Annotated in this window: 113 protein-coding genes and 2 pseudogenes (1 of these 115 running past the window's edge); 70 read left to right on the top strand and 45 right to left on the bottom strand. The window is 74.1% G+C overall.

Annotated features, from left to right (window positions below; translation table 11 throughout):
* Both OSB71_RS09960 and hutH read left to right on the top strand, forming a co-directional pair.
* Positions 1–1100, top strand: partial view of a GGDEF domain-containing protein gene (locus OSB71_RS09960; protein ID WP_265946585.1) — the 3' portion only. Its footprint begins 19 nt before the window's first position; the window shows 1100 of its 1119 coding nt (coding positions 20–1119); its start codon lies off the left edge, out of view; it ends in the stop codon at positions 1098–1100.
* A gap of 83 nt (positions 1101–1183) precedes the next feature.
* Entirely contained in the window at positions 1184–2737 is a 1554-nt protein-coding gene (gene hutH, locus OSB71_RS09955) for a histidine ammonia-lyase (RefSeq protein WP_265946583.1), read from the top strand.
* A gap of 65 nt (positions 2738–2802) precedes the next feature.
* On the opposite strand, the gene OSB71_RS09950 is transcribed toward hutH, so the two are convergent.
* Entirely contained in the window at positions 2803–3141 is a 339-nt protein-coding gene (locus OSB71_RS09950) for a hypothetical protein (RefSeq protein WP_265946581.1), read from the bottom strand.
* Between the two features lie 136 nt (positions 3142–3277).
* On the opposite strand from OSB71_RS09950, the gene OSB71_RS09945 reads away from it, so the two are divergent.
* Both OSB71_RS09945 and OSB71_RS09940 read left to right on the top strand, forming a co-directional pair.
* Positions 3278–3709 carry a hypothetical protein gene (locus OSB71_RS09945; protein WP_265946579.1) on the top strand — a complete coding sequence of 144 codons (432 nt, stop codon included), beginning with the start codon at positions 3278–3280 and terminating at the stop codon, positions 3707–3709.
* Between the two features lie 228 nt (positions 3710–3937).
* Positions 3938–5209 carry a L,D-transpeptidase gene (locus OSB71_RS09940; protein WP_265946577.1) on the top strand — a complete coding sequence of 424 codons (1272 nt, stop codon included), beginning with the start codon at positions 3938–3940 and terminating at the stop codon, positions 5207–5209.
* 170 nt (positions 5210–5379) lie between these two features.
* Here the strand turns inward: OSB71_RS09940 and OSB71_RS09935 are convergent, their stop codons facing one another.
* The 7 genes and pseudogenes from OSB71_RS09935 to hypA all read right to left on the bottom strand — a co-directional run bounded on the left by OSB71_RS09935 (position 5380) and on the right by hypA (position 12694).
* Positions 5380–5922: a type 1 glutamine amidotransferase domain-containing protein gene (locus OSB71_RS09935; protein WP_265946741.1), complete on the bottom strand. Its 543-nt coding sequence runs from the start codon at positions 5920–5922 to the stop codon at positions 5380–5382.
* Positions 5923–6059: 137 nt separating this feature from the next.
* On the bottom strand, positions 6060–7136 hold the full coding sequence (gene hypE / locus OSB71_RS09930; RefSeq protein ID WP_323055264.1) for a hydrogenase expression/formation protein HypE: 1077 nt from the start codon (positions 7134–7136) through the stop codon (positions 6060–6062).
* Positions 7129–8361 carry a hydrogenase formation protein HypD gene (hypD, locus tag OSB71_RS09925; protein ID WP_265946575.1) on the bottom strand — a complete coding sequence of 411 codons (1233 nt, stop codon included), beginning with the start codon at positions 8359–8361 and terminating at the stop codon, positions 7129–7131. Before hypD ends, hypE begins: the two co-directional genes overlap by 8 nt.
* Positions 8358–8756 (bottom strand): HypC/HybG/HupF family hydrogenase formation chaperone, encoded by a 399-nt coding sequence (locus OSB71_RS09920; RefSeq protein WP_265946573.1) that lies wholly within the window; start codon positions 8754–8756, stop codon positions 8358–8360. The genes hypD and OSB71_RS09920 overlap by 4 nt, the downstream gene beginning before the upstream one ends.
* A gap of 40 nt (positions 8757–8796) precedes the next feature.
* Positions 8797–11202 carry a carbamoyltransferase HypF gene (hypF, locus tag OSB71_RS09915; RefSeq protein WP_265946571.1) on the bottom strand — a complete coding sequence of 802 codons (2406 nt, stop codon included), beginning with the start codon at positions 11200–11202 and terminating at the stop codon, positions 8797–8799.
* Positions 11203–11522: 320 nt separating this feature from the next.
* Positions 11523–12335, bottom strand: a pseudogene (gene hypB / locus OSB71_RS09910) (hydrogenase nickel incorporation protein HypB); the annotation flags it as partial.
* Entirely contained in the window at positions 12335–12694 is a 360-nt protein-coding gene (gene hypA, locus OSB71_RS09905; RefSeq protein WP_265946570.1) for a hydrogenase maturation nickel metallochaperone HypA, read from the bottom strand. The gene hypA and the pseudogene hypB, both read right to left, overlap by 1 nt.
* Before the next feature lie 665 nt (positions 12695–13359).
* On the opposite strand from hypA, the gene OSB71_RS09900 reads away from it, so the two are divergent.
* The 13 genes from OSB71_RS09900 (at position 13360) to OSB71_RS09840 (ending at position 24190) form a co-directional block, all read left to right on the top strand.
* On the top strand, positions 13360–14415 hold the full coding sequence (locus OSB71_RS09900) for an NADH-quinone oxidoreductase subunit B family protein (RefSeq protein ID WP_265946568.1): 1056 nt from the start codon (positions 13360–13362) through the stop codon (positions 14413–14415).
* A 28-nt stretch (positions 14416–14443) separates the two neighbouring features.
* A complete protein-coding gene (locus tag OSB71_RS09895; RefSeq protein ID WP_265946566.1) occupies positions 14444–16234 on the top strand; it encodes a nickel-dependent hydrogenase large subunit in 1791 nt (596 codons plus the stop codon).
* 11 nt (positions 16235–16245) lie between these two features.
* Positions 16246–16920: a NifU-related iron-sulfur-binding protein gene (locus OSB71_RS09890; protein WP_265946564.1), complete on the top strand. Its 675-nt coding sequence runs from the start codon at positions 16246–16248 to the stop codon at positions 16918–16920.
* Complete coding sequence (locus OSB71_RS09885; RefSeq protein ID WP_265946562.1) at positions 16917–17735, top strand: DUF5947 family protein; 819 nt, start codon at positions 16917–16919, stop codon at positions 17733–17735. Before OSB71_RS09890 ends, OSB71_RS09885 begins: the two co-directional genes overlap by 4 nt.
* A complete protein-coding gene (locus OSB71_RS09880; RefSeq protein ID WP_265946560.1) occupies positions 17720–17926 on the top strand; it encodes a hypothetical protein in 207 nt (68 codons plus the stop codon). The genes OSB71_RS09885 and OSB71_RS09880 overlap by 16 nt, the downstream gene beginning before the upstream one ends.
* Entirely contained in the window at positions 17923–18669 is a 747-nt protein-coding gene (locus tag OSB71_RS09875; RefSeq protein WP_265946559.1) for a DUF6084 family protein, read from the top strand. Before OSB71_RS09880 ends, OSB71_RS09875 begins: the two co-directional genes overlap by 4 nt.
* 63 nt (positions 18670–18732) lie before the next feature.
* Positions 18733–19830 carry a hypothetical protein gene (locus OSB71_RS09870; RefSeq protein WP_265946557.1) on the top strand — a complete coding sequence of 366 codons (1098 nt, stop codon included), beginning with the start codon at positions 18733–18735 and terminating at the stop codon, positions 19828–19830.
* A complete protein-coding gene (locus OSB71_RS24480; RefSeq protein ID WP_323055263.1) occupies positions 19827–20684 on the top strand; it encodes a hydrogenase maturation protease in 858 nt (285 codons plus the stop codon). The genes OSB71_RS09870 and OSB71_RS24480 overlap by 4 nt, the downstream gene beginning before the upstream one ends.
* On the top strand, positions 20681–20812 hold the full coding sequence (locus OSB71_RS09860; RefSeq protein WP_265946555.1) for a hypothetical protein: 132 nt from the start codon (positions 20681–20683) through the stop codon (positions 20810–20812). The genes OSB71_RS24480 and OSB71_RS09860 overlap by 4 nt, the downstream gene beginning before the upstream one ends.
* Positions 20813–20973: 161 nt before the next feature.
* Positions 20974–22410 (top strand): MFS transporter, encoded by a 1437-nt coding sequence (locus tag OSB71_RS09855; protein WP_265946553.1) that lies wholly within the window; start codon positions 20974–20976, stop codon positions 22408–22410.
* A gap of 255 nt (positions 22411–22665) precedes the next feature.
* The gene (locus OSB71_RS09850) at positions 22666–22794 is read left to right on the top strand and encodes a recombinase family protein (protein ID WP_265946551.1); all 129 of its coding nucleotides are present in this window, start codon (positions 22666–22668) and stop codon (positions 22792–22794) included.
* A 107-nt stretch (positions 22795–22901) separates the two neighbouring features.
* Positions 22902–23759, top strand: a complete 858-nt coding sequence (locus OSB71_RS09845) for a hypothetical protein (protein WP_265946549.1) — start codon at positions 22902–22904, stop codon at positions 23757–23759.
* 5 nt (positions 23760–23764) lie between these two features.
* Positions 23765–24190: a hypothetical protein gene (locus OSB71_RS09840; RefSeq protein WP_265946547.1), complete on the top strand. Its 426-nt coding sequence runs from the start codon at positions 23765–23767 to the stop codon at positions 24188–24190.
* 355 nt (positions 24191–24545) lie between these two features.
* Here OSB71_RS09840 and OSB71_RS09835 read toward each other — a convergent pair whose 3' ends face one another.
* The 4 genes from OSB71_RS09835 to OSB71_RS09820 all read right to left on the bottom strand — a co-directional run bounded on the left by OSB71_RS09835 (position 24546) and on the right by OSB71_RS09820 (position 26197).
* On the bottom strand, positions 24546–24854 hold the full coding sequence (locus OSB71_RS09835) for a hypothetical protein (protein WP_265946545.1): 309 nt from the start codon (positions 24852–24854) through the stop codon (positions 24546–24548).
* 146 nt (positions 24855–25000) lie between these two features.
* Complete coding sequence (locus OSB71_RS09830) at positions 25001–25243, bottom strand: DUF7848 domain-containing protein (RefSeq protein ID WP_265946543.1); 243 nt, start codon at positions 25241–25243, stop codon at positions 25001–25003.
* Positions 25243–25437: a hypothetical protein gene (locus OSB71_RS09825; RefSeq protein ID WP_265946541.1), complete on the bottom strand. Its 195-nt coding sequence runs from the start codon at positions 25435–25437 to the stop codon at positions 25243–25245. The genes OSB71_RS09830 and OSB71_RS09825 overlap by 1 nt, the downstream gene beginning before the upstream one ends.
* Positions 25438–25651: 214 nt before the next feature.
* Complete coding sequence (locus tag OSB71_RS09820) at positions 25652–26197, bottom strand: ATP-binding protein (RefSeq protein WP_265946539.1); 546 nt, start codon at positions 26195–26197, stop codon at positions 25652–25654.
* Between the two features lie 219 nt (positions 26198–26416).
* On the opposite strand from OSB71_RS09820, the gene OSB71_RS09815 reads away from it, so the two are divergent.
* Entirely contained in the window at positions 26417–27790 is a 1374-nt protein-coding gene (locus OSB71_RS09815; protein WP_265946537.1) for an NsdA family TPR-like regulatory protein, read from the top strand.
* 21 nt (positions 27791–27811) lie between these two features.
* Here the strand turns inward: OSB71_RS09815 and OSB71_RS09810 are convergent, their stop codons facing one another.
* The 3 genes from OSB71_RS09810 to OSB71_RS09800 all read right to left on the bottom strand — a co-directional run bounded on the left by OSB71_RS09810 (position 27812) and on the right by OSB71_RS09800 (position 30896).
* Entirely contained in the window at positions 27812–28732 is a 921-nt protein-coding gene (locus OSB71_RS09810; RefSeq protein WP_265946535.1) for a phosphotransferase enzyme family protein, read from the bottom strand.
* Between the two features lie 274 nt (positions 28733–29006).
* A complete protein-coding gene (gene msrA / locus OSB71_RS09805; protein WP_265946533.1) occupies positions 29007–29669 on the bottom strand; it encodes a peptide-methionine (S)-S-oxide reductase MsrA in 663 nt (220 codons plus the stop codon).
* Positions 29670–29702: 33 nt separating this feature from the next.
* The gene (locus OSB71_RS09800; RefSeq protein ID WP_265946531.1) at positions 29703–30896 is read right to left on the bottom strand and encodes a hypothetical protein; all 1194 of its coding nucleotides are present in this window, start codon (positions 30894–30896) and stop codon (positions 29703–29705) included.
* A gap of 176 nt (positions 30897–31072) precedes the next feature.
* Between OSB71_RS09800 and OSB71_RS09795 the strand changes: the two genes are divergently transcribed.
* Positions 31073–32215 carry a cystathionine gamma-synthase gene (locus tag OSB71_RS09795; RefSeq protein ID WP_265946529.1) on the top strand — a complete coding sequence of 381 codons (1143 nt, stop codon included), beginning with the start codon at positions 31073–31075 and terminating at the stop codon, positions 32213–32215.
* 42 nt (positions 32216–32257) lie between these two features.
* Here the strand turns inward: OSB71_RS09795 and OSB71_RS09790 are convergent, their stop codons facing one another.
* The 3 genes from OSB71_RS09790 to OSB71_RS09780 form a co-directional block, all read right to left on the bottom strand.
* Complete coding sequence (locus OSB71_RS09790) at positions 32258–32533, bottom strand: hypothetical protein (protein ID WP_265946527.1); 276 nt, start codon at positions 32531–32533, stop codon at positions 32258–32260.
* Positions 32530–33021, bottom strand: a complete 492-nt coding sequence (locus OSB71_RS09785; protein ID WP_265946525.1) for a sigma factor-like helix-turn-helix DNA-binding protein — start codon at positions 33019–33021, stop codon at positions 32530–32532. The genes OSB71_RS09790 and OSB71_RS09785 overlap by 4 nt, the downstream gene beginning before the upstream one ends.
* A gap of 90 nt (positions 33022–33111) precedes the next feature.
* Positions 33112–33690 (bottom strand): MarR family winged helix-turn-helix transcriptional regulator, encoded by a 579-nt coding sequence (locus tag OSB71_RS09780; protein WP_416237232.1) that lies wholly within the window; start codon positions 33688–33690, stop codon positions 33112–33114.
* Positions 33691–33964: 274 nt separating this feature from the next.
* Between OSB71_RS09780 and ilvA the strand changes: the two genes are divergently transcribed.
* The 3 genes from ilvA (at position 33965) to OSB71_RS09765 (ending at position 37308) form a co-directional block, all read left to right on the top strand.
* A complete protein-coding gene (gene ilvA, locus OSB71_RS09775) occupies positions 33965–35182 on the top strand; it encodes a threonine ammonia-lyase (RefSeq protein ID WP_265946523.1) in 1218 nt (405 codons plus the stop codon).
* Between the two features lie 213 nt (positions 35183–35395).
* Positions 35396–36439 carry an ATP-binding cassette domain-containing protein gene (locus OSB71_RS09770; protein WP_265946521.1) on the top strand — a complete coding sequence of 348 codons (1044 nt, stop codon included), beginning with the start codon at positions 35396–35398 and terminating at the stop codon, positions 36437–36439.
* 5 nt (positions 36440–36444) lie between these two features.
* Positions 36445–37308 (top strand): ABC transporter permease, encoded by an 864-nt coding sequence (locus OSB71_RS09765; RefSeq protein WP_265946734.1) that lies wholly within the window; start codon positions 36445–36447, stop codon positions 37306–37308.
* Between the two features lie 97 nt (positions 37309–37405).
* Here the strand turns inward: OSB71_RS09765 and greA are convergent, their stop codons facing one another.
* Positions 37406–37903, bottom strand: coding sequence for a transcription elongation factor GreA (greA, locus tag OSB71_RS09760; protein ID WP_265946519.1), 498 nt, complete (start codon positions 37901–37903; stop codon positions 37406–37408).
* A 379-nt stretch (positions 37904–38282) separates the two neighbouring features.
* The gene (locus OSB71_RS09755; protein WP_265946517.1) at positions 38283–38723 is read right to left on the bottom strand and encodes a DUF4307 domain-containing protein; all 441 of its coding nucleotides are present in this window, start codon (positions 38721–38723) and stop codon (positions 38283–38285) included.
* Positions 38724–38821: 98 nt separating this feature from the next.
* Here OSB71_RS09755 and mca point away from each other — a divergent pair, with 98 nt between their 5' ends.
* Both mca and OSB71_RS09745 read left to right on the top strand, forming a co-directional pair.
* Entirely contained in the window at positions 38822–39694 is an 873-nt protein-coding gene (gene mca / locus OSB71_RS09750; protein ID WP_265946515.1) for a mycothiol conjugate amidase Mca, read from the top strand.
* Between the two features lie 4 nt (positions 39695–39698).
* On the top strand, positions 39699–39926 hold the full coding sequence (locus OSB71_RS09745; protein ID WP_265946513.1) for a hypothetical protein: 228 nt from the start codon (positions 39699–39701) through the stop codon (positions 39924–39926).
* 294 nt (positions 39927–40220) lie between these two features.
* Here the strand turns inward: OSB71_RS09745 and OSB71_RS09740 are convergent, their stop codons facing one another.
* Positions 40221–43520, bottom strand: a complete 3300-nt coding sequence (locus OSB71_RS09740; RefSeq protein ID WP_265946511.1) for a tetratricopeptide repeat protein — start codon at positions 43518–43520, stop codon at positions 40221–40223.
* On the opposite strand from OSB71_RS09740, the gene OSB71_RS24625 reads away from it, so the two are divergent.
* Positions 43519–43914, top strand: coding sequence for a nucleotide-binding domain-containing protein (locus tag OSB71_RS24625; RefSeq protein WP_416237231.1), 396 nt, complete (start codon positions 43519–43521; stop codon positions 43912–43914). The genes OSB71_RS09740 and OSB71_RS24625 overlap by 2 nt on opposite strands.
* Before the next feature lie 235 nt (positions 43915–44149).
* Here OSB71_RS24625 and OSB71_RS09735 read toward each other — a convergent pair whose 3' ends face one another.
* Positions 44150–44716, bottom strand: coding sequence for a Uma2 family endonuclease (locus OSB71_RS09735; protein ID WP_265946510.1), 567 nt, complete (start codon positions 44714–44716; stop codon positions 44150–44152).
* 198 nt (positions 44717–44914) lie between these two features.
* Here OSB71_RS09735 and OSB71_RS09730 point away from each other — a divergent pair, with 198 nt between their 5' ends.
* The 3 genes from OSB71_RS09730 (at position 44915) to OSB71_RS09720 (ending at position 48856) form a co-directional block, all read left to right on the top strand.
* Positions 44915–46960: a thioredoxin domain-containing protein gene (locus OSB71_RS09730; protein WP_265946509.1), complete on the top strand. Its 2046-nt coding sequence runs from the start codon at positions 44915–44917 to the stop codon at positions 46958–46960.
* A 177-nt stretch (positions 46961–47137) separates the two neighbouring features.
* Positions 47138–48349, top strand: coding sequence for a pyridoxal phosphate-dependent aminotransferase (locus OSB71_RS09725; RefSeq protein ID WP_265946508.1), 1212 nt, complete (start codon positions 47138–47140; stop codon positions 48347–48349).
* An 81-nt stretch (positions 48350–48430) separates the two neighbouring features.
* Positions 48431–48856 (top strand): SCO4983 family protein, encoded by a 426-nt coding sequence (locus tag OSB71_RS09720; RefSeq protein ID WP_265946506.1) that lies wholly within the window; start codon positions 48431–48433, stop codon positions 48854–48856.
* Positions 48857–48965: 109 nt separating this feature from the next.
* On the opposite strand, the gene OSB71_RS09715 is transcribed toward OSB71_RS09720, so the two are convergent.
* Positions 48966–50792 carry a phosphoenolpyruvate carboxykinase (GTP) gene (locus tag OSB71_RS09715; RefSeq protein ID WP_265946504.1) on the bottom strand — a complete coding sequence of 609 codons (1827 nt, stop codon included), beginning with the start codon at positions 50790–50792 and terminating at the stop codon, positions 48966–48968.
* A gap of 279 nt (positions 50793–51071) precedes the next feature.
* Between OSB71_RS09715 and trhA the strand changes: the two genes are divergently transcribed.
* A complete protein-coding gene (gene trhA / locus OSB71_RS09710; RefSeq protein ID WP_265946502.1) occupies positions 51072–51908 on the top strand; it encodes a PAQR family membrane homeostasis protein TrhA in 837 nt (278 codons plus the stop codon).
* Between the two features lie 16 nt (positions 51909–51924).
* Here trhA and OSB71_RS09705 read toward each other — a convergent pair whose 3' ends face one another.
* The gene (locus OSB71_RS09705; RefSeq protein ID WP_265946500.1) at positions 51925–53259 is read right to left on the bottom strand and encodes an alanine racemase; all 1335 of its coding nucleotides are present in this window, start codon (positions 53257–53259) and stop codon (positions 51925–51927) included.
* A gap of 76 nt (positions 53260–53335) precedes the next feature.
* Between OSB71_RS09705 and OSB71_RS09700 the strand changes: the two genes are divergently transcribed.
* The 15 genes from OSB71_RS09700 (at position 53336) to OSB71_RS09630 (ending at position 66107) form a co-directional block, all read left to right on the top strand.
* Positions 53336–53761 (top strand): RidA family protein, encoded by a 426-nt coding sequence (locus tag OSB71_RS09700; protein ID WP_265946498.1) that lies wholly within the window; start codon positions 53336–53338, stop codon positions 53759–53761.
* 198 nt (positions 53762–53959) lie between these two features.
* Positions 53960–54832 (top strand): trypsin-like serine peptidase, encoded by an 873-nt coding sequence (locus tag OSB71_RS09695; RefSeq protein ID WP_416237237.1) that lies wholly within the window; start codon positions 53960–53962, stop codon positions 54830–54832.
* 203 nt (positions 54833–55035) lie between these two features.
* A complete protein-coding gene (locus tag OSB71_RS09690; protein ID WP_265946732.1) occupies positions 55036–56349 on the top strand; it encodes an Nramp family divalent metal transporter in 1314 nt (437 codons plus the stop codon).
* 151 nt (positions 56350–56500) lie between these two features.
* Positions 56501–57547: a glycosyltransferase family protein gene (locus OSB71_RS09685; protein WP_265946495.1), complete on the top strand. Its 1047-nt coding sequence runs from the start codon at positions 56501–56503 to the stop codon at positions 57545–57547.
* Between the two features lie 56 nt (positions 57548–57603).
* Positions 57604–58317 carry a Flp pilus assembly protein CpaB gene (gene cpaB, locus OSB71_RS09680; protein ID WP_265946493.1) on the top strand — a complete coding sequence of 238 codons (714 nt, stop codon included), beginning with the start codon at positions 57604–57606 and terminating at the stop codon, positions 58315–58317.
* Positions 58314–59615: a CpaE/TadZ family protein gene (locus tag OSB71_RS09675; protein WP_265946491.1), complete on the top strand. Its 1302-nt coding sequence runs from the start codon at positions 58314–58316 to the stop codon at positions 59613–59615. The genes cpaB and OSB71_RS09675 overlap by 4 nt, the downstream gene beginning before the upstream one ends.
* 126 nt (positions 59616–59741) lie before the next feature.
* A complete protein-coding gene (locus tag OSB71_RS09670; protein ID WP_265946489.1) occupies positions 59742–60095 on the top strand; it encodes a TadE/TadG family type IV pilus assembly protein in 354 nt (117 codons plus the stop codon).
* Entirely contained in the window at positions 60092–60520 is a 429-nt protein-coding gene (locus tag OSB71_RS09665) for a TadE/TadG family type IV pilus assembly protein (protein WP_265946487.1), read from the top strand. The genes OSB71_RS09670 and OSB71_RS09665 overlap by 4 nt, the downstream gene beginning before the upstream one ends.
* 52 nt (positions 60521–60572) lie before the next feature.
* Positions 60573–61910, top strand: coding sequence for a TadA family conjugal transfer-associated ATPase (locus tag OSB71_RS09660; protein WP_265946485.1), 1338 nt, complete (start codon positions 60573–60575; stop codon positions 61908–61910).
* 23 nt (positions 61911–61933) lie between these two features.
* Complete coding sequence (locus OSB71_RS09655) at positions 61934–62875, top strand: type II secretion system F family protein (RefSeq protein WP_265946483.1); 942 nt, start codon at positions 61934–61936, stop codon at positions 62873–62875.
* A 15-nt stretch (positions 62876–62890) separates the two neighbouring features.
* Positions 62891–63778: a DUF5936 domain-containing protein gene (locus tag OSB71_RS09650; RefSeq protein WP_265946481.1), complete on the top strand. Its 888-nt coding sequence runs from the start codon at positions 62891–62893 to the stop codon at positions 63776–63778.
* Between the two features lie 306 nt (positions 63779–64084).
* Complete coding sequence (locus OSB71_RS09645; RefSeq protein ID WP_265946479.1) at positions 64085–64249, top strand: hypothetical protein; 165 nt, start codon at positions 64085–64087, stop codon at positions 64247–64249.
* A complete protein-coding gene (locus OSB71_RS09640; protein ID WP_265946730.1) occupies positions 64246–64869 on the top strand; it encodes a pilus assembly protein TadG-related protein in 624 nt (207 codons plus the stop codon). The genes OSB71_RS09645 and OSB71_RS09640 overlap by 4 nt, the downstream gene beginning before the upstream one ends.
* 27 nt (positions 64870–64896) lie before the next feature.
* Positions 64897–65481, top strand: coding sequence for a hypothetical protein (locus tag OSB71_RS09635; RefSeq protein WP_265946477.1), 585 nt, complete (start codon positions 64897–64899; stop codon positions 65479–65481).
* An 11-nt stretch (positions 65482–65492) separates the two neighbouring features.
* Positions 65493–66107 carry an OmpA family protein gene (locus OSB71_RS09630; protein ID WP_416237236.1) on the top strand — a complete coding sequence of 205 codons (615 nt, stop codon included), beginning with the start codon at positions 65493–65495 and terminating at the stop codon, positions 66105–66107.
* Between the two features lie 252 nt (positions 66108–66359).
* Here OSB71_RS09630 and OSB71_RS09625 read toward each other — a convergent pair whose 3' ends face one another.
* The 3 genes from OSB71_RS09625 to OSB71_RS09615 all read right to left on the bottom strand — a co-directional run bounded on the left by OSB71_RS09625 (position 66360) and on the right by OSB71_RS09615 (position 67792).
* Complete coding sequence (locus OSB71_RS09625; RefSeq protein WP_265946473.1) at positions 66360–66590, bottom strand: hypothetical protein; 231 nt, start codon at positions 66588–66590, stop codon at positions 66360–66362.
* A 94-nt stretch (positions 66591–66684) separates the two neighbouring features.
* Positions 66685–67194, bottom strand: a complete 510-nt coding sequence (locus OSB71_RS09620; protein WP_265946471.1) for a hypothetical protein — start codon at positions 67192–67194, stop codon at positions 66685–66687.
* Positions 67195–67435: 241 nt separating this feature from the next.
* Entirely contained in the window at positions 67436–67792 is a 357-nt protein-coding gene (locus OSB71_RS09615) for a hypothetical protein (RefSeq protein ID WP_265946469.1), read from the bottom strand.
* A gap of 408 nt (positions 67793–68200) precedes the next feature.
* Here OSB71_RS09615 and OSB71_RS09610 point away from each other — a divergent pair, with 408 nt between their 5' ends.
* The 3 genes from OSB71_RS09610 (at position 68201) to OSB71_RS09600 (ending at position 71069) form a co-directional block, all read left to right on the top strand.
* Positions 68201–68506, top strand: coding sequence for a plasmid stabilization protein (locus tag OSB71_RS09610; RefSeq protein WP_265946467.1), 306 nt, complete (start codon positions 68201–68203; stop codon positions 68504–68506).
* A gap of 670 nt (positions 68507–69176) precedes the next feature.
* Complete coding sequence (locus tag OSB71_RS09605) at positions 69177–69971, top strand: SDR family oxidoreductase (protein WP_265946465.1); 795 nt, start codon at positions 69177–69179, stop codon at positions 69969–69971.
* Positions 69972–70640: 669 nt separating this feature from the next.
* Positions 70641–71069 carry an OsmC family protein gene (locus OSB71_RS09600; RefSeq protein WP_265946463.1) on the top strand — a complete coding sequence of 143 codons (429 nt, stop codon included), beginning with the start codon at positions 70641–70643 and terminating at the stop codon, positions 71067–71069.
* Positions 71070–71128: 59 nt separating this feature from the next.
* Here OSB71_RS09600 and OSB71_RS09595 read toward each other — a convergent pair whose 3' ends face one another.
* A complete protein-coding gene (locus OSB71_RS09595) occupies positions 71129–71620 on the bottom strand; it encodes a GNAT family N-acetyltransferase (RefSeq protein WP_265946461.1) in 492 nt (163 codons plus the stop codon).
* A 10-nt stretch (positions 71621–71630) separates the two neighbouring features.
* Positions 71631–72014: a DUF192 domain-containing protein gene (locus tag OSB71_RS09590; protein WP_265946459.1), complete on the bottom strand. Its 384-nt coding sequence runs from the start codon at positions 72012–72014 to the stop codon at positions 71631–71633.
* A 67-nt stretch (positions 72015–72081) separates the two neighbouring features.
* On the opposite strand from OSB71_RS09590, the gene OSB71_RS09585 reads away from it, so the two are divergent.
* On the top strand, positions 72082–72810 hold the full coding sequence (locus tag OSB71_RS09585; protein WP_265946457.1) for a prepilin peptidase: 729 nt from the start codon (positions 72082–72084) through the stop codon (positions 72808–72810).
* A 145-nt stretch (positions 72811–72955) separates the two neighbouring features.
* Here OSB71_RS09585 and mgrA read toward each other — a convergent pair whose 3' ends face one another.
* Complete coding sequence (gene mgrA / locus OSB71_RS09580) at positions 72956–74008, bottom strand: L-glyceraldehyde 3-phosphate reductase (RefSeq protein ID WP_265946455.1); 1053 nt, start codon at positions 74006–74008, stop codon at positions 72956–72958.
* A 183-nt stretch (positions 74009–74191) separates the two neighbouring features.
* Here mgrA and OSB71_RS09575 point away from each other — a divergent pair, with 183 nt between their 5' ends.
* From OSB71_RS09575 to OSB71_RS09560, 4 genes are all read left to right on the top strand, one after another.
* A complete protein-coding gene (locus OSB71_RS09575; RefSeq protein WP_265946453.1) occupies positions 74192–74959 on the top strand; it encodes an isoprenyl transferase in 768 nt (255 codons plus the stop codon).
* A 310-nt stretch (positions 74960–75269) separates the two neighbouring features.
* The gene (gene phoH2, locus OSB71_RS09570) at positions 75270–76601 is read left to right on the top strand and encodes an RNA 5'-3' helicase PhoH2 (protein ID WP_265946450.1); all 1332 of its coding nucleotides are present in this window, start codon (positions 75270–75272) and stop codon (positions 76599–76601) included.
* 931 nt (positions 76602–77532) lie between these two features.
* Complete coding sequence (locus OSB71_RS09565) at positions 77533–78264, top strand: aggregation-promoting factor C-terminal-like domain-containing protein (RefSeq protein WP_265946448.1); 732 nt, start codon at positions 77533–77535, stop codon at positions 78262–78264.
* A gap of 212 nt (positions 78265–78476) precedes the next feature.
* Positions 78477–79907 carry an AI-2E family transporter gene (locus OSB71_RS09560; RefSeq protein ID WP_265946446.1) on the top strand — a complete coding sequence of 477 codons (1431 nt, stop codon included), beginning with the start codon at positions 78477–78479 and terminating at the stop codon, positions 79905–79907.
* 40 nt (positions 79908–79947) lie between these two features.
* Here the strand turns inward: OSB71_RS09560 and OSB71_RS09555 are convergent, their stop codons facing one another.
* A complete protein-coding gene (locus tag OSB71_RS09555; RefSeq protein WP_265946444.1) occupies positions 79948–81741 on the bottom strand; it encodes an alpha/beta hydrolase in 1794 nt (597 codons plus the stop codon).
* A 314-nt stretch (positions 81742–82055) separates the two neighbouring features.
* Here OSB71_RS09555 and OSB71_RS09550 point away from each other — a divergent pair, with 314 nt between their 5' ends.
* The 8 genes from OSB71_RS09550 to OSB71_RS09515 all read left to right on the top strand — a co-directional run bounded on the left by OSB71_RS09550 (position 82056) and on the right by OSB71_RS09515 (position 88456).
* Positions 82056–82568 (top strand): excalibur calcium-binding domain-containing protein, encoded by a 513-nt coding sequence (locus OSB71_RS09550; RefSeq protein WP_265946441.1) that lies wholly within the window; start codon positions 82056–82058, stop codon positions 82566–82568.
* Between the two features lie 297 nt (positions 82569–82865).
* The gene (locus tag OSB71_RS09545; RefSeq protein WP_265946438.1) at positions 82866–83390 is read left to right on the top strand and encodes a PadR family transcriptional regulator; all 525 of its coding nucleotides are present in this window, start codon (positions 82866–82868) and stop codon (positions 83388–83390) included.
* Positions 83387–84091, top strand: a complete 705-nt coding sequence (locus OSB71_RS09540) for an ABC transporter ATP-binding protein (RefSeq protein ID WP_265946437.1) — start codon at positions 83387–83389, stop codon at positions 84089–84091. Before OSB71_RS09545 ends, OSB71_RS09540 begins: the two co-directional genes overlap by 4 nt.
* Positions 84088–86421: an FtsX-like permease family protein gene (locus OSB71_RS09535; protein WP_265946435.1), complete on the top strand. Its 2334-nt coding sequence runs from the start codon at positions 84088–84090 to the stop codon at positions 86419–86421. Before OSB71_RS09540 ends, OSB71_RS09535 begins: the two co-directional genes overlap by 4 nt.
* A gap of 75 nt (positions 86422–86496) precedes the next feature.
* Positions 86497–87435, top strand: a complete 939-nt coding sequence (locus OSB71_RS09530; protein ID WP_265946433.1) for an SPFH domain-containing protein — start codon at positions 86497–86499, stop codon at positions 87433–87435.
* Positions 87432–87734: a type II toxin-antitoxin system antitoxin gene (locus OSB71_RS09525; RefSeq protein ID WP_265946431.1), complete on the top strand. Its 303-nt coding sequence runs from the start codon at positions 87432–87434 to the stop codon at positions 87732–87734. Before OSB71_RS09530 ends, OSB71_RS09525 begins: the two co-directional genes overlap by 4 nt.
* Positions 87735–87811: 77 nt before the next feature.
* A complete protein-coding gene (locus OSB71_RS09520) occupies positions 87812–88186 on the top strand; it encodes a YkvA family protein (RefSeq protein WP_265946429.1) in 375 nt (124 codons plus the stop codon).
* A 42-nt stretch (positions 88187–88228) separates the two neighbouring features.
* Positions 88229–88456 (top strand): hypothetical protein, encoded by a 228-nt coding sequence (locus OSB71_RS09515; protein WP_265946427.1) that lies wholly within the window; start codon positions 88229–88231, stop codon positions 88454–88456.
* An 81-nt stretch (positions 88457–88537) separates the two neighbouring features.
* Here the strand turns inward: OSB71_RS09515 and OSB71_RS09510 are convergent, their stop codons facing one another.
* Positions 88538–89494, bottom strand: coding sequence for a hydrogen peroxide-inducible genes activator (locus tag OSB71_RS09510; RefSeq protein ID WP_265946425.1), 957 nt, complete (start codon positions 89492–89494; stop codon positions 88538–88540).
* 173 nt (positions 89495–89667) lie between these two features.
* On the opposite strand from OSB71_RS09510, the gene OSB71_RS09505 reads away from it, so the two are divergent.
* Both OSB71_RS09505 and OSB71_RS09500 read left to right on the top strand, forming a co-directional pair.
* Positions 89668–90222: a peroxiredoxin gene (locus OSB71_RS09505; RefSeq protein ID WP_265946423.1), complete on the top strand. Its 555-nt coding sequence runs from the start codon at positions 89668–89670 to the stop codon at positions 90220–90222.
* Positions 90223–90225: 3 nt separating this feature from the next.
* Positions 90226–90759, top strand: a complete 534-nt coding sequence (locus OSB71_RS09500; RefSeq protein ID WP_265946421.1) for an alkyl hydroperoxide reductase — start codon at positions 90226–90228, stop codon at positions 90757–90759.
* A gap of 139 nt (positions 90760–90898) precedes the next feature.
* Here the strand turns inward: OSB71_RS09500 and OSB71_RS09495 are convergent, their stop codons facing one another.
* The 4 genes from OSB71_RS09495 to OSB71_RS09480 form a co-directional block, all read right to left on the bottom strand.
* On the bottom strand, positions 90899–92962 hold the full coding sequence (locus tag OSB71_RS09495; protein ID WP_265946419.1) for an ATP-binding SpoIIE family protein phosphatase: 2064 nt from the start codon (positions 92960–92962) through the stop codon (positions 90899–90901).
* A gap of 398 nt (positions 92963–93360) precedes the next feature.
* Positions 93361–94050 carry a cytidylyl-2-hydroxypropylphosphonate hydrolase gene (gene fomD / locus OSB71_RS09490; RefSeq protein ID WP_265946417.1) on the bottom strand — a complete coding sequence of 230 codons (690 nt, stop codon included), beginning with the start codon at positions 94048–94050 and terminating at the stop codon, positions 93361–93363.
* A gap of 117 nt (positions 94051–94167) precedes the next feature.
* Positions 94168–95550, bottom strand: a complete 1383-nt coding sequence (locus OSB71_RS09485; RefSeq protein ID WP_265946415.1) for a class II fumarate hydratase — start codon at positions 95548–95550, stop codon at positions 94168–94170.
* A 41-nt stretch (positions 95551–95591) separates the two neighbouring features.
* A complete protein-coding gene (locus OSB71_RS09480; RefSeq protein ID WP_265946413.1) occupies positions 95592–97289 on the bottom strand; it encodes a fumarate hydratase in 1698 nt (565 codons plus the stop codon).
* A gap of 212 nt (positions 97290–97501) precedes the next feature.
* On the opposite strand from OSB71_RS09480, the gene OSB71_RS09475 reads away from it, so the two are divergent.
* Both OSB71_RS09475 and OSB71_RS09470 read left to right on the top strand, forming a co-directional pair.
* Complete coding sequence (locus tag OSB71_RS09475; RefSeq protein ID WP_265946411.1) at positions 97502–98140, top strand: DUF1707 SHOCT-like domain-containing protein; 639 nt, start codon at positions 97502–97504, stop codon at positions 98138–98140.
* Positions 98141–98264: 124 nt separating this feature from the next.
* Positions 98265–98636 carry a WhiB family transcriptional regulator gene (locus OSB71_RS09470; protein WP_265946409.1) on the top strand — a complete coding sequence of 124 codons (372 nt, stop codon included), beginning with the start codon at positions 98265–98267 and terminating at the stop codon, positions 98634–98636.
* A 436-nt stretch (positions 98637–99072) separates the two neighbouring features.
* Here OSB71_RS09470 and glpX read toward each other — a convergent pair whose 3' ends face one another.
* Positions 99073–100107 carry a class II fructose-bisphosphatase gene (gene glpX / locus OSB71_RS09465; protein WP_265946407.1) on the bottom strand — a complete coding sequence of 345 codons (1035 nt, stop codon included), beginning with the start codon at positions 100105–100107 and terminating at the stop codon, positions 99073–99075.
* Positions 100108–100305: 198 nt separating this feature from the next.
* Here glpX and OSB71_RS09460 point away from each other — a divergent pair, with 198 nt between their 5' ends.
* Positions 100306–100878: a DUF4245 domain-containing protein gene (locus tag OSB71_RS09460; RefSeq protein WP_265946405.1), complete on the top strand. Its 573-nt coding sequence runs from the start codon at positions 100306–100308 to the stop codon at positions 100876–100878.
* Between the two features lie 234 nt (positions 100879–101112).
* On the opposite strand, the gene OSB71_RS09455 is transcribed toward OSB71_RS09460, so the two are convergent.
* The 3 genes from OSB71_RS09455 to xseA all read right to left on the bottom strand — a co-directional run bounded on the left by OSB71_RS09455 (position 101113) and on the right by xseA (position 103362).
* Entirely contained in the window at positions 101113–101706 is a 594-nt protein-coding gene (locus tag OSB71_RS09455) for a malonic semialdehyde reductase (protein ID WP_265946403.1), read from the bottom strand.
* A gap of 92 nt (positions 101707–101798) precedes the next feature.
* The gene (locus tag OSB71_RS09450; protein WP_265946401.1) at positions 101799–102137 is read right to left on the bottom strand and encodes an exodeoxyribonuclease VII small subunit; all 339 of its coding nucleotides are present in this window, start codon (positions 102135–102137) and stop codon (positions 101799–101801) included.
* 10 nt (positions 102138–102147) lie between these two features.
* Complete coding sequence (gene xseA, locus OSB71_RS09445; protein WP_265946399.1) at positions 102148–103362, bottom strand: exodeoxyribonuclease VII large subunit; 1215 nt, start codon at positions 103360–103362, stop codon at positions 102148–102150.
* A 134-nt stretch (positions 103363–103496) separates the two neighbouring features.
* Here xseA and OSB71_RS09440 point away from each other — a divergent pair, with 134 nt between their 5' ends.
* Positions 103497–104480 (top strand): 4-hydroxy-3-methylbut-2-enyl diphosphate reductase, encoded by a 984-nt coding sequence (locus tag OSB71_RS09440; protein WP_265946397.1) that lies wholly within the window; start codon positions 103497–103499, stop codon positions 104478–104480.
* Positions 104481–104856: 376 nt separating this feature from the next.
* Here the strand turns inward: OSB71_RS09440 and OSB71_RS09435 are convergent, their stop codons facing one another.
* Complete coding sequence (locus OSB71_RS09435; protein WP_323055262.1) at positions 104857–105453, bottom strand: DUF6542 domain-containing protein; 597 nt, start codon at positions 105451–105453, stop codon at positions 104857–104859.
* Positions 105454–106048: 595 nt separating this feature from the next.
* Here OSB71_RS09435 and ychF point away from each other — a divergent pair.
* The 4 genes and pseudogenes from ychF to OSB71_RS24620 all read left to right on the top strand — a co-directional run.
* Positions 106049–107137, top strand: a complete 1089-nt coding sequence (gene ychF, locus OSB71_RS09430) for a redox-regulated ATPase YchF (protein WP_265946395.1) — start codon at positions 106049–106051, stop codon at positions 107135–107137.
* A gap of 277 nt (positions 107138–107414) precedes the next feature.
* Complete coding sequence (locus OSB71_RS09425; protein WP_028438980.1) at positions 107415–107699, top strand: hypothetical protein; 285 nt, start codon at positions 107415–107417, stop codon at positions 107697–107699.
* Positions 107681–108091, top strand: a complete 411-nt coding sequence (locus OSB71_RS09420; protein WP_265946393.1) for a DNA-binding protein — start codon at positions 107681–107683, stop codon at positions 108089–108091. Before OSB71_RS09425 ends, OSB71_RS09420 begins: the two co-directional genes overlap by 19 nt.
* A gap of 347 nt (positions 108092–108438) precedes the next feature.
* Positions 108439–108870, top strand: a pseudogene (locus OSB71_RS24620) (DUF3825 domain-containing protein); the annotation flags it as partial.
* Here the strand turns inward: OSB71_RS24620 and OSB71_RS09415 are convergent.
* The 4 genes from OSB71_RS09415 to OSB71_RS09400 all read right to left on the bottom strand — a co-directional run.
* Positions 108780–109436 carry a class I SAM-dependent methyltransferase gene (locus tag OSB71_RS09415; protein WP_265946392.1) on the bottom strand — a complete coding sequence of 219 codons (657 nt, stop codon included), beginning with the start codon at positions 109434–109436 and terminating at the stop codon, positions 108780–108782. The pseudogene OSB71_RS24620 and the gene OSB71_RS09415 overlap by 91 nt on opposite strands.
* Before the next feature lie 169 nt (positions 109437–109605).
* On the bottom strand, positions 109606–110040 hold the full coding sequence (locus OSB71_RS09410) for a glycine-rich domain-containing protein (protein ID WP_265946390.1): 435 nt from the start codon (positions 110038–110040) through the stop codon (positions 109606–109608).
* Positions 110041–110226: 186 nt separating this feature from the next.
* Complete coding sequence (locus tag OSB71_RS09405; RefSeq protein WP_265946388.1) at positions 110227–110406, bottom strand: hypothetical protein; 180 nt, start codon at positions 110404–110406, stop codon at positions 110227–110229.
* An 83-nt stretch (positions 110407–110489) separates the two neighbouring features.
* On the bottom strand, positions 110490–110729 hold a 240-nt coding region (locus OSB71_RS09400; protein ID WP_265946386.1), incomplete at its 5' end, for a hypothetical protein.

Below are 110729 nucleotides of genomic sequence, written 5' to 3'. Positions count from 1 at the left end.
TGTGCGCGGTGCTGCGGCTGGCCCGGGCCATGGCCGCGGCCCCGGGCCCCCGGGAGGCCGCCCTGGCCGCCGCGCACGGCGCCCGCGTCGCGATGGACGCCGACTTCGCCGCCGTCTCGGTGTGGGAGCGCTCGCGCGGCCGGCTGCGCGTGCTGGTGAACGAGGGTGAGCTGGCCCCCGGCGAGGAAACGTTTCCGCAGGACGAGTCCTACTCCGTGGAGGACTTCCCCGAGATCGCGGAGTTCGCCCACGAGCGCTGGACGGGCGGTGAGGGCTCACTCGCCTGGGTGGAGACGGCCGCGCGGACGCCCGGCGCGGGCGCCTACGGGCGGCACCGCGCCGCCGCGCTGCGCCGCCGGGGCCGGGGCGCCTGCGTCGTCGTCCCGGTGGTGCTGGACGGCCGCGCCTGGGGTGAGCTGTACGTGGCCCGGAGCGCGGGCGGTCCGGCGTTCGAGGCCGCCCACCCCCGGTTCGCCACCGTGCTCGCGGCCGTCGTCGCCGCGGGGCTGTCCCAGCACGAGCGGCTGGAGCAGGTGCGGCGGCTGGCCTTCACCGACCCGCTCACCGGGCTCGGCAACCGGCGCGCGGTCGACACGCGGCTGGACGAGGCGCTGGAGCGGCACCGCGCCGAGGGCGTCGTCGTCAGCCTGCTCGTGTGCGACCTCAACGGCCTCAAGCGCGTCAACGACACCCGTGGCCACGCCGCCGGCGACCGCCTGCTGGAGCGTTTCGGCTCGCTGCTCTCCCGGTGCGGCGCGATGCTGCCGGGCGCGCTGGTGGCCCGGCTCGGCGGGGACGAGTTCTGCCTGCTCGCGGAGGGGCCGCCCGCCGACGAGGTGGTGCGGGTGGCCGACGAGCTGTGCCTGCGCGCGGCCGATCTGGCCGAGGGCGAGGGCGTGGCCTGCGGTGTCGCCTCCACCGGCGACCCGATCGGCCCGGTGCACTCCGCCCGCCGCCTGCTGCGGCTGGCCGACGCGGCCCAGTACCGCGCGAAGGCGGCCCGGGCGGCCAAGCCGGTGGTCGCCGGGCGCGAGATCGTCCACCTCGCCGACGAGGCCACCCCGCCGCCCGGCGACCGCCGCCGCTTCCGGGGGCGCTGAGCGTCACCCGCGCGTCCGTGCCGGCACGGGACGGCTCCGCCGCCTGGTGACAGTTTCGGATTCAGTGCTTAGGGTGCGTGAATATGGATATGCAGAGCACCGTGCTGGTCGGACCCGCCGGGATCACCGCGCAGGACGTCATCGCCGTGGCCCGCGGCGCCGCGCGCGTCGAGCTGTCGCCCGAGGCGCTGGCCCGGGTCGCGGACGCGCGCACGTTCATCGACGACCTGGCCGCCAGGCCCGAGCCGGTCTACGGGGTCTCCACCGGCTTCGGCGCCCTCGCCGTCCGGCACATCAGCCCCGACCTGCGCGCCCAGCTCCAGCGCAACATCGTCCGTTCGCACGCCGCCGGCACCGGTCCGCGGGTGGAGCGCGAGGTGGTGCGGGCGCTGATGTTCCTGCGCCTGAAGACGGTCGCCTCCGGCCACACCGGCGTGCGCCCCGAGGTGCTGCGCACCATGGCCGACGTGCTCAACGCCGACATCACCCCCGTCGTCCACGAGTACGGCTCGCTGGGTTGCTCCGGCGACCTCGCGCCGCTGTCGCACTGCGCCCTCGCCCTCCTCGGGGAAGGGGACGCCGAGGGCCCCGACGGCGTCGTCCGCCCGGCCGCCGAGCTGCTCGCCGAGCACGGCATCGCCCCCGTCGAGCTGCGCGAGAAGGAGGGGCTGGCGCTGCTCAACGGCACCGACGGCATGCTGGGCATGCTCGTCCTGGCCGCCGCCGACCTGGCCCGCCTGCTCACCAGCGCCGACATCACCGCCGCACTGACCCTCGAAGCGCTCCTGGGCACCGACCGGGTGCTCGCCCCGGAGCTGCACGCCGTCCGCCCGCACCCCGGGCAGGCCGCGAGCGCCGCCAACATGCTCGCGGTCCTCGACGGCTCCGCGTGCACCGGGCACCACCAGGACGACGCGCCGCGCGTCCAGGACGCCTACTCGGTGCGCTGCGCGCCGCAGGTCGCCGGGGCGGGCCGGGACACGCTCGCGCACGCCGTGCTCGTCGCCGAGCGGGAGCTGGCCGCGGCCGTGGACAACCCCGTCGTCCTGCCCGACGGCCGGGTGGAGTCCAACGGCAACTTCCACGGCGCCCCGGTCGCCTACGTGCTGGACTTCCTCGCTATCGCGGCGGCCGACCTCGCCTCCATCGCCGAGCGCCGCACCGACCGGCTGCTGGACAAGAACCGCTCGCACGGCCTGCCGCCGTTCCTCGCCCACGACGCGGGGGTGGACTCCGGGCTCATGATCGCCCAGTACACGCAGGCCGCGCTGGTCAGCGAGCTGAAGCGGCTCGCGGTGCCCGCCTCGGCCGACTCCATCCCGTCCTCGGCGATGCAGGAGGACCACGTCTCGATGGGCTGGTCGGCCGCCCGCAAGCTGCGCACCGCGGTGGGCAACCTGACCCGGGTCATCGCCATCGAGCTGTTCGCCGCCACCCGGGCGCTGGAGCTGCGGGCGTCCGACGGCCTGGCCCCGGCGCCCGCGTCCCGCGCCGTGCTCGACGCGGCCCGGCGGGCCGGGGTGGCGGGCGCGGGGCCGGACCGGTTCCTCGCGCCCGACATCGCGGCGGCGGAGGCCTTCGTCCGCGACGGCGGGCTGGTCGCGGCCGCCGAGTCCGTCACCGGGCCGCTGGCGTAGCCGCCGCCCGCGCGGGTTCCGGCCCGGCTCCAGGGGGCCGGGCCGGGCCGGCCCCCGCGTGGGGCTCAGGCGTGGGCGCGGCGCCCGGCGTGGGCCAGGAGCGCGGCGCCCGCGCCCAGGAGCGTGACGCCGGCCGCGACGTAGGGCGCGCTGGTGAACCCGCCGGTGTCCGCCAGGTGCGCCCCGACAGCCTCGTCGGGCGCGTCGGGCGCGTCGGGCGTGGCGGGCCCCTGGGCGGGCGCGGTGACGGGGGCGGGCGCGGGCTCGGCGGGCGCGGAAGCGGAACGTGCCGCGACCGCCTGTTCGGCCTCGTGGGACGCGTTGGCCGACGGGACGAACCACAGCGCGACCAGCAGCCCGCCCGCGACGGCGGAGGTGATTAACGGGCGGCGGGAAGCGGCCACGAGGGCCTCCTTCACTGTCGTGCGCGGGAGTCGGGGGAGCGGTTCGAACAGGTGAAACACCCGTGCGCAGGCAGATGTTAGCCACGGCGGCGGGTCGCGGGGAAGTCCGGTCCGCACCCGTGCCTACGCTCCGGGCATGAACGCACACGCCACACCCCGCCACGTCCGCCTCCAGGTCGAACTCGTCCTGGAGGTCGCCGATCCGGAACGGCTCGCCGCGGCCGCCGGGCAGCACGTCGCCGCCGACGAGTTCATGCCGGACGAGGAGCGCCGGCACGCCGTGCGGGCGGTCGCGGAGGACACCGCCGAGGCCGTCGCCTACCTGGTGGACCCGATCGACCTGGTGAGCGCCGTGCCCGGCGTGGAGCTGGCGCAGGCGTCCTGGAGCAGCGAGCAGGTCGACTTCGACCCGCGGGCCGACCTGTGGCACCCCGACGCGGCCGAGGACGCCGGGACACCCGAGGAGCCCGGGACCCCCGGGACCCCCGGGAGTCCGGGGAACGCGACCGAGGCCGACACCGCCGGTGGGGCGGGCGCCGGGGGTCTCCCGGGCTCCGCGCGGGCATAGCGGCGGCCCGGCCGGGCACGTATCACCCCCATACTGGAAACTCCGCGGCGCCGGACGGAACCGCGGGAGCCGTGCCGGACGTGTTCTGGAACACAGTTGGCGTGAGGGTGGAACGCGTCACTGCTCCCTCGCGTTTCCTTACGTACAAGTGTGAGGTCACATGCCCGGATTGCGGGCTGCCCGTCACCCGGCGTCACGGGCCACAGGGGAGTCAAGGGCTCGAAGCGTATGGAGAAGCGTGTGAAAACGGCCAGCAACCGCCGCAGGGGCATAGCGGTGTCGGCTGCACTGCTCAGCGGTGCTCTCGTGCTCAGTGCCTGCAGCGAGGAGACCGGCGGCGCCGAGGGCCCGGGCAAGAGCGAACCGTCGGCCTCCGCGAGCGGGGAGAGCGCGGGGAACGAGCCGAAGACCCAGTCCGCCGCGCACATATCCATCACACCCAAGAACGGCGCGGAGAACGTCGGTATCAACAACGACGCGCAGGTCTCCGTCAAGAGCGGCGAGCTCACCGAGGTGACGATGACGGCCACCGCGAGCGGGGCCGAGGTCGAGGGCGAGATATCCGCGGACGGCACCTCCTGGAGCCCCGGCGGGCAGCTCGAACGGGCCACCGAGTACCGCGTGGTCGCCAAGGCGAAGGACGGTGAGGGGCGGGAGACGACCGAGAACTCCACGTTCACCACCGTCTCGCCGCAGAACAGCTTCATCGGCTACTTCACCCCCGAGGACGGCAGCACGGTCGGCGTGGGCATGCCGGTGTCGCTGAAGTTCGACAAGCCCATCGAGAACAAGGCCGAGGTCCAGTCGGCGATCGAGGTCAACTCCAGCAGCGGCCAGCAGATCGTCGGGCACTGGTTCGGCGACGAGCGGCTCGACTTCCGGCCCAAGGACTACTGGAAGTCCGGCTCCGAGGTCACCGTCAAGCTCGGCCTGGACGGGGTGGAGGGGTCTGCGGGCGTCACCGGCGTGCAGGACAAGAGCTTCAGCTTCACCGTCGGCCGCTCCCAGATCAGCACCGTCGACGTCAAGAGCCACACCATGAAGGTCGTGCGCGACGGCAAGCTGATCAAGGAGATACCGATCTCCGCGGGCAGCAAGGAGACGCCGACCTACAACGGCGAGATGGTGATCTCCGAGAAGTTCAAGGAGACCCGGATGAACGGCGCCACCGTCGGCTTCACCGACGACGACGGCGAGGGCGAGTACGACATCCCGGACGTGCCGCACGCGATGCGCCTGTCCACCTCCGGCACCTTCATCCACGGCAACTACTGGGGCGCCCCCTTCGGCGAGGGCAACACCAGCCACGGCTGCGTCGGCCTGCGGGACGTCAAGGGCGCCGACGACACCTCCACGGACGGCTACTGGTTCTACGAGAACTCCATGCTGGGCGACGTGGTCGAGGTCGTGAACTCCCCGGACAAGGAGATCGCCCCGGACAACGGGCTCAACGGCTGGAACATGCCGTGGGACGAGTGGGTCGCCGGCTCAGCGGTCTGACGCACGCCGCGCGGGCCGGGGCCGCCGGCCGGCCCCGGCCGCCCCGCGCCCCCGCGTGACACGGTGAGGGGCCCCGGACCGTCTGGTCCGGGGCCCCTCACCGTGTCCCCGTGTCCCCGTGTCCCCGTGCCCGGGCGTACCGCGCGACGCGGGTCGGGCGCGCCGGCCGGCTAGGAGGCGACCTTCTTGAACTCCGGCACGAAGGTGTCGCAGAACGCCTGGAGGTCGTCGGGCTTGCGGCTGGTGACGAGGGTGTTCGGGCCGCCCGTGCAGACGATCACCTGCTCGTCGGCCCACTCGGCGCCCGCGTTGCGCAGGTCCGTGCGCAGGCTGGGCCACGACGTCATGCGGCGGCCGCGCACCACGTCGGCCTCGATGAGCGTCCACGGCGCGTGGCAGATCGCCGCCACCGGCTTGCCGCGCTCGAAGAACCCCTTGACGAAGGAGACCGACTCCGCGTCCATGCGCAGCGCGTCGGGGTTGGCGACGCCGCCGGGCAGGACGAGGCCGTCGTACTCCTCCATGCCCGCCTGGCCGACCTCCTGGTCCACCGGGAAGGTGTCGGCCTTGTCCAGATGGTCGAAGGCCTGCACCTGGCCGCCCTGCGGGGCGAGCAGGCGCGGCGTACCGCCGGCGTCCTTGACCGCCTGCCACGGCTCGGTCAGCTCGACCTGCTCCACGCCTTCCTGTGCGACGAGAAACGCGACACGCACGTCGTCCACGTCCTTCCCTTGAAGCGATGTCTCAGCGAACGTCCCCCGGGTGCCCCCGGGGCCGGGGGCTATGCGCCGTCCCGGAGGTTCCCGGGGGTCTCGGTGGTCGCGGGTTCCCCCGGGCGGCGCCCGCGCCGTCAGCAGATGCGCGGGAGCTGTTCACCCAGCGGCAGGTCGACGACGCGGGACCCGCCCAGCGGCGTCCGGGCCACGACCATGCCGGGGTGCTCGGCGACGCACTCGCCGATCACGGTCGCGCCGGCGCCCTGCGGGTGGGCGCGCATGGCGGCGAGCACCGCCTCGGCCTCGGCGCGCGGGACCACGGCCAGCAGCCGGCCCTCGTTGGCCACGTAGAGCGGGTCCAGGCCGAGGAAGCCGCACGCGGCCCCCACCGCGTCCGGGACCGGCACGTCGCGCTCGGTGAGGACGATCCCGGCCCCGGAGGCGGTGGCGATCTCGTTGAGCGAGGCCGCCACCCCGCCGCGCGTCGGGTCCCGCAGCACGTGCAGGTCGCGGGTGACGGCCAGCATCGCCGCCACCAGGCCGCCCAGCGGGGCGGTGTCGCTGACGATCTCCTCGACGCCGAACTCCAGCCCCTCGCGCACGCTCATGATCGCGATGCCGTGCAGCCCGATCGGCCCGCTGACGATCACCACGTCGCCCGGCGCCGCGCGCTGCGGGCGGATGTCGACGCCCTCGGGGACGAGCCCGATGCCGGAGGTGTTGACGTAGACGCCGTCACCGTGGCCGGAGTCGACCACCTTGGTGTCCCCCGTGGCGACGGTGACCTCCGCGGCGGCGGCCGCGGTGCCGATCGCCTGGGCCACCTTCCCCACCACGGACAGCTCCACGCCTTCCTCCAGGATGAAGGCGCAGGACAGGTAGGCCGCCCGGGCGCCGCTCATCGCCAGGTCGTTGACGGTGCCGTTGACCGCGAGGTCCCCGATGCCGCCGCCGGGGAAGAACAGCGGGCGTACCACGTAGGAGTCCGTGGAGAACGCCAGCCGGGCGCCGCCGAGGGTGACGGCGGCGCTGTCGCCCAGGCCGGCGAGCGTCTCGTTGCCGTAGGCGGGGACGAACAGGTGCTCCATGAGCTCGGCGGAGAGCGCGCCGCCGCCGCCGTGCCCGAGCACGACGGTGGGGTGGTCGCGCAGCGGTGCCGGGCAGGTCCAGGCGGTGGGGTCCACCACCGCGGGCGTCGTCGGCTCAGCCAAGGCGGGTCGCCTCCTTCACGGCGGGCTGGGCGGGTCGACCGGACCGGACGGGCTCCCGGTCGGCCGGGGCGGGCCGCCCGGTGGGCTCCGCCTGCCCGGTGGGCCGGGGCCGCTCCGCCCGGTCGGCCGGGGCGGGCGCCTTGAGGCGGCGGTAGAGGTAGTACGCGGCGCAGGCGCCCTCGCTGGAGACCATCGTCGCGCCCAGCGCCGAGCGCGGCGTGCACACCGTGCCGAACGCCTCGCACTCGTGCGGCTTGATCAGCCCCTGGAGCACCTCGCCGCTGCGGCAGGCCGCCGGTTCGGCGGTGCGCAGGTCACCGACCTCGAAGCGGTGCTCGGCGTCGTACGCGCGGAAGGCCGGGGCCAGCCGCCAGCCGCTGTCGGGGATGGTGCCGATGCCGCGCCAGGAGCGGTCGGTGATCTCGAAGACCTCGGCGATGCGCTCCAGCGCCGCCGGATTGCCCTCCGCCCGCACGGCGCGCGGGTAGGCGTTCTCCACCCGGTGCTCCCCGCTTTCGAGCTGGCGCACGGCCCGGCGCACGCCCTCCAGGATGTCCAGCGGCTCGAACCCGGTGACGACCATGGGCACCCGGTGCCGCTCGGCCAGCTCCGGGTACTCCGCGGTGCCCATCACGCTGCACACGTGCCCGGCGGCCAGGAACGCCTGCACCCGGCAGTCGGGGGCGCGCATGATGGCCTCGACGGCGGGCGGCACCCGCACGTGCGACACCAGCAGGCTGAAGTTCCGCACGCCCAGGCGCCTGGCCTCGTGGACGGCCATGGCGTTGGCCGGAGCCGTCGTCTCGAAGCCGATGCCGAAGAAGACGACCTCGCGGTCGGGTTCGCGGCGGGCGATGTCGAGGGCGTCCAGCGGCGAGTACACCACGCGCACGTCCCCGCCCTCGGCGCGCACCCGGAACAGGTCGCGGCCGGAGCCGGGGACGCGCAGCATGTCGCCGAAGGAGCAGAAGACGACGCCGGGCCGGGACGCGATCTCCAGCGCCTTGTCGATCATCTCCAGCGGGGTGACGCACACCGGGCAGCCGGGGCCGTGGATCAGCTCCAGGGACTCGGGCAAAAGCTGGTCGATGCCGTGCCGGATGATCGAGTGCGTCTGGCCGCCGCAGACCTCCATCAGCGCCCACGGCCTGGTGACCGTGGCGTGGATCTCGTCCAGCAGCCGCCGGGCCAGCTCGGGGTCGTGGAACTCGTCGATGTACTTCACCGGACACCTTCCTCCGTCGCGGCCGGGGCGCCGTCCGCCCCGGCGGTCGTGGTCCGCGCCGCCGCGCCGGGGAGCGCGCCGTCCGCCTCGGGCACGGCGCCGCCCGCCGCCGGGTTGGCGGCGCCCGCCTCGGCCGCGGCGCGGCCCCAGGCGTCACCGAACTCCTCGTCGAGCAGGCCCAGTTGCTCGAACAGCGCGAGCGAGGCCCGCGCGGACTCCTCGTCGAGCCGCTGGAGGGCGAAGCCGACGTGCACGACCACGTACTCGCCGGCCCGCGCGTCCGGCACGTAGGCCAGGCACACGTCCTTGACGACGCCGCCGAAGTCGACCTGTGCCATGGGCGTGCCGTCCCGTTCGCTCGTTCCGACGACCCTGCCGGGAACCGCCAGACACATGCGCCTCACTCCTTCGTCGGTAGCTGTCCGCGGTCGGCCGTCAGCCGCGCGGGATTGGATCGTGGGCGGCCACCACGAGCTGGCCGAGGGCGAGTCCGCCGTCCCCGCAGGGCACCTCGCCGTGCCGCAGCACCGTGAAGCCGTGGGCGCGCAGGCCGTCGGCGCACGCCTCGTCCAGCAGCGCGTTGGCGAAGACGCCCCCGGTGAGGGCGACGGTGGCGGACCCCGTCGCCTCCCGCGCCCACCGGCACACCCGCACCACGGCCGACGCCAGCGCCCGGTGGAAGCGGGCGGCCAGCACCTCGGCCGGGGTGCCGCGCCGCACGGCGGCGGCGAGCGCGGCGAGCAGCGGCGCCGGGTCGAGCACGGCGCGGCCCGCCCGCTCGCGCAGCGCGAAGGCGCAGTCCGCGGGCGGCTCGGCCACCGGCCAGGCCCGGGCGGCGGCTGCCTCCAGCTCCACCGCCGCCTGCCCCTCGTACCCCGCGCGGTGGCACACGCCCGTCAGCGACGACACGGCGTCGAACAGGCGGCCCGCGCTGGACGTGGGCACGCACGCGAGGTCGCGCTCCAGCTGCCGTGCCAGCAGGCGCCGTTCGTCCCCGGGGCAGACGGCGACGCACGGCAGCCCGGGGTCCCAGCCCACCCCGGCCGCGCGCAGCCGGGCCAGCGCGGTGCGGTAGCAGTGGGCCACACCCGCGTCGCCCCCGGGGAGCGGGGCGTAGGCCAGGTGCGCCAGGCGGCGGTACCCGGCGTAGTCGGCGAGCAGCACCTCGCCGCCCCACACCGCGCGGTCCGCGCCGTACCCGGTGCCGTCGAAGGCGACGCCGATGACCGGTGCGGTGCCGTCCAGCCCGTGCTCGGCCAGCGCGGAGGCGACGTGCGCGTGGTGGTGCTGGACCAGGCGCAGCGGGCGCCCGGCCGCGTGCCGCCGCGCCCACCGGGTGGCGTGGTACCCGGGGTGCGGGTCGGCGGCCAGCAGTTCCGGCTCGACGCCGGTCAGGGCGCGCAGCCGCCGCTCGCCCCGGGTGAACGCGTCCAGCGTGGCGAGGTCCCCCATGTCGCCGACGTGGGGGGAGAAGAACGCCTGCTCCCCGTCGGCCAGGCACAGCGTGTTCTTCAGGTCGCCGCCGACGGCCAGCGCCGGGCGGACGGGCACCGGCAGCGGCAGCGGCACGGGCGCGTACCCGCGGGAGCGGCGCAGGACGAGCACGGTGCCGTCGGGCCGTACGCGCACCACGGAGTCGTCGCACGGGGTGTCGACGCGGCGGTCGTGGACGAGCCAGGCGTCGGCGATCCCGGCGAGCCGGGTCAGCGCGTCGCCGTCGTCGGTGACGATCGGCTCCCCGGACCGGTTGCCGCTGGTCATCACCAGCGTGCGCGGCCCCGGCGCGTCCCCGGGCAGGCCGAACAGGAGCTGGTGCAGCGGCGTGTAGGGCAGCATGACGCCGACGTCCGGGCTGCCGGGGCAGACGGCGTCCGCGAGGAGCTCCGGCGCCGGGGCCGAGCGGCGCAGCAGGACGACGGGGCGGCGGTGCCCGGCCAGCACGGCGCGTTCGGCGGGGCCGACGCGGGCGAGCCGGGCCGCGGTGGCGAGGTCGGCGCACATGACCGCGAACGGCTTGTCGCCCCGCGCCTTGCGGCGGCGCAGCGTGGCGACGGCGCGCGGGTCGGCCGCGTCGCAGGCCAGGTGGTAGCCGCCGAGGCCCTTCACCGCGAGGACGGCGCCTTCGGCCAGCAGCGACCGCGCGGCGGCCAGGGCCGGTTCGCCCTCGGCCGGACGCGGGCCCGGGCCGGGGCCGGGGGAGGGCACGAGCCGCAGGCGGGGGCCGCAGTCGGGGCAGGCCACGGGCTGCGCGTGGAAGCGGCGGTCCAGCGGGTCGGTGTACTCGGCGGCACAGGCCGGGCACAGCGGGAAGGCGGCCATGGTGGTCGTCGCGCGGTCGTAGGGCAGCGCGGTGGCGATGGTGAACCGGGGGCCGCAGTGGGTGCAGGCGATGAAGGGGTGGCGGTGCCGGCGGTCGGCCGGGTCGGCCAGTTCGCGCAGGCAGTCCGCGCAGGTGGCGGTGTCCGGCGGGATGGGGGTCAGCGCCCCGCCCGGGCCCTGGGTGTGCGAGGCGCGGATGGTGAAGCCGTCCCCGCCGACGGGGGCCAGCGGCTCGTGGGCCACCTCGCGGACGGCGGCCAGCGGCGGCGCCTGGTCGCGCAGCCGCCGGCAGAACTCCTCGACGGCCTCCCGGTCCCCCTCCACCTCGGCGATGACCCCGGCCGGGGTGTTGGACACGTGGCCGGTCAGGGCGAGGGCGGTGGCCAGCCGGTGCACGAAGGGGCGGAAGCCGACGCCCTGCACCACGCCGCGCACGGTGACGCGGCGGCGCGCCGTCTCGCCGCCGCACGGCGTGCCGCCGGGGCCGGGGTGGGGACCGGGGTGGGGCGGGGCGTGCGTCATGACCGCGGTGCCGCCCCGGCTCAGACCTGCCGCCGGCCGGCGTCCGCCGCCGGCCCGGGCGCGGCGTCGAGTCCCGCGCCGGCGTGCGCGGAGCCGTGCGCCCCGGGGGCGTGGTCGCGGGCGACGGTGACCCGGGCGGGGGCGCCGCCGTGTGCGGGCGCCTCGCCGGGGTGCTCGTGCGCGGCCGCGGGGGCGTGCGCGTCGTCGTGCGCGCGGGCGTGCGCGTCGTCGTGGCGGCGACCGCCGTCGTGCGTGGGGGCGTGCGTGTGGGCGTGCGCGCGGGCTTCGTCGTGCGGGCGCCCGGCTCCGTGGTCGCGGGCGTGCTCGTGCGGCGCGGACCCGTGCTCGGGGCCGTGGTCGTGGGCGTGCTCGTCGGCCCCGGGGCCGTGGTCGTGGGTGTGCTCGTCGGTGCCGGGGCCGTGGTCGTGGGCGTGGCGGGCCAGGTGCTGGGCGGCCAGGACGGGCCGGTGGGGCGTCACGCCGCTGCACGTCGCCAGCACCCGGTCCAGCAGCGGGTCGACGCCCTCGCCGGTGCGGGCGGAGGAGTGGAGGATCTCCACTCCGGGGTTGACCTGCTCCACGCAGGCGGTGAAGGCGTCGACGTCGAAGCCCGCGGCGTCGGCGAGGTCGGTCTTGGTGAGGACCACCAGGTGGGCCAGGCCGAAGGCGGTGGGGTACTTGGCCGGCTTGTCCTCGCCCTCGGTGACGGACATCAGGACGACGCGCAGGGACTCGCCGAGGTCGTAGGAGGCCGGGCAGACCAGGTTGCCCACGTTCTCGATGAACAGGGCGCGCACCCCGGAGGGGAGCCAGTCGGCGAGCTGGGCGCGGACCTGGTCGCACTCCAGGTGGCACAGCCCGCCGGTGAGCACCTGCTTGACGGGGGCGCCCGAGCGCGCCAGGCGGCGCGCGTCGTTCTCGGTGGCGAGGTCGGCGGTGAGCGCGGCGGCGGCCAGGCGGCGCTCCCCGGCGCGCGTGAGCACCCGTTCCAGCAGGGCCGTCTTGCCGCTGCCGGGGCTGGACATGAGGTTGACGGCGGTGACGCCGCGCTGGGCCAGGTCGGCCCGGAGGGTGGCGGCGAGGCCGTCGTTCTTCGCCAGCACCGCGTGGCGCAGGTCGACTGTGCGGCACATCACGGGGTCGCTCCTAGGGGTAGACGTACGGCGGCCAGTTCCAGCTCGCGGCCGCTGACCAGCTCGACGGCCGCCCCGGCGCAGCGCGGGCACACCAGGCTGGGCGGGGAGCCGACGGCGAAGTCGCCGGGGCAGGTGGCGCAGCGGGCCCGGGCCGGCACGTCCTCGATCTCCAGCCGGGCGCCCTCCAGCGCGGTCCCGGCGGCGGCCAGGTCGAAGGAGAAGCGCAGGGCGTCGGGGACGACGCCGGCCAGCTCGCCGACCCGCAGGCACACCGAGTCGACCGAGGCGGCGCCATGACGCCGGGCGGCGGCGTCGGCGCTCTCGACGACGGCGGTGGCGATCGACAGTTCGTGCATCGCCCTCACCGTGGCACCCCGGGCCCGCGGGCGGACGGACCCGCCGGGCCGAGCACGCGGATTTCCCCCGTGCGGCCGACTCCCGGCCGGGGCGCCCCGGTCTGCGCCGGTGCGGCACGTCCCGCGCCCGGCCGACGGCCGGGCGCGGGCCACGGCCCGGGCACGCACGCCCCGGTGGGCGGGACGCCCCGCGCGAGCCGCCGCGCGCTCCCCGCCGCGACCGTCCCGTCCGCCCCGAACGGCCCCGGCCGGCCTGAGCGCCCCGACTGCCCCGGCCGCCCTGGTCGCCCCGAGCGCCCGTCGGCCGGCTGCGCCGCGCGCCGCGACGGGCCTGGGTCACCCGCTTGGCGGGCCCCGCCCTGCGTCGGTGCGATGCCCGGGGCGGGGGTGGGCCGGGGTGTGGCGAGGGGCGAGGCGGACGGGCGGTGCAGCCGGCCGGCGCGCGCGGAGCCGGCGCGGGCGCCCGAAGTGTTCCCGGCCCCGGAGGCTCCTGCCCCGGCCGCGTCGGGCCGGGTGCGCCCGCCCGGGCCGACGCGCACCTGGCCGGGTGCACGCGTCACCCCCCATGCGTGTCCGATTTGTGAGGTATCGCACTCCGTGTCAGCCTGCTCGGGGCGAGCTACGGGACGGCGGCACACCGCAGGCCGCCCGGGAAGGAAGGCGCCATGACCACCGAAACGGCCGCGCCCAGCGGCGTCGACGAGGTCCACATCCTGTGGACCTCCGAGGGCATGAGCTGTGACGGCGACACCATCTCGGTGACCGCCGCCTCCCTGCCCAGCATCGAGGACGTCGTGCTCGGCGCGATCCCGGGGCTGCCCAAGGTGCACCTGCACAACAAGGTCCTGGCCTACGAGACGGGCGAGGACTTCATGAAGGTCTTCCACCAGGCGGCGCGCGGCGAACTGGACGCCCCGTTCGTGCTCGTGGTCGAGGGCTCGATCCCCAACGAGAACATCAACGGCGACGGCTACTGGACCTCGATGGGCAACGACCCCGAGACCGGCGAGCCGCGCCCCCTCAACGACTGGCTCGACCTGCTCGCCCCCAAGGCGCTCGCCGTCGTCGCCGTCGGCACCTGCGCCACGTACGGCGGCATCCACGCGATGGCCGGCAACCCGACCGGCTGCATGGGGCTCGCGGACTACCTGGGGTGGGACTTCCGGTCGGCCGGCGGCCTGCCGATCGTCAACGTCCCCGGCTGCCCGGTGCAGCCGGACAACTTCATGGAGACGCTGACCTGGCTGCTCTACCAGGCCGCCGGGATGGCCCCGACGATCCCGCTGGACGACCAGCTCCGGCCCACCTGGCTGTTCGGCAAGACCGTGCACGAGGGCTGCGACCGCGCCGCCTACTACGAGCAGGGCGACTTCGCCAAGGACTACAACTCGCCCAAGTGCCAGGTGAAGATCGGCTGCTGGGGCCCGGTGGTCAACTGCAACGTCACCAAGCGCGGCTGGATGGACGGCATCGGCGGCTGCCCGAACGTCGGCGGCATCTGCATCGCGTGCACCATGCCCGGCTTCCCGGACAAGTTCATGCCCTTCATGGACGAGCCGCCCGGCGGCAGCGTCTCCTCGGCGCTGCTGAGCTCCACCTACGGACCGCTGGTGCGCTCCCTGCGCGCCGTCACCAACCGCACCGTCAACCAGGAGCCCAAGTGGCGCCACAACCGGTCCGAGCTGACCTCCGGCTACGCGCCGCGGTGGACCGGCCGCTGACACCGCACCACGCCGAAAGGACCACTTCGTGACCGCCACCCAGTCCCGACCGCCCGAGGCCGCGCCGGGGCAGCTCACCGAGGTCGCCTTCGACCCGATCACCCGGATCGTCGGCAACCTCGGCATCTACACCAAGATCGACTTCGCCAACCGGCGGGTGGCCGAGTGCCGCTCCACGTCCTCCATCTTCCGCGGCTACAGCGTCTTCATGAAGGGCAAGGACCCCCGGGACTCGCACTTCATCACCAGCCGCATCTGCGGCATCTGCGGCGACAACCACGCCGTGTGCTCCATCTACGCCCAGAACATGGCCTACGGCGTCAAGCCGCCGCCGCTGGCGGACTACATCATGAATCTCGGCGAGGCGGCCGAGTACATGTTCGACCACACGATCTTCCAGGACAACCTGGTCTTCGTCGACTACTGCGAGCGCATGGTCAAGGAGACCAACCCCGGGGTGTGGGAGCGGGCCGAGCGCACCCCCGCCCCGCGCGGTGACACGCACGGCTTCCGCACGATGGCCGACATCATGCGCTCCTTCAACCCCTTCGAGGGCAGCACCTACAAGGAGGCGCTCGTCATGAGCCGCCTCACCCGCGAGATGTGCTGCCTGATGGAAGGCCGGCACGTGCACCCCTCGACGCTCTACCCCGGCGGCGTCGGCACGGTGGCCACCCCCCAGGTGTTCACCGACTACCTGGTGCGGCTCACCCGGTGCACCGACTTCATCAAGCGCGCCGTCGCCATGAACGACGACGTCTTCGACTTCTTCTACGAGGCGCTGCCCGGCTACGAGGAGGTGGGCCGCCGCCGCACCCTGCTGGGCTGCTGGGGGGCGTTCCAGGACCCGGAGGTCGTCGACTACCGGTACCGGACGATGAACGAGTGGGGCAACGCCATGTTCGTCACCCCCGGCATCGTCGTGGACAACGAGCTGGTGACCACCGACCTGGTCGACATCAACCTCGGCATGCGCATCCTGCTCGGCAGCTCCTACTACGAGGACTGGGCCAACGAGGAGACCTACGTCGACAAGGACCCGCTGGGCAACCCCGTCGACAAGCGCCACCCGTGGAACCAGACCACGCTCCCCGCACCGCAGAAGCGCGACCTGGAGGGCGGCAAGTACAGCTGGGTGATGAGCCCGCGCTGGGTCGACCCGCGCAACGGCGACCACCTCGCCCTGGACACCGGCGGCGGGCCCATCGCCCGCCTGTGGGCCACGGCGCTGGCCGACCGGGTCCGCACGCCGTACGTGCGCTCCACCGGGCACAGCGTGCGGATCGACCTGCCGAAGACCCCCGGCATGCCCGAGGCCAACCTGGAGTGGACGCCGCCGCCCTTCCCGAACACCATCGAGCGCAACCGGGCCCGCATGTACTTCGTCGCCTACGCGGCCGGCATGGCGATGTACTTCGTGGAGAAGGCGCTGGACGAGGTCCGCGCCGGGCGCACCAAGGTGTTCCAGGACTTCGTCGTCCCGGACGAGGGCATCGGCGTCGGCTTCCACGAGGCCGTGCGCGGAGTGCTCTCGCACCACCTGGTCATCCGGGACAAGAAGATCGCCAACTACCACCCGTACCCGCCCACGCCCTGGAACGCCAGCCCCCGCGACGTCTACGGCACCCCCGGCCCGTACGAGGACGCGGTGCAGGACTGCCCGATCTTCGAGGAGAACGGTCCGGAGAACTTCAAGGGCATCGACATCATGCGCACCGTGCGCAGCTTCGACCCGTGCCTGCCGTGCGGCGTCCACATGTACCTCGGCGGCGGCAAGACGCTCCAGCAGACGCACTCGCCGACCTTCGGGGCGGTGTGAGCGTGGCGGCCGTGGACGACCGCGCGCCGGGCGCGGGCACCGCACAGCCCTGGGACAACGCGTTCGCCCGGGAGCAGGTGGGCCGGGCCGAGGAACTGCTGGGCGGACTGGACGCGCTGCCCGACAGCGCGGCGGCCGCCCGCGCCCGCGAGACCGTCGAGGCGCTGGTCGGCCTGTACGGCGACTGCCTCGCCCGGGTCCTGCGGCACGCGGCCGCGGCGGACGACGCGGGCGCGGGCGGGGCGGGTGCGGACGACGCGGGTGCGGACGGCGCGGGGGGTGGGGTCGCGGCGCGCGCGAGCGCCGGGGCGTCGCTCGTGCGGCGGCTGGCGGACGACGAGCTGGTCGGCCACCTGCTGCTCGTGCACGACCTGCACCCCGACCCGCCGGACGTGCGCGCCCGGCGGGCGCTGGACGGGCTCGCCGAGCACCTGCGCGGCCTCGGCCTGGAGCTGGAGGTGGCACGGCTGACCGGCGTGGCCGCGCACGTGCGCCTCACCGGGGCCACCAAGGGCTGCTCGCCGCCCCCGGTCCCCCCGGAGCGCACCGTGCGCGACGCGCTGGCCGGCGCCGCGCCCGAGCTCGCCGACGTCCGGGTGGAGCGGGCCACGGACGCCGCGCCGGCGACCGTGATCCCGGTCGACTCCCTCTTCCAGCGGCCCGCCGCCGTGGGCGGCGCCCCGTGACCGCCCCGGCCGCCTCCCGGCTGCGGGCCGTCGCCCACCGCGCCGCGGCCCGCGACCCGCGCCGCGCCGGTCCGGCCGAGGAGCGCTGCGACCTGTGCGCGGAGCCGCTGCCCGAGGAGCACCGGCACCTGCTCGACCTGCCCGCCGACGAGATCGCCTGCGCCTGCCGCGCCTGTGCGCTCCTCCTCGACCGGCGGGAGGCGGGCGGCGCGCACTACCGGCTGCTCCCGCAGCGCCGCGTGCGGCTGCCGGACGACGTGCTCGACGACGCCCTGTGGGCCGGCCTGGGCCTCCCGGTCGACCTGGTCTTCCTCACCCGCCACGCGGCCTCCGGCGAGGTCACCGCCCGCTACCCCAACCCGCTGGGCACGCTGCGCGCCACCCCCGACCCGGAGGTCTGGCGCGAGGTGACGGCCGCCCACCCGGCGCTGGCCACGCTGGCCGACGACGTCGAGGCGCTGCTGGTCCACCGGGCCGGCGGCACCCGCGAGCACTGGCTGCTGCCGCTGGACGACTGCTATCGCCTGACCGCCCTGGTGCGCGCACACTGGGAGGGACTGGGCGGCGGCCAGGAGGTGTGGCGCCAGGTCGACGGCTTCTTCGCGCGCCTGGCGGCCTCGGCCACCGGGGCCGCCGCAGCCACCGGGACGCCCGCCCCCGCCGGGGTTGCGGGCGGCCCCCAGACCGCCGCCACCGCCGGACGGCCCGGCGACGAGACCGGCGACGAGACCGGCGACGAGACCGGCCGGGCGGGCCGCACCGCCCGCACCGGCGACCACCGCACCCACCAGGAGGCGTCATGGGCATCTCCGTAGGCAAGGCCGACGTCAAGCCGGACACGGCGTCCCACACCCGGGGCGTCAACAGCGGCAACCATCTCAGCGAGGCCAAGCGCCAGCCGGGACACACCGACGACGAACGCTCCACCGCCCGCCGCTCCACCGGCATCAACGCGGCGCTGCGCCAGCCCATCCAGCCCGACATGCCCAACCTCTCCCCGGCATGACGGCCCCGGAGCCGCCCGGCGCCGCGCCCCACGCCGTCCCGGACCTGGACTTCGCGCTCACCGGCGTCACCCAGGAGCGGTACGCCGCCGTGCCCACCCTGCGCTTCGGCGTGCGCGTCTCCCGGTCGGGCGGCGGCCCGGTCCGCTCCGTCAGCCTCACCACGGCGGTGCGCATCGACGTCACCCGGCGCCGGTACGACGCGGGGACGCGCGCGGCACTGGCCCAGCTGTTCGGCGGCGCCGACCAGTGGAGCGAGGGCCTGCGCCCGCTGCCGTGGACCCAGACCACCGTGCAGGTGCCCGCCTTCGACGAGCACACCACCGCCGACCTGCTGGTGCCCTGCGCCTACGACACCGAGCTGGCGGTCACCAAGTACCTGAACGCCGTCACCGACGGGGACGTGCCGCTGGACTTCCTGTTCAGCGGCACCGTCTTCTTCGACGCCCCCGGCGGGACGCTGCGCGCCGCCCGCGTCTCCTGGTCCAAGGACGCCGCCTGCCGGCTGCCCGCCGCGCTGTGGCACGAGCTGATCGAGCGCTACTACCCGGACAGCCCGTGGCTGCGGCTGTCCGGGCCGACGTGGGCCCGCCTGGACGCCTACCGGGCCCGCGCGGTGTGCGTCGACTGGGACCAGACCGTCAACCGCCTGCTGGACCAGGCGGACCACGCGCGGGCGCCCGAGCCGACGGGGCGGACGGCGCCCCCGGACCGGACCGACGCCGCGCCCGCGCCCCGGGCCTGACCGGGCCGGGGCGCCCCCGCCCCGTCCTCCACCCCGCCCCCGACCACCACCGACCGGAGTGCCATGGACGCGGAACCGGCCGACGAGACGGCCGTCGAGAAGATCGTGCGCACCTGCATCTACGAGGGCTACCTGCTGTGGCCGTACCGCAGGTCCGCGCTGAAGAACACCAAGCGCTGGACGTTCGGCGGGGTCTTCCCCGCCGCGTGCGCCGAGGCGCTGGGCGAACGCTCCGCCTCCCACACCGAGGTCCTCCTCGACGCGGGCGGCGCCGCCGACGACGCGGAGATCACCGTCCGCGTGCGGTTCCTGCACGTCGTCGACCGCCAGGTGCTGCGCGAGGCCCCCGGCGGCCCCGAGCCCGTCGACGCGGCGACCGTCGGCGGCGAGCGGTACCTCACCTGGCAGGAGGCGACCGAGCGGGAGCTGCCCGTCACGCTCACCCTCGGCGAGCTGCGCGCCGGGCCGCGCACCGTCCCCCTCGGCGTCGACGGCGGCACCGACCGCGAGCCGCTGCGCGAGCCGGACGGCACGCACGCGGCCACCCTCGTGCGCTCCTGGCAGCCGCTGACCGGCAGTGTGCGGATCGGCGTCGAACCGGCCGCCGACGGGGTGTACCGGCTCAGCGTGCACGTGGCGAACACCACCGCGTGTCCCGCCCCCGACCCGGCCGCCCGCGACGCGCGCGAGCGGGCCGCCGCCTACGCCCTCGTCTCCACGCACACCGTGCTGCGCTGCCCGGCCGCGCGCTTCGTCTCGCTCCTGGAGCCCCCCGCCCACCTGGCCGGTGCGGCCGCCGCGTGCCGCAACGACGGGGTCTGGCCGGTCCTCGTCGACGGCGGCCCCGGCGGGCTCGGCGCCGGGCGGCAGGACGGCACGGCCGGAGCGCACACCGTGCTCAGCTCCCCGGTGACGCTCTACGACTTCCCCGCCGTCGCCCCCGAGAGCCCCGGCGACCTGTTCGACGGCACCGAGATCGACCAGCTCCTCGTCCTCAGCGTGCTCTCGCTGACGGAGGAGGAGCGGGCCGAGGCCCGCGCCTGCGACCCGCGCGCCCGGGAGATCCTCGACCGCTGCGCCCGGCTCACCCCCGCCGAGCTGGCCGCCCTGCACGGCACCATCCGCGAGTTCCGCCCCCTGACCCCGCTGGGGGAGGCGTGAGCACCCCGTGGGAGACGCCCGGCACCGCGTCCGACCCCGCGCGCACCGTGCTCGTCGACGGGGTGGCCGTGGGCCGGGGCAGCCGGGTGCGGCTCCGGCCGGTGCGCGGCGCCGACATCATCGACCTGGCGCTGACCGGCCGCACCGCCGAGGTCGTGGGCGTCGAGGAGGACCTGGAGGGCAACGTGCACCTCGCCGTCATCCTCGACGGCGACCCCGGCCGCGACTTCGCCGCCGCCGCGCAGATCGGCCACCGCTTCTTCTTCTCCCCCGAGGAGGTCGAACCGGCCCCGCACGGCGCGGGCGCCGCGGCGGTGCGCGCCCCGCGCCTCCTGGTCGCGGGCATCGGCAACATCTTCCTCGGCGACGACGGCTTCGGCCCGGCCGTGGCCACCGCGCTGCGGGAGGTGGCGCTGCCCGCCGAGGCGCACGTCGCCGACTTCGGCATCCGCGGCATGGACCTGGCCTACCGGCTCACCGAGGGGTACGCCGCCGTCCTCTTCGTCGACGCCGCGCCGCGCGGGCAGCGCCCCGGCACGCTGAGCGTCATCGAGCCGCCCGTCGACGACTTCGACGACGTCGCGCCGGAGGCGCACGCCATGGACCCGGTCAAGGTCCTCGCGCTCGCCCGGCGGCTGGGGGAGGGGCCGCTGCCGCGCGTCCTGGTCGTCGGCTGCGAACCGCTGGTGCGGATGACCGGCGAGGAGCCCGACGTCAGCGTGGGGCTCAGCGAGCCCGTGCGGCAGGCGGTCACCGACGCCGTCCCGCTGATCACCTCGCTGGTGACCGAACTGCTGGCCGAGTTCGCCTCACCCCCGCGGGCCGAACCGGGAGAGGAGGTGAGTCCGCGATGAGGAACGGCATCTTCATCCCGGCGACGGTCGTCCGTCTCGCCATGGGAGCCCTGGCCCTCGTGACGGTCGCCGTCATCGCCTCCGAAGCCCCGGAGCTGGTGCGCTACGCCAAGATCAAGAAGATGTGACCCCGGCCCCGCCCGGGCGGTACGGCCCAGCCTGCGCGGGACGGCCCGGCCCGGGCGGGACGGGCCGGCGGGCGGGGGGCCCCGGCCCGTCCCGCCGGGGCTCCGGTGGGGCGCGAGGACGCCGCGCCAGCGCCGGGCGGCGTCCCGTTAGCATGAACGCCATGGTGGAGGACACGGCGAAGGCCCGCATACCCGTTGCCCGGCGCCGGACCCCACCGCTGTGGGCGGTCGTGTTCGCCGCCTGCGCCGGGCAGTTCCTCGTCGTCCTCGACGTCTCCGTGGTCAACGTCGCGCTCCCCGCCATGCGCGCCGACCTCGGCATGAGCGCCACCGGGCTCCAGTGGGTCGTCAACGCCTACACCATCACCTTCGCGGGGTTCATGCTGCTCGGTGGCCGGGCCGGGGACCTGTTCGGGCGCAAGCGCGTCTTCCTCGTCGGCCTCGCCCTGTTCACCGTGGCCAGCCTCGCGGGCGGGCTTGCCCAGGAGTCGTGGCACCTGCTGGCCGCCCGGGCCGCGCAGGGCGTGGGCGCGGCCGTCCTCTCCCCGTCGACGCTGACCCTGCTGACCGTCTCCGTCGCCGAGGGCCCGGCGCGCAACCGGGCCATCGGCACCTGGACGGCGGTCGGCGCGGGGGGCGGGGCCGCCGGCGCCCTCATCGGCGGGGTGCTCACCGACGCGCTGAACTGGCGCTGGGTGCTGCTGGTCAACGTGCCCGTCGGCGCGGTCGTCCTCGTCGCGGCGACCGTGTGGCTGGTGGAGAGCCGCGCGGGCGAACGCCGCCGCCTGGACGTCCCCGGCGCGGTGCTCGTCACCGGTGGCCTGGCCACGCTCGCCTACGGGATCGTGCAGACGGAGTCGGCGGGCTGGTCGTCCCCGGCCGCGCTCGTGCCGCTGCTGGCCGGACTCGCGCTGCTCGGCCTGTTCGTCGCCGTCGAGGCCCGGGCCCGGGCGCCGCTGATGCCGCTGCGGCTGCTGCGCATGCCGTCCGTCGCCGCGGGCAACACCGCGATGTTCGCCTGCGGCGCGGCGATGTTCTGCTCCTGGTACTTCATGTCCCTCTACATGCAGAACGTGCTCGACTTCACCCCGCTCCAGGCCGGGCTCGGCTTCGTGCCGCACTCGCTGACGATCGTCGCCGCCTCCAAGCTCGCGCCCCGGCTGATGGTGTGGGCCGGCGCCCGCAACGTCGCGCTGGCGGGCGTCCTGATCGCCGCGCTGGGCTACCTGTGGCAGAGCGCGCTGCACGCCGAGGGCACCTACCTGGGCACGATGCTCGGCCCCGGCCTGCTGATGATGCTGGGCGCCGGGCTCTCCGCGACCCCGCTGGCCTCCGTCGCCACCGCCGGGGCCCCGCCGCACGACGCCGGCATCGTCTCCGGCCTGGTCAACACCGCGCGGACCATGGGCGGCTCGCTCGGCCTCGCGGTGCTCTCGACGGTCGCGGCCGCCCACATCACCGGCGACACCCCCGAGGGCCTCGCCCCCGGCTACGCGCTCGCCTTCCGCACCGGCGCCGCGATCCTCACCGCCGCGGCCGTCCTCATCGTCCTGGCCCTCCCCCGCCACCCGACACCCCCCGAGCACCCCACCCCCTGACCGCCCCCCCATCCCGGGCCCCACCGGAGAACCGCCCCGCGCCCCGGCGCAGGCTCCCCTCAGCCGTCCGCGCGGACGACACGACAGGGCAGGAGCCGCCCGTGCCTACGAGGGTGTAGCAATGTGACCCGTGAAGCTACGAGCGGCGATCTCCTGCCAGATCAGCCAGAACTGGGACAGGGCCGGACTCAGCGTTGCCCGCTGGGAAGAGGACTGCCGGGCGTTGTCTGCACGTCAAGCGGGCACGTCGACGCCGTGGCGTGCTGGCACGTGGACCGGCTCACCCGCATGCCGCGCGAACTGGAGAACGTGATCGGTCTGGCCGACCGGCGTGGCATCGTCCTGGCCATGATCAATCGTGCCAAAGCCGCTCCGCCGACCTAGGCAACTTCCGCCCCTACGCGCGGGACGAATGCTCTAGGCTGCCGGGCACGGTGTTCGTGGACTATCCGGCATCTGTCCCGTAGTTGCCATGTCATAGGGAGATATTTATGCCTGAAGCGATAAGGGAGAATCAATCGCAATCCCTCGACGCCGATAAAATCTCTCAGATTGAGCAAGCACTTAATCTGGAGTACGCGGAAACGGATAGCGATTTCTTGATCTTCGATCCGCCAGAGAAAAGTGGATGGCGCCAGCGAGGGGTCGCGATACCCATCGATGCGGCAATCGAAATCGTGCAAGCGATCGATCGCGGCGCTGAGAGAATATTAGAATATGAGGGCTGGGTCGACCCCGAGAGGGGTTTCGCTGCATTTGAAGTTAATCAGCATGGAATTAACGCTTTCCGGGCCCTGACTATTGAAAAATTCAAATTCGAGGTCCATCCTTGCTCTCATGCGCATGCACACGAACCACCGCTCGTGCGTGACGAAGACAGGGATCACGTCTACCCGCTCATCCGCGTCACTTCGAGTGACGGCTCTACGTGCATCGAGATCTCACCGAACTCCGCCCTTTGCACTCCGTTTGCATCGTCAAGTTCGGACGAGCGGGAGCGGGCTCGTTCTCAGGTCACCTTGAAGATTTATCTTGGAGGAGCAACTGAAAAGCCGGAACTTGTGAGTCGATCTCGCGAGTTGGCAAACTCCTTCCTGTTTGAACTAAACGCCCGTCATAGATGCGCTTATTCTCTTCGCCCCAAGAGGGAAAGCTTGTCGCTTCGGCGGCCCGGAGGGGCGGTCAGTTACACCGTCAGATTCCCAAAGACGCCGGTGCCTGACAATATTGCCACGCTTTTTCCATTCCTAGTGACTTCACAATGCGAGGTAATCACACGCTGTTCTATCTATCCTATTATCAGATTTTGGAGCACTATCTTCCAGCAGTTCACGGGCGGGGGGCTGTAAGGAAGGTGCGCAGGATTTTGCGTTCGCTCGATTTTGAAGAAGAGAAGGATTCATCCGTACTGCGAATCCTTAACTCCGTGGAGCGGTCGCATGGAGCCAGCGAGGGGGAGCAGTTGCGGACTCTCGTTGAAGAGTGCGTCCAAGAGGATAAATTGCAACAGTTCTTTTCGCTCGATCATGGCGGCCACTTCAGCAATAAGGGTCCAATTTCCGGAGTCCCTACCATTAATCTGAAGAGTGGTGAATCTTTGGCTTCTCAGGTGGCTAAGAGAATCTACATGCTCCGGAATAGAATCGTGCATGCGAAGGATGACGTTCGCTATGCTGAATCTAAGGTCTTGCTGCCGCTGAGTCGTGAGGCGAAGAGACTTTATCCCGACATTGAGCTTGTTCGGATTTTGGCTATCGAGGTTATTGCTGACAATCGATAGTTGATCTCCCTGTGATCTACAGTTAACGAATCAGAAGGTGCTGCGGACCGTAGCCACGGGCATGCTCTCGCGGGTCGTTCTGGTCGACGGGAAATCCATTGCAGAGTGGCTGAGCCCAGTGGTGGGTACAGCGAGGCATACGTGCACCTGATCGGTCGGTACCCCCGCCGTCGTGGCTGGCTGTCGTCGGCTAAGGCCGCGACAGGCAGCACCGAACAGTCCTGCCATCGTCCGACTGCGGCTCGTACAGGACAAGTCGCAGCAGCTACGCGGACCGCTCAGTCCGACATGCAAGGCATCGTGCTCGCTCCTCGGAGCGAACTCCTAAAGCTGTGATCAACAGGCCACCCACCCGCTACCCCACCAGCCTGGCTACCGTCCGCGCTACCTCCGGGGAGCACTTCAGGCTGACGATGCCGGAGCCGTCCGGTCCTGTGTCCGCTCGGAGTTGTATGTCTGCCGCTGTCACGCCCGCGGTTTCGAGCGCGTCAGCCAGGGACCGCGCGGCATCCGTCGCTTCTCGCCAGCCTGACAGGTAGTCGACGCCGCGGACCCACAGCGCTGCGTCGAGGTCGAGCGCGTCGCTCGTGAAGCGTGTCTCTTCCGGGTCGTGCATCGGCCCGTGCCCCTCTCCCATGTGGTCGCCTGAACTGGCTTGCTCCAAGGCCGAGTTCATCCAAGGCACGCCGAAGTGCCCCGGTACCATCGGCACCGGGGTCCTCCGGGGTCTCCGCCGGGCCACCCCTGTGCCTGCCAGGGTTGAGGGGGTGGGCCGGTTGTGGTCGGTGGCGGCGCGGTGCCGCCCCGGTGTCAGGGCGGTCCAGGACCTTCCAGCGGCGTCGCGCGGAAGTGGCTGGTGATGGTGGCCAGGAAGCCCATGTGACCGGTGCGGCCCGCGTGGCGCAGGCACCACTGCTCAGGGGATCTCTTGTCGGCGGACGGCTCCGAGGCGTCATCGCAAGTGACGCACGCTGCTGCGTAGACCGCTTCGCCCTTGTCCGGGTCGATGGTCAGGGACCAGTGCACGAACCGCATCCGTGATCGGAGCGCCATCAGGTCACCTCCTGTCCGTCCCGGCGGATCGCCACCGAGTCGCCCGCCCGGAGCCGAAGCGCCGGGCCCGTCTGGAACATGAAGGTCACGCACGTGCCGCCTGTCGCGTATCGCTGTGTCCGTACGGCCTTGATCTCCTGCCACCGGCCGTCCACCTCGATCAGGTCGCCGCTCCGCACCCGCACTGCCAGCATCCGCGTCCTCCTGCTGTTCTCCATCACTGCCACGGGACTTGTCGGGCGGCTCCCCGAGGAAGGGACGGGGAAATCCCCACCGGGGAACCGCCCACCGCGCCGGAGAGCTCTCGCCGCTCCCGGGCGGTCTCCGAGGACGCCACCCGGACCCCTGAGCTCCCGTGGGGGTCCGGCTGCCTGTGGCTCCTGCGGAGTCTGTGAAGGGAGCCGGCCATCAGCTGGCCCCGCCGTTCAGGTCGAAGCGGCAGAAGACGCTCTTGCCGCCGGTGTCACGAGGGGCCCACCAGGTCGCATCGGCGAGGTTCTGGATGATGAGCAGCCCGCGCCCGTGGTCCGGCAACGTCATCTCGGACGAGACGGCATGGGCCAGCGGGTTGAGCAGGCCCCCGGTCGGCAGCATCGGCGGTGTGGAGTCCTGGTCGCAGACCTCCACGAACAGCCACTCGGGCCAAGCCCGGAAGGCGACGGAGAGATGCCGCTCCCCGCCGAGCCCGTCCTGCCAGCCGTCCGGGGTGGCGTGGTGCACGGCGTTGCCCACCAACTCCGAGACGCACAGCGTCACGTCGTCCAACAGGTGCCGCAGGCCCCAGTCGTGGAGCACTTCCGCAGCCGTGCGGCGTGCGACGTGTGCGGTGTCCGGCGAGTCCGCGTCGAGCACGATCGCGCGGAAGCGCTCGGCCGCCGCCAGTGACGCGGGCTTCCGTGGGGTGCTGCCCGCAGTCCGCAGGATCGGCTCATGTACTGCTTCGCGCGTCTCCATCGCTACCCCTTCGACCCATCGGCGGAAGCGGTGCTCCGCCGTCGTGTGAGAACAGTCAAGGGCGTGATTCACACAGGTGGGAGTGATCGCCGAGGGGTTCACGTGCACACCGGGGGTTCTCCGGGCACCGCGGGGGGGGGTCTTCGGTGAACCCCCTGACCGGAGGGGCATTTCCCGTGTAACGATGGGCGCCTGACGCCTTCTCGGGAGGCAGGGAGCATGAGTAGGGAACCGAATCACCGGTTGGCCGCTGTCATGGCCGAGGCCGGAGCGTCCAACAAGGGACTTGCCCGACGCGTCCGGGACATCGCCGCACGGCGAGGCGTGCACCTGGGGACCACCCACGTATCCGTGCAACGCTGGCTGGACGGTGGCGGTATCCAGCCGCAGACGGCCGTCTTCCTGGCGGAGGCGTTGAGCGAGAAGCTGAGCCGGAGGTTCACGCCGCCGGATCTCGGGTTTCCCCAGATGCAACCGGCCGTGCCCGTCGGAGGCATCGGCTACGCGCACTCGTTGCCCGAAGCCCTCGGCCATCTGGACGTCCTCACCCAGCTCCGCCCCGAGGACGCCCCGGTCGGCGGGGATCTGTTACCCGAGGGCGACGTCAACTCGGCCGTGCTGTCGTGGCTGGTCTCGCGTTCGGACGGACTCACCACCGACGCACCCGGCGCCCGCCGTGTCGGTATGCGGGATGTCGCCGCCGTACGGACGGCCGCGGAGATGTTCATGCATCTCGACTTCAAGTTCGGCGGCGGACACGGGCACAAGGCGTTGCGCCACTACTTCCGCGAGGACGTTCTCCCGCTGCTCGGCGCCAGTTACAGCGAGCGTGTGGGCAAGGCCCTCTTCGAAGCGGCCACGGAGGTCGCGCAGCTCCTCGCGTGGACCGCGTACGACACCGGCAACCACACCTTGGCCGACCGCTACCTGATCGCGACGTTGCGGCTCACCCAGGTCAACGACGACCGGATGATGGGTGCCCGCATCCTCACCAACATGAGCCACCAGGCCAACTACCTGGGCCATGCGCCCCGCGCCGTACAACTCGCCCGTGCGTCCGTGGAGGGCGGCCGGGGACGGGCCACGCCGCGCGCCATGGCCCTGTTCGCCGCACACGAGGCCCGTGCCCTGTCCACCGCACAGGACAGCACGGGAGCGGCCCGAGCGATGAACGAGGCCGAAAGGTACTTCGAGCGGGCCGACAGCGGCGACGATCCCGGCTGGCTGGCCTACATGGACGAGGCCGAGTTGGTCGGGGAGTTCTGCCACTGCTTCCGCGATCTGGGGCAGGGCGCCGAGGCGATGCGCTTCGCCGAACGTGCCGTTGCCATCACCGATCCGCGATACGCCCGCACGCTCGGGTTCTGCCGGATGGTGCTGGCCCAGAGCCAGTTGCTCGACGGCGATGTGGAAGCGGCACTCGGTACCGCGAGTCTGGCCGTCGAGAACGGGGACGCGCTCCAGTCCGCTCGTTTCCTGCGGTATGTCACCGACTTCCAGCGCGAGCTGTCCGCATACGCCGGTGACTCCGCCGTCCAGCGCTTCAGCGAGCAGGTGCACGATGCCCTGGCCGAGCTGGACGACGACGAGTAGGGCACCCGGTGCGGGCAGTCGTCAGCCCGGCTGCCAGTGCCGGGGCGCGTCATCGTTCCGCAGGGACGCGATGCGCCGTGCGTACTCCTCGGCCACCGCGGGCCCCTCCGCGATGTTCTGCATGAGCCACGTCGTCATCTTGAACTCCTGGATGCCGCGCAGGACCGGGAAGCCCTCCCCGTCGCGCAGGTCCCGGCCGTAGGCCCCGGTGAACGCGGCGTACTGCTCCGGTGTCTGCCATCCCAGGCTGTGGTGCTCGGTGGCGGTGACCATCAGGTCCCACTCCGGATGGTCGTAGCTGAAGTTCTCGAAGTCGATTATGAGCGTCCTGCCGCTCCGGTCCACCATGAGGTTCTGCACATGGGCGTCACCGTGGACCGGGCCCTTGGCCGACTCGAACCGCAGCTCCGCCAGGCGGTCGCGCAACGCACGGCTCCGCTCGCGCAGGAACCTCCGGTCGTCCTCCGGTATCCCGGCCGCCTTCTCGATGCGCAGGTCGGTCCGGCCGAAGACCTCGTACGCAGGCAACTCCAGGCCCGCGGGGAGCCGCGTCGCATGCAGGTCCCGCAGCAAGCCGCCCAGCTCCCCGTAGGTGGGTTTCCGGTCGCCCTCGTCGATCAGGTGCCAGAAGGTCACCGGGTGGCCGGCGACGATCACCGGCTGATCGAGGTCGTCCACGGTGCGCGCCGCCGGGAAGCCCTCACCGGCCAGCCAGCGGGAGACCGCCACCTCCGTCCGCACCGAGGACAGGTAGTCGGCGGACCGCGCGACGCGCACGATGACCGGATGCGCCGCCAGCCGGAAGAGGGCGTTCTCCCCGAGGCGGATCAGCCGCGCGCCGTCGCTGCCGAGCCCGGCGGACCGGCACGCCGCAGCCATCACCCGTCCGGCCCTCTCCGACGTGAACCCCGTCTCCGTCTCCCGAGCAGCGCCGGACGGCATGCCGAACCAACTCCCCATGGTCGTGCCCCGACCGCGTGTCGCCGAGGCGGACGGCGGCACGCAGCGAACGTCAACCCGACCGTACCCGCGTGACGGGCTGGTGAGGGGACCCGGGGAAACGACGGGTGAGCCGTCCACCGGGTCCACGCTCACAGACGACTCCGTGGTGGGCCTTACGGTGACCTTCCGCGGCGACGTCCGGAGTCGGGCGGCGACGGCTACGCCCCCGTCCTGCGCGGTCCGCGAGCGGGGGCGCTGGAAGGAAGTGGCCCGCTCAGCCGTCCGCGCGGACGACGCCCACCGGACAGGAGACGCCCGTGCCGCCGATGCCGCAGTAGCCGGTGGGGTTCTTGTGCAGGTACTGCTGGTGGTAGGACTCGGCGGGGTAGAAGGGGCGGGCGTCGGCGGGGAGGATCTCGGTGGTGACGTCGCCGTAGCCGGAGGCGGTCAGCAGGTGCTGGTAGGCCGCGCGGGACGCCTCGGCCTCCTCCTGCTGCGCGGTGGAGTGGGTGTAGACCGCCGAGCGGTACTGGGTGCCCACGTCGTTGCCCTGCCGGAAGCCCTGGGTCGGGTCGTGGGCCTCCCAGAACGTCTTCAGCAGGCGGCCGTAGTCCACCTTCGCCGGGTCGTAGACGACGCGGACGGCCTCGGTGTGCCCGGTCAGCCCCGAGCACACCTCCTCGTAGGTCGGGTGCGGGGTGTGGCCGCCCTGGTAGCCGACGAGCGTCGTCCACACGCCGTCCTGCTCCCAGAACGCGCGCTCGGCGCCCCAGAAGCAGCCCAGCCCGAAGTCGGCCGTCGCCAGGTGCTCGGGGTAGGGGCCGAGGAGCGGCGTGCCCAGGACGGCGTGCGACTCGGTGAGCGTGTACGCCGGCTCGGCGCGGCCGGGCAGGGCCTGGTCGGGGGTGGGCAGGTGGGTCCTGTGGTGGGTGAACATCGCGGTGCTCCCTCTTCGGCGTCGGGCGGGTCGTCAGGGCGCGGGCGGTGGCTGCGTGGCGGCGTGGTCGCCGCCGCGGTTCTCGAAACCGGCCACCGCCAGCGCGCGGTAGGCGGCGTACTGGGCGGCGGGGTCGGGCGACTCCACCCACGGCACGGCGCCCACGTAGCCGTCGACGGCGTGCAGCGCCTCCATGGCCTCGTCGTAGCGCCCGGCCCGCACCAGCAGGCACAGCAGCAGGTGCAGCACGTGCGCGCGCACGGGGTGGTCCTCGTCGGCGTCGTTGACGGCGAACTCGGCGGCCTCGATGGCGTCCTCGATCACCTTGCTGCGGTACATGCCGCGCACCAGGTTCGCGTCCGGCAGGTGCTCCCAGACGGCGAACAGCGGCAGCGCGGGGAGCAGGCTGCCCTCGGGGGCCCGGGCGGCGGCGCCCTCCGCGAAGGCGTAGGCGTCCTCGCGGGAGCCGTGCCACTTCTCCGACCAGTACGGCAGCGCGGCCAGGTGGGCGCCCATGTGGTGCGGGGCCCGGCGCAGGACCTGGTCCCACAGGGCCTCGAAGTCCGCGCGGCGGTAGCTCAGCGAGCGGGCGACGAACAGCTCGGTGATGTAGGGCGTCGGGTCGGCGTCCGCGCCCGGCAGCGCGGCGGCCTCGTGGGCGACGTTGCGGGCTTCCTCCAGGATGATGCGGTGGTCCGCCGACGCCGGGTCCGCCAGCGCCTGCCACACCAGGAACTGGGCGTAGACCTGGGTCGCGCCGTGGTCCTGCGGCCGGGCGGCGCGCCAGTCGCGCAGCCAGCGGGCGTCCTGCTGGCGGGCCTCGGTGGGGGCGTCCTTGGTGAAGGAGATGCCGGGCGCCTCCGGGGACGGCGCCTGCGCGCCCCGCGCCCCGCGCGCGCGGGCCAGCTCCAGCGCCGCCGCGCCGGCCAGCGACTGCACGCGCTGCCAGCGCAGCTCCCAGTCGTCGCCGGTCAGCGCGAGCAGGCGCGCGACGGGCTGCCAGTCCTGGGTGCGCTGCGCCTCGCCGAGCGCCTCCACCAGTTCCTCGTCCGGACCCGGCAGGCGGACGTCGAGCTGCTCGGCGGGCACGAAGCCGTAGGCGTCCGGCTGATCGGCGCGGGCCATGCCCGCGTTCGCCTCGCGGACGGCGCGGCGGCGCCGCAGGGCGGGGACGAGGAAGAAGCCGACCAGACCGGCGACCAGCAGCAGGGACAGCAGGAGCTCCATACCCCCACGGTACGGCCCCCCGGGGGCCGGCGGTACGGTCACCCGCCCCGCGCGGCCCCCTCGCGGGCGGCGCCCGAGGCCCGCGCCTCGGCGGCCCCGGGGCCGGTGGGGGGAGGTTCCGGCCAAAGGGGCCGAACGTTCGGTCCGGCGGGTGGGGGCGACGTAGGGTCGGGCCCATGACGGACCAGCATTTCGAGACGCTCGCGATCCACGCGGGGCAGGAGCCCGACGCCGCGACCGGCGCGGTGGTGCCCCCCATCTACCAGGTGTCGACCTACAAGCAGGACGGTGTGGGCGGCCTGCGCGGCGGTTACGAGTACAGCCGCAGCGCCAACCCGACGCGCACGGCGCTGGAGGAGAACCTCGCCGCGCTGGAGGGCGGCAGCCGCGGCCTCGCGTTCGCCTCGGGGCTCGCCGCGGAGGACTGCCTGCTGCGCACCGTGCTCACGCCGGGCGACCACGTGGTGATCCCGAACGACGCCTACGGCGGCACCTTCCGGCTGTTCTCGAAGGTCGCCGAGCGCTGGGACGTGCGGTGGTCGGTGGCCGACAGCTCCGACCCGGACGCCGTGCGCGCCGCGCTGACCGACCGCACCAAGCTGGTGTGGGTGGAGACCCCGAGCAATCCGCTGCTGGGCGTCACCGACATCGCGCGGGTCGCCGACGTCGCCCGCTCGGCCGGGGCGCGGCTGGTGGTGGACAACACCTTCGCCAGTCCCTACCTCCAGCAGCCGCTCGCGCTCGGCGCGGACGTCGTCGTGCACTCCACGACGAAGTACATGGGCGGCCACTCCGACGTCGTGGGCGGCGCGCTCGTCACCGCCGACGCGGCGCTGGGCGAGGAACTGGCCTTCCACCAGAACGCGATGGGCGCCATCGCGGGGCCGTTCGACGCCTGGCTGGTGATGCGCGGGGTGAAGACGCTGGCCGTGCGCATGGACCGGCACAGCGCGAACGCCGCCCGCGTCGCGGAGATGCTCCAGGCCCACCCGAAGGTGAGCGCCGTCCTCTACCCGGGGCTGCCGGGCCACCCGGGCCACGAGGTGGCGGCCAAGCAGATGCGCGCCTTCGGCGGCATGATCTCCTTCCGGGTGACCGGTGGCGAGGAGGAGGCCGTCGCGGTGTGCGACCGCACGAAGCTGTTCACGCTCGGCGAGTCGCTCGGCGGCGTGGAGTCGCTCATCGAGCACCCGGGGCGGATGACGCACGCCTCGGCCGCGGGCTCGCTGCTGGAGGTGCCGGGCGACCTGGTGCGCCTGTCGGTGGGCATCGAGTCCGTCGACGACCTGCTGGCCGATCTCACCCAGGCCCTGGCCTAGCGGGCGACCGGGGCGACCGGGGCGGCAGGGCCGGCGGGCGGATCACCAGCCCAGGCCCGGCGGGGTGATCGTGTCCGCCGGCTGCCAGGGCTGGACGGTCGACCCCCACACCGCCAGGGCGACCACGGCGAGCGCCAGCACCGCCCAGCCCAGTCGGCGGGCGGCGCGGCGCCGCCGCAGCAGGCGCCGCCCGCGCTGCGCCGCCGCGGCGGCCAGGCCGGGCGGGGCGACGGGGTGCGGGGCGTCCAGCGCGCGGCGCACCGGCTCCAGCTTGGGGTCGGGCGGCCCCTCGGAGGAGTAGTGGCCCGGCGCGCTCACCGGGCCGCCATCCCGAGCCGGGCGGCCGGGCCGGAGGCGGGCCCGGCCCCGGCGGCCGGGTGCCGCATGCGCGCGACGGCCCGGGCGAGGATGGCGCGCACCCGCTCCTCGGACAGTCCCAGCCCGGCCGCCGTCCGCTCCTCGGCCACCTCCTCGCGCACGCGCAGGACGAGGACGAGCCGCTCCTGCGGGGTGAGCCGTCCGAGCACGCCGCCGCGCGAGCGCCGGTAGCGCCACGCGGTGCGGGCGAAGAGCGCGGTGAGTTCGGCGCGCGTCCGGTCGTAGGGGTCCTCGCCGCGCAGGGCGTCCCACGCGGCGTAGGTACGGGCGAGGGCCCGGGTCAGCAGCCGTTCGGCGGCCGGGCAGGCGTCGCGCGGCTCGGTGGTCAGCAGCGCGGCGGCGTGCAGCAGCCGGCCGGCGGCTCCCGCGGCGAACGCCTCGAACTCCCGGGCGCGGCGACGCTCCAGCACCACCCGCAGCTCTGTCACACCGCTATGGGACGGCCCGGCCGGGGCCGGGTCAAGAGGCGTGCAGGACGCGAACCGGTCACGAACGGGGCGGCGTTGCCCCGTCCCCGGTCAGGAACCGCCCACGGGGGAGTGCGCCGCGGCCAGGGCCTCGTTGAACCGGGCCAGCAGGTCGCAGAAGGTGCTGCGCTCCCGCTCGTCCCAGTCCTCGGTGAGCAGCGCCATCAGCGCCCGCCGCGAGGCGCGCACCTGGTCGAGCCGAGCGGCGCCGCGGGCCGAGAGCTCCAGGACGACGGCGCGCCCGTCCTCGGGATGGGAGGTGCGCTCGACCAGCCCGGAGTCGACCAGCGGCGCGACCTGCCGGGTGACGGTCGAGGAGTCGATGCCCATGCCGCAGGCCAGCGCCTTCACGCCGGTGGGGCCCTCCTGGTCGAGCCGGTTGAGCAGCAGGTAGGCGGCGCGGTCCATGGAGTTGCGGCCCTGGCCGACCCCGCCGAGGCGGGTCTGCTCGGCCCGGCGGGCGAAGAGGGCCACCTGGTGCTGCATGGCCTCGAGCACCGGGTCGTCCCGGCACCCGGCGGCGTCCTCGCACGGGGCGTCGGCGGGCCGGTCGGCGGCGGGAGCGGAGGCGCCGGGGGCGGGCCGGGAGGGCTGGGGGGAGTCGGTCGTCAGGTCCGGGTGCGTGGGCATGGCCGGGGACTCGCTTCTGTGGACGTACGGACTAACGGCGTGCTGCGCGTGAGGGTGCGCCACAGGGTACGCGCGTTGGGCGCGTACCGTACCGCCGCTGCGGTAACGACCTGGCAGCGGCGGACGCGTCCCACGCCGACCGGCTCGCGGCGGTCCGCGGCGGCCCGGCGGGGGGCCCGCGAAGCCCGGCAGCGGCGCGGTCGCCGACGGTACCGGGCGTCGCGGGGGGCCGCAGCGGTCGAGGGCCGCGGTGGACGCTGCCAGACTGGCGAGCATGGTCGACACTCCGCATGAGCCCACGCTTGACGACGTACGGGCCGCCCACAAGGCGCTCGGCGGGATCGCCCGCGTCACGGCGCTGGAGGGCAGCCGCCACCTGACCGAACTGCTCGGCTCACCCGTGCACCTGAAGTGCGAGAACCTCCAGCGCACCGGGTCGTTCAAGATCCGCGGCGCCTACACGCGGATCGCCGCGCTGCCGCCCGAGCGGCGCGCGAAGGGCGTCGTCGCCGCGAGCGCCGGGAACCACGCGCAGGGCGTCGCGCTGGCGGCCGCGCTGCTGGGGGTGCCGGCCACGGTCTTCATGCCGGTCGGCGCGCCGCTGCCGAAGCTGGCGGCCACCCGCGGCTACGGCGCGCGGGTGCGGCTGCACGGGCAGGTGGTGGACGAGGCGCTGGAGGCGGCCACCGCGTACGCCGAGGAGACGGGCGCGGTGTTCATCCACCCCTTCGACCACCCCGACATCGTCGCCGGGCAGGGCACGGTGGGTCTGGAGATCCTGGAGCAGTGCCCCGAGGTGCGCACCGTCGTCGTCGGCGTGGGCGGCGGCGGGCTGATCGCGGGGATGGCGCTCGCGGTGAAGGCGCTGCGCCCGGACGTGCGCGTCGTCGGCGTGCAGGCCGAGGGCGCCGCCGCCTACCCGCCCTCCCTGGCCGCCGGGCACCCGGTGGCGCTGGCGGGCGCCACCACGATGGCCGACGGCATCAAGGTGGGGCGGCCGGGGGACGTGCCGTTCAAAATCGTTGGCGAACTGGTCGACGAGATCCGTACGGTTTCCGAGGACGCCCTCTCCAGCGCGCTGCTGCTGTGCCTGGAGCGGGCGAAGCTCGTCGTGGAACCCGCCGGGGCGAGCGCGGTGGCGGCGCTGCTGAGCGAGCCGGACTCCTTCGAGGGGCCGGTGGTGGCGGTGCTGTCGGGCGGCAACGTGGACCCGCTGGTCATGCAGCGCACCCTGCGGCACGGCATGGCGGCCGCCGGGCGCTACCTGTCGCTGCGGCTGCGTCTGTCCGACCGGCCGGGGGCGCTCGCGGCGCTGCTGGCGGAGTTGTCAGTGGCCGACGCTAACGTCCTCGACGTGAGCCACGTCCGCACCGATCCGCGGCTCGGACTCGACGAGGTGGAGGTGGAACTGCACCTGGAGACGAAGGGCCCCGAAGACTGCGCCGAGGTGACGGCGTCGCTGCGCCGGGCCGGTTACACGGTGCGCGACTGACGCGTCCGACGCGCGTGCCGGTACGGGGGCGCGCGGGCGCGCGGCCCACTCGGCGGCCACGGCCGTCGGCGACTTCGGCGGCACGGGAAACGCGACAGTGACGCGATACATCGCGTGCGCTACTGTGGCGCGCAGCACCACGGGTCGGATGTCGGCGCGAGCCGGCGGACCTACCATTTCGAACAGATCCCCGAAGTTGGGAGAACACGCAACATGCCAGGCGCCATTCACGCCGAAGGTCTGGTGAAGACGTTCGGCGACGTCAGGGCACTGGACGGTGTCGACCTCGACGTACCCGAAGGCACGGTGCTCGGCCTGCTCGGCCCGAACGGCGCCGGCAAGACGACGACCGTGCGGGTGCTGACCACCCTGCTGCGGCCGGACAGCGGCAGAGCGGAGGTCGCCGGGCTCGACGTCCTGCGGCAGCCCAACGAGGTGCGCCGCTCCATCGGCCTGTCCGGCCAGTTCGCCGCCGTCGACGAGTACCTGACGGGCCGGGAGAACCTCCAGATGGTCGGGCGGCTCTACCAGATGCCGGGGCGGGAGGCGAAGAAGCGGGCCGACGAACTGCTGGAGCGCTTCAACCTCGCCGACGCCGCCGACCGCACGGCCAAGACCTACTCGGGCGGCATGCGACGCCGCCTCGACCTCGCCGCGGCGCTCGTCGTCAGCCCGCCGGTGATGTTCATGGACGAGCCCACCACCGGGCTCGACCCGCGCAACCGGCAGGCGCTGTGGGACGTCATCCAGAAGCTCGTCGCCGGGGGCACCACGCTGCTGCTGACCACGCAGTATCTGGAGGAGGCCGACCGGCTGGCCGACGACATCGCCGTCGTCGACCACGGGAAGGTCATCGCCCGCGGCACGTCGGACGAGCTCAAGCACCGCACCGGCGGGGAGCGGATCGAGGTCGTCGTGCACGAGCGGGACCGCATCGAGGACGCCCGGCGCATCCTGGCCCCCCAGGGCAAGGGCGAGGTCAGCCTCGACCAGCACACCCGCCGGCTGACCGTGCCGGTATCCGGCGGCGCCAAGCTGCTCGCCGAGGTCATCCGCGAGCTTGACGCCTCCGGCATCGAGATCGACGACATCGGTCTGCGCCGCCCCACCCTGGACGACGTCTTCATCTCCCTGACCGGCCACGCGGCCGTGGTCAACGACGCCGGCACCGACCCCGAGGGCGACGGGGACGGCGATTCCCGCACCGCCACCGCCGCGCGCGGTACCGACCCGAAGAACCCGGAGGTAACCCAGTGAGCACCATGGCCGACGCGCCCGGCACGTCGCGGCAGGCCGTGGCCCCCCGGGGCCGCGGCGGGATCGGCCAGTCCGTCACGGACTCGCTGATCGTCGCGAAGCGCAACCTCATCCGGATGGTGCGCATCCCCGAAGTGATCATATTCGGGCTGTTCCAGCCGATCATGTTCGTGGTGCTGTTCAGCTACGTCTTCGGCGGGTCCATCAACCTCCCCGGGGCCGGCGTGAACCCGGACGACTACCGCGGGTTCCTGATGGCGGGCATCTTCGCGCAGACGGTCACCTTCGCGACCGCCGGCGCGGGTGCGGGCATCGCCGAGGACATGCACAAGGGCCTCATCGACCGCTTCCGCTCGCTGCCCATGGCGCGTGGCGCGGTGCTGACCGGGCGCACGCTGGCCGACGCGGTGCAGACGGCGCTCACGCTCGTCGTCCTCGCGGTCGTGGCGCTGCTGGTCGGCTGGCGCGTGGAGGAGGGGATACTCAAGGCGCTCGGAGGCTTCGGCCTGCTGCTCCTGCTGGGCTACGCGTTCACCTGGATCGGCGCGCTCATCGGCCTGTCCGTCCGCACCCCGGAGGCGGCGACCTCGGGCGGCCTGGTGTGGCTGTTCCCGCTGACGTTCATCTCCGTCGCGTTCGTCCCGTCGCAGAACATGCCGACCTTCCTCGCGCACATCGCCGAGTGGAACCCGTTCAGCGCCACCGTGATGGCGGCCCGCGAGCTGTTCGGCAACCTGCCGGCCGGCTACCCGGTGCCCGACGCCTGGCCGATGCAGAACCCGGTGCTCGCCTCGCTCCTGTACTCCGTGGTGATCATCGTCCTCTTCCGCACGCTGGCCGTGCGCAAGTACCGCTCGTCGGCGGGCTGACGCGGAGCCGCCGCGCGGGCCGGGCCTGCCCCGCCCGCGCCCGGCACACCGAAGCCCCCGGCCGATCCGGCCGGGGGCTTTCCGGGTGCGTGGGCGCTCAGCCCCCGTAGGGCTTGGCGTCGAGGACCCGCACCGAAGCCGTCTTGCCGTTGGGCAACTCGTACTCGGCGTCCTCGCCGACCTTCTTGCCGTTCACGCCGCTGCCCAGCGGGGACTGCGGCGAGTACGTCTCCACGTCCGCGCTCGGGTACTCCCGCGAGGCGAGGAGGAAGGTGAGCGTGTCGTCGGGGTCGCCGTCGAAGGCGATCGTCACCACCATGCCGGGAGCCACCACACCGGTGTCCGCCGGAGCCTCGCCGACCTGCGCGTTCTCCAGCAACTGCTTGAGCTGGCGAATCCGCAGCTCCTGCTTGCCCTGCTCCTCCTTGGCCGCGTGGTAGCCGCCGTTCTCACGCAGGTCACCCTCTTCGCGGGCCTCCTCGATCTTCTTCGCGATCTCGGTGCGTGCGGGACCCGACAGGTGCTCCAGCTCGGCCCTGAGCTGGTCGTACGCCTCCTGGGTGAGCCAGGTGACGTTGTCGCTGGTCTGGGTCACAGGTGCTCCTTGCAGGTACTCGGGATATAAAGCAACGCCCTGCCCAGGATGGTTCGTGACTGGGCGGGCGAAACATCGACCATAACAATTTCCGCTGAAAACGGAAGACGGGGAAGCGGTGAGTGTCGACAACCTCACACACGGTGCTCCGGCGGCGCCCCGCGCACATCCCGCGCGCGATCCGCTCGTGCTCCGGGCGGGTGCTCCGGCTCGAAGGCCCGCGTCGGCGGGGGAGGCTCCGGCGTGGGCCGGGACACTGCGGCTCGCACCCGGCTCGGGTCCGGCTCAGCGCCGACCCGGCCGCGGCCCGGACGCGGACGGCCGCTCCCGGCCATCCTCCCGCATCCGCCGCCGTCCGTCAGCCCCCGGCGGGGCCCCGTCAGCCGGACAGGGGTTTGCAGCCCAGCAGCTCCGTGGCGTACGCCTCGCGCGTCGTGCGCAGCGTGACGACCCGGTCGATCCGGCTCTCGCCCGCCTCGAAGGTGTAGTCCGCCCGTCCGACCTCGGCCTTGTCCTGGGCCAGCGCGCGCAGCGAGCACACCCCGGTGACGCCGGACTCCTTGCGGACCTCCAGGTGGGCCTGGATCTCCGTCTCCGACACCGGGCTGTACTTGATCACCTCACCGCTCACCGTGCCGGCCGCGGCGACGTAGGAGAATCCGAACCAGCCCAGCACCGCGAGCCCGCAGGCCCCGGCCACCGCGCCGGCGACGCGCAGCACGCGGTCGCGGCGGGCGTCGTCGGCGCCGGAGCGCCCGTACCGGCCGGGCGGCACCCGGGCCGGGCCGGAGGCGCTGGCGGGGTCGTGCGGTGCGGCCATGGGTCACGTCCGGCGGTGAGGGGAGGGAATTTTCGGCATGCTACGTCCGTCACTATAAGAGCCGTGTTCCGACACCAGGTAACGAGGATCGAAGAGCCTTGAGTGAGCAGCTCCGACTGATGGCCGTGCACGCCCACCCCGACGACGAGTCGAGCAAGGGTGCGGCCACCATGGCGAAGTACGTGTCCGAGGGGGTGGACGTGCTGGTCGCGACCTGCACGGGTGGTGAGCGCGGCTCCATCCTCAACCCCAAGCTTCAGGGTGACGCCTACATCGAGGCGAACATCCACGAGGTCCGCCGCAAGGAGATGGACGAGGCCCGCGAGATCCTGGGCGTCAAGCAGGCGTGGCTGGGTTTCGTCGACTCCGGGCTGCCGGAGGGCGACCCGCTGCCCCCGCTGCCCGAGGGCTGCTTCGCCCTCCAGGACGTCGACGAGGCGGCCGGGGCGCTGGTGCGGCTGATCCGCGAGTTCCGCCCGCACGTGATCACCACGTACGACGAGAACGGCGGCTACCCGCACCCCGACCACATCATGACCCACAAGATCTCCATGGTCGCCTTCGACGCCGCGGCCGACCCCGACCGCTACCCGGAGGCCGGCCCCGCCTGGCGCCCCCTGAAGCTCTACTACAACCAGGGCTTCAACCGCTCCCGCACCGAGGCGCTGCACGAGGCCCTGCTGGAGCGCGGCATGGAGTCGCCCTACGGGGAGTGGCTCAAGCGCTTCGACGAGTTCCAGCGTCCCGAGCGCACGCTGACCACCTACGTGCCCTGCGCCGACTACTTCGAGATCCGGGACAAGGCGCTGATCGCCCACGCCACGCAGATCGACCCGGACGGCGGCTGGTTCCGGGTCCCGATGGACGTCCAGCGGGAGGTGTGGCCGACCGAGGAGTACGAGCTCGCGAAGTCGCTCGTGGACACCACCATCCCCGAGGACGACCTGTTCGCGGGCATCCGGGACAATTGAGCCCATGAGCGCTACGCAGGCCCTGCTGACCTCCCCCTACTCCGCCCCGCTCGTCACACTCGCCGAGGAGCTCGACGAGAACAAGGTGACGCCCGGCGTCCTGGGGTTCATCGTCTTCGCTGTGATGGGGCTGGCGGTGTGGATGCTGATGAAGTCACTCAACCGCCACATGCACCGCGTCGACTTCCCCGAGCCCGACGCGCCCGAGGGCGGCAAGCGCACGGAGGCGTGACCCGCCGCCGGGCCGGACGCTCCACCGACCCGGGACGCCGCCGGGCCGGAGCGCTGTGGGGCCTGAGTGCTGCCGGGCCCGGGGCGCTGGGGGCCGGAGCGCCGCCGGTCCGGGACGCCGCCGGCCCGGCGCGTCCGGAACGGCGTGACGGCCCGCGGTGACCGGGGCGCGTGGCGCCGGGTGGGCCCCGCGCGGCGCTGACCGCCCGGGGCGGTGCCGGGTGGTGCGCGTGCGTCGTCCCGGGGTCGGCCCCTGGGGCGGGCGGCGCCGTCGGCCGGGCCCGGGGTGTGGGGGTCAGGTGTCGGCCACGGCGACGCCCATCACCTCGCGGGAGTGGCGGGTGGGCACCATGCCCAGGTCCCACACCCGCCACCCCTCCTCGACCTCCACGCCGCGCTCCAGCATCAGCGCGTACGCCTCGGCGCTGTCGGCGAGCACCGGGTCGCGGTGCGGGTGGTCCTCGCGCAGCAGCTCCGCGAGCTCCTCCTGCGCCACCGCCGAGCCCACCACCGAGCCGCCCGGAGAGGCCAGCGGCAGCAGGGTGCAGCGCAGGAAGCGGGCCCAGTCCGCGCCGCGCCGGTCGGGGACGGCCGCCCCGGGCGCGTCGTAGCCGGCCGTGAACAGGGCGTGCGCCTCGTTCGTCAGCTCCAGCGCCTGCGCGAGCTTGCCGTTGCCCGCGTCGATGACCGCCAGCTCCAGGCAGGACCACGCCTCGCCGTGCGCGACGCCGATCCGCTGGAAGTCCCCGCGCGCGTCCTGGAGGAGCTGCCGCGCGAAGCCGCTGTTGCGCAGCGAGCCGGAGGACGCCGCCCGCTGGTCGCGGCTGACGCGGCCCAGGTGGTGCCGGGCGCAGGCCAGCCCGTAGACGTCCCGCATGCGGCTGAACGCCGCCCGGGCGCGCTCCAGCTCCTGCACGGCACCGGCCTGGTTGCCGTTCTCCTCCAGCGCCAGGCCCAGGTAGTGCTGCGTCCACGCCGTGCCGCGCGCGTCCTCGCTCTCCCGGTGCCGCACCAGCGCGCCGTGCAGCTCCTCCACGGCCTCCGACGCCTCGCCCGCGTACAGCCGGACCCGGGCCAGCTCCGTCAGCGCCCACGCCTCGCCGCGCCCGTCCTGGCTGCGCCGGTAGCCGTCCAGCGCCGCCTGCAACTCGCCCTCGGCCGCCCCGGCGTTCCCGGCGCGCAGCAGCGTCTGGCCGAGCTGGAAGTGGGCCCAGGCCTGGCCGTGCACGCTCTCACTGGACCGGTGCCCGTCCAGCGCCTCGCGCAGCAGTGTCAGCGCCTCCGCGAGCCGGCCCCGGTCCCGTTCGACGGCGGCCAGCGCGTGCAGCGTCCAGGCCCGGTCGCCGCGCAGCCCCTCGCCCGACTGGAGCTCCAGCGCCTCGCGCAGCTTGGCCGACGCCTGCGGGAGCTGACCCTGGTGGTGCAGGGTGATGCCCAGCTCGCGCAGGGTCCGCGCGGCACCGGCCTGGTGATCGGCCTCCAGGTACAGGTCGACGACGGAGGAGAGCGTGCTGTGCGAGCGGTCCAGCTCGCCGAGCTGCCGGGCCGCCACGCCGGTGCGCCACTGCACCGAGCGGGTCAGCAGGCCCTGGTCCACCGCTTCGGCCAGATCGCTCAGCTCGCCGAGCCGGTAGAGGTCCCCGTGCAGCAGGCAGTAGTCGCACAGCGCCCCCAGCAGGTGCAGCACCGCCGACTGGTCCACGGCCGGGTCGACGTGGCGCAGCGCGGCCGTGATGAAGCTGGACTCCTCGTCCAGCCAGCGCAGCGCCGCCTCCAGCGAGGTGAAGCCGTGCCCGCCGAAGTGGCCCGTGGCCCGGGTGGAGGTCTTGCCGTCCACCATGCGGATCACGGTGTCGGCCAGCTCCGCGTAGGAGCGGATCAGCCGCTCCTGGGCGGCGGCCCGGGCGGCGGCCTCCTCCTCGTCCAGCAGCCGGGCGAGGGCGAAGCGCCGCACCAGGCCGTGCAGCCGGTAGCGCCGGCCGCGCACGTGCTGGATCAGGCCGGCCGCGGCCAGCGCCTCCAGCTCGCGGGCGGCCGCCGGCTCGGCGGAGTCCAGCAGCGCGGCGGCGGCCGCCGCGCCCAGGCTGGCCCGCCCGGCCAGCGCCAGCCGCCGCAGCAGCCGCCGCCCGGTCTCCGACTGGTCGCCGTAGCGCAGCGCGAGCGCCCGCTGCACCGGGTCGACGGCCTCGGGCGGGCCCTGGGCGGCCAGCCGGCGCGCGACGGCGCCCGCGTCGCCCTCGGCCGCGAGCGCCGAGCCCGCCAGACGCAGCCCGAACGGCAGCCCGCCGCACCAGGTGGCGACCTCCTCGAACGCGGCGGCGTCGTAGGGCACCTCGGCGCGGGTGCCCTCCGCGTCGGGTGTGGTGGCCAGGGTGCGCAGCAGCTCCTCGGCACCGGCGGCGTCCAGGCCGCCCAGTTCCAGGTGGTGCACCCAGGCCGGCAGCTCCGGCGGCAGCTCCAGCGGCCGCGTGGTGGTGACGACGACCAGGCTGTCCGAGCGCTCCGGGACGAGGGTGGCGACCTGCGCCGGGTCCGTCGCGTCGTCCAGCACCACGGTGACCGGCACCCCGGCCAGGTGCTTGTGGTACAGCTCGGCCAGCCGCCGCACCTGCTGCTCCTGCGCGGGCCGCTCGCGCCCGGACCCCGAGCCGCGGAACAGCAACTGCTCGCGCGGCGCGCCCAGCCGGTTCAGCAGGTGCAGCAGGGCGTCCCGCGTCCCCAGCGGGGTGCCGCTGGCGCTGTCCCCGCGAAGGTCCACCAGGCACGCGCCGCGGAACTGGTCGCGCAGCTCGTGCGCCGCGCGCACCGCGAGCGCCGTGCGGCCCGACCCCGGGGTGCCGTGCAGCACCACCACCGTCGGCCGCGTCCGGGTGCTGGCCCGGGCCTGGTGGACCCACTGCGCGATCCGCGCCAGCTCCGCCTTGCGCCCGGCGAACGGCTCGACGGGGGCGGGCAACCGCGTGAACGACTGCGCCAGCACGGTGCGCCGCCGGGCCGCCGCGCTGCGGTCCTGGCCGCGGAGCTGCGGCTGCCGCCCGGCGCTCTCACCGCGCTGGGCGGCCGTGCGCGGCGCGGTGATGCGCTGCTGCTCCAGGTACGGGCGGACGCCGCGCACCTCCAGCGCCGTCAGCCACGCCAGCCGCAACTGCTCCACGCCGCCGGGCTGGTTCCGCGCGCCCGCACCGGACTGCGCGTCCCACAGATGCGCCGCCACGCCCTGCGCGAGCGCCCCGACCGTCCCGGCGACGGCGACGACCAGGGCCGCCCCCAGCGCCTGCCCGGACCCGTACTCGCGGTCCCACAGCATGATCGCCACCGCGGCGCAGACGAGCGCCCCGGCGGCCGGGCCGAGCGCGGGCGCCGAGAACCGGTCGGCCAGCCGCCGCGGCCCGGCGGTGTCCAGGGCCCGGACGTACGCGCCGTACTCCTCGCCAGCCCGCGCGGCGATCTCGTCCAGCGCCGCCCGCCCCCGCGCGAGCAGCACCGCGCCGTCCGTCGCACCGCCGCGCCGCACCTCCTCCTCCACGGCCCCGGCCAGCACGCGCTCGGCGTCCGCGCGGTGACCCTCCCTCAACTCCGTCACTACCCCCGGCATGTGCGCGCCTCCCAGTCGACGACCACCCTTAGTCTTCCGCGTCACCGCACCCGCCGACACCCCGCGCACGCCCTCGCCCCGGGAGCCCCGGCGCCCACCCGCGCCGCACGCCCCGCGCACGCCCCCCCCCGCGAGCGGCCGCACGGTGGCGGGGCGACGGAACCCGGGGTTCGCCGTACCCGGCGGGGCGTCGTGCAGGATGGGGGCATGGCCAACCGACTCGGCGGCGAGAGCTCGCCCTACCTGCTCCAGCACGCGGACAACCCCGTCCACTGACCACGGACCACGGATCTATGAGCGCACCAGGTATCGGGGTCGGCATTACGTGGAGGTATGGATCGTCAAGGACGGCAAGGTCGTCGCCCGCGGTCACCACGACGTAGTAATCCGCTGACGACACCACGCCGTCAGAGTGATGGGCATGAAGCGGGGGCGGCTCCCCACGCGGCTCGTCCCCGGCGAGAACGTACAGATCGACACCTGGTTGAAGCTCTGCGTCTTCCCTCCGGACCGTTTACGACGGGTCCGGGCCGAGCTGGGAGGGGCGCTGCCCAGAGGCCCCCGGTGGCGAACATGTCTTGGCCCACAGGACATCGGAGGCGCCGAGGGCGCGGGCGATTCCTCGTTGCTCACAGGGTCCCAAGGCCGACCGTGACAGGGAATGGCACGGTGGCCTTCACGGTGCCGGTGAACACCTCGCCGTCCCGGTAAGCCCTGTTGGCTGGGTCGAGGACGTAGGTGTAGACGATCGGAACGCCGGTGGCGGACTGCTCGATGCGCCAGTAGAAGGGGATGCTGGCTCTGGCATATTGGTCCACCTTCACGATCCGGTCGGTGGTCTCCGAGCCGGGCGACACGACCTCGACGACCAGGAGTACGTGTTCGGGGCGGGTGGGCGTGACGTCGATGGTCTCCGCCCGGTAGACGGTGACGTCCGGACGGCGGTTGGTGAGTGGGACGTCCTGCAGGCGGACGTCGAAGTCCGTGTCGGCGTTCCAGTCCGGGCCCGCAGCGGCGTCCAGGGCATTGGCCAGGATCCGCGCCAGCCGGTTGTGCCGCTTGGAGGCGCTCGGGCTCACGACGACCATCCCGTCCACGATCTCGATGCCGGCGCACTGCTCCTCGGACCAGGAGTCGTACTGCTCCGCGCTGATCTGCGTGTGCATCCACGCGGGCGCCACCATCTCGGCGGTCATGGCGTACCTCCTTCGAAGGAGCCTCGGCAGGTCCAGCGCCGTTGCGCCCAGCGTACTGTTCCGAGGGGCCGGGCCGCCCGGCCGGAGTGGCACCGAGTCGCCCACCACGTGGTGGCGTACACGTGCGTTTTTGGCCAGGCGAGGCGTGCTCCTGGAGGTTTCGCCGGTCGCGGCAGGCGTTGTGAGAGGCTGGGGCGTATGAACCGGTTGGCTGGTGTGACCTCGCCGTATCTGCTTCAGCACGCCGACAATCCGGTCGACTGGTGGCCATGGGAGACGGACGCGTTCGAAGAAGCCAGGCGGCGCGATGTCCCCGTGTTCTTGAGCGTCGGCTACAGCTCGTGCCACTGGTGTCACGTGATGGCGCACGAGTCGTTCGAGGACGCGGAGACGGCCGCCTACCTGAACGAGCACTTCGTCAGCGTCAAGGTGGACCGCGAGGAGCGGCCGGACGTGGACGCGGTGTACATGGAGGCCGTGCAGGCGGCCACCGGCCAGGGCGGGTGGCCGATGACCGTCTTCCTGACGCCGTCGGGCGAGCCGTTCTACTTCGGCACCTACTTCCCGCCCGCGCCCCGGTCGGGGATGCCCAGCTTCCGCCAGGTGCTGGAGGGCGTGCGCGGGGCGTGGGCCGAGCGGCGCGGCGAGGTCGACGAGGTGGCCGGGCGGGTGGCCGGCGAGCTCGCCGGGCGGACGATCGCCTACGCCGAGGGCACCGCGCCGCGGCAGCCGGGCGAGGCCGAGCTGGCCGACGCGCTGCTGGGCCTGACGCGGGAGTTCGACGCCGTGCGCGGCGGCTTCGGCGGCGCGCCGAAGTTCCCGCCGTCGATGGCGCTGGAGTTCCTGCTGCGGCACTACGCGCGCACCGGGGCCGAGGGTGCGCTGCAGATGGTGCGGGCCACCTGCGAGGCGATGGCGCGCGGCGGCCTGTACGACCAGCTCGGGGGCGGTTTCGCCCGCTACTCCGTGGACGCGGAGTGGGTGGTGCCGCACTTCGAGAAGATGCTCTACGACAACGCGCTGCTGTGCCGGGTCTACGCGCACCTGTGGCGGGCGACGGGCTCGGGTCTGGCCCGCCGGGTGGCGCTGGAGACGGCCGACTTCCTCGTGCGCGAGCTGCGCACCGGGCAGGGCGGGTTCGCCTCGGCGCTGGACGCCGACAGCGACGACGGCACCGGCCGCCACCGCGAGGGCGCCTACTACGTGTGGACGCCCGACGAGCTGCGCGCCGCGCTGGGCGAGGCGGACGCCGAGCTGGCGATGCGGTACTACGGCGTCACCCAGGAGGGCACCTTCGAGGAGGGCGCCTCCGTCCTCCAGCTCCCGGACACCCCCGACGGCCCGGTGGACGCCGACCGGATCGCCGCGGTGCGCGAACGGCTGCTGGCCGCCCGCGCGCGGCGGCCGCGGCCCGGGCGGGACGAGAAGGTGGTGGCCGCCTGGAACGGGTTGGCCATCGCCGCGCTCGCCGAGACCGGCGCCTACTTCGGCCGCCCGGACCTGGTGGACGCCGCGGCGGCCGCCGGGGACCTGCTGGTCGCCGTGCACACCGAGCAGCGCGGCGGCGAGCTGCGCCTGGCCCGCACCTCCCGCGACGGGGCCGCCGGCGCCAGCGCGGGTGTGCTGGAGGACTACGCGAGCTGCGCCGAGGGCTTCCACGCCCTGTACGCGGTCACCGGCGACACGGCCTGGCTCGACCTGGCCGGGCTGCTGCTGGAGACCGTCCTGGCCCGCTTCACCGCACCCGACGGCACGCTGTTCGACACCGCGGACGACGCCGAGCGGCTGATCCGGCGCCCCCAGGACCCCACGGACGGGGCGACGCCGTCGGGCTGGACCGCGGCCGCCGGCGCGCTGCTCACCCACGCGGCCTACACCGGCGGCGCCCGGTACCGGGAGGCCGCCGAGCGGGCGCTCGGCGTGGTGGCGGCGCTGGGCGCGCGGGCACCGCGGTTCATCGGCTGGGGGCTGGCCGTCGCCGAGGCCGCGCTGGACGGGCCGCGCGAGGTGGCCGTCGTCGGCGCCGAGGGGGACGCGGAGACCGCCGAGCTGCACCGCACGGCGCTGCTGGCCGCCGCGCCCGGCGCGGCGGTGGCGGTGGGCCGGCCCGGTGCGGAGGAGCCCGCGCTGCTGGCCGGGCGCGGGCTGCTGGACGGGCGCGCGGCGGCGTACGTGTGCCGCCACTTCACCTGTACGGCCCCCACGGCCGACGTGAAGACGCTCGCGGCCCAGCTCCGCGCCTGACCGGGCGTCAGCCCGCGCGAGGGGCGCGACCCGGGCGTGACCTGGCACGATCCGGCCGGTTCCGGCGTTCCCCGGCGGCGCGGGCCGGACGGGCGCGCCGGGTGGCGGACCGTCCGGGCGCGGGCCGTGGTGAAAACCACAGGGCGGCCGGACGGCGCCGGTCGTAGGGTGGCGGGCATGCAGGTGATCCAGTCCACGAAGCTCGCCAACGTCTGCTACGAGATCCGGGGTCCGGTGCTTGAGGAGGCGACGCGGCTGGAGGCGGCAGGTCACCGCATCCTCAAGCTGAACACGGGCAACCCGGCGGTGTTCGGCTTCGAGTGCCCCCCGGAGATCCTGGAGGACATGCTCCGCAACGTCGGCAGCGCGCACGGCTACGGCGACGCGAAGGGGCTGCTGGCGGCCCGCCGCGCGGTCATGCAGCACTACCAGACCAAGGGCATCCAGCTCTCCGTGGAGGACGTCTACCTCGGCAACGGCGTCTCCGAGCTGATCCAGATGGCTATGCAGGCGCTGCTGGACGACGGTGACGAGGTGCTCGTCCCGGCGCCGGACTACCCGCTGTGGACGGCATCCGTCTCGCTGTCCGGCGGCACGGCCGTGCACTACCGGTGCGACGAGCAGGCCGACTGGATGCCGGACCTCGCGGACATCGAGCGCAAGATCACCGACCGCACCAAGGCCCTGGTGATCATCAACCCGAACAACCCGACGGGCGCCGTCTACGACGAGGAGATGGTGCGCGCCCTGACCGAGATCGCGCGCCGGCACCGGCTGGTGGTCTGCTCGGACGAGATCTACGACAAGATCCTCTACGACGGCGCCGTGCACCACCCCACCGCCGCCGTCGCCCCGGACCTGCTCACCCTCACCTTCAACGGGCTGTCCAAGGCCTACCGGGTGGCCGGCTACCGCAGCGGCTGGCTCGCGGTGTGCGGCCCGAAGGCGCACGCGCAGAACTACATCGAGGGCCTGACGGTCCTGGCCAACATGCGGCTGTGCGCCAACATGCCGGCGCAGCACGCGGTGGCCACGGCGCTGGGCGGGCGGCAGTCGATCAAGGACCTGGTGCTGCCGGGCGGGCGGCTGCGCGAGCAGCGCGACGTGGCCTACGACCTGCTCACCCAGATCCCGGGCGTGACGTGCGTGAAGCCCAGGGGCGCGCTGTACGCGTTCCCCCGGCTGGACCCGAACGTGTACAAGATCAAGGACGACCGGCAGATGGTGCTCGACCTGCTGCGGGCCGAGAAGATCATGATCGTGCACGGCACGGGCTTCAACTGGCCGGAGCCGGACCACTTCCGGATCGTCACGCTGCCCCCGGCGCGGCAGCTCGCGGACGCCGTCCAGCGCATCGGCACCTTCCTGGACGGCTACACCCAGCCCTGAACCGGATGCATGCTGCATCGACTACAACTTTAGACAGAGTCCAAGTTAGGATGGTCTTCTGTAGACGCCAGGAGGCCATCCATGTACGAACCGATCCGCGGCAAGTCGGTCCACTCCCTGGCGGAGGACCGCACCGATCGCAGCCCGCACCGCTCCCGCGAGGAGGAACTGGACATCCGGCTCGCCGGACACCTCACCGCGCTGCTGACCGTCACCGACGAACTGCGCGTGCTCACCCCGCGCACGGAGCTGGACGCGGCCGCGCACGAGCTGGCCGACCAGGTGGCGCGGCTGCGCGGGGGCGCCCCGCTGCGGGCCGAGCCGAGCGCGCCGGAGGCCAGCGCCGACCGGGTGGAGGGGCTGCACCGGCGGGCGCACACGCTGGCCGGGAACGCGCTGGTGGTCGCCACGGCCCGGGGGGACGCCCAGGGCGAGGCGCTGGCCGCCGCCCGGCTGGAGGCGCACGCCGCCGCGCTGCACGACCGCGTCAGCCCCTCGGCGGCGTGACCCGGCTTCGCGTCGGAGCACGGAGCCGGGCCGGTGGCCGGTGGTCGGCGGGGCCGGGGGCCGGGCGCCCGCACGCCCGCACGCGTCCGGCCCCCCGGCCCGCGCCTCCTCAGCCCAGGCGGGCGACGAGCGCGCGGTACTCGTCCCACAGCTCCTTGGGCGTGTGGTCGCCGAAGGTGTTCAGGTGCTCGGGCACGAGGGCGGCCTCCTCGCGCCAGACGTCCTTGTCCACCGTCAGGAGGAACTCCAGGTCGGTGTCGGACAGGTCCAGGCCCGCCGTGTCCAGCGCGCCCTTGGCCGGGACGGTGCCGATGGGGGTCTCCACGCCCTCGGCCTCGCCGTTCAGCCGGCCCACGATCCACTTCAGCACGCGGCTGTTCTCGCCGAAGCCGGGCCACACGAACCGGCCCGCCTCGTCCTTGCGGAACCAGTTCACGTAGTAGATCCTCGGCAGCTTCTCCTGGTCCGGGGCCTGCTGGCCGACCTTGATCCAGTGGGCCATGTAGTCGCCCATGTTGTAGCCGCAGAAGGGCAGCATCGCGAACGGGTCGCGCCGCAGCTCACCGACCGAGCCCTCGGCCGCCGCCGTCTTCTCGGAGGCCACGTTGGCGCCGAGGAAGACCCCGTGCTGCCAGTCGCGGGACTCGGTCACCAGCGGCACGGCCGAGGCGCGGCGCCCGCCGAAGAGGATCGCGGAGATCGGCACGCCCCTGGGGTCCTCCCACTCCGGGGCGATGGTCGGGCACTGCGCGGCCGGGACGGCGAAGCGCGCGTTGGGGTGGGCGGCCGGGACGCCGGAGTCGGGCGTCCAGTCGTTGCCCTTCCAGTCCGTGAGGTGGGCGGGCGGCTCGTCGGTCATGCCCTCCCACCACACGTCGCCGTCGTCGGTGAGGGCCACGTTGGTGAAGACCGTGTTGCCCCACAGGGTCTTCATGGCGTTGGCGTTGGTGTCCTCGCCGGTGCCGGGGGCGACGCCGAAGAAGCCGGCCTCGGGGTTGATGGCGTACAGGCGGCCGTCCTCGCCGAAGCGCATCCAGGCGATGTCGTCGCCGATGGTCTCGACCGTCCAGCCCGGGATGGTCGGCTCCAGCATCGCCAGGTTCGTCTTGCCGCAGGCGGAGGGGAAGGCGGCGGCGATGTACTTCGGCTCGCCCGTGGGCGGCGTCAGCTTGAGCACGAGCATGTGCTCGGCCAGCCAGCCCTCGTCACGGGCCATGACGGAGGCGATGCGCAGGGCGTAGCACTTCTTGCCCAGCAGCGCGTTGCCGCCGTAGCCGGAGCCGAAGGACCAGATCTCGCGGTCCTCGGGGAAGTGGGAGATCCACTTCTCGTCGTTGCACGGCCACGGCACGTCCTCCTCGCCCGGGGCGAGCGGGGCGCCCAGGGTGTGCACGGCCTTGACGAAGAAGCCGTCGCTGCCCAGCTCGTCCAGCACCGGCCGGCCCATGCGCGTCATGGTGCGCATGGAGACGGCGACGTAGGCGGAGTCGGTGATCTCCACGCCCAGCGCGGACAGCGGCGAGCCCAGCGGGCCCATGCAGAACGGGACGACGTACATCGTGCGGCCGCGCATCGAGCCGCGGAAGACGCCCTGTTCGCCGGCGAAGATCTTGCGCATCTCGGCCGGCGGCTTCCAGTTGTTCGTCGGGCCCGCGTCCTCCTCCTTCGTGGAGCAGATGAAGGTGCGCGACTCCACGCGGGCCACGTCGCGCGGGTCGGAGGCGGCGTAGTAGGAGTTGGGGCGCTTGACCGGGTCGAGCCGCGTGAAGGTGCCCTTCTCGACGAGCTCCCCGCACAGGCGCTCGTACTCGGCCTCGGACCCGTCGCACCACACGACGCGGTCGGGCTGGGTGAGGGCGGCGATGTCGTCGACCCAGGCGATGAGTTCTCGGTGCTGGGTGGGGGCTTGGGTGGGAGCCGCAGTACTGCGCGCCACAATCGCTCCAGAGGTGTGGGATGAGGGTTGTGTGCCCGCCCGCCGATCGCTCGGCGGGCGGGTTGTTGTGCTTCGGCCCCGTGGGGGCTGCGACCCGGACGCTGCGGCGATGCTCATCCGGTGTCGACCACGCTCATCTGATCATGGCCTCATTGCTCGTATGTGTCCAGGGTGCCCACAGGTGAGCATCACCACTCCGCAAGTAGCACGGAGTACACCGCGAAGCCGGGTGGTAAACCCCACTCCGTCACCTACGGGGCCGTAGGTACGCTGAGCCGCATGACTGCTGCCGCGCCGCCCGACCCCGGTTCCGCACCCGGTCCCGACTCCGGCCCCGCAGCCGGTTCCGCGCCAGGGGCCCCCTCCGCCCCCGGGCCGGGGTCTTCGTCCGCCGCGCGTGGGACCGCCGCCGCGGGCCCGCCCCCGGCCGGGCCGCCCGCCGACCTCGGCCCCGGAACCGCGTCGCTCCCCGCCGCGCCGCCGCTCAAACCCCGGCTGCGCGGCTGGCTGCACGCCGGCATGTTCCCCGCCGTGCTCGCCTCCGGGATCTTCCTCACCGCCCTGGCCGACTCCACCCGCGGCCGCGTGGCCTGCGCCGTCTACACCCTGACGGCCTGCCTGCTGTTCGGCGTCAGCGCCCTGTACCACCGGGGCAACTGGAGCCCGCGCGTCGGCGCCGTGCTGCGCCGCCTGGACCACGCCAACATCTTCCTGATCATCGCCGGCACCTACACGCCGCTGACGATCCTGCTGCTCGACGGGCACCGCGGCGACCTGCTGCTGTGGGGCGTGTGGGGCGCCGCCGCGCTGGGCATAGCGTTCCGCGTGCTGTGGGTCGGCGCGCCGCGCTGGCTCTACACGCCGTGCTACATCGCCATGGGCTGGGCCGCCGTCTTCTTCCTCCCCGACTTCCTGCGCACGGGGGGCCTCGCCGTGCTCGTCTGCGTCGTCGTCGGCGGCCTCCTCTACAGCGTGGGCGGGATCGTGTACGGCATCAAGCGGCCCAACCCCTCGCCGCGCTGGTTCGGCTTCCACGAGGTCTTCCACTCCCTCACCCTCGCCGCCTTCGCCGCCCACTACGTGGCGATCTCGCTGGTGGCCTACCAGCACGCGTGAGGGGCGCGGGGCGGCGTCAGAAGAACGTGCGGACGTAGTCCACCACCGTGCCGTCGGCCGCGACGAGCGGGATGAGCTGCCAGCGGTCGAAGACCGTGCACGGGTGGGACAGCCCCAGGCCCACCCAGTCCCCGACGGCCAGCTCGGTGCCCTCGGCGACGTCGAGCCAGGCGTGCTGGTCGGACAGGCGCGTGACCGCGAGCCCGGCGGCCGGGCGCACCGCGCCGGTGTCCAGGGAGCGGACCAGCTTCGGCACCGGCAGGTGCAGGTCCTGCGGCGCGTCCCGCTTGCCCGCGTTGACGAACGCCTGCCCCCGCTCCGGGCGGGAGACCACCTGCGCCCACAGGGTGAACGCCGCGCGCAGCCCACCCTCGTGCGGCACCCGGTTGAACGGCGTCAGCCGCGCGTACTGCACGTCGTCGTGCGAGACGTAGGCGCCCGAGCGCAGCAGCTTCAGCACCGGCACCGACAGCGGCTGCCCGAACTCCTCCAGGACGCCGGTGACCGCGTCGAACCAGGCGCTGCCGCCCGCGCTGACGATCACCTCGTCGAGACCGTCGAACAGCCCCCGCTCGTCCAGCGCCACGGCCAGCGCGGCCAGCCGCCGGGTCCACGCGGCCACCCGGCCGGCCGACGGCTCCGGCATGTCCGCCTCGTACCCCGCCACCCCGGCCAGCCGCAGCACCGGCGAGGCCGCGACCGCCCGGGCGACCGCCACGCACCGCTCGGCGTCCCGCGCGCCGGTGCGCGACCCGGCCCCGGCGCCCAGCTCCACCACCACCTCCACCGGGCGGGGCGCCCCGGCCAGCGCGGCGTCCATCAGCGCCACGCCGCGCTCGGAGTCGGCGTAGCACACGAGGCGGAACCCGGGGTCGGCCGCGAGCGCTCCGGCCACCCAGCGCAGGGCCGCCGCGTCCACCAGCTCGTTCGCCAGGAACACCCGGCGCACGCCGAACGCCTGGCACACCCGGGCCTGCGCGACGGTCGCCACGGTGATCCCCCACGCCCCGCGCTCCACCTGCCGGGCGAAGAGCGCGGGGGCCATCGACGTCTTCCCGTGCGGGGCGAAGGCCAGTCCGTGCCGGCCCGTGTAGCGCTCCAGCGCCGCGAGGTTGTGCTCCAGGGCGTCGGCGGACAGGGCCAGCACGGGTGTGGTGAAGCCGCCGTCGAACAGCGCGCGCCGCTGCGCGGCCAGCTCGCCGACCGTGCGGCCCGCGGCGTCCGGCGGCAGCCCCTTGAACCGGTGGTCCACCCGCTCGTGGGCCACCGCGGCCAGCGCGTCGACCCCGTGCGGCGCGAGGGCGTGCGGCCGCGGGTCCGGCCGAGGTGGCGTGTCCGGCTGCTGGGTCATCGTGGCGTCCGTCTCTCCCGGGAACACTGACCCTGGGCACTATCCACCATCTCCCCACCGCGACCGAAGGACGGACATGACGCAGCGCCCCGCCGAGCGGCACCCCAAGACCGCCCTCACCCCCGCCACCCACACCGCGCCGCCCGCCCGGTTCAGCCACGGCGTGCGCAAGGGGCCCGTGCTCCAGGTCGCCGGGCAGGTCGGCTTCCTGCCCGCCGAGTCCGGCCGGCCGCCCACGCCCGCCGGGCCCACCCTGCGCGAGCAGGCGCTCCAGACCCTGGCCAACGTCGAGGCCGTGCTCACCGAGGGCGGCGCGCGCTGGGAGGACGTCGTCATGGTCCGCGTCTACCTCACCGACCCCGACCACTTCGCCGAGTTCAACCGGCTCTACGACGCCTACCTCGCCGACCGCGTGTCCGTGCCCTCCGCCCGCACCACCGTCTACGTCGGCCTGCCCGCCGGACTGCTCGTGGAGATCGACGCCCTCGCGGTGCTCGACTGACGCGGGCCCGTCACCGGTTCGGCGTAGCGCGGGCGGTGAAACCGTAACCGGCGGGCGGCGCGCCAGTTCCCCGTACCGAAGGAGCGACCACCGCGACCGGAGGGGACCATGAGCCGACCCGCACGGAAGCGCCCCGCCCCCGTCCAGCCGCACACCCCGCGCTCCGGGGCCGCCGCCCTGCGCTCCAGGAGCGCCGCCCTGCGCTCCGGGGCCGCCGCCCTGCTGCTCTGCGCGGCGACGGCCCTGGGGCTCGCCCCCGCCCCGGCCGTCGCCCGGCCCGTGCCCCCCGGCTACGCCCACCCGACCGCCCCGGCCCCCGCCCCGCCCCGCACGGCCGGCGGCCTCGCGGGCACGGTGGCGCTGAGCAACTGCTCCGGCGCGCTGGTGCGGATGCCGCACTCGCGCCCCGCCGACACCGCCCTGGTGCTCACCAACGGCCACTGCGTGGAGAGCCGCGTGCCGCGCCCGGGGGAGGTCGTCACCGCCGCCCCCTCGCGGCGCGCCTTCACCCTGCTCGACGTCGAAGGCCGCGCCCTGGGCACCCTGCGCGCCGCGCACCTGGCCTACGCCACCGTCACCGGCACCGACGTCGCCCTCTACCGGCTCACCGACACCTACGCCCAGATCACCGGCCGGTACGGGCCGCAGGCCCACCCCCGCACCCTCGACGCCGACCGGCCGTCCGCCGGCACGGCCATCGACGTGCCCTCCGGCTACTGGAAGCACGTCTACCGGTGCGCCATCGACGGCTTCGTCCCCGTGCTGCGCGAAGGCCCGTGGACGATGACCGACTCCCTGCGCTACACCCGCTCCTGCGCCACCGTGGGCGGCACCTCGGGCGCCCCGGTGGTCGACCGGGCCACCGGTCAGGTCGTCGGCGTCAACAGCACCGGGAACGACGGGGGCGGCCGGTGCGCCGTCCACAATCCCTGCGAAGTCGCGGCCGACGGCCGGGTCAGCGTCCGCCAGGGCACCAACTACGGCCAGCAGACCTACCTCCTGACCCGCTGTGTGACCACGGGCAACGCCCTGGTCCTGCACGCCCCGGGCTGCACGCTGCCGCGCCCGTAGTCCGGCGCGGGCCTGTCGGAGCGGGGCCGCCCGGCGGCCGCCCGTACGCCGCGCGCGGCGCGCACGCCCCCTTGCCGGGGTCCGCGCCGCGCCGGAATGATCGTGCGGGGAGGTGGCGCGTGACGGACGAGGGGAACGTGGGCCGCACGGGACGGGACGGCCGCGCGGAGCAGCCGTCGGTCGGCGAGGCGGCGGCCGGACCCGTGGCCGCGCCGGCGCAGCACCGGCCGCGGTGGCGCGCCGTCGGCCCCGGGCTCGTCGTCGCGGCCACCGGCATCGGCGCGGGGGACCTGGTGGCCACGCTCGTCGCCGGGAGCCGCTTCGGCTACGGCCTGCTGTGGGCCGTCGTCGTCGGCTGCGCCATCCGCATCGCCTTCGCCGAGGGCGCCGCGCGCTGGCACCTGGCCACCGGCCGCACGCTGTTCGAGGGCTGGCGCTCCATCGGCCGCTGGACCCTGTACTACTTCGGCTTCTACGCCCTGCTGTGGGGCTTCGCCTACGGCGCCACCGCCATGTCCGCCAGCGCGCTGCCGCTGGCCGCGCTCTTCCCGGGCGTCGCGGACCTGAAGGTGTGGGGCGTGGGGACGGCGCTGCTCGGCCTGCTGTTCGTGTGGTTCAACCGCTACCGCGCCGTCGAGCGCGTCATGACGGTACTGGTCGGCGCGATGTTCGTGATCGTCGTCGTCCTCGCCGTGCGCGTCACGCCCGACGTCGGCCGGACGTTCGCCGGGCTGGTGCCCACCATTCCCGACGGCTCCCTCGTCTACACGCTGGGCGTCATCGGCGGCGTCGGCGGCACGATCACCATGGCCGCCTACGGGTACTGGGTCAACGCCAAGAAGTGGGACACCCCGGCGTGGATGCGGATGATGCGGCTGGACAACACCACCGCCTACGTCACCACCGGCGTCTTCACCGTCGCCATGATCATCGTGGGCGCGGAGCTGCTGCACGCGGCGAACATCACCCTCCAGGGCAGCTCCGGGCTGCTGGACGTCGGCGACGAGCTGGAGCGCCGCTTCGACCCGGTGACGGCCAAGCTCTTCCTCGTCGGCTTCTTCGCCGCCTCCTTCTCCTCCCTCGTCGGCGTCTGGCACGGCGTCAGCCTGCTGTTCTCCGACTACGTGCGCACGCTGGCAACCCCGCGCCGGGATGCCGCGACCGGGGCGGACGGCGCCGGCGCGGCCACCGGTACCGGGGCGGGCGGCGGCGGGGTGAGCGAGGTCTCATCCGGCGCGCGCGAGCGCTCCGCACCGTTCCGCTTCTACCTGCTGTGGCTGACGTTCCCGCCCATCGCGCTGCTCTTCCTGGACCGCCCGTTCGCGCTCGTCGTCGCCTACGGCGTGCTCGGCGCGCTGTTCCTGCCGTTCCTGGCCGGCACCCTGCTCGTCCTGCTCAACGGGCGCGCGATGCCGGCCCCGTGGCGCAGCGGCCGGCTGAGCAACGGCATGCTGCTGGCCGCCGCGCTGCTGTTCGTCGTCCTGTGCGTGGAACAGATCCGCACCCTGCCCTGGTGACCGCGGCGCGCACCGGCCGCGCCAACTCCGCATACGCGGACAAGGGTTCTCACCCGGACCCCCGGCGGCTAGGCTTCGGTGACGCAGGCAGTACGCATGGTGAGGAACGGTCGGCCGTGGCGGCCACCCACCGAGGTGACGGGAAGCGAATGTGACCACCGCGATAGCCGTCACCAGCCCCGAGCTGGTGCTTCCGCCGCCGGACCGGCACACGCCGGCCGCCCACGTCCTCGGCGACCCCGGCCGTCAGCCCCTGGACGAAGCCGTCGAGCGCGTCCGCGCGCTGCTGGACCAGCACGGCTACCTCATCGCGCTCTACCCGGCCTCCGTCGCGCCCGCGCTGCGGCAACGGCTGCACACGGTGCGCTCGGTGCTGGAGTCCGACCGTATCGCCCTGGTGGCCTGCGACCTGCCGCCGCTGGCGCTCGCCGTCCTCGTGCGGCAACTGCGGCAGCTCTCGGCCACCGACGTCAGCCCCGGCGTGCTCGCCGCGTCCGTGCGGCTGCTCGCCCACTACATCCACGCCGGGGCCGTGCTCGGCTCCGTGACCCGGCTCGACCGCGTCCCCGTGCCGCTCACCGCGCACGCCCGCTCCTGGCTGCCCGGCAGCCGGTTCGCCGTCGTCACCGCGCCCAAGCCGCAGCTCGTCAGGGTCGGCGGCACTCCGGGCACGCCGGAGGGGCCCGGCTACGTCACCCGGCTCACCACGGCCGCCGGGCAGCTCACCTCCACCTGGGTCAGCGCCACCCTGGCCCCCCGGTGGCAGGTCAGCGGGGTGGAGGAGACGGCGCTGCCGCCCGAGTCGCCGGGCTGGTGGGGCACCGGCAGGCTCGTGGAGTTCGCCGCCGCCATCCCGGACATCTCCGTGCTCTACCACCTCGTCGGCTCCGTGCAGCGCACCGCCTGCCACTGGTGCGGGCTGGAACTCATCGGCGACCGCTGCGCGTTCTGCGCCGCTCCGCTGCCCGCACCCGGCACCGGCCGGCCGCCGCACCGCGCCCCGGGCGCCCGGACGGCGCGCGCGCAACACCCGGCCCGCCCGGCTCACCACGGCGCTCCGGATCCGCGCGCGGAGGACGACGAGGCGTCAGGTCCGGTGATACCGCACGACACGGGCCCGTCCGGAACCGCGCACACCTCCGCCGCCGTCGTGCCCCAGGACGGCGCCTACGGCCCGATCCCCCCGGGGCGCCGATGACGCGCCCGCCCCACCGCCCACCGTCCACCCCGTGTGACCAGAGGTAGCCCCGCGCCATGAACTCCCGTCAGCGCCGCGGCGTCGTCCTGATGCTGCTGTCCCTACTCGGCGCCCTCGCCGCGTTCGCCGGCGTGCTCTCGGTCGTGCGCGAGGTGGAGGCCAAGGTCGGCCCGGAGGTGAGGGCGTACGAGGTGAAGGCCGACGTCGAGCCCTACCAGGAGCTGCGGCCCGACCAGTTCGCCGAGATCCGCGTCCCCGAGCGCTGGCTGCCCGAGACGGCCGTCACCGACCTGGACGCCGTCACCGGCAAGATCGCCCTCAACCCGCTGCGCGAGGGCTCGCTGCTCCAGCACGACATGATCGCCGACCGCCCGGCCCTGGAGGCCGGCCAGCAGGAGATCGCCATCATGATCGACGCCGCCACCGGCGTCGCGGGCAAGATCACCCGCGGGGCCCGCGTCAACGTCTACGCCACCTTCCGCGGCGAGGGTGACACCGCCGACGTCTCCCAGCTCATCGTGGCGGCCGCCCGCGTCATCGACGTCGGCGAGCTGACCAGCATCGAGGACGGCGGGGACCGCGAGGCCGCCCGCTCCTACGGCCAGCGCGAGGCCGTGCCGATCACCTTCGCGCTCGACACCGCGGGAGCCCAGCGCATCGCCTACGCCGAGTCCTTCGCCACCCACGTCCGGCTCGCGCTGGTGGCCCCCGGCGACGCCGGGAACGTCCCCGACGACCAGCGCACCTACCGGCTCGGGGAGGAGCGGTGAACCACCCCGTGCCCTACGCCCCCGGCCCGGCCGCCCGGGTCCTGCCCGCCGTGGGCGACGCCGAGGCCGGCCACGCCCTCGCCGGCCTCCTCGCCCGCCTGCCCGGCACCGAGGCGCTGCCGACCGTCGGCACCAGCACCCACCTGCTGGACCTGCTGACCACCCTCGGGGCGGCCTCCCCGGCCGGGCTGCCCGAGGTCGTGCTCGTCCACGAACGCCTGGGCCCGCAACCGGCGCTGGAGCTGGTCCGCGAGATCGCGCTGCGCTTCCCGACCGTCGGCACCGTGCTCATCAGCGGCGACGCCAGCCCGGCCGGGTACGCCGCCGCGATGGACAGCGGCGCGCGCGGCGTGCTCCCGCTGCCCGTCGGCCCCGAGGAACTGGCCGCCCGCGTGCAGGCCGTGGCCGGCTGGGCCACCGGTGTGCGCCGCCACCTCGGGCCCGGCGACGACCCCCACGCCACCGCGCCGACGGGCACGCTCGTGACCGTCGCCGGGGCCAAGGGCGGCGTCGGCGCCACGCTGACCGCCGTCCAGCTCGCCCTGGCCGCACAGGCATCCGGTCACGAGACGGTGCTCGTCGACCTCGACCTGCAAGGCGGCGACGTCGCCTCCTTCCTCGACGTCCAGTTCCGCCGCTCCGTCGCCGACCTCGCCGGCCTCGGCGACCTGGGCCCGCGCGTGCTCCAGGACGCCGTGTTCCCCCACGCCACCGGGCTCGCGCTGCTGCTGGCCCCGGCCGAGGGCGAACGCGCCGAGGAGGTGACCGACGCCGCCGCCCGGCAGCTCGTGCCCGCCCTGCGCGCCCGCTACGACGCCGTGGTGGTCGACTGCGGCAGCCACCTGGACGCCGCCGGCGCCGTGGCCGTCGAGCAGGCCGACACCGCGCTGCTGGTCACCACCCCGGACGTCGTCGCCGTACGCGGCGTCAAACGCCAGGTACGGCTGTGGGAGCGGCTGCGGATCCGCAAGGCCGAGGACACCGTGACCGTCGTCAACCGGCACACGCGCGGCGGTGAGATCCAGCCGCCGCTGATCCGGCGCGTCACCGGGACGCGCATGGCCCGCACCACCGTCCCGGCCGCCTTCAAGGAGCTCCAGGGCTGCCTGGACTCCTCCCGCATGCACGAACTCGACGCGCGCGGCGCGGTCCGTCAGGCGCTGTGGGCGCTGGCCGGCGAGGTGGGCCTCGTCGCGGGGACGCAGGCGGGGGCGGCCCCGGGCAAGGGGCTGGTGCCCTTCGCCGGCAAACGCGCCGCGCCGCAGGCCGGCCCGCGCCGCTCGCGCCGGGAGCGCTGAGGCGTGCGCGGCGGGCGGAGCGACGGCCGGGGGCGAGCGGGTGGCGCGCGCGGGCGCGTGGGTGGCGCGCTCGGGGCGTGGGCGCGCGGCGAGCGCGGGCGCGCGGGTGGCGCGCGCGGGGCGGGGGTGCGCGACGAGCGCGGGCAGGCGACCGTGGAGTTCCTCGGCATGCTGCCGCTGATCCTGCTCACCCTGGCGCTGCTGTGGCAGTGCGTGCTCGTCGGCTACACCTTCACCCTCGCCGCGAACGCCGCCGACGAGGCCGCCCGGGCCGGTGCCGTCGGCGCCGACTGCGGCGCGGCCGCCTCCGCCGACCTGCCCGGCGCCTGGGCCTCCGGCGCCGCCGTCTCCTGCGGCGCGTACGGCGGCCTGACGCACGCCGACGTCACCCTCCGCGTGCCGGTGCTCTTCCCCGGCCTCGTCAGCTTCCCGTTCGACGTCACCGCGGACGCGGCGGCCGTGTCGGAGGACCCGCGGTGACCCGGCCCGCCCCGCCCGCCGCCGCCCGCGTGCGGCGCCCGGACCGGCGTCGACCCCCGGGCCGGGAGCGGGACCGGGACCGCGGCCAGGCGGCGATCGAGTTCCTCGGGTTCGTCCCGCTGCTGCTGCTCCTGGCCCTCGCCGGCATCCAGCTCGGCCTCGCCGCCTACACCGCGCAGCAGGCCGGCACCGCCGCCCGCACCGCCGCCCGCTACGTCTCCCAGGACGACGACCGGGCCGCCGCCGGTGCCGGGGAGGCGGCGCTGAGCGGCTGGCTCGCGGACGGCGCCGCCTTCGCCGAACGCCGTGAGCCCGGCGAGGTCACCGTCACCGCCACCGTCGACATCCCCTCCGTCATCCCGGGCGTGGACTTCGGCAGCGCCGAGAAGTCCGCCACCATGCCCCGGTCCAGGGAGCTGCCGTGAGCCGCGTGCGCCGCAGCCCCGCGTCCCCGTCCCCGGCAGGAGCCGTCCCGCGATGAGCCTCAAGGCCCGACTCACCGCCCCCGAGACCGCCGCCGAGCGGCCCGAGGAGAGCCACCTGGTCAGCACCTTCCGCACCAAGCTGCTGGAGGAGATCGACCTCGCCGAGATGTCCCGGCTCGCCACCGCCGAGCGCCGGGTGCGCCTGGAGCGCGTCCTGGGCCACATCGTCAGCCGCGAGGGCCCCGTCCTGTCCACCGCCGAACGCGCCCAGCTCATCCGGCGCGTGGTGGACGAGGCGCTGGGCCTGGGCATCCTGGAGCCGCTCCTGGAGGACCCCGGGATCACCGAGATCATGGTCAACGGGCCCGACCACATCTACGTCGAGCGGGCCGGGCGCGTCGAGCGCCTGCCGCTGCGCTTCGCCTCCGCCGACCAGCTCATGCAGACCATCGAGCGCATCGTCTCCACCGTCAACCGGCGTGTGGACGAGTCTCACCCCATGGTCGACGCCCGCCTGCCCAGCGGGGAGCGGGTCAACGTCGTCATCCCGCCGCTGGCGCTGACCGGCGCGACGCTCACCATCCGCCGCTTCCCCCGCTCCTACACGCTCCACGAACTCATCGACCTGGGCACGCTCGACGAGCCCATGACCGTCCTCCTCGCCTCCCTCGTCCGGGCGAAGTTCAACGTGATCGTCTCCGGCGCGACCGGATCGGGGAAGACGACGCTGCTGAACGCCCTGTCCGGGCTCATCCCCGAGGGGGAGCGCATCATCACCGTCGAGGACGCGGCCGAACTCCAGCTCCAGCAGAGCCACGTCATCTCCCTGGAGGCGCGGCCGCCCAACGTCGAGGGGAAGGGCCAGATCACCATCCGCGACCTGGTGCGCAACTCCCTGCGCATGCGGCCCGACCGCATCATCGTCGGCGAGGTGCGCGGCGGCGAGACGCTGGACATGCTCCAGGCCATGTCCACCGGCCACGACGGCTCGCTCGCCACCGTGCACGCCAACAGCGCCGAGGACGCGCTCACGCGGTTGCAGACCCTGGCGTCCATGTCCGAGGTGAAGATCCCCTTCGCGGCGCTGCGCGACCAGATCAACAGCGCCGTCGACGTCCTGGTCCAGCTCACCCGGCACCCCGACGGCTCCCGCCGCATCACCGAGATCGCCATCCTGGACTCCGCCGGGCGCGAGGACTACCGCCTCACCAGCGTCGCCCGGTTCCGCCCGCGCCCGCTCGAGGCCGACCAGGTGGTGCGCGGCGCCTTCGAGTACCTCCCCCTGCCGCGCCGCGTCGCCGACCGCCTCTACCTCGCCGGCGAGGCCCTGCCCCCCGCCTTCGGCGTCGCCCACTCCGCACTCGACCTCGCCACCCGCGCGACCCGCTGAGGCCCACGGACCCGGAAGCGCCCATGACACTCGACCAGCTCGTCGCCCTCACCCTCGGCGCCACCCTGGTGGCCTGCGCCCTCGCCGTGCTCGCGGTGCGCGCGTACACGGCCGGACGCGCCCAGCGCCGGGAGCTGGAGGCCCGGCTCAGCGCGTCACCGTCCGACCCGGTCGCCGGTGCGCGCCGGTTCGCCGGGCTCGACCGCCGCCTGCGCGCCACGCGCTGGGGCCGCCGCCTCGAACACCGCCTGGCCGCCACCGGGCTCGACGTCACGGTGGGCGAGTTCACGGTGTACGTGCTCGCGCTCGTCACCGGCCTGTGGGTGGTCGCCCAGTCCCTGCTCGCCGCGTTCTTCGGGCCGCTGGCCGCCCTGCTGGGGCTGTGGGGCGCGGCCACCTTCCTGAGCTGGCAGCGCGCCAAGCGCATCGAGCGCTTCATCGGCCAGCTCCCCGAACTCGCCCGGCTGCTGGCCAACGGCACCCAGGCCGGACTCGCGCTGCGCACCGCGATCCCCCTGGCCGCCGAGGAGATGGACGCGCCGGCCGGGGAGGAACTGGGCAAGGTCTCCGACGCGCTCGCCCTCGGCCACTCCCTGGACGACGCACTCGGCGAGCTGGCCGAACGCCTGCCCTCACGCGAGCTGGTGGTGCTGGTGACGACGCTGGTGCTCTCCAACCGGGCCGGCGGCCAGGTCGTCGGCTCCCTGCGCAACCTCACCGACACCCTGGAACAGCGCAAGGAGACCCGGCGCGAAGTGAAGACCCAGCTCTCCCAGGTGATGATGACCGCCTACGCCGTACCGCTGATCGGCCTGACCGTGCTGTTCCTGATGGACCGGGCGGGCTCCGGCGTGCTGGACCGGATGACCAGCACCTTCGTCGGCCAGGCCGCCGTCGTCATCGCCTTCGGCCTGTACGCGGTGGGCTTCCTCGTCATCCGCCGCATGTCCCGGATCGACGTCTGAGGGGAACCGCCCGCCGTGACCCTGCTGCTGGCCGCGCTCGCCGCCCTGTGCGTCCTGGGCCTCGCCCACGGGCTGCGCCTGTACCGGGCGGAGACCAGGCTTCCGGCCGACCTCGCCGTCGCCCTGGAAGTCGGCGCCACCCGCACCACGCCCGTCAACTCCGCGCTGGACCGGCTCGGCATGCGCTGGGCGCCGCTGGTGCTGCGGCTCATGGGCCCGCGCCGCGTCGCCGCCGTCCGGCGCCGCATCGACCACGCCGGCAACCCCGGCGGCCTCACCCTCGACCGCTACGCCGCCCGGCGCTTCGTCTACGGCGTCCTCGGCGCCCTCGGCGCGCTGGCCATGCTGGCGCGCGGACAGTGGCTGCCGGCGGCGCTCATGGTGGCGTTCGGGCTGTTCTGGGTCGAGGTCGGCATCGCCGCCGCCGTCCGCGTCCGCCGCGCCGAGATCGAGCGCACCCTGCCCGACTTCCTGGACGTCCTCGCCGTCGTCGTCTCCGCCGGACTGGCCTTCCGGCAGGCGCTGGACCGCGTCGCCGAACGGTACGAAGGCCCGTGGGCCGACGAACTGCGCATCACACTCCGCCAGATGGACATGGGCGTCAGCCGCCGCCAGGCCTTCGAGGAGCTGCGGCGGCGCAACGACTCCGAGCAGGTCGCCATGTTCGTCACCGCGCTCCAGCAGGGCGAGGACCTCGGGGCGCCGATCGTCGACACGCTCATCGCCATCGCCGCCGACATGCGCCGCACCGACGCCCAGAACGCGCGCCGCCGCGCGGCCCGTGCGGTCCCCAAGGCGACGCTGGTCATCACCACCGTGATGGTGCCCGCCACGCTGATCCTGCTCGTCGCCGGCCTGTTCCTGGGCACCGGCGTCGAGTTCGGGAGGATCACGGGTGAGTAAGCACACTTGTCACTCCGCATCAATTCATACACATTTCCCGCTACCCCCTTCGCGTGCGCAACCCGTTGTGGCAGAGTCACTCTGCGGAACGGCGTGCGCCGTGCACGCCGGCCGACGGAGCGGGGAGGAGGTCACCGCTGATGCCGCGTCCGGCTCTCCGCCGCGCCGCGCCCCGCTGGGTGCCCGCGGCCCTGCGACACCGCCCCGCCCCCCGCCCCCCCCCGGCCCGCCCCCCGGCGCCCGGCCCCCGACCGGGCCCGACCGCCACCCCGCCCCCATCGCTTGAGCCCGGAGAGCGAGACCCCCATGAACCCCCGCCTGCAGAACAACGACACCGGCCAGACCGCCATCGAATACCTCGGCATCCTGGCCGTCGTAGCCGCCATCATCGCCGTCCTCCTGACCACGGACTTCGGGTCGACGATCTCGGATGCCATCGCGGACCAGATCAGCAGGGTGACCGGGGGCTGACCCGGCGCTGGAGTGACGCTGCCGATCGCGGACAGGCGTTCCCCCTCTACATCACCGTGGTGGCGGGAGCCCTCTTCCTCGCGTTGGCGTACTTCGCCGTCGGGCAGGCCGCCGCCGCACGCAACGATGCGCAGGGTGCGGCGGACGCAGCCGCACTCGCCGCCGCAAACGACGCGCGGCAGCAGCTCGGCCTAGCGCTGCTGGACAACCTGTCGACCCCGGAGCTCTTGCCAGATGTCCTGGACGGGTTGCTCCTCAACCAAGCTGGGGCCTGTGCCGAAGCCCAGCGCTTCGCGTCCATGAACGGTGCCGACCTCGACGGTTGCGGACGGTCCGCAGGGCTGGGAGGTGGGTTCACGGTCGATGTCACGAGCAGGACTCCTGTCGGAGACACGATCATCCCCGGCACCGGGGGCCAGTACGCGACGGCGAGTGCGACTGCCGCTCTGGAGCCGCGGTGCAGACTGCGGAACGCGGCCGGTGACGGGGAGGAGAGGGAAGAGGGCGAGCGCGAGATCGTCGAGCTGACGTGCCAGGGCGAAGACGTGGTGGTGGATCCGGAACGCCCGAAGCCGCTTCCCGAACTGGATGAACTGTTCACCGTTCGGCTGGTTGACTGAGACGTCCATAAGCGAAGGAACCCATCGATGAACATCCGGCACACGGGAAGGCGCGGTCTGCGTATGCGGGCCGCCGCGGTGGTGACGGCCGGCTTGCTCGCCACGCTCACGGCCTGCGGAGGGGGTGACGACAATGTTGCGGACGGGTCCGGTGCCGATAAGCCGGCAAGCAGCGGTACCAGCGACCAGAAACCCGCGGAGGACGTGGACACCGACAAGGTCATCGGCGAACTCACCGGCTCCGACGACATCGTCGTCAGGCTGCACTCCGCGGTGCGTGACTCCGGTGGCTTCGTCACCATCCACGGCACACTGACGAACACCGGGGACAAGACGTTCAACTACAACCGGTGGAGCTCGTCGGAGACTGCCCTCAAATCCAAATCCTCGATCTCCGGAGCGACGTTGGTAGATCCGGACGGCAACAAGCGTTACATGATCCTGCGTGACACCGACGGCGAGTGCCTGTGTACGACTGGACTCACCAACATCAAGTCCGGTGAGAGCCGCCCCGTCTACGCGCAGTTCCCCGCGCCTCCCGGTGAAGTCACGCAGGTGGAGTTTCACCTGCCGACCATGTCACCCGCCACCATCGAACTGACCGAAGGGTGAGGGGGATGGGTATGTGGTGGGGTGTTGTGCCGGGTGGGGCGGTGGCGGTGGTGACGGCGGCGGCGCTGTCGTTCGCGGCCGCGCCGGTGGCACGGGCCGCGGACTCGCCCTACGGGCCGGCGAACGACCAGCCGCCGGTCAAGGTCAACGCCCAGTCGCCGCAACTGCTGATGCGCGACGGCGCCACCCTCGCCGAGCCCCGGGTCATCGACATCGTGCAGGTGGTCGAGGACGAGAGCGGGGACGAGCGGCGTGCGGACTCCAACGCCAAGACCACTTTCACGCTCCAGGCGGAGGTCCTCTTCGGCCGGGACAGCGCAGAGTTGAACCGGGAGGCGAACGCCCGGATCGAGGACATCGCGGGCGAGATCGACGCCCAGGGTGCGACCGAGGTGAACGTCTACGGGTTCACCGACAACCTCGGCTCCTACCAGCACGGCGTCGAGTTGTCGCAGGACCGCGCCGAGGCCGTGCACCGGGAGCTGGTCAAGCACCTGGACGATCCGGGTACGACCTTCAACATCCGCGGATACAGCGAGGACTACCCCGTCGCGTCGAACGCAACCGAGGACGGCCGGGAGAAGAACCGAAGGGTGGAAGTCTCCTTCCCGCGCACGGACGAGTAGACGCTCCGTAGTACTCTGGTCACACTGAGCCGGTTCGCGCATCCCTCCCCCGTGACGGACCGGCTCAGCCCCTGCGCGTATGGCGCGGGGCTGCGGGCGGCATGGGCGTCGCGCCCCGGCAGTCCCGGCGGCGGGGATGAGTGCTCCGCACGGCGCACCGGGCACGAGGCGGTCCGCGCGCTGTCCGTGGCGGTGCGAGAACCGAGAACCGGCCGGGTGGTCCGGGCGGGCGAGCGCGGGTCGCCGGCCGCGTCAGCCGTCGTCCGGCATGGGCGCGGGCTCCGCGTCGGCCATGCGCTCGTCTGTCCAGTAGTGCAGGACGTCGGCGGGGTCCTGCCGGGACTCCGCCGACGACGACGCGCCGCCCGGCGGGGGCGCGGACGGCTCCAGGGGCGTGGGGCCGCCCAGGCCCACGGCGCCCACGCACGCGATCGCCCCCAGCAGGCTCGCGCTCAGCGCGATCGTCGTGCCGGTGCGGTTCACTGCGTGTTCCCTTCCGGTGCCGCCGACGTGACGGGCGCCGCTCCTGGGGGCGCAGCGGTGGGCCGCCGGGTGCCGCGCGCGGTCGTCGGCCCGGTCAGCAGTCGACGCCCTGCTGGCGCAGCCAGGCGCACTGGGTCTCGCCGGAGGTGCGCCCGCCGTCGTAGGCGCGCGGGTCCTGCGCTCCGGGGCCGACGGGTTCGTGGTCCTCGAAGATCCCGTCGCCGTCGACGTCGCCCCCGTCCGGGCTGAACTCGGCGCCCGGCGGGATGACGCAGGCCGCGCGGTCCTCGGGAGCCGTGGTGCACGGTCGGGGCGTGGCGGAGGAGGACGCCGGTGTGCGGCTCCGCTGCTGGGCCTGGACGCCCGCCTTCTCGGCGGCGGCCCGGCGAGCGGCCTCCTCGGCCGCACGGAGCCGGTCCTCGGCCTGCCCGCCCAGCGCGCGGACGGCCTCGGCGTGTGCGGGGGCCGACCAGGTGGCGGCGTGGGGGCTGGGGGAGGGTGCCGGGGAGGTGGTGGCGTCGGCGGAGCCGCAGGCGCCGAGGCCGAGGGTCAGGGCGCAGGCGGCCGCGGCGACGGTGAGGGGACGGAGGCGTGATGTCGACATATCGACCCCTGTAGGCCGGGATCAGTTTCCCGGCCCACACTATGCCGGTCGCCCGGCGTTGTACACGCCGAGCGGCGACGGCGCCGCCCGGCGGTCTGCCGCCCGGCGGTCCGCCGGCGCGCGATCCCGCTCTGGGTGGGGAGCGGGCCGGGTAGGGAACAGCCCCGGGCGTGGAGCACGCCCGGGGCGTGAGTGCCCCGGGCGGCCTGGGCCCGGGGTCTCGTGGCGGTCGGTACGCCGGTCAGCTCGGCGGGGTGTCGTCGTAGCCGCTGAGCGCCGGGGGCCAGACCACCAGCGTCGCCTCCTGGTCGTTCTCGTCGTCCAGGGTGACCAACTGCCCCGGGAAGGCGCGCTTGAGGGCGAACGAGTCGGCCTCGGTGAACGTCCCGCGCAGGATCAGTGCCTGTCCGATGGCGTAGACCGACCGTGTCCCGGGCGGCATCGGCCAGTCGCGGTCGAGCAGTTGGGGCGGTGTTCCGCGCCCTCCCTCCCCCTCCGGCGGCCCCTCCCGCAAGTAGGCCGCGAAGCGACTGGCCGCGTCCCGGGCTCGGTCTAAACCCGTGCGGTCACCCGGTTTCTGGTCGTCGAACCTGTCCATGCCCCCCACCCCTGTGTGTATGGCGTTGTCCTCCCCCGACGCCGTTGAACCTAGGGCGTTTGCGTGCGCGATCGCAAGAGCATTTGACTGGTCGGAACGTGCCAGTGCGGAGAGCTTCGATCAGTGCGGCCGCTGATTTTGCTGTGCGAATATGCCGCGCTTGGTTCGCAGGTGAACGGTGGTGTCGCTGTCTCTCTGTGTGACGAATGGGACCCCGGGTGTGGTTCCTCCGGCGCGTGCGCGCGTTCCGTTTCGCACGTGTGCGATCCGGGGGCGGGTCCGTGTGTGGTGTGGCGCGGTCGTCGTGCGCGCTCTTCGCGGGGAGGATATTTTGTTCTCATATGCCCGATGTGCGGTTCCTGGAACGGCCGTCGACGGGCCACGCCCACGCAACGGAGGACGACCACGGTGGCCAAACAGTCCAGCTCCAAGCGGGAACGGCAGTACGAGCACATCAAGGAAAGCGAGAAGAAGCGCGGTGGCGGCAGCGCCAAGCGGGCGGGCGAGATCGCGTCCCGGACCATGAACAAGCAGAAAGCCCAGGCGGGCGAGACCCGCGGTGCCCAGCGCTCGCGATCGGGTGGCGGCGCCTCCGCTTCCGCCCGCTCCGCCGACCAGACCCGGGAGCAGCTCTACGCGGAGGCCAAGAAGCGGGACGTCAAGGGCCGCTCCTCGATGAACAAGTCCGAACTGAGGGACGCGCTGGGTCGCTGACGGCCCCGGCCCCCGGCTCCGCCCTGGTGCCCCGGCCGTGCGGGAGCCGTCCCGCCGTCGCGCCGCCCGGGCCCGGTGGACAGCCCGGCGCCTGGGCCCGGCTGAGACGGCCCCGATCCGAGGCGGTCCGGACGACTACGGCCCGGCGCGGGCGCCCGGCTGGACGGGCCCGGTGCGGGCGTCCCGGTGCGGGACCCCGGCCCGGTGCGCTCGGTGCGAGGTGCGCGGACGGTGGTTGCCCGAGGGCGTCCCGCAATCTCTCGGGCCGCCTGAGCGCGCACGGTGCGGCGTGGTCCGTCGGCCGCTTCCGAGGCTGACGCAGGCCAGGAGTGGGCAATTCCGCTTTGTAGCCAGGGCTCGCGAGCTCCTTCACCGATGCGCGGAACGGCCTTCGGGGCTGCCCGGTCCGGGCGGGCCGGTGGGGGTGTGCGGTGCGGGTCGGGTCGAGCGGGTCCGTCCGGGGGAGGGCGGCTGTGCGGGGAGGGCGTCCGAGGCGCACGCCCCGCCGCGGGGGCGCGCGGCGGGGGCGTCCGGAGCGGGCCGGCCCGGGGCGGGAGTGGGACAACGCGGTGGCTGCCATGCATCGCCGGTCTGGGCGGGGGCACTCGGGGGCCGGTGCCGCCGCGTGGCCGTCGAGCACGCGGCACCACTCGAAAGGAGCAGCCGGACCATGGAGCAGCAGCGCGCCGCCGTCGTCACCGCGGCCGACTCGGGCATCGGACGGGCCACGGCCGTCAGACTGGCCGAGACGGGCATGGACGTGGGCATCACCTGGCACAGCGACGAGGAGGGCGCCGAGCGGACGGCGGCGGAGGTGCGGGCGCGCGGCCAGCGGGCGGAGGTCGAGCACATGGACCTCGCCGTCCTGCCGGACGCCGCCTCGGCCATCGACGTGCTCGCCGACCGGCTCGGCCGCGTCGACGCCCTCGTCAACAACGCCGGCACGGGCACCTCGACGCCGGTGCTGGACCTGCCGCACGACACCATCCGCACCGTCATCGACATCGACCTCGTCGGCCCCTTCCTGTGCTCCCAGCGCGCGGCGCGGCGCATGGTCGACCAGGGGGACGGCGGCCGTATCGTCAACGTCACCAGCGTGCACGAGCACCAGCCCAAGGTGGGCGCCGGGCCCTACTGCGCGGCCAAGGGCGGCCTCGGCCTGCTGACGCAGGTGATGGCGCTGGAGCTGTCCGAGCACGGCATCAACGTCAACTCCGTCGCACCGGGCGAGATCGCCACGCCGATGACCGGGAACGAGGACGCCGACGTGCACGAGCTGCCGCGTCCTGGGCTGCCGCTGGGCCGACCGGGTGACGCGCGGGAGGTCGCCGGCGTCATCGCCTTCCTCGTCGGCCCGGACGCCGGGTACGTCACCGGCGCGTCCTGGGTGGTGGACGGCGGCATGCTGCGCATGGGCCCGCAGGCCAGCTCCCAGGTGCGCGACGACGCCTGGCGCCGGGTGTAGGAGGCGGAGGACGAGCCGCCGGAACGGCCCGCAACCCGCATGCGTGACGTCCGAGACGCGCGGGCACCCGGACGGGCAGGTACCGACGCCCGGTGTCGCGCACCGGGGTGAGGAGGACCCGTGACCGTCACCACCACCGCAGAGACCGCCCCGGGGGCGGTGCGCCGGAGTACCGCGGCCCGGCAGCCGGACCCCGTCCCACCCGCCCCCACGCCGCCACCCGGCCCCGGCGGGCCGGAGCCCGGCCCCGCACCCGGCCCGGAGCCGGGGCCCGTTCCGGTGCCCCCGGAGCCGCCGCAGCCGAGCCCGACGCCCGGCCCCGGCCCGGCGCCCGAGCCCCCGGCGCCCGAGCCCCCGGCGCCCGAGCCCCCGGCGCCCGGTCCCGACCCGCAGCCGGCCCCGGCCTGACCCGACGGCCGGTGGGAGGCCCGCGCGGACGGCGCACCGGGCCCGCCGCGCGGGAGACGGCCCGCCCGCGAGCCGCTGCCCGCCCGCGAGCCGCTGCCCGAGCGGGGCACGCCGCGTCTCGGCGCCGGGGCTCCCGCCTCCGGCGCGCCGCGGCGGGCTGAGGCCGGGTCAAGACCGGTGTGGCGGCGTGGAGACGGGCGGCGGGGATAGCGTGAGGCCGTACCACCGCATCGGACACGTTACGAAGGGAACACCCACAGCATGGCCACCACGCGTACCGCTAAGACCCACTGGGAAGGCAACCTGATGGAGGGCAAGGGCTCCGTGGAGCTCGCGTCCTCCGGCATCGGCACGTACGAGGTGAGCTGGCCCGCCCGCGCCGAGGAGCCCGGTGGCCGGACGAGCCCGGAGGAGCTCATCGGCGCCGCGCACTCCGCGTGCTACTCGATGGCCTTCTCGCACGGCCTCGCGGGCCAGGGCTACACCGTCGCCGCGCTGGACACGCAGGCCGACGTGACGTTCCAGCCGGGTGAGGGCATCACCGGCATCGCCCTGACCGTCCGCGCCAGCGTGCCCGGTCTGTCCGAGGAGGACTTCCAGGCCGCCGCGGAGGAGGCCAAGAAGAACTGCCCGGTGAGCCAGGCCCTGGCCGGGGTCAAGAACATCTCGCTGCGCGCCGAGCTCGTCTGAGCCCGGTCCGCCGCGTCACGGGCCCGGCGCTCCCGCGCGGAGCGCCGGGCCCGTCCGCCTCACGCGGGGCGGTCGAGCGCGTGGACGGTCACGGGGTTGCCGAAGAGCGTGTCCGTACGGCGCGGGGCGAACCCGAGCCGGCGGGCCACGCGCGCGGAGGCGGTGTTGTCGGGGTGGATCATCGCGGTGACGTAGTCGACGTCCAGCACGCGCCAGCCGAACTCCAGGCAGGCGGCCGCCGCCTCGGTGGCGTAGCCCCGGCCCCAGGCGTCCGGCCGGAGCGTCCAGCCCGCCTCCACCTCGTCGAACTGCTCCCACCAGTGCAGCCCGCAGCGGCCGAGGAACGTGCCGGTGTCCCGCAGCTCCACCGCGCACAGCCCGTGGCCGCGCTCGGCCCACTGCCGTTCGACGCCCGCCAGCCGCTCGCGCGCCTGCTCGGGGGTGCAGGCGGAGACGAAGCGGTGCACGCGCGGGTCGGCGTGCAGCTCGACGTAGCGGTCGGTGTCCGCCAGAGTGAGCGGCCGAAGCCGCAGGCGCTCGGTGTCGATCACGGGTGCGACGCTAGCGCCCGGCGGTGTGGCCGTCCACCCGGACCCGCGTGCCCGGGCGGACGTCCCAGTCGGCCAGCGCCCCGGCCGCCGCCTCCAGCACGTGCCGCGCGCGCGGGCGCGGCAGCCCCAGCCGGCCCGGGGGCATCGTGCGCACGGCGAGGACGGTCAGCTCGCCCCCGAGGTCACCGCGCAGGTAGGCGACGTCGATCGGGAACCGCATCCGGAAGGTGTGCACGCTCGCGGCCGGTGTCAGCAGCAGCGCCCCGGCCACCGTGTCGCGCCCCAGCAGCCCGCGGGTGCGCGCGGCGAGGGAGGCCGCCACCTCCACCGGTACCGCCGCCCCGCCCGGCAGACGCAGCAGCGCGGTGCCGTCGCCCGGGCGCGCTCGTCTCACGCCGCCGATTATGGCGCAGGCGCGGGGAGTTCGCGGTGGTCCGCCGGGGCGGCCGTAGGCTCGCGGTGTGGGAGAGCCGGGGAGTGTGCTGCTGGCGGCCGGGTACGGGGCCGTGGCCGGAGGAGCGCTGGTGCGGCCCGCGTACCGGCTCTCGGTGCCGACCGGACGGGCGTGGCGCGCGACGTGCCCGGCGGGGCACCCGCTCGCCGGGTGGGCGGGGCCGGGGCGCTGCCCGCAGTGCGCGGGACCGGCCTACGGGATCGCGCGCCGGTGGCTCGCGGTGCCGACGGCGGCCGTCTGCGCGGGGCTGGCCGCCGCCGTCGGGCCGCGACCGGAGCTGGCGGTGTGGCTGCTGCTGGCCCCGCCGCTGGTGCTGCTCGCCACCGTCGACCTGGCCGTGCACCGGCTGCCGGACGTGCTGACCCTGCCGCTCGCGGGGGCCGCCGCGGCGCTGCTGGGGGTGGCGGCGCTCCTGCCCGGGGCGGGGGGCGACTGGCCGCGCGCGCTGCTGGGCGGCGCGGCGCTGTGCGCGGGGTACGGGGTGCTGTTCCTCATCCATCCGCGCGGCATGGGGTTCGGCGACGTCAAGCTCGCCGCCGCCTGCGGCGTCGCCCTCGGGTGGTACGGGTGGCCGCTGGTGCTGGGCGGCACGTACACCGCGTTCGTGTTGGGCGCGACGTACGGGCTGGTGCTGATCGGGTTCGGCCGGGCGAAACGCCGGACGCCGCTCCCCTTCGGCCCCTTCATGATCGTCGGGACGCTGCTGGGGGTGGCCGCCGGCGGGCTCGGAGCATGAAATTCCGCCGAGGTGCACGGAGCACCCCCGCGAAGGGGCTATGGTGGAAACCCCCCCTCGGGCCGGTCCGTATCCCCCCCACGGACCGGCCCGCTTTTCGTGCCCACCGCGCCCGCACTCCCGCGCGCCCCCCGGCGCTCCGGTGTCACCCCTGGCTGCTGCGGGCCCAGATGTTCGTCCCCGGTGCCGACACCGCGTGGCGGTCGATCTCGGCCAGCTCCTCGGGCGTCAGGGGCGCGCCCGTCAGCGCCTCGACGTTCGCCTCCAACTGCGCCACGCTGCTCGCCCCGATGAGCGCCGACGTCATGCGCGGGTCCCGCAGCACCCAGGTCAGGGCGAGCTGCGCCAGGCTCTGCCCGCGCCGCTCGGCCAGCGCGTTCAGGCTGCGCAGCCGCGCCACGACCTCGTCGGTGAGCAGCCCCGGGTCGAGCGAGGTGCCCCGGCTGGCCCGGGAGCCCTCGGGGATGCCGTGGAGGTACTTGTCGGTGAGCAGGCCCTGGGCGAGCGGCGCGAAGGAGATGCAGCCCATGCCCTCGTCGGCGAGGGTGTCCAGCAGCCCGTCCTCCTCCGTCCAGCGGTTGATCATCGAGTAGGACGGCTGGTGGATGAGCGGCCGCACGCCCATCCCGCGCAGCAGCGCCGCCGCCTCCCGGGTGCGCGCGGCGTTGTACGACGACAGGCCCACGTAGAGCGCCTTGCCCTGGTGCACGGCGGACGCCAGCGCGCCCATCGTCTCCTCCAGCGGCGTGTCGGGGTCGAAGCGGTGGGAGTAGAACACGTCGACGTACTCCAGGCCCGTCCGGCGCAGCGAGGCGTCCAGCGAGGACAGCAGGTACTTGCGCGAGCCCCACTCCCCGTACGGGCCGGGGTGCATGAGGTAGCCCGCCTTGGTGGAGACGACCAGCTCGTCGCGGTAGCGCCGGAAGTCCTGGGCGAGCAGCTTGCCGAAGTTCGCCTCCGCGGCGCCCGGCGGCGGGCCGTAGTTGTTGGCCAGGTCGAAGTGGGTGACGCCCAGGTCGAAGGCGCGGCGCAGGATGGCCCGCTGGGTGTCCAGGGCGCGGTCGTCGCCGAAGTTGTGCCACAGGCCCAGTGAGATGGCCGGCAGCTTCAGACCGCTGCGCCCGCTGCGGCGGTACTCCATCGCGTCGTAGCGGGTGTCGGCGGCCCGGTAGTGCACGGGTTCGGAGGTGCTCGTCATGTTCCCCTGCCTATCACGCGGCGCGGACGGTACCGGCCGGTCCGGTGCGGGCGGAAGGCCAGGTGGGGCGCGGCGTCGGGCTATCACAGAGCTGTGACACGCGCCGGGCGTCCCGTCACCCGAACTGGCGTTAGGCTTCCCTCGGCTTGGGACGCGGCAGCATGGAAGGGGCCGACTGCTCACATGAAGGACACGCTGCGCCGCCTGGTGGTGCGCCTCTACTCCCGCCGGGTGGAAGGCCACCTCGACCCCCGCCAGGTGCCCAAGCACATCGGCGTCATCCTCGACGGCAACCGGCGCTGGGCGAAGGCGTCCGGCGGGACGACGGTGGAGGGCCACCGGGCGGGCGCGGAGAAGATCCGCGAGCTGCTGAGCTGGTGCGCGGAGACGGACGTCGAGGTGGTCACCCTGTGGCTGCTGTCCACCGACAACCTCGACCGGCCCCCGGCCGAGCTGACGCCGCTGCTGGGCATCATCGAGGACACCGTGCGCGAGCTGGCCGCCGACGGGCGCTGGCGCGTCCACCACGTCGGCACGCCCGACCTGCTGCCCGACCACACGCAGCGGGTGCTCAAGGAGGCGCAGGCCGAGACCGAGGACCGCACCGGCATCCTGGTCAACGTCGCCGTCGGCTACGGCGGGCGCCAGGAGATCACCGACGCGGTGCGCTCGCTGCTGGCCGAGCGGGCCCTGCGCGGCCAGACGCTGTCCGACCTGGCCGACACGCTGACCCTGGACGACATAGCCGAACACCTCTACACCCGCGGCCAGCCCGACCCCGACCTGGTGATCCGGACCAGCGGGGAGCAGCGGCTCTCGGGGTTCATGCTGTGGCAGAGCGCGCACTCGGAGTACCACTTCTGCGACGTCTTCTGGCCCGCGTTCCGCAAGGTCGACTTCCTGCGCGCCCTGCGCGACTACGCCGCGCGGCACCGCCGCTACGGAGGCTGAGCCGCCCGGCGGGACCCGGCGCAGCCGGCGGCGTGGCCGACTGGGTGCGAGACGTTCACCCGGCGGACCCAACGGGTTCGCATGGCCGGATCGCGAAAAGGGAATATCCCTGGCAGCCGGAGCCCGCGGGAGGGTTCCGGCCACCGGGAGGCCCTTTGCTAGCCACGGACGGCGCACCGCACCGCGGGGCGCGGAACGCGGAGGGCCGGTGTCCGGCCCGCGGCAGCGGCGGTCGGCCCGGCCCGTTCCGCAGCGGCACGCGTGCAGCGGACGCCGCGCACCATCCTCGTCCGAGGGGGTTCGTCCATCCGTGGTGACCAGCAAGAAGCGCCGCGACAACGACCGGCGCACCTACGTCGTCGACACCAGCGTCCTGCTCGCCGACCCGGCGGCCATGGCCCGCTTCGACGAGCACGAGGTCGTGCTCCCCGTGGTGGTGGTCACGGAGCTGGAGGCCAAGCGCCACCACCCGGAGCTGGGCTACTTCGCCCGGCAGGCCCTGCGGAGGCTGGATGAGTACCGGGTCAGGTACGGGCGGCTCGACGCGCCCGTCCCCATCGGAGAGCTCGGCGGCACCCTGCGGGTGGAGCTGAACCACTCCGACCCGGGTCTGCTGCCGGCCGGCTTCCGGCTGGGCGACAACGACTCGCGCATCCTCGCCGTCGCCCGCAACCTCCAGGCCGAGGGGTACGACGTCACCGTCGTCTCCAAGGACCTGCCGCTGCGGATCAAGGCGTCCTCGCTCGGCCTGCTGGCCGAGGAGTACCGGGCCGAGCTCGCCATCACCGACTCCGGCTGGACGGGCATGAGCGAGCTGACGCTCCCCGGGGACGCGATCGACGAGCTGTTCGCGCCGGAGGGCGCCGACACCGTCGCGGTGCCGCAGGCGGACGGGCTGCCGGTGCACACCGGCCTGGTGCTGCACTCGGAGAAGGGGCGTGCGCTGGGGCGCGTCACGGCCGACGGGCGGGTGCGCCTGGTGCGCGGCGACCGCGAGGCGTTCGGCATCCACGGGCGCAGCGCCGAGCAGCGCGTCGCGCTGGACCTGCTGCTCGACCCGGACGTGGGCATCGTCTCGCTCGGCGGCCGGGCCGGCACCGGCAAGTCCGCGCTGGCGCTGTGCGCCGGGCTGGAGGCCGTGCTCGAACGGCGCCAGCACCGCAAGGTGATGGTCTTCCGGCCGCTGTACGCCGTCGGCGGCCAGGACCTGGGCTACCTGCCGGGCACCGCCGACGAGAAGATGAACCCGTGGGCGCAGGCCGTCTTCGACACCCTCTCGGCGGTGACCTCGCGCGAGGTGATCGAGGAGGTCGTCGCGCGCGGCATGCTGGAGGTGCTGCCGCTGACCCACATCAGAGGCCGCTCGCTGCACGACGCCTTCGTCATCGTCGACGAGGCCCAGTCCCTGGAGCGGAACGTGCTGCTGACGGTGCTCTCCCGGATCGGCCAGGACTCCCGGGTGGTGCTCACCCACGACGTGGCCCAGCGCGACAACCTGCGCGTCGGCCGGTACGACGGCGTGGTGGCGGTGGTGGAGAAGCTCAAGGGCCACCCGCTGTTCGCCCACGTCACGCTGACCCGGTCCGAGCGCTCGCCGATCGCGGCCCTGGTGACCGAGATGCTGGAGGAGGGGCGGCTCTAGTGCCGCATCAGCCAGGGTTTGCCCCGTCGCGACGCCCGGCACGGCGCCTCGCGGCGTTGCCGAATCGACCGAGTAGGCCCACTACGAGGCCGATCCGGCGCCTTGCGATGCACCGCACCGGACGCCGCTCCTTAACGGGCAAACCCTGACTGACGCGGCACTGGCACGGGCCGTGCCGCCGCGCCCGCCGCACGGCTCCGCGCACCGCCGCCGGGTGGGCGCGGGGCCGGGCGGGGGTGCCGGACGGCGGTGGATGCCGCGCGGGCGGGGGAGCGGGCCGGGGCGGCGCCCCGCGTCCGGCCGCGCGCCGGTACCCGCGCGGCGCCGCGCGTCCCGGGCGCGCACGGGGCCGCTCGTGGTGCCGGGCGTCCGGCCGTCGCTCGTGGCGCTGTGCGGCCGGTCGGCCGACTGGCCACCGTCCGCTCGCGGCGCCGCGCGGGCGGTGGTTCGCGGCGTACCGCACCCGCGTCCGGGAAAGCGGCATACGTAAGGAAAGGGTGATGAAAGGCCCGTGGTGGGCGAAGTAACTCACCACGCGACAAACCCACATGACACGCCGTCGGGCGGCGGGGCAGCGTAGCCGGGCCCGGTCCGGCTACGCTCGTTTTTCCGCAACACTCGCGGCTCAAACGGGATGTGAGCTTTCCCACGTAACCCGGAATTGCCATCGTCCCTCGGGTTCCGGCAGGGTGTGGGTCCTGTCAGGCCCCGCATACGGCCCCCCGCACCCCCCGGGGTGCAGCACCACACAACTCAACAGCCACCACCGCCGTATGCCGCCCGAAAGCACCACGCGGACTCCCCGCTCGCGGGGACCCACGGGCCAGCACCTCCTGTGGCCATGTACGCACATGTACGGACGGAGGTCAGTGCCAGGGGCACGATTGCGCCCGCGGGGTCACCACCGCGGGCAACTGTGGAAGGAAACTGTGTGACTGCTCGGATTTCGATCCGGGGATTCGCCGTGGCGTCCGCCACCGCGGTCACCACCGTCGGCGCCGTCGTCGGAGTGGCCTCCGGGAGCCAGCAGGGCGCGGCAGAGCCGGTCGAGCTCGCCGCCTCCGAAGCGACGCTGCTCGCCGACCTGCCCGTCGACGGCAACACCCAGGTGCAGACCGCCTCCCTGACGCAGCAGGCCGACCGGCAGTCGGACGCCGCCAACGCCGCCGAGCAGCGGTCCGCCGCGGAGAGCGCCCGGCAGCAGGCCGCCAAGGACGCCCAGGCCAAGAAGGAGCAGGCCGAGGCGGAGCGCAGGGCCAAGGAGGCCCGGGAGAAGGCCGAGCGGGAGGCCAAGGAGCGCGAGGAGGCGGCCGAGGCCGCCAGTCGCGGCGCCGGCCGCACCGACGCCTCGTTCCCGCAGCAGTCCTCCTACTCGGTCGCCGAGGTCAAGGCGATGGCCCAGCAGATCGTCGGCGGCGGCCAGTTCCAGTGCTTCTCCAACATCGTCACGCGCGAGAGCGGTTGGGACTACACGGCGACGAACCCCTCCTCGGGCGCCTACGGGCTCGTCCAGGCCTACCCCGCCTCCAAGATGTCCTCGGTGGGCGCGGACTGGCGCACCAATCCGGCCACGCAGATCAAGTGGGGCCTGAACTACATGAACGAGCGCTACGGCAGCCCCTGCGGCGCCTGGGAGTGGTGGCAGGCCAACCACTACTACTGAGCGGGACCGCACACTGCGTATCGCGTATCACGTGTCACGTATCGCCTATCACGTCGCCCCCACCCGCGGCCCGGGTGGGGGCGACGCCGCGTTCCGCGCCGCCGCGGGGAGGGCCGCGCGCGTGCCGCCGTTCCGTGCGCAACCCCGCGGGCGGGTACTGTCGTCCCACGGTGGGACAGGACGGGCTTCGAGCGGGGGCGAAGGGCGAGACGATGGCAGGACGAGAACGGCTGCGGACCGCCGCGTCCCGGATGGCCGCCCGGATGGCGGAGTACCGGGAGCGCGCCCAGCGGGAGCGGGAAGCCGGCCCCCGGGACGGCGGCGCCCCCCCGGCCCCCGAGGCCCCCGCCGCGCCGCCCCCGCACCCCCCGCAGCGGCAGCACGAGCCCGCGCAGGCCATCCCGTGGGGCATCCGGGTCGCCGCCGAGGCCGGCTGGCGGCTGCTGGTGCTGGCGGGCGTCTTCTGGGTTCTCATCCAGGTGGTCGGCGCGATCAGCCTGCTGATCATCGCCTTCTCCGCCGGGCTGCTCATCACCGCGCTGCTCCAGCCCACGGTGGCGTGGCTGCGCCGCTGGGGCCTGGGCCGCGGCCTGTCGACGGCGGCCACGTTCGTCAGCGGCTTCGCGGTGATGGGGCTGATCGGCTGGTTCGTGGTGTGGCAGGTCATAGAGAACCAGGAGGACCTCACCCGGCAGGTCCAGGGCGGCATCGACGAGCTGCGCCGCATGATCCTCAACAGCCCGTTCCAGGTCACCGAGGACCAGCTCGGGGACTTCACCGACCAGATCAACCAGTGGATCGGCGAGCACAGCCAGGACCTGACCACCGCGGGCCTGGAGGGCGCCTCCTACCTGGTGACGTTCCTCAGCGGCGCGGCGCTCGCGGCGTTCGTCTGCCTCTTCCTGCTCTACGACGGGCGCCGGGTGTGGCAGTTCTGCCTGAACTTCGTGCCGCTCAGCGCCCGCGAGGGCGTCGCGGGCGCGGGCCCGCGCGCCTGGACCACGCTCACCGGCTACGTGCGCGGAACGGTGATAGTGGCGATGATCGACGCCATCGGCATCGGCCTGGGCATCTGGATTCTGGGCGTGCCGCTGGCGGTTCCGCTGGCGGTGATCGTGTTCCTGTCCGCGTTCGTGCCGCTGGTCGGCGCGTTCGTCTCCGGCGCGCTGGCCGTCGTCGTCGCCTTCGTCACCAACGGGCCGGTGACCGCGCTGCTCGTGCTCGGCATCGTGCTGCTGGTGCAGCAGATCGAGGGCCACGTGCTCCAGCCGTTCATCCTGGGCCGCATGGTGCAGGTGCACCCGCTGGCCGTGGTGCTGAGCGTCACCGGCGGCTCGCTCCTCGCGGGCATCCCGGGCGCCGTCCTCGCGGTGCCGCTGGTGGCGGTGACCAACACCGTCGTCGGCTACCTGCGCGCCTACGCCGAGGAGCGCAACCCCGCGGGGCGCCGGGTGCACGGGGCGACGGCGCTGGACGCCTCGCCCGCGATGCCGCCGTCCATGCCCGGCAGCCCGGAGCAGCCGCTGGGCGCCCTCGACCCCGCCCAGGAGGCCGCCCGCGAGCTCGCCGAGCGCGAGGGGCGCCTCTCCCGCCCCTCCGACGGGCCGGAGCCCGGCGGCCCGGCCCGCCCGCCCGGCGCGTGAGCCGGGCCCGGGGCCCGGCGCGACCGGGGCCCGGCGCGGCTCAGTACGGCGACTCCCGGGCCTCGGCGTGCTCCTTCAGCCGCAGCGTGTCGGCGTGCGTCCAGCCCTCCGGGGGGAGGACGGCGGCCCAGCCCTCGACCGCGTTGGTGCCGTAGCGGTGCCCGTGCGGCGCGTCGACGCCGTAGGACATGCCCATGTCCACCGTCGTCTGCCAGAACGTGACGAACGGGAACCAGTTGACCTCGTCGGTCACACCCGGGCCCAGCGGTTCGTCCAGCCACGCGGGCGGTTGCAGCGCCAGGTCCGGTGACCACCACACGATCGGGTCGGAGGCGTTCTGGAGGTACACCACGCGCGGCCACCCCCAGGGGCCCTCCGGCCGCCCGAGGTCGCGCTGCGGGTACTGGGCGAAGCGCACGTGTTCCCCGTCCTCGTAGACCGGCCGCCACACCGGGCTGCCGGGGTCGCGGGCCTCGGTGACCTCCGACCAGATCGGGCTGTAGTGCGGCGGGCCCACCAGCAGGGCCCCGTCGGTGGAGGCCAGCAGGTCCGCGATGCCGTCGAAGGAGTCCTCGACGGCCGTCGCCCCCATGGACTCGCCGAACACCACCAGCTTCGGCCGCCCCTCCTCCGGGAGCTCGGCCAGCCGCTGCTGGACGGCCGCGACCAGCTCGCTCGTGGCCCGGCCGGCCTCCTGGCGGTCCACCACGAACGACACCCAGCTCGGCAGGTAGGAGTACTGCAGCGCGACGATGGCCGTGTCGCCGTTGTAGAGGTACTCCAGGGGCTCCGCGGTCCGCGCGTCGATCCACCCGCTGCCGGTGGTGCCCGCGATGGCCAGCACCTCGCGGTCGAAGGCACCGGTGCGCTCCAGCTCGGCGATGGCGAGGGCGGCCTGCTCGGCGTAGCTCTCGGCGGCCGCCCGGCCCACGTAGACGCGGATCGGGGCGCTGGCCTCCTCGCCCGTGAAGGCGCTGATCTGCTCGGCGGTGAGCACGCTGCCGGTGAAGTTGCGGCCCTGGTAGCCCAGGTCGTCCCAGTCGATCAGTGACTGCGGGCTGCCCGACACGTACGGGGAGCCCGACTGCACGACGCCCTCCTTGGTGCTGCGGTCGGTGTTGGCCGCGATGCGCGACGCCACGTCGATGATCCCGCGCTCCAGGACGACGTCCTTGGCGCCGAACGTCACCACCAGCACGCTGATCGCCAGCCCGGAGACGACCGCGACGGGCCGGGGCACGTAGCGCAGCAGCACGGTGATCAGTTTGCGCGTGCCCAGCCGGATCAGCCGCGCGAGGATCAGCAGCGACCAGCACAGCCCCAGCGCCAGCAGCGTGATCATGATCGAGTGCCAGGTGAGGGTGGGCGGCAGCCCCTGGAGCTCGCGCAGCTCCCGCTGCATCCGCGCGCTCTCGCCGAGCAGGAAGACCGTCAGCGACAGGCTCAGCACCCAGTAGACCTGCCAGGCCCGCGCTCTGACGCGCCGCCGGGTCTCGGGGCCGGCGCGCCAGCGCACGACGGCCGGGCCGGCCCAGCTCAGCAGGCACCCGATCCCGTAGCCGATCGCGGCGGTGATGCCGCCGATGACGCCCTGCAGGTACCAGGGGCGCGGGACGAGGGAGGGGGTCAGGGACAGCCAGAAGAAGACGGTGGCCACCGCCGTGGCCGTCAGGTCGGGCCAGCGGCGCACGAGCCAGCTCGCGTCGCGCCGGTCCCAGTACGGGCGGGCGGCGACGGCCAGCGCGTGGCGCCCGGCGCGCCGCCACGGCGGGTCGGAGGCGGACTGCGGCGTCCCTTCCGGCACGGGAACCCGTTCCCCCGCGGTGTCGAGCATCGAGGCCTCTCCCGGCTGTCATCCCTGACCCTGGGGTCACGGTAGGTGATCCACCCGCCCGCTGATGGTGACGCGGGGCGGGCGGTCCAGGGTTGCCACCCCCGCGCCGGTCACGCCCCGGCACCCAGTCTGCTCCCCGCTTTCGGGCCGGGCATCCCGATTTCCCCCGGCCCGTCCGAACGGGCCTCCTCGCCCGCCCGCCGGTCCTATCATCGTCCCCTCGCTGCCTTGCGTGTCGCAGGAAAGGTGCCCTGCCCCACCGGCCGGGGGCGGCGGCCGCGGACGAACGCGCCGCGGCGGCGAGACGAGGTGCCATGACACAGCAGCCCGACGCCCGGCCGATGCGCCGGCGGCCCGGATTCTGGACGGCCATCGGTGTGACGTTCCTCCTCGCCCTGGCGGGTGGCGCGGCGCTGGCCGGCGACGGCGAGGAGCGCGCGGACGGGCGGGAGCCCACGGCGGCCGGGGCGGTGGCCACGGGTGCCGCGCCGACGGTGACCGCGACGGTCACGGCGGAGCCGACCGCGCCGCCGGCCCCGGAGGTGACGGTCACCGAGGAGGTCGAGGTGCGGGTGACCGAGACCGTCACCGTGGAGGCCGTGCCCGTGGACGCCGGCGGGGTGGGCGGTTCATCCGGCGGCTCGACCGGTGGCTCGACCGGCGGTGGCTCCGGCGACGGAGGCTCCGGCGGGGGCGGTGGGGGCAACACCTTCTTCTACGAGAACTGCGCCGCCGCCCGTGCCGCGGGGGCCGCGCCGGTCCACCGGGGCGACGCGGGCTACGGGCCGCACCTGGACCGGGACGGGGACGGAACGGGCTGCGAGTAGCCCCGGCCGCCCGGCGGGCGGGGGTGCGGCGCGGGCACCCTCGGGGCCCGCGCCCCGCCCCCGCCCGGGTCCGTGCCGCCCCCTTGCCCGGACCCGCGGCGCCTGCCCGGACCCGCGGCGCACCCTGGCCGGGCCCGAGCCGCGCCGTCCGGGCCCGTGGCGCTCCTCGGCCGGGGGGCCGGGCCGTGCGCCCTGTCCGGGCCCGCGGCAGCTCCCGGTGGAGGCGCTCGTGCACGCCCGGGGCGGCCCCGAGGGGCGTATACACGCGGTGTATACGCGTGGTGTAGAGTCCCCCGCATGTCCATCAGCCACGCCCTCCTGGGGCTCCTGGAATCCGGGCCCAGCCACGGATACGACCTGAAGCGGGCCTTCGACGCCCGCTTCGGGCACGACCGCCAGCTCGCCTACGGGCAGGTCTACGCGACGATGTCCCGCCTGCTGAAGAACGGCTTCGTCGAGGTCGACGGCATCGAGGCCGGGGAGGGCCCCGAGCGCAAGCGGTACGCCATCACCGAGGCCGGCGTCACCGATGTCGCCCAGTGGCTCGGGCGGGCGGAGAAGCCGGAGCCCTACCTGCAGTCCACGCTCTACACCAAGGTCGTGCTCGCCCTGCTGACCGGGCGGGACGCGGCGGCCCTGCTGGACACCCAGCGCGCCGAGCACCTGCGTCTGATGCGCGAGCTGACGCGGCGCAAGAGCGGCGGCGACCTCGCCGACCAGCTCATCTGCGACCACGCCCTGTTCCACCTGGAGGCGGACCTGCGGTGGTTGGAAATGACCACGGCCCGTCTCGACCGGCTCCGCCAGGAGGTCACCGCATGACTGCCCAGAACGCGAGCGGCGCGCTGCTCACGGCCACCGCGCTGCACAAGACCTACGGCGCCACCGCGGCCCTGGCCGGGGCGGACTTCGCCATCCGCCCCGGGGAGATCGTCGCCGTCATGGGCCCGTCCGGCTCGGGCAAGTCGACGCTGCTGCACTGCCTCGCCGGGATCGTCACCCCGGACTCGGGCACGGTCTTCTACCGCGGCCACGAGCTGTCCGGCATGTCGGACGCCGAGCGCAGCGCCCTGCGCCGCGGGGAGTTCGGGTTCGTCTTCCAGTTCGGCCAGCTCGTGCCCGAGCTGACGTGCACCGAGAACGTCGCGCTGCCGCTGCGCCTGGCGGGCGTGGAGCGCAAGGCGGCCGAGGCCCGGGCGCGCACGTGGCTGGAGCGCCTGGAGGTGGACGACGTCCGGCACCACCGGCCCGGGCAGGTCTCCGGCGGCCAGGGGCAGCGCGTGGCGGTCGCCCGCGCCCTGGTCGGCTCGCCGCGCGTGGTCTTCGCCGACGAGCCCACGGGCGCGCTGGACTCGCTCAACGGCGAGCGCGTCATGGAGCTGCTCAGCGAGGCCGCGCGGGAGACGAAGGCGGCGGTCGTGCTCGTCACGCACGAGTCGCGGGTGGCCGCCTACTCCGACCGCGAGGTCGTCGTGCGGGACGGCAAGGCCCAGGACCTGGCGGGTCTGGCGGGCGCCGCGTGAGGGGTCAGTGGCTGCGCGAGCTGGGCATGGGCGTCCGGTTCGCCGCGACGGGCGGCCGCTCCGGCTGGACCCGCACCCTGCTGACGGCGGTCGGCGTCGGCTTCGGCGTGGCGGTGCTGCTGCTGGCGGCCTCGGTGCCGACGGCCCTGCAGAACGCCGAGGCCCGCAAGGACGCGCGGCAGCCGGACAACGTCTTCTCTGGCTCCGTCGAGCCGGCCGGCCCGGGCACGCTCCTCATGGAGTGGGGCAACACGACCTACCGAGACCTGGGCATCTACGGCAAGCACGTACAGGCTGACGGTGACCCGGCCGACGCCGTGCGCCCGCCCGGCGTGGCGCGCCTGCCGCGGCCGGGCGAAATGGTGGTCTCTCCCGCGCTGCGCGAGCTGCTGGACAGCTCCGAGGGCGCGTTGCTCGCCGAGCGCTTCGGCGACGCGCGGATCGTGGGCACCATCGCCCCCGAGGGCCTCAAGGGCCCCGGGGAACTCGCCTACTACCTGGGCGCCGACAATCTCGACACCAGCAAGGGGTGGCGGGTCACGGGGTTCGGCAGCACCGGCGGGGAGCGGCCGCTGGACGCGGCGCTCGTCCTGCTCCTCGTCGTCATGATCACCGTCTTCCTCGCGCCGATCGTGGTGTTCATCGCCACGGCCGTCCGCTTCGGCGGGGAGCGGCGCGACCAGCGGCTGGCCGCACTGCGGCTCGTCGGCGCGGACGTGTCCATGACCCGGCGCGTCGCGGCCGGCGAGGTGCTCTTCGGCACGCTGCTCGGTGTGGTGACCGGTTTCGCGCTGTTCCTGGCCGGCCGCCAGCTCGCCGAGCACGTGACGATCTCGCAGATCAGCGTCTACGCCGCCGACCTCACGCCGGTGTGGTGGCTGACCCTCCTGGTCATGACGGCGGTCCCGGTGGTGGCGATCGTGGTGACGGTGGCGGCACTGCACGGAGTGTCGATCGGTCCGCTGGGGGTCTTCCGCGCGGGCACGACCCGGCGGCGCCGGGTGTGGTGGCGGGGCACGGCGCTGGTGCTCGGCGTGGCCGTGCTGCTCTACTTCGGGTCCACCGTCCGCGACGGGCGCGTCAACCAGTGGGGCGTCGCCGCGGGCGTGCTGCTGATGCTCGCGGGCGTCACGGCGCTGCTGCCGTGGGCCGTGGAGCGGGTGGTCTCCCGGATGAACGGCGGCCCGCTGGCCTGGCAGCTCGCCACCCGGCGCCTCCAGCTCAACAGCGGCATGGCCGCCCGCGCGGTCAGCGGGGTGACGGTGGCGGTCGCCGGCGCGGTGGCCCTGCACATGCTGTTCTCCGCCGTGGAGGTGCAGCAGACCAAGGAGGTCGGCAGGGAGTCGCTCCGGGACAGGGTCGAGGCGAGCGCGGACATCGAGGACGCCGCCGAGTTCGAGCCCTTCGTCCAGCGGTACGCCCGGACCGAGGGCGTGGAGTCGGCGTACGGCTGGCTGGGCAGCTACGCCACGGTGGACGCCGAGCCGGACGCCAACGGGTACCTGCCCGGCACGGGTGTCCGGGTCGCCGACTGCCGCACCCTGCGCGAGCTGTTCGCCGTCGGGACGTGCGCGGACGGTGACGCCTTCCTGGTGGAGTCACCGCACGTGCCGGAAGCCGACGTGCGGCCGGGGGACCGGCTGAACCTCGCGGAGATCCCGGAGGAGCCGGACGGCCCGCGCCCGGAGCCGGTGTGGTGGACGGTGCCCGAGGACGCCCGCACGCTGAGCGACACGTACGCGGAGGCCGGGTACTTCGTCGGTGTCGTCGCCACCCCCGGTGCCCTGGACGCCTCCCGGCTGGCGGAGCTGTCGGCCGGCGCCGTCCTCGAGACCGCCCCGGGGGACGCGGACGCGCTGGAGCACGTGCGCAACACGGCGGGCCTGCGCGAGTTCCAGGAGCGGGCCCAGCCGCTGGGCGGCACGGTCTTCACCTCCGAGTTCGTGACGATCCGCAACGCGCTGTTCGTCGGGGCGCTGGTGGTCATGCTGGTGATAGCCGCCAGCATGGTGGTCTCCACCCTGGAGCAGCTCCGCGAGCGCAGGCGGCAGTTGTCCGTGCTGGTGGCGTTCGGTACGCGGCGCGGCACGCTGGGCGCGTCGGTGCTGTGGCAGACGGCGGTGCCCGTGGTGCTCGGGCTGGTGCTGGCGTCGGCCGGGGGCACCGGCCTGGGCGTGCTGCTGCTGGACATGCTCGGCGCGCAGGTGACCGACTGGCTCGCCTTCCTGCCGCTCGCGGGGGCCGGACTCGGCATGATCGTGCTGGTCACGCTCGCCAGCCTGCCGATGCTGTGGCGGCTGATGCGGCCGGACGGGCTGCGCACGGAGTGACGGGGCCACAGGTGACACCCCACCCGTTCGCCGTTAAAGTGATATCACTTTAACGCCACGAACAACGGGGGAGTCATGACTGACGTCACCACACCGGTCGACGCGCCGGAGATGCCCAAGCCGCCGGTGCGCGAGCACGTGGCCCGCAGCATCTCCGGCGCGCTCGGCCTGGTCCTCGCGCTCGTCGGGCCGCTGGCCGGGCTCGGCCTGGCCCTGGGCGGCGTCGCGGTGGGCTTCGAGCCCGGGGACGCGACGGCGCTGGGCGTGCTCATGATCGTCGTCGGCGTGCCGCTGCTCCTGGTCTCGCTGCTGGCGTGGAACGGGGTCAAGATGGTCGCGCCCGGCGAGGCCCGGGTCATCCAGCTCTTCGGGCGCTACGTCGGCACGGTCCGCCAGGACGGGCTGCGCTGGGTGAACCCGCTCACCTCCGCCACCAAGATCTCCACCCGGGTGCGCAACCACGAGACGGCGGTGCTCAAGGTCAACGACGCCGGCGGCAGCCCCATCGAGATCGCGGCCGTCATCGTCTGGCAGGTCGAGGACACCGCGCAGGCCACCTTCGCGGTGGACGACTACGAGGAGTTCGTCACCACCCAGGCCGAGACGGCGCTGCGCCACATCGCCACCAACTACCCCTACGAGGCGGACGGCGACCTCTCCCTGCGCGACGACGCCGAGTCCATCACCGACCAGCTCACCGCGGAGGTCAACGCCCGCGTCACCGCCGCCGGGGTGCAGGTGATCGAGTCGCGCTTCACCCACCTCGCCTACGCCCCGGAGATCGCCGCCGCGATGCTCCAGCGCCAGCAGGCGGGCGCCATCATCGCCGCCCGGCAGCAGATCGTGGAGGGCGCGTGCGGCATGGTGGAGACGGCCGTCTCCCGCATCACCGAGCAGGACTTCGTCCACCTCGACGAGGAGCGCAAGGCCGCCATGGTCTCCAACCTGCTCGTCGTGCTCTGCGGTGACCGCGCCCCGCAGCCCGTCGTCAACTCGGGCTCGCTCTACCAGTGACGGAGCGCCGGCCGGCCCGCAAGCAGGTGCTGCTGCGGCTCGACCCGGCCGTCCACGACGCGCTCGCGCGCTGGGCGGGGGACGAGCTGCGCAGCACCAACGCGCAGATCGACTACCTGCTGCGCCGCGCCCTGCGCGACGCTGGGCGGCTGCCGGGCGACGCCCGCCCGCACCCGCGCCGCGGTAGGCCGCGGCGTGCGGACGGCGCCGCCGGGCCGGGGCGGGACGGTCCGGCGTCCGACGGAGCGGAGCACCCGCCCCCGGACGGCACGGGCGGGGCGCCACCGGCGACGACCTGAGCCGAAAACGGGTACCCGGGTGGACGGACGCGGCGAGGGGCGCGTCCGTACGCTTCCGTCGCGCAAGGAGTCCAGCCGTGAGCACACAGAGCCAGGTCGTCCTCGCCGTCGCCGCCGCGCTGGTGCTGGTGACGCTCGTGCTGGCCGTGCGTCTGGGGGTGCACGTCGTGCGGGCGCGCAGACTGCTGCGGGAGGCGGGCGTCCCCGCCTCCGGCCGGCTCGCCACCTGGGGCGCGCTGCTCTACCTCCTCTCCCCGGTGGACCTCCTGCCGGACCCGGTCCTGGTGGACGACATCGGCGTGCTGCTGCTCGCCCTGCGCTCCCTGCAGGCGGCAGCCGGCTCAGCGGGGCCGCGCCGCACGTCCTCCCGGCGCCCGCGGGTGTGCGCCGGGAGAGGGCGGGCACACGTAGAACAGGCCGCACAGGCCGACAGGCCGGAGCGTTCACGGTGAACGGAAGCCGGTCTGCCGACGAGTCAGACGGAGGAATCCGCCATGCCGGCACTGCAACGACTGGCCAGGACGATCAGCCGTCAGGTGCGCCACGGATCTCCGGTGGCGCGCCGCCGCCACACCTCGCGCACCAGCGCCATCGGACGGTCGCCGCAGGGCGTGACCATGGGAGCCGTCGTGGGCGGCCTGCTGCGCGCCGTGCGCGGGGCGTCCTCCCACGGACGGCGGCGTCCGCACGGCGGCCTGGGGCACCGCGCCCGCCGCTGGTGACACCGGGCGCGGCGCGCCCCCGCGGGTGACGTCCGCGCCGCATCCGTGCGACGGCCGCCTGAAGCCCGCCCCCGGCGCGCTTCAGGCGGCCGTCGGCCGTACCGGCAGCACGCTCAGCGCCACCCGCAGCGCCGCGGCGAACGCGGTGAACTCCTGCTCGCGCGCGGTGCCGTCGCGCATCGCCAGAGCCACCCGTCGGGTCGGCGCGGGGTCGGCGAAGCAGCCGGTGGCCAGCCGCTCGTTGCGCGCCGTCTCCAGGCGCAGCGCGGTCCGCGGCAGCAGGGTCACGCCCAGCCCGCCCGCGACGAGCTGCACGAGCGTGGAGAGCCCGGCCGCCGTCGTCGTCACCTCGCCCGCGGCGTCCCGGCGGCGCTCCGGGCGGCCCGCCTCGCGGCAGATCTCCAGGGCGTGTTCGCGCAGGCAGTGGCCCTCGTCCAGCAGGAGCAGCGGCAGGTCGCGCAGCCGCCGGCGCGGGATGTCCCGCCGCCCGGCCAGCTCGTGGCCGCGCTCCATCACCAGCACGAAGTCCTCTTCGTACAGGGGCAGCTCGACGATGCCGGGGGAGCGGAGCGGGACGGCGAGCAGCAGCAGGTCCAGCCGCCCGGTGGTCAGGCCGTCCACCAGCGCTTCCGTGTGCTCCTCGTGGACCCGCAGGTCCAGCTCCGGGTAGCGCTCGTGCACCAGGCCGAGCACCGTCGGCAGCAGGTAGGGGGCGCACGTGGGGATCACGCCCAGGCGCAGGGTGCCGGTGAACGGCGCGCGGGCCGCCTCGGCCTCCTCCAGCAGCTCGCCGACGGCCTCCAGCACCGTGCGGGCCCGCGCGGCCAGGCGCTCCCCGGCGGGTGACAGCAGCACGCGGCGCGTCGTGCGCTCCAGGAGCCGCACGCCCAGCGACTCCTCCAGCGCCGCGACCGCGCCGGACAGCGCGGGCTGGCTCATGCCGATGTCGGCGGCGGCTTCGCGGAAGTGCAGGTGTTCGGCGACGGCGGCGAACGCCCGGAGCTGGGAGAGGCTGGGCGGACGGGAGGGTTTGCTCATGTGACGTACTCGCGAGAGGTTCCGAGGCGGCCACTGATAGCCGTGCCCGATCAACGGGAGCGAGTCTAGCTATTTCTTTGATCAATATCGGCTGTGGCAGGGTGTGACATCCGTCCAACCCTCGAGGGAAGACCCCGCCAGGGGTGCTTTCCCGTGCCCGCAAGGAGAGCGTTGTGCTCACTGTAGGTGACCAGTTCCCGTCCTTCGACCTGACCGCGTGCGTCTCGCTGGAGAAGGGGCAGGAGTTCCGGCAGATCGACCACAAGACGTACGAGGGCCAGTGGAAGTGCGTGTTCTTCTGGCCGAAGGACTTCACGTTCGTGTGCCCGACGGAGATCGCCGCGTTCGGCAAGCTGCACGAGGAGTTCGCGGACCGTGACTGCCAGATCCTCGGCGTCTCCGGCGACTCGGAGTTCGTCCACCACGCCTGGCGCAAGGACCACGACGACCTGCGCGACCTGCCCTTCCCCATGCTGGCGGACTCCAAGCACGAGCTGATGCGCGACTGCGGCGTCCAGGGCGAGGACGGCTTCGCCCAGCGCGCCGTCTTCATCGTCGACCAGAACAACGAGATCCAGTTCACGATGGTGACCGCCGGTTCCGTGGGCCGCAACCCCAAGGAGGTCCTGCGGGTGCTGGACGCCCTGCAGACCGACGAGCTGTGCCCGTGCAACTGGAGCAAGGGCGACGAGACCCTCGACCCGGTCCAGCTCCTGGCGGGTGAGTGAGCCGTGGCACTGGCTGACCTGAAGTCGGCGCTGCCCGGCTACGCCAAGGACCTCAAGCTCAACCTCGGCTCCGTCATAGGCAACTCCGAGCTTCCGGAGCAGCGGCTGTGGGGCACGGTGCTCGCCTGCGCCATCGCCTCGCGCTCCCCGCTCGTGCTGCGGGAGCTGGAGCCGGAGGCCCGCAAGAACCTCTCCGACGAGGCCTACACCGCCGCCAAGTCGGCCGCCGCGATCATGGCGATGAACAACGTGTTCTACCGCACGCGGCACCTGCTGTCCGACCCCGAGTACGGCACGCTGCGCGCGGGCCTGCGGATGAACGTCATCGGCAACCCGGGGGTGGACAAGGCGGACTTCGAGCTGTGGTCGCTCGCCGTCTCGGCCGTGGGCGGCTGCGGCATGTGCCTGGACTCCCACGAGCAGGTGCTGCGCAAGGCGGGCGTCGACCGGGAGACGGTCCAGGAGGCGGTCAAGATAGCCTCCGTCCTCCAGGCCGTCGCGACGACCCTCGACGCGGAGGCGGCACTCGCCGCCTGACGGTCCGCACGGTTGGCGGCGCCGGTCCGCAGGCCGGACCGCGCCCGACCGCACGCCGGACCGCACCCCGGACGCCAAGGCCCGGGCGCCCCGCTGGGCGCCCGGGCCTGCGCGTGCGCGTGGAGCCCGCGCGGCGGCGCTAGGGGAGCGGTACCTCGAACCAGACCAGCTTTCCCGTGGACAGCCGGGTGGCGCCCCAGCGGCGGGCGATCCGGTTGACCAGGTACAGGCCGCGCCCGCCCTCGTCGGTCGCCCGGGCCTGCCGCAGCCGGGGGAGCTGGGGGACGTCGTCGCCCACCTCGCAGCGCAGGGTGTCCGTGCGCAGCAGCCGCAGCGTGACCGGGCGCTCGGCGTACCGCACCGCGTTGGTGACGACCTCGCTCACCAGCAGCTCGACGGAGTCCGTCAGCTCCTCCAGGCCCCAGGTCTCCAGCGCCCGCCGGGCCAGCCGGCGCGCCTGCCCGGCCGTCTCGGGACGGGGTTCGAGCGACCAGTAGGCGACGTCGCTCGGCGCGATGCCGTCGAACCGGGCGGCGAGCAGCGCGATGTCGTCGTCGCGGTCGCCCGGGCCGACGATGTCGAGCACCTCGTCGCACAGGGGCTCCAGCGGCGCGGCGGCGTCCGGCCGGATGAGCCGCCCGGTCTCGGTGAGCTTCTGGCGCAGCGTCTCGATGCCGGCCCACACGTCGCGGTGCCGGGACTCCACCAGGCCGTCGGTGTAGAGGAGCAGCGTGGCACCGGCCGGGGCGTCCAGCTCGACGGCCTGGAAGTCCACCCCGCCGACGCCGATGGGCGCGCCGGGCGGTATGCGCAGCGTCTCGGCCCGCCCGTCGCGGTGCAGCATCACCGGCGGCGGGTGCCCGGCGTTCGCGACGATCATGCGGTGCGCGACCGGGTCGTAGACGACGTAGACGCAGGTGGCCATGCGGTCCTCGCCGAGCCGCTGGGCCTGCTCGTCCAGGTGGTGCAGCACCTCCTGCGGCGGCAGGTCGAGCTGGGCGAGCGTCTGCGCCGTGGTGCGGAGCTGGCCCATGATCGCGGCCGAGGTCGTGGAGTGGCCCATCACGTCGCCGACGACCAGCGCGACGCGGCTGCCGGGCAGCGGGATGGCGTCGTACCAGTCGCCGCCCACCCGGGCGGACTCCGCCGCCGGGAGGTAGCGGCTGGCCAGCCGCACGCCGGTGGGCTGCGGCAGCCGGTCGGGCAGCATGGTGCGCTGGAGCTCGTCGGCGATGTACGCCTCGCGCCCGTACAGCACGGCCTTGTCGACGCCCAGCGCGGTGTGCGTGGCCAGTTGCGCGGCCACCAGCAGGTCGTCGCCCGCGAACGCCGAGCGCTCCGGGCGGCGCAGGAAGACGGCGGCACCGATCACCCGGCGGCGGCCGCGCAGCGGGGCCAGGATGGCCCGGTCGCCCGAGGGCACGTCCCGCTCCTGGCCCAGCAGCTCCGGCAGCGCCGCCCGCGCGGCCGGGTTATCCCCGAACAGCGGACGCACGCCGCGCAGCACCTCGGCCAGCGCGCCGCCGGTGCGGACCTCGGCCAGCTCGGCGGCCCCGGCCGCGGGCTGCTCGGCGAGCCCGGCCAGCAGCGGCAGCCGCGCGCCGTTCTCGCCGCCGGACGCCGCGCCCGGTGCCCCGCCGGCGGGTCGCGTCCCGTCCCCCGACGGCGTCCCGTCGGCGCGGGGTGGTTCGGCCTGCGGGTCGGGGGCGGGCCGGCTCGGGTGGTCGGGCAGGCGGTCGGTGCGGCGCAACCGGAGCCGGACGGGTCCGGTGGGCCGCTCCTCGCCGACGGGGAGCGGATCGCGCAGGTAGACCAGGATCGCGTCGGCGAAGGCCGGGACCGACGCCCGGCACAGGCCGAGCACCGTCTCGTCCAGGTCCAGGCCCCGGGCGATGCGGCGCGTCGCGGCGCCGACGAAGCGCAGCCGGTCGCCGCCGCGCCGCGCGTGCTCGTCGCCGTCCGGGCCGGTCTCGGCCGGCGCGGGCGTGGCCGCGTGCGGCCCCGCACCGCCGGCGGCCGGGAACGGGGGCGGGGCGGCGGCCGTCGGCGTGCCCTCGGCCTGGGGGTGGGCGGGCTCACGCACCGGGCTCTCGCCCGCCGCGTCGGCCGCTCGCGCGCGGGCGTGCGGGATCGCGCCGTCGGACGGCCGGGGCTGGTGCGCTCCGGCCGCCGACTGGCGGGGGGTGGTCGGGTGCTCCGTCACGCGTCGGGTTTCCGTCCGTCCTGTGCGGCGTGGGTGGTGATCTTCTCGGGCCGGGCGGGGCCGGGTGCCGCGCGTCGATGCGCCGACACCCCGTTCATGCTGCCCGGGAACAGAAGCGGAAGGCCAGCCTCCGCGTGCGGGGGTCGTCCCGACCCGGGGCGGCCTTGGCCCGTCCGTTGCTGCTCACGTGCGTGGCTCCTCTCGGGGACACCCGGTAAGTCGAGCCGGGCGCGGGGGAGTTGCTGCGGTGCGTGACGGCCTGCGGATGCGGCCCGGGAAATGATCCTACGGTCGCGGCCCCGGAGCGTATCAAGAGGTACCGGGCTTCGGGTGCGTCACGGTGCCCTGTACACCTTTCCGGGTGCACCCCTGCGGGCGCACCCCGCGGCGCGCCCGGCTCAGGGGCGGCCGCGGCGGTCCCAGTCGCGCGGCAGGCGCGGCACGGGCCAGGCCGGGTCCGGACGCCAGTGCTCCCAGCCGTCGGCGAACGGCGACTCCCACCGGCGCACTCCCTCCAGCGCGCGCCGCCCGGCCGCCCGTACGCGCTCCGCCTGCGCGGCGTCCATGAGCCCGGCCGCCTGCGCCTGCGCGAACTCGTCCTCGTCCAGCCACTCCCAGGTGCGGTCGGGGTAGACGGCCAGGTCCAGGAAGTGGTCCTCGGAGTCCACGCCGCGCGACCAGCGGCGGTGCGGCTCCTCCAGGTTCACGTACCAGTTCCTGAACCGCCAGCCCGCCTCCCAGAACAGCCACACCGACCACGGCCGGCCCGGCCGGGCCAGCTTCAGCACCCCCGTGCCGAGCCAGCGGCAGCGGGTGAGGGTGCGCGGCTTGGTGTACCGCGTGGCCAGCGGCTCCCGGTGCACCGGCGTACCGTCCGCGAGCTGCGGCTTCACGCACCGGGTGCCGGGCGCCATCCACACCGCGAGCAGCTCCGGGGTGTCGCGGACGACCGTCACCGGGCGGCAGATGTGCGGGTGGGACGCGCCGTTGGCCCGGTAGCGCCACAGGATCTGCGTCCCCGGAGCCCAGGACCCCGGGCGCGGTGCTCCGGACTCCCCCCGTGCCGGCCGCTCGGTGTGCGCTGTCATCCACGGATGGTATCCGAGCGCCGCGCGGCCCGCCGGGCGTCGCCGTGGCGGGGCCCGGCGGGCCCGGGGGCGGGCCGCCGTGCCCCGCACGGGCGGCGGGAGGCCCCGGCCGCCGCCCTACGGCCGGGTCATGCGCAGCACGTCGAGCGCCTCGTCGAGCTGCTCCTCGGTGAGCTCGCCGCGCTCGACGTAGCCCCCGTCGAGCACCGCCTGGCGGATCGTGACGCGCTCGGCCAGCGCGCGCTTGGCGACCTTCGCCGCCTCCTCGTAGCCGATGTACCGGTTGAGCGGGGTGACGACGGAGGGCGAGGACTCGGCGTACTCGCGCGCCCGCTCCACGTCGGCGGTGATGCCGTCCACCGTGCGGTCGGCCAGCAGGCGGCTCGCGTTCGCCAGCAGCCGGACCGACTCCAGCACGTTGCGCGCCAGCACCGGCAGCATGACGTTGAGCTCGAAGTTGCCCGAGGCCCCGGCCGTCGTCACCGTGACGTCGTTGCCGACGACCTGCGCGGCCACCATGAGCACCGCCTCGGGGATCACCGGGTTCACCTTCCCCGGCATGATGGAGGAGCCGGGCTGGAGGTCCGGCAGGGCGATCTCGGCCAGCCCGGTGCGCGGCCCGGAGGCCATCCAGCGCAGGTCGTTGGCGATCTTCGTCAGGCTCACCGCGACGGTGCGCAGCTGCCCGGAGGTCTCCACCAGCCCGTCCCGGGCGCCCTGCGCCTCGAAGTGGTCCCGTGCCTCGGTCAGCGGCAGCCCGGTGACGCGGGCGACCTCCGCGATGACGGCCGCGGCGAACCCGGGCGGGGTGTTGATGCCCGTGCCCACCGCCGTCCCGCCCAGCGGCAGTTCCGCGAGCCGGGGCAGCGAGGCGTGCAGCCGCTCCACGCCGTGCCGCACCTGGGCGGCGTACCCGGCGAACTCCTGCCCGAGCGTGACGGGGGTGGCGTCCATCAGGTGCGTGCGCCCGGACTTCACCACCGTGGCGAACTCGCCCGCCTTGCGCTCCAGCGCGTCGGCCAGGTGCTCCAGCGCCGGGACGAGGTCGCGGGAGACGGCCGCGGTCGCGGCGATGTGCACGGAGGAGGGGAAGACGTCGTTGGAGGACTGGCTGGCGTTGACGTGGTCGTTGGGGTGGACGGGCGCGCCGAGCCGCTCGGACGCGAGCGTGGCGACGACCTCGTTCATGTTCATGTTCGAGGAGGTGCCCGAGCCGGTCTGGAAGACGTCGACGGGGAAGTGCTCGTCCCACCGGCCGTCGGCGACCTCGGTGGCGGCCGCGACGATCGCGGCCGCCATCTCCTGCTCCACCACGCCCAGTTCGGCGTTGACCGTGGCCGCCGCCGCCTTGATGTGCGCCAGCGCCTGGATGTGGGCGCGCTCCAGGCGCTGCCCGGAGACGGGGAAGTTCTCCACCGCCCGCTGGGTCTGGGCGCGCCACTTGGCGTCGGCGGGCACCTTGACCTCGCCCATGGAGTCGTGCTCGATGCGGAAACTCATGAGCACGAGCGTAGGCCGCCCGTGCGGCGGGCGGCCCCACGTCAGCCGCGCACGGGGATCGAGGTCACGAACGGCTGGGCCGGGCCCGGGTCGGTGAAGAAGTCGTTGCCCTTGTCGTCCACCACGATGAACGCCGGGAAGTCCGCCACCTCGATCTTCCAGACGGCCTCCATGCCCAGCTCCGCGTACTCCAGCACCTCCACCCGCTTGATGCAGTCCTGCGCCAGCCGCGCCGCCGGGCCGCCGATGGAGCCGAGGTAGAAGCCGCCGTGCGTCGCGCACGCGTCGGTGACCTGCTTGCTGCGGTTGCCCTTGGCCAGCATCACGAACGAGCCGCCCGCCGCCTGGAACTGCTCGACGTAGGCGTCCATGCGCCCGGCCGTCGTCGGGCCGAAGGAACCGGACGCGTAGCCCTCGGGCGTCTTGGCCGGGCCCGCGTAGTACACCGCGTGGTCGCGCAGGTACCGCGGCATCTCCTCGCCCGCGTCCAGCCGCTCCTTGATCTTGGCGTGCGCGATGTCGCGCGCGACGACCAGCGGGCCGGTCAGCGACAGCCGCGTCTTGACCGGGTGCCGGGACAGCTCGGCGCGGATCTCGTCCATCGGCCGGTTGAGGTCGATGCGCACGACATCGTCCTGCCCGGAGCCCTCGGACAGCTCCTCGCCCGTCGTCTCCGGCAGGAACCGCGCCGGGTCGCGCTCCAGCCGCTCCAGGAAGACGCCCTCGGCGGTGATCCTCGCCCTGGCCTGCCGGTCGGCGGAGCAGGAGACCGCGATCGCCACCGGGCAGGAGGCGCCGTGCCGGGGCAGGCGCACCACGCGCACGTCGTGGCAGAAGTACTTGCCGCCGAACTGGGCGCCGATGCCGATCTTCTGCGTCAGCTCGAAGACCCGCTCCTCCAGCTCGCGGTCCCGGAAGCCGTGGCCGGACGGCGACCCCTCGGACGGCAGCTCGTCCAGGTAGTGCGCGGAGGCGTACTTGGCGGTCTTGAGCGCGTACTCGGCGCTGGTGCCGCCGACGACGATCGCCAGGTGGTAGGGCGGGCAGGCCGCCGTGCCCAGGGAGCGGATCTTCTCCTCCAGGAAGCGCATCATGGCGGCCTCGTTGAGCACCGCCTTCGTCTCCTGGTAGAGAAAGCTCTTGTTCGCGCTGCCGCCGCCCTTGGCCATGAACAGGAAGTCGTAGGCGTCGCCGTCGGCGGCGTAGAGCTCGATCTGCGCGGGCAGGTTGGTGCCGGTGTTGCGCTCCTCCCACATGGTCAGCGGCGCCATCTGGGAGTAGCGCAGGTTGAGCTGGGTGTAGGCGTCGAACACGCCGTGCGACAGGGCGCGGGCGTCGCCCCCCTCGGTCAGCACGTTCTGGCCGCGCTTGCCCATGACGATCGCCGTGCCGGTGTCCTGGCACATCGGCAGGACGCCCGCGGCCGCGATGTTGGCGTTCTTCAGCAGGTCCAGGGCGACGAACCGGTCGTTCGGGCTCGCCTCGGGGTCGTCGAGGATGCGGCGGAGCTGGGCCAGGTGCTCGGGGCGCAGGAAGTGCGAGATGTCCTTCATCGCCTCGGCGGCCAGCAGCCGCAGCGCCTCCGGCTCGACCTTGAGGAAGGTGCGGCCCCCGGCCTCGACGGTGCTGACCCCCTCGGTGGTCACCAGGCGGTAGGGCGTCGCGTCCTCGCCCACGGGCAGCAGATCCGTGTAGGAGAACTCCCGGTCATCGGGGCGGGGGGCGGGGCGGGCGGCCATGGGGGCGGATTCCTCTCTGGACGGCTCAGGCGGCTCGACGGCGTCGGCGAGCGCGCCTCACAGGGTAGAACGCGGCGCGCCGGCCGCGGCTGTGAGGTGGCGCTCAGTGCCGTTCGGTGCCGTTCGGTGCCGTTCGGTGCTGTTCGGTGCTGTTCCGTACCGGTCGGCGCCCGCTCCTCGCGACCTATCGCGACTGTCGGTACGCTGCCCGGGTGGACGAGGTGAAGAGGCGCGAGGGGTCGGCGGGCGGCGGCCCGGACGGGGTGGCGGTGCGCGCTTCCGACGCGGACCGGGAGCGGATAGCGACCCTGCTCGGCGAGGGGCTCGCGGAGGGCCGGCTGACCGCGGAGGAGCACGCCGAGCGCGTCGTGGCGGCGTACCGGGCGCGCACCCGGGAGCAGCTCGCGCCCCTGGTGGCCGACCTCCCCGGCGGGCACGCGCCGGCGCACGCCGGGACACGGCCGACGCCGCCCGCGCGGGCCGGATCGACGCTCGTGGGGCTGTTCGCCGGCGCCGTGCGCCGCGGGCGGTGGCGGGTGGGGCCGCGCCTGAACGCCTTCGCCTGCTTCGGGCCCGTCGAGATCGACCTCACCGAAGCCCTGTTCGAGCAGCAGGAGGTGGTGGTCACGGCGGTGGCGCTGCTGGGCAGCGTGGAGGTCCGGGTGCCGGAGAACGTCACGCTCCGGGACGCGGGTTCGAGCGTCATGGGCGCGTTCGAGGTCGAGCAGCGCACGGCGGACGACCGGCGCGCGCCCGTGGTCGTCGTGCGCGGCGTCTCGGTGTGCGGTTCGGTGCAGGCGGTGGCGAAACGGGGCAAACAGATCCGGGACTTGCGCTCGCGTCGCGACTGAGCGCATAAGCGCGCGCACAGCGGGTAGAGGTCGAGGCATCGCCTCTCGCACGGTTCTCTCGTGAACCCCCGTGCGGCAGCAGGCAGACCAGGGTGAGCCGCACCGCCGTCGTCAGGAGTAGACCGTGCCGCGACCGTCGTATCAGTCCCCGCAGGCAGCCGTCCTCCCCGCACAGCGAACGCCGGAGCGCGGGCAAGCCGGGCCGTGGCACTCGGAAGCGGTCTGCCGCCGGGACGAGGCGGGGCTGTTCTTCGCGCCGTCGAAGGAACCCACGGCGGAACGGCTGGCCCGGGAACAGGCGGCCAAGGCGGTGTGCGCGCGGTGCCCCGTGCTCGTCGAGTGCCGCGAGCACGCGCTGACGCAGCCCGAGCCGTACGGGGTGTGGGGCGGGCTGACGGCCGCCGAGCGCCGGGTGGTGCTCGCCCGGCGCCGTCGCCGCGACGCCGTCGGCGCCCCCGACACCTCCCTGGCGCCCCACGTCCGCCGCATCGCGTAGCCGCGCGGGGGCGGCGCCCGCCGTCCGCCGCCCGCGCGGCCCCGCGCGCCGGTGGTCCGGGGCTGGCGGGTGGCCGCCGCCCGGGGCGACCCGGGACACGGCCGACGACCGCCGGGCCCTCGGCCCGGCCGGCCCGCCGGGCCCGGCGCCGCACGGGGGCGCGCCCGCCGCGCACCGCTCCGGCCGGGGGCCGACCCGGTGTGCCGCCCCGGCGGGGGAGCCCCCGCGGGAGCGGTGCGTGCCGCGTGGTGCGTGCCGCGTGTGCCACGTGGCGCGTCGCGTCCGGGTGCGGCCGCGTTCGCGCGCGTTGCCCGGCGTGCCGCGCCTGCGCGGTGTAAGCCGGTGTGCTGGCGCTCCGGGCGGGTCCCGCCCGGCGTGGGCCGGGCCCGCCGCGTTCCGCACAGGGGCGGCGGGGGCCCGGTGGGGCGTTGGGGGCTCAGGTCGCGCGGTCGAAGTCGATCGCGCTGTAGGCGCGCAGCTTCTCCAGCCGGTGCGTGGAGTCGATCTGGCGGATCGTGCCCGACTTCGAGCGCATCACCAGCGACTGGGTGAACGCCGTCTCGGCCCGGTAGCGCACCCCGCGCAGCAGGTCCCCGTCGGTGATGCCCGTCGCCACGAAGAAGACGTTCTCGCCGCTCACCAGGTCGTCGGTGTGCAGGACGCGGTCCAGGTCGTGTCCGGCGTCCAGGGCGCGCCGGCGCTCCTCCTCGTCCTTGGGCCACAGCTTGCCCTGGAGCGTGCCGCCCAGGCACTTGATCGCGCAGGCGGCGATGATGCCCTCGGGCGTGCCGCCGATGCCCAGCAGCAGGTCGACACCGGTGCCCTCGCGCACCGCCATGATCGCGCCCGCCACGTCGCCGTCGGAGATGAACTTGATGCGGGCGCCGGCCTCGCGCACCTCCCGGACGATGCCCTCGTGCCGGGGCCGGTCCAGGATGACGACGGTGACGTCCTCGGGGGCGCAGCCCTTGGCCTTGGCGACGCGGCGCACGTTCACCGAGGCGGGCGCGTTGATGTCCACGTACTCGGCCGCCTCCGGCCCCGTGGCGAGCTTGTTCATGTAGAACACCGCCGAGGGGTCGAACATGGCGCCGCGCTCGGCGACGGCCAGCACCGAGACCGCGTTGGCCATGCCCTTGGCGGTGAGCGTGGTGCCGTCCACCGGATCCACGGCCACGTCGCACTCCGGGCCGGTGCCGTCTCCGACGCGCTCGCCGTTGAACAGCATCGGCGCCTCGTCCTTCTCCCCCTCGCCGATGACGACGACGCCGTTCATCGAGACGGTCGAGACCAGGGTGCGCATCGCCTTCACGGCGGCCCCGTCGGCGCCGATCTTGTCACCGCGCCCCACCCAGCGGCCCGAGGCCATCGCGCCGGCCTCGGTGACCCGCACCAGCTCCAGGGCGAGGTTGCGGTCGGGTGCCTCGGGGCTCACCTCAAGCTGGGAGGGAAGGTGGTGGTTTTCCGACATCGAGACGCACCTTTCTGCACGGTCGGCCTGGGAGTCGGCCGCCGGACAGTCATAGGGGTGAGGGTACGTAGACCTTATCCGTCCACCGCCAGGATGAGCACGCGGGCCCACGTATGAGCGGCCCCGGAGGCCCGGGCCCCGCCACGTCCCGCCCCGCCCGGGGCCCTGGCCGCGTCGGGGAACCGGGCATGGGGGACCATGGAGGGCGTGGCAACGACGCGAGGCAAGAAGACGGTGCGGGACATGGTCCTCTCGATGGGCCTGATCTCCCTGTGCGCGGGAGTCGTCTACCTGTTCGGCGTCCCGCACGACGAGGACCAGGACCCGGTCAGGGAGATCGACTACCGCGCCGAGCTCCTCACCGCCGAGCGCGCCGCGCCCTACCCGCTCCTCGCGCCCGAGGGGCTGGACGAGCGGTGGCGGGCGACCTCCGTCTACTACCGGGGGCAGAGCGATCTCGGCGCCGTGTGGCACCTGGGCTTCCACGACCCGGACGTGGAGTACGCCGCCGTCGAGCAGAGCGACGGCGAGCCGGAGCGGTTCATCGCCGACGCCACGCGCGGCGCGGAGGCGACCGGCGCGACGGTCGACGTGGACGGCGCCGCGTGGGAGCGCTACGAGGGGCCGAAGTACGACGCCCTGGTGCGTGCGGCGGACGGCCACACCTCCGTGGTCACCGGCACCGCGCCCTTCGAGCGCCTGGCGGAGCTGGCCCGCGCGCTGGAGCCGAGGCAGGGCGGGGCACCCGCCGCCCGGGCGGACGCGGGCTGAGGCCGGACGGGCGTACGCGACGGCCGGACGGGCGTACCCGGCGCGCGGGCCCGGCGGGCGGCACGCGGCTCGGGGCGGTGCGCGGCTCTGGGGCGGTGCGCGGCTCTGGGGCGGTGCGCGGCCCGGGCAGGCGGTGCGCGGCCGGGACGGTGTGCGGGCAGCCCAGGCCAGCGGTACGCGGCTCGGGGCGGTGCGCGGTGCGGAGGCGGGCGTCCGCCCCCGCACCGGAGTGGCTCAGACCACCGTCACCGCGTCGCGGGCGGCCAGCCGCGGCGAGCGCGGGCGGAACGCGTCCGGGCCGGGGCGGCCGATGTTGATGACGACGAGCGCCTTCTGCTTGCCGTCGCCGAAGAACTCCTTGTTGACGCCCTCGGCGTCGAAGCCGGTCATCGGGCCGGCGGCCAGCCCGGCGGCGCGCACGCCGAGGATGAAGTAGCCGGCCTGGAGCGAGGCGTTGAACGTCCCGGCCTGCTCGCGGGCGGGCAGCTCGGCGAAGACGGTGTCCTTGAGGCCCGGCGCGACGGGGAACAGCTCGGGCAGCCGCTCGTGGAAGTCCAGGTCGACCGAGAGGATCGCGGTCAGCGGCGCGGTGCGCGTCTTGGCCTGGTTGCCCTCGGCCATGTGCCGCACCAGGCGCTCGCGGGCGGCGGTCGAGCGCACGAGGGTGATGCGCAGCGGCGACTGGTTGAAGGCGGTCGGCGCCAGCTTGATCAGGTCGTAGACGGCCTCGATCTGCTCGTCGCCGACCGGTTCGTCGGTGAAGGTGTTGGCGGTGTGCGCCTCGCGGAAGAGCAGGTCCTGGGCCGTCGCCTCAAGGCTGAGAGACATAGGGGCATCCTCGTCGTCGGGGGGCGGGTGGTGGTGCGTACGGCGACCACTGTACGAAGAGGTTCGTGCAGCGTTCAACTAAATCGGGGTGACTAGGCTCCCGCGCCGCCGTCCGCGTCCCCGTCCACGCCCTCCGCGTCGGCCGCCAGCGCCGCGTCCAGCCGCGCCCGGGCCCCGGCCAGCCAGCCCTGGCACACGCTCGCCAGCTCCTCGCCGCGCTCCCACAGGGCCAGCGACTCCTCCAGCGTGACCCCGCCGGCCTCCAACCGGCGCACCACCTCGATCAGCTCGTCCCGCGCCTGCTCGTAGCCCAGGGCCGCGGCGTCCGCGCCCGAAGCGCCGGCGTCCGCGCCGTCCCCGCTCGCCGTCCCGGCCGGCTGCCCGCCCGCGTCCCGCTCCGTCGCCGCCCGCGACGTGTCCGTGTTCGCCATGGCTCCCACCCTAGGCCGACGGGGTGACGGTCACGGTGAACTCCCCCTCGGCCACCCGGGCGCGCAGCTCCTCACCGTCGGCGACCCCCGCCGCGTCCCGCACGGCCGAGCCGTCCGGGCGCTGGAGGACGGCGTACCCGCGGCGCAGCGTGGCGGCGGGGGAGAGGGCCACCACCCGGGCGCGGGTGTGCTCCAGCTCCGCGTCCGCCCGGTCCAGCAGGTGGCCCACGGTGCGCCGGGCGCGCGCGAGGGTGTCGGCCACCTCGTCGGCCCGCGCGTCCACCATGCGGTGGGGGTAGGCCAGCGCCGGGCGGCTGACGCAGTCGGCCAGCCCCCGCTCCTGCGCGTCCAGGTACGCCGCCAGCCGACGCCGCCCGCGGTCGCGCAGTTGCGCTATGCGCTCGTACTCCTCGCCCACGTCCGGCACGACGTCCTTCGCGGCGTGCGTGGGCGTGCGCGAGCGCAGGTCGGCCACCAGGTCCAGCAGCGGGGTGTCCGGCTCGTGGCCGATCGCGGAGACGACGGGGGTGCCGCAGGCCGCCACCGCGCGCACCAGCCGCTCGTCGGAGAACGGCAGCAGGTCCTCCACGCTGCCGCCGCCCCGGGCGACGATGACGACGTCCACCTCCGGGTCGGCGTCCAGCTCCTGGACGGCCGCGATGACCTGCGGCACCGCGTGCACGCCCTGCACGGCCACGTTGCGCACCGCGAACCGCACCGCGGGCCAGCGCGCCCGCGCCGTCTCCAGCACGTCCCGCTCGGCCGCCGACGCCCGGCCCGTCACCAGGCCGATCCGGTGCGGCAGGAACGGCAGCGCCCGCTTGCGGCCCGCCGCGAACAGGCCCTCGGCCGTCAGCGCCTGCTTGAGCCGCTCCAGCCGCACCAGCAGCTCGCCCACGCCGACCGGCCGGATGTCGGCGGCGCGCAGCGACAGCGAGCCGCGCGGCGCGTACCACTCCGGCTTGGCGTGCACGACGACGCGGGCGCCCTCCCCGACGACGTCCGCCACCCGGTCGAAGACCTGGCGGAAGCAGGTCACCGACAGCGACATCTCGTGCGAGGGGTCCCGCAGCGTCAGGAACACCACGCCGGCGCCGGGACGCCGGCTGAGCTGGGTGATCTGCCCCTCCACCCAGACCGCGCCCAGCCGGTCGATCCAGCCGCCGATCAGCCGCGACACCTCCGCGACGGGGACCGGCGCCTCCGGGGACGTGTTCAAAGCCATGCGCGCGACCCTACCGGCCCCCACCGACAGCCCACGGCGGTCCCGCGCGGGGGCGGCGGCCCGGGGCGCCGCGCGCACCCCGCCGCACTCCACGCGCCGTCCGGCGCAGATCCGCGCGCCCGTACGATGGGGCCATGAGTGCTGAGACCGCCCGCCGCGTCCTCCTCGCCGCCCCCCGCGGGTACTGCGCGGGCGTGGACCGAGCCGTCATCGCCGTCGAGCAGGCCCTGGAGCAGTACGGCGCTCCGGTGTACGTGCGCCACGAGATCGTCCACAACAAGTACGTGGTGCGGACGCTGGAGAAGAAGGGCGCCGTCTTCGTCGAGGAGACCTCCGAGGTGCCGCCGGGCGAGATCGTCATCTTCTCGGCGCACGGCGTGGCCCCCGAGGTCCACCGCGAGGCCGAGCGCGGCAAGCTCGCCACCATCGACGCGACGTGCCCGCTGGTCACCAAGGTGCACAAGGAGGCCGTCCGCTTCGCCAAGGACGACTACGACATCCTCCTCATCGGCCACGAGGGGCACGAGGAGGTCATCGGCACCTCCGGCGAGGCGCCCGAGCACATCACCCTGGTCGACGGCCCGGAGGACGTGGCGAACGTCGAGGTCAGGGACCCGGAGAAGGTCGTCTGGCTGTCCCAGACCACCCTGTCGGTCGACGAGACGATGGAGACGGTCGGCGCGCTGAAGGAGAAGTTCCCCCGCCTCATCAGCCCGCCGAGCGACGACATCTGCTACGCCACGCAGAATCGGCAGACGGCGATCAAGCAGGTCGCGGCCGAGTCCGACCTGGTGCTCGTCGTCGGCTCGCGCAACTCCTCCAACTCCGTGCGCCTGGTCGAGACGGCCCTCGCGCACGGCGCCCGCGCCGGCCACCTGGTCGACAACGCCGGTGAGGTCGACGAGGCGTGGCTGGAGGGCGTCACCACCGTGGGCGTCTCCTCCGGCGCCTCGGTGCCGGACGTCCTGGTGGAAGGCGTCCTGGAGTGGCTGGCCGAGCGCGGCTACGGCGACGTGGAGGTGGTGCAGCCGGTGCAGGAGCACATGCAGTTCTCCTTGCCCAAGGAGCTGCGCCGAGACCTGCGCGCCGAGGCCGCGTCGAAGGTCACCGGCGCGTAACCCGACGCGGCGCCGCGAGGCGCGGGCGCGGCGGGGACGGTACGCCGGGTTCCGCCCCGCCCGCCCTTCGCGGCCGCGGACGCCGGCGCCCTACGCCGGAACCGTCGACGGGTGGACGGCGCCGTCGCCCAGGGAGCGGTCGTCCCCTTGCACGCAGGCGCCGCCGCGGGTGATCGGGCGCCGCGCCGGGTGGTCGAGGTGTGTGGTGGGCCGCCACCGCCGCAGGCTCCTCCCGCGGGTGCTGCTCGACCCCGTCCACGGCGCACGCGGCCCGTCGCCCCGTCCGCCCCGCGTCGACGCCACCGCCCGCCCGCCCGCAGCGCACCGTGCGGGTGGGACACCGGCCGCTCCGAGCGCGAGAACCCCGCCGCGCGGGTCACACGGGCCCGGCCGGACGCCGCGAGCGGGACGGCCCCCGCGGCCCGGGCGCGGTGCGGCCACCCCGGGCCTGCTGGGGCGGGGGGACTTGCTGGGACGTGCCGGTGTACTCCCGGGCGCCGGTGGGCCGGAGCGTGCCCGCCTGCTCCCGCACCCCGGGCGCCCGGGGCCGGGCCAGCCGGGCGTGCCGCCCGTCGCCCGCCGGGTGGCCGCCGCGCTCCCGGCGCCGCCGCAGCTCCCCGCGCCGCCGGGCCGCCCGCACCGCGCGCCGCACCACCGCCGCCAGCGCCGTCGCCGCCGTCCCGCCGTAGACCCAGGGAGCCTCCACCGCCAGCGCCGTGACCACCGTCATCACGCGCTCGCCCCACCCGCCGCCCCCGCCGCTGCCCCCGGTGAGCACCACCAGCCCGGCGGCGTACGCGATCGGGGCGACGACGGGCGCGGTGAACTGGTCGCCCGGCCGCACCCACAGCGCCGAGGCCAGACCCACGAGCACGAAGCCCACCCCGTACACCCCCGGCGAGGCGCCCAGCAGCAGCCGCACCACCCCGCCGAGCAGCACCATCGCGGCGATGGCCAGCAGCCCGCCGCCCAACCCGGTCAGCCGCGGGGCCCCCGGCCGCGCCGGCGCCCCCGGCGCACCGGCCGCCGCCCGCCGGGGCGCGGACCGCGCCGTCCCCCCGCCCGACCGCGCGGGCCGGGGCACCGCCGCCCGCTCACGCCCCCTCTGCCTCATCTGCTCCACCACCCCAACGTAGGCCGCCCCCGCCCGGCCGCCCACCCCCTGACACGCCGCCGACCCGCCCGCCGTGCCCCGTGGGCATGACACCGTTAGCCCGACGGGAGACGCCCACGCCGCGTCCCGCGTCCGCGCGCACCGCGTCCCGCGTCCGCCCGCACCGCGTCCCGCGTCCGCGCGCACCGCGTCCCGCGTCCGCCCACGCCGCGTCCCGCGTCCGCCCACGCCGCGCCCCGCGTCCCCGTGCGCCGCGCCACCGCCGCACGGCTGACCCGTCTCCCGGGCCGCCGCCTGCCCCGGGTCGCCACCTGCCCGGGGCGTCGCCCGTCCGGGGCGTCGGCGGGCGCTCGTGGTCGCCGTCGTCGCGGGTCGGTCGCGCCCGTAGACTGGTGGACTGGTCCGCACGTGCCGGGCCGCCGCCCCAGATCCTCTCGCTACGGGAAGTCGCCACGTGTCGCTCACGATCGGAATCGTCGGCCTGCCCAACGTCGGCAAGTCGACCCTGTTCAACGCCCTGACCAAGAACGACGTGCTGGCGGCCAACTACCCGTTCGCCACGATCGAGCCGAACGTCGGCGTCGTCGGCGTCCCCGACCCCCGGCTGGCCAGGCTGGCCGAGATCTTCGGCTCCGAGCGCGTCCTCCCGGCCACCGTCGACTTCGTCGACATCGCGGGCATCGTGCGCGGCGCCAGCGAGGGCGAGGGGCTGGGCAACAAGTTCCTGCACAACATCCGCGAGTCGGACGCGATCTGCCAGGTGATCCGCGCCTTCCGGGACGAGAACGTCGTGCACGTCGACGGCAAGGTCTCGCCCAAGGACGACATCGAGACGATCAACACCGAGCTGATCCTCGCCGACCTCCAGACCGTGGAGAAGGTCCTGCCGCGTCTGGAGAAGGAGGCGCGGGTCAAGAAGGACAGGCAGCCGCTGGTGAAGGCGGTGCAGGAGGCCAAGGGGATCCTGGAGGAAGGCCGCACCCTGTTCTCCGCCGGGATCGCCCAGGGCACCGAGGCCGCCGAGCCCCTGCGCGAGCTGCACCTGCTGACCACCAAGCCGTTCCTCTACGTCTTCAACGTCGACGAGGAGGAGCTGACCGACGACGCCTTCAAGGCCGAGCAGCGCGCCCTCGTCGCCCCGGCCGAGGCGATCTTCCTCAACGCCAAGCTGGAGGCCGACCTCGCCGAACTGGAGGAGGACGAGGCCCTGGAGCTCCTCCAGTCCGTCGGCCAGGAGGAGCCGGGCCTGGCCACCCTGGCCCACGTCGGCTTCCGCACCCTGGGCCTGCAGACCTACCTCACCGCGGGCCCCAAGGAGTCCCGGGCCTGGACGATCAAGCGCGACGCCACCGCCCCCGAGGCCGCCGGCGTCATCCACACCGACTTCCAGAAGGGCTTCATCAAGGCCGAGGTCATCTCCTTCGACGACCTCGTGGAAGCCGGCTCCGTAGCCGAAGCCCGCGCCCGCGGCAAGGCCCGCATGGAGGGCAAGGACTACACCATGCAGGACGGCGACGTCGTGGAGTTCCGCTTCAACGTGTAGCGGCTGACATATCACCACGTCGTTGATCTGGCAAACATGCAGGTCAGGGAGGGTCCGACTCTTTGGGGTCGGGCCCTTAGTCTTTTCCCGTGCTGGGATGGTGCTGGGATAGCTGGCCCCTCGTCACCTGTCGTCATCCCTGGTCATCCGTACCGTGCTGGGATCGTGTTGGGATGGGGGGTGCCCGTGCTGGGATTTGTGTGAGCGGGGCGCTGACCGAGCTGTGAAGGTAGTGCGGACGTGGCGCTTTTCCTACTCGTTTGACACAATCGGGGGCATGGCTGAGGCGACGTACAGCATCGGGGAAGGGCCAGCGACGCGAGTGAGCTTGTCGCTGCCGGAGGGGACCGCGGAGGCGATCCGGGCTCGGGTGGGCAAGCGGGAGTTCTCCGCGTTCATCGCCGAGGCGGTCGAGCGTGAGCTGCGGGGGCAGGTCCTGGACGAGTACCTGGCGGACTACGAGAGCCGCAAGGGGCCGGTCTCCGAGCCGGCTCGTCAGCGGGCGCGGCAGGTCTTCGACGAGGTGTTCGCCGAGGAGGCCGAGTGGCCCGCCGCCGGCTGAGTCAGGGGACGCTGGTCCTCGACAGCGAGGGACTCTCGAAGCTGCTCGCTGACGAAGAGCAGGTGGTGGCCCTGATCGCTGAGGCGCGGTCGCGCGGCATGGAGGTCGTGATCAGTGCGCTCACCATCATCGAGGCCGTCCACGCGCGTACGAACAAGTCCCGCCTGAACTGGGTGCTTTCCGGGCTGCGGGTCGTCCCGGTCGGTGACGAGGAGGCGAGGGCTGCCTCGAAGTTGCTGATGAATGCCGGGTTGCACGGACACGAGTACGCGATCGATGCGGCCGTCGCCGAGGCCGCGCTGCGACAGCACCGCCCCGTGGTCATGCTGACTTCCGATATTGACGACATGGCCAAACTGTGCGGCGAGCGGGTCCGGCTCGTGGCGGTGTGATTTCCCTTGGTTCAGCTCAGTAGGAGCGGGGTCCGTAGGGGCTCCAGTGGCCGAGGAAGGGCTTGAGGTCGTCGCCGCTGGGTTTCGGCGGCGTGGGCAGTTTCGGCACTGAGGCCGATTCGGCGAGGTTTTGGAGGTGCGCGTCCGCGAACGCGAGCCACGCCTCGACTGGGGGGCCTCGCGTTTTCCGGACAGCGATGGGGCCAGTCAATTTATGCGACGAGTCGTAGTTCTTCGAGTTCTGCGTGGGCTTCTCGCGGTGGCCGGTAACCTACTGCTGACTTCCTCGTTTCCTTCCAGGGACATCCTATTGGGTCCCTGTCCGGAGACTCCGAGGCGCCTCACTCGCACTGGTGGTCTCCCGGCAAGGGGAGTTCTATCGTGGTCACACAGTTTTCACGACCGCCATGGCATACAACAACGCCCGGCTGCTGGCCCGCCCCGACAGCGACTGGCTGCAACCCGCTGCCGACGAAGAAGCTCCGGCGGAGCGAAATCCGGCCACAGGTTCCACGGGAGCGACATGCAGGGTTCAGGAGATCACATCCGCCGGGGCCCCTCTGTGCTCAAGACAACTTATTTGCATGGAGCGCCCTTCGGTAAAACCTTGGGCGTCCGGGAGCAGGAGGCACAGCCTCCTGCCGACTCCCCTCAACGGGCAGAGTCGGCAGGGGGCCTGCCGTGTCAGCTATCGAACCCTGGCCTGGACGATCAGCGTGCCCAGTTTCTCCGGGTCGGGGGCCTCCAGGATTCGGGCGTCGGTCTCCAGGAAGCCGTAGTTCACCAGGATTCCGCGCCACATCTCCTCAGAGTAGGCCCACCGCTGGACCGGCAGAACCTTGCCCGTGAAGCCGTTGCCGTACATGCCCTGGGCGCCGTAGCAGCCGTCGACGGCTGGCGCCTGGGAGAAGACCAGGACGCCACCGGGGTTGAGGCGCTCGCGGATGACGGGCAGGAGACGGCGGGGGTCGGTGAACCAGAAAGCGCCCCACACCGAGTAGATGGCGTCGTACTTCTCCTCGGTGGTGGTCAGGAAGTCGACGGCTTCACGGAGGTGGAAGCGGGCTGCCTCGATGTCGCCCCAGCGTTCCTCGGCGTGCTTGATCTGGACGGGGGACAGGTCGATTCCCGTGGCATCAATGCCCTTGCGGGCGAGGTAGGCGACCTCGTTTCCGCTGCCGCAGCCCAGCTCCAGAGCGTTCTCGGGCTGGCAGAGCAGTTCTTCGGCGGGGCCGTGGTAGTCGTACTGGGTCCAGCAGAACCCCTTGTCGATGGAGTCCTGTACCGAGCCGATCTTCGTCAGGGCCCCGGTCGCGTAGCGGTCCCAGTAGTGTTCAACGCTCATGTAGCAACGTTCCTCGTGGAGTGGTTGTTGAGCATCTGTACCGTCTGGCTCCGACGACAACGCACGTTACTCGTTCGGCCCTGCGGCTGGGCCCGCAATGCTGGTTCTTCCCCCGAACGTGACGGCCGGGGCCGCCCCGAAGGACGACCCCGGCCTGTGTCCCCGCCGGTCAGTGGCAGCTCGTGCCCTGGGCGCAGGGGGAGCACTTCGAGGAGTCCCGCTCCCACAGCGGCCAGTCCACCTCGAACCCGTGCTGTTCGACGACGGCCGCGGTCCGCATGACGGTGCCGTCGGCCTTGCGGTCGATTTCGGGGATGTGGTGGAGGAACTGCCCGTTGTTGTACTTCTCGCAGAACGCGGCGTAGTTCGCCGTGTCGAGGATGAGCGCGTGCACGGCCACGTCGACGAGCTCGCCGCAGCCGAGTTCCAGACCCTCGCCCATGGTCTCCATGGCGGTGATCAGGTACGCGACGGCCTGGCCGAGGAGTCGGCCCGCCATCACGCTGTCCATGAGGTAGTCGCGGGTCAGGAGCTTGATCTCCCTTTCCCACACCTCCTCGCCCAGCAGTTCCTTCGGATCGCGTACCGCTACTGCCGTACCCATATGGGGCACCTCCAGCTCGAACGGATCTTGCGGAACCCTCCCCGTCCGTCAGATGCGGTTGCGTCGGAGCAGACGACGAATGGGGAGGGGGCTTGCCCCCGCCTCGGGCGGTTCTCATCAGCCTGGCCGTGGGGTGTACGCGGTGGGCGATGACTTCCGAGGCAGGCGTTCTCGGGGGCGGCTCCGTCAGCCGCCGCGCCGGTATCGGACGACCCCTGGCATGGACGCGAAGTCGAGCCGTCTGTACGCGAGGACCGGAGCGTCTACGATGTAGGGCTCGCGGTCCCTGAAGCGCAGCACCTTCGCGCCGGCCCTGGCGGTGCACATGTCCTCGATGGCGTAGTACACGCCGTCGAAGGGGATCATGTCGCCGATCGTCAGTCGGGACGGGTGCCGGATCTCGCCCACTGTCCCGAGGGGTCCCGCGGGAATCCCCTGGCCCGCCTCCGTCACGACCCCGCCCCTCTCGCGTAGGCGGCGATCTCCTCCTGCGTGTAGTGGTTCCGCACCCAACGGGCGAGGTCGTACGCCTCAGTCGACCGCAGGGCGATATGGACCGTGCCGTGTCCGTGGACGATGTCGCCCGTGGATACCTCGCCGGGGACCTGCGTGACCTCAATCGCCTGCCGCACTTCCGGCATGGCGTTCTCAGCGATCGTCCGGGCGGATTCCGTCCGGGTTCTGGCCAC

This window comes from Streptomyces marinisediminis, from assembly GCF_026262575.1.
Classification (GTDB): domain Bacteria; phylum Actinomycetota; class Actinomycetes; order Streptomycetales; family Streptomycetaceae; genus Streptomyces; species Streptomyces marinisediminis.
This window is presented reverse-complemented; position numbering and strand designations above follow the sequence as displayed.

Excerpts from the sequence above, each read along its gene's own strand:
- hutH (WP_265946583.1), top strand. The coding sequence starts at position 1,184 with ATGGATATGCAGAGCACCGTGCTGGTCGGACCCGCCGGGATCACCGCG.
- OSB71_RS09945 (WP_265946579.1), top strand. The coding sequence starts at position 3,278 with ATGAACGCACACGCCACACCCCGCCACGTCCGCCTCCAGGTCGAACTC.
- OSB71_RS09940 (WP_265946577.1), top strand. The coding sequence starts at position 3,938 with ATGGAGAAGCGTGTGAAAACGGCCAGCAACCGCCGCAGGGGCATAGCG.
- OSB71_RS09920 (WP_265946573.1), bottom strand. The coding sequence starts at position 8,756 with ATGTGTCTGGCGGTTCCCGGCAGGGTCGTCGGAACGAGCGAACGGGAC.
- hypF (WP_265946571.1), bottom strand. The coding sequence starts at position 11,202 with ATGACGCACGCCCCGCCCCACCCCGGTCCCCACCCCGGCCCCGGCGGC.
- hypA (WP_265946570.1), bottom strand. The coding sequence starts at position 12,694 with ATGCACGAACTGTCGATCGCCACCGCCGTCGTCGAGAGCGCCGACGCC.
- OSB71_RS09900 (WP_265946568.1), top strand. The coding sequence starts at position 13,360 with ATGACCACCGAAACGGCCGCGCCCAGCGGCGTCGACGAGGTCCACATC.
- OSB71_RS09880 (WP_265946560.1), top strand. The coding sequence starts at position 17,720 with ATGGGCATCTCCGTAGGCAAGGCCGACGTCAAGCCGGACACGGCGTCC.
- OSB71_RS09875 (WP_265946559.1), top strand. The coding sequence starts at position 17,923 with ATGACGGCCCCGGAGCCGCCCGGCGCCGCGCCCCACGCCGTCCCGGAC.
- OSB71_RS09870 (WP_265946557.1), top strand. The coding sequence starts at position 18,733 with ATGGACGCGGAACCGGCCGACGAGACGGCCGTCGAGAAGATCGTGCGC.
- OSB71_RS09860 (WP_265946555.1), top strand. The coding sequence starts at position 20,681 with ATGAGGAACGGCATCTTCATCCCGGCGACGGTCGTCCGTCTCGCCATG.
- OSB71_RS09855 (WP_265946553.1), top strand. The coding sequence starts at position 20,974 with ATGGTGGAGGACACGGCGAAGGCCCGCATACCCGTTGCCCGGCGCCGG.
- OSB71_RS09845 (WP_265946549.1), top strand. The coding sequence starts at position 22,902 with ATGCCTGAAGCGATAAGGGAGAATCAATCGCAATCCCTCGACGCCGAT.
- OSB71_RS09830 (WP_265946543.1), bottom strand. The coding sequence starts at position 25,243 with ATGGCGCTCCGATCACGGATGCGGTTCGTGCACTGGTCCCTGACCATC.
- OSB71_RS09825 (WP_265946541.1), bottom strand. The coding sequence starts at position 25,437 with ATGCTGGCAGTGCGGGTGCGGAGCGGCGACCTGATCGAGGTGGACGGC.
- OSB71_RS09820 (WP_265946539.1), bottom strand. The coding sequence starts at position 26,197 with ATGGAGACGCGCGAAGCAGTACATGAGCCGATCCTGCGGACTGCGGGC.
- OSB71_RS09815 (WP_265946537.1), top strand. The coding sequence starts at position 26,417 with ATGAGTAGGGAACCGAATCACCGGTTGGCCGCTGTCATGGCCGAGGCC.
- OSB71_RS09810 (WP_265946535.1), bottom strand. The coding sequence starts at position 28,732 with ATGCCGTCCGGCGCTGCTCGGGAGACGGAGACGGGGTTCACGTCGGAG.
- msrA (WP_265946533.1), bottom strand. The coding sequence starts at position 29,669 with ATGTTCACCCACCACAGGACCCACCTGCCCACCCCCGACCAGGCCCTG.
- OSB71_RS09800 (WP_265946531.1), bottom strand. The coding sequence starts at position 30,896 with ATGGAGCTCCTGCTGTCCCTGCTGCTGGTCGCCGGTCTGGTCGGCTTC.
- OSB71_RS09795 (WP_265946529.1), top strand. The coding sequence starts at position 31,073 with ATGACGGACCAGCATTTCGAGACGCTCGCGATCCACGCGGGGCAGGAG.
- OSB71_RS09780 (WP_416237232.1), bottom strand. The coding sequence starts at position 33,690 with ATGCCCACGCACCCGGACCTGACGACCGACTCCCCCCAGCCCTCCCGG.
- ilvA (WP_265946523.1), top strand. The coding sequence starts at position 33,965 with ATGGTCGACACTCCGCATGAGCCCACGCTTGACGACGTACGGGCCGCC.
- OSB71_RS09770 (WP_265946521.1), top strand. The coding sequence starts at position 35,396 with ATGCCAGGCGCCATTCACGCCGAAGGTCTGGTGAAGACGTTCGGCGAC.
- OSB71_RS09765 (WP_265946734.1), top strand. The coding sequence starts at position 36,445 with ATGGCCGACGCGCCCGGCACGTCGCGGCAGGCCGTGGCCCCCCGGGGC.
- OSB71_RS09755 (WP_265946517.1), bottom strand. The coding sequence starts at position 38,723 with ATGGCCGCACCGCACGACCCCGCCAGCGCCTCCGGCCCGGCCCGGGTG.
- OSB71_RS09745 (WP_265946513.1), top strand. The coding sequence starts at position 39,699 with ATGAGCGCTACGCAGGCCCTGCTGACCTCCCCCTACTCCGCCCCGCTC.
- OSB71_RS24625 (WP_416237231.1), top strand. The coding sequence starts at position 43,519 with ATGTGCGCGCCTCCCAGTCGACGACCACCCTTAGTCTTCCGCGTCACC.
- OSB71_RS09740 (WP_265946511.1), bottom strand. The coding sequence starts at position 43,520 with ATGCCGGGGGTAGTGACGGAGTTGAGGGAGGGTCACCGCGCGGACGCC.
- OSB71_RS09735 (WP_265946510.1), bottom strand. The coding sequence starts at position 44,716 with ATGACCGCCGAGATGGTGGCGCCCGCGTGGATGCACACGCAGATCAGC.
- OSB71_RS09730 (WP_265946509.1), top strand. The coding sequence starts at position 44,915 with ATGAACCGGTTGGCTGGTGTGACCTCGCCGTATCTGCTTCAGCACGCC.
- OSB71_RS09725 (WP_265946508.1), top strand. The coding sequence starts at position 47,138 with ATGCAGGTGATCCAGTCCACGAAGCTCGCCAACGTCTGCTACGAGATC.
- OSB71_RS09720 (WP_265946506.1), top strand. The coding sequence starts at position 48,431 with ATGTACGAACCGATCCGCGGCAAGTCGGTCCACTCCCTGGCGGAGGAC.
- trhA (WP_265946502.1), top strand. The coding sequence starts at position 51,072 with ATGACTGCTGCCGCGCCGCCCGACCCCGGTTCCGCACCCGGTCCCGAC.
- OSB71_RS09705 (WP_265946500.1), bottom strand. The coding sequence starts at position 53,259 with ATGACCCAGCAGCCGGACACGCCACCTCGGCCGGACCCGCGGCCGCAC.
- OSB71_RS09700 (WP_265946498.1), top strand. The coding sequence starts at position 53,336 with ATGACGCAGCGCCCCGCCGAGCGGCACCCCAAGACCGCCCTCACCCCC.
- cpaB (WP_265946493.1), top strand. The coding sequence starts at position 57,604 with ATGAACTCCCGTCAGCGCCGCGGCGTCGTCCTGATGCTGCTGTCCCTA.
- OSB71_RS09660 (WP_265946485.1), top strand. The coding sequence starts at position 60,573 with ATGAGCCTCAAGGCCCGACTCACCGCCCCCGAGACCGCCGCCGAGCGG.
- OSB71_RS09655 (WP_265946483.1), top strand. The coding sequence starts at position 61,934 with ATGACACTCGACCAGCTCGTCGCCCTCACCCTCGGCGCCACCCTGGTG.
- OSB71_RS09645 (WP_265946479.1), top strand. The coding sequence starts at position 64,085 with ATGAACCCCCGCCTGCAGAACAACGACACCGGCCAGACCGCCATCGAA.
- OSB71_RS09635 (WP_265946477.1), top strand. The coding sequence starts at position 64,897 with ATGAACATCCGGCACACGGGAAGGCGCGGTCTGCGTATGCGGGCCGCC.
- OSB71_RS09630 (WP_416237236.1), top strand. The coding sequence starts at position 65,493 with ATGTGGTGGGGTGTTGTGCCGGGTGGGGCGGTGGCGGTGGTGACGGCG.
- OSB71_RS09620 (WP_265946471.1), bottom strand. The coding sequence starts at position 67,194 with ATGTCGACATCACGCCTCCGTCCCCTCACCGTCGCCGCGGCCGCCTGC.
- OSB71_RS09615 (WP_265946469.1), bottom strand. The coding sequence starts at position 67,792 with ATGGACAGGTTCGACGACCAGAAACCGGGTGACCGCACGGGTTTAGAC.
- OSB71_RS09605 (WP_265946465.1), top strand. The coding sequence starts at position 69,177 with ATGGAGCAGCAGCGCGCCGCCGTCGTCACCGCGGCCGACTCGGGCATC.
- OSB71_RS09600 (WP_265946463.1), top strand. The coding sequence starts at position 70,641 with ATGGCCACCACGCGTACCGCTAAGACCCACTGGGAAGGCAACCTGATG.
- mgrA (WP_265946455.1), bottom strand. The coding sequence starts at position 74,008 with ATGACGAGCACCTCCGAACCCGTGCACTACCGGGCCGCCGACACCCGC.
- OSB71_RS09575 (WP_265946453.1), top strand. The coding sequence starts at position 74,192 with ATGAAGGACACGCTGCGCCGCCTGGTGGTGCGCCTCTACTCCCGCCGG.
- OSB71_RS09560 (WP_265946446.1), top strand. The coding sequence starts at position 78,477 with ATGGCAGGACGAGAACGGCTGCGGACCGCCGCGTCCCGGATGGCCGCC.
- OSB71_RS09555 (WP_265946444.1), bottom strand. The coding sequence starts at position 81,741 with ATGCTCGACACCGCGGGGGAACGGGTTCCCGTGCCGGAAGGGACGCCG.
- OSB71_RS09550 (WP_265946441.1), top strand. The coding sequence starts at position 82,056 with ATGACACAGCAGCCCGACGCCCGGCCGATGCGCCGGCGGCCCGGATTC.
- OSB71_RS09545 (WP_265946438.1), top strand. The coding sequence starts at position 82,866 with ATGTCCATCAGCCACGCCCTCCTGGGGCTCCTGGAATCCGGGCCCAGC.
- OSB71_RS09540 (WP_265946437.1), top strand. The coding sequence starts at position 83,387 with ATGACTGCCCAGAACGCGAGCGGCGCGCTGCTCACGGCCACCGCGCTG.
- OSB71_RS09530 (WP_265946433.1), top strand. The coding sequence starts at position 86,497 with ATGACTGACGTCACCACACCGGTCGACGCGCCGGAGATGCCCAAGCCG.
- OSB71_RS09515 (WP_265946427.1), top strand. The coding sequence starts at position 88,229 with ATGCCGGCACTGCAACGACTGGCCAGGACGATCAGCCGTCAGGTGCGC.
- OSB71_RS09510 (WP_265946425.1), bottom strand. The coding sequence starts at position 89,494 with ATGAGCAAACCCTCCCGTCCGCCCAGCCTCTCCCAGCTCCGGGCGTTC.
- fomD (WP_265946417.1), bottom strand. The coding sequence starts at position 94,050 with ATGACAGCGCACACCGAGCGGCCGGCACGGGGGGAGTCCGGAGCACCG.
- OSB71_RS09485 (WP_265946415.1), bottom strand. The coding sequence starts at position 95,550 with ATGAGTTTCCGCATCGAGCACGACTCCATGGGCGAGGTCAAGGTGCCC.
- OSB71_RS09480 (WP_265946413.1), bottom strand. The coding sequence starts at position 97,289 with ATGGCCGCCCGCCCCGCCCCCCGCCCCGATGACCGGGAGTTCTCCTAC.
- glpX (WP_265946407.1), bottom strand. The coding sequence starts at position 100,107 with ATGTCGGAAAACCACCACCTTCCCTCCCAGCTTGAGGTGAGCCCCGAG.
- OSB71_RS09460 (WP_265946405.1), top strand. The coding sequence starts at position 100,306 with ATGGAGGGCGTGGCAACGACGCGAGGCAAGAAGACGGTGCGGGACATG.
- OSB71_RS09455 (WP_265946403.1), bottom strand. The coding sequence starts at position 101,706 with ATGTCTCTCAGCCTTGAGGCGACGGCCCAGGACCTGCTCTTCCGCGAG.
- OSB71_RS09450 (WP_265946401.1), bottom strand. The coding sequence starts at position 102,137 with ATGGCGAACACGGACACGTCGCGGGCGGCGACGGAGCGGGACGCGGGC.
- xseA (WP_265946399.1), bottom strand. The coding sequence starts at position 103,362 with ATGGCTTTGAACACGTCCCCGGAGGCGCCGGTCCCCGTCGCGGAGGTG.
- OSB71_RS09440 (WP_265946397.1), top strand. The coding sequence starts at position 103,497 with ATGAGTGCTGAGACCGCCCGCCGCGTCCTCCTCGCCGCCCCCCGCGGG.
- OSB71_RS09425 (WP_028438980.1), top strand. The coding sequence starts at position 107,415 with ATGGCTGAGGCGACGTACAGCATCGGGGAAGGGCCAGCGACGCGAGTG.
- OSB71_RS09415 (WP_265946392.1), bottom strand. The coding sequence starts at position 109,436 with ATGAGCGTTGAACACTACTGGGACCGCTACGCGACCGGGGCCCTGACG.
- OSB71_RS09410 (WP_265946390.1), bottom strand. The coding sequence starts at position 110,040 with ATGGGTACGGCAGTAGCGGTACGCGATCCGAAGGAACTGCTGGGCGAG.
- OSB71_RS09405 (WP_265946388.1), bottom strand. The coding sequence starts at position 110,406 with ATGATCCCCTTCGACGGCGTGTACTACGCCATCGAGGACATGTGCACC.